The organism is Halomonas qaidamensis (assembly GCF_025917315.1).
GTDB classification, from domain to species: Bacteria; Pseudomonadota; Gammaproteobacteria; order Pseudomonadales; family Halomonadaceae; genus Vreelandella; species Vreelandella qaidamensis.
This window is the reverse complement of sequence record NZ_CP080627.1, coordinates 2,133,844-2,247,255: the sequence shown is the minus strand read 5'-3', so window position 1 is coordinate 2,247,255 and position 113,412 is coordinate 2,133,844. Positions and strand designations below refer to the sequence as shown.

Annotated in this window: 107 protein-coding genes and 1 other RNA gene (2 of these 108 cut by a window edge); 79 read left to right on the top strand and 29 right to left on the bottom strand. The window is 51.1% G+C overall.

All coding sequences use genetic code 11. From position 1 onward, the window contains the following. The 9 genes from K1Y77_RS10440 to K1Y77_RS10400 all read left to right on the top strand — a co-directional run. Positions 1-817, top strand: the 3' portion of a protein-coding gene (locus tag K1Y77_RS10440) for an N-acetylmuramoyl-L-alanine amidase (protein ID WP_232222379.1). The gene continues 632 nt to the left of window position 1, outside the view; the window shows 817 of its 1,449 coding nt (coding positions 633-1,449); its start codon lies off the left edge, out of view; the stop codon is at positions 815-817. 21 nt (positions 818-838) lie between these two features. Continuing rightward, positions 839-2,785: a DNA mismatch repair endonuclease MutL gene (gene mutL / locus K1Y77_RS10435; RefSeq protein ID WP_406567218.1), complete on the top strand. Its 1,947-nt coding sequence runs from the start codon at positions 839-841 to the stop codon at positions 2,783-2,785. Positions 2,786-2,842: 57 nt separating this feature from the next. Further along, positions 2,843-3,781 carry a tRNA (adenosine(37)-N6)-dimethylallyltransferase MiaA gene (gene miaA / locus K1Y77_RS10430; RefSeq protein WP_264018072.1) on the top strand — a complete coding sequence of 313 codons (939 nt, stop codon included), beginning with the start codon at positions 2,843-2,845 and terminating at the stop codon, positions 3,779-3,781. Between the two features lie 151 nt (positions 3,782-3,932). Continuing rightward, positions 3,933-4,181 carry an RNA chaperone Hfq gene (hfq, locus tag K1Y77_RS10425; protein ID WP_030072211.1) on the top strand — a complete coding sequence of 83 codons (249 nt, stop codon included), beginning with the start codon at positions 3,933-3,935 and terminating at the stop codon, positions 4,179-4,181. Between the two features lie 36 nt (positions 4,182-4,217). After that, positions 4,218-5,528 carry a ribosome rescue GTPase HflX gene (gene hflX / locus K1Y77_RS10420; protein WP_030072213.1) on the top strand — a complete coding sequence of 437 codons (1,311 nt, stop codon included), beginning with the start codon at positions 4,218-4,220 and terminating at the stop codon, positions 5,526-5,528. 133 nt (positions 5,529-5,661) lie between these two features. After that, positions 5,662-6,921: an FtsH protease activity modulator HflK gene (gene hflK, locus K1Y77_RS10415; protein ID WP_030072215.1), complete on the top strand. Its 1,260-nt coding sequence runs from the start codon at positions 5,662-5,664 to the stop codon at positions 6,919-6,921. Beyond that, a complete protein-coding gene (gene hflC / locus K1Y77_RS10410; RefSeq protein ID WP_030072217.1) occupies positions 6,922-7,806 on the top strand; it encodes a protease modulator HflC in 885 nt (294 codons plus the stop codon). Positions 7,807-8,001: 195 nt separating this feature from the next. Then, positions 8,002-9,195 (top strand): ATP phosphoribosyltransferase regulatory subunit, encoded by a 1,194-nt coding sequence (locus K1Y77_RS10405; RefSeq protein WP_264428338.1) that lies wholly within the window; start codon positions 8,002-8,004, stop codon positions 9,193-9,195. Next, positions 9,195-10,490, top strand: coding sequence for an adenylosuccinate synthase (locus K1Y77_RS10400; protein ID WP_030072221.1), 1,296 nt, complete (start codon positions 9,195-9,197; stop codon positions 10,488-10,490). The genes K1Y77_RS10405 and K1Y77_RS10400 overlap by 1 nt, the downstream gene beginning before the upstream one ends. A 140-nt stretch (positions 10,491-10,630) precedes the next feature. On the opposite strand, the gene cobO is transcribed toward K1Y77_RS10400, so the two are convergent. After that, positions 10,631-11,230, bottom strand: coding sequence for a cob(I)yrinic acid a,c-diamide adenosyltransferase (gene cobO / locus K1Y77_RS10395; RefSeq protein ID WP_264428336.1), 600 nt, complete (start codon positions 11,228-11,230; stop codon positions 10,631-10,633). Positions 11,231-11,453: 223 nt separating this feature from the next. Here cobO and K1Y77_RS10390 point away from each other — a divergent pair, with 223 nt between their 5' ends. From K1Y77_RS10390 to K1Y77_RS10375, 4 genes are all read left to right on the top strand, one after another. Continuing rightward, the gene (locus K1Y77_RS10390; RefSeq protein WP_030072225.1) at positions 11,454-11,939 is read left to right on the top strand and encodes a YajQ family cyclic di-GMP-binding protein; all 486 of its coding nucleotides are present in this window, start codon (positions 11,454-11,456) and stop codon (positions 11,937-11,939) included. Between the two features lie 83 nt (positions 11,940-12,022). Next, the gene (gene pepN, locus K1Y77_RS10385; RefSeq protein WP_264428334.1) at positions 12,023-14,653 is read left to right on the top strand and encodes an aminopeptidase N; all 2,631 of its coding nucleotides are present in this window, start codon (positions 12,023-12,025) and stop codon (positions 14,651-14,653) included. Positions 14,654-14,692: 39 nt separating this feature from the next. Continuing rightward, positions 14,693-15,652 carry a lipid kinase YegS gene (yegS, locus tag K1Y77_RS10380; RefSeq protein ID WP_030072228.1) on the top strand — a complete coding sequence of 320 codons (960 nt, stop codon included), beginning with the start codon at positions 14,693-14,695 and terminating at the stop codon, positions 15,650-15,652. A 38-nt stretch (positions 15,653-15,690) separates the two neighbouring features. After that, positions 15,691-16,425: a hypothetical protein gene (locus tag K1Y77_RS10375; RefSeq protein ID WP_264428332.1), complete on the top strand. Its 735-nt coding sequence runs from the start codon at positions 15,691-15,693 to the stop codon at positions 16,423-16,425. 88 nt (positions 16,426-16,513) lie between these two features. On the opposite strand, the gene K1Y77_RS10370 is transcribed toward K1Y77_RS10375, so the two are convergent. After that, on the bottom strand, positions 16,514-16,717 hold the full coding sequence (locus tag K1Y77_RS10370) for a cold-shock protein (RefSeq protein ID WP_009721950.1): 204 nt from the start codon (positions 16,715-16,717) through the stop codon (positions 16,514-16,516). Positions 16,718-16,853: 136 nt separating this feature from the next. On the opposite strand from K1Y77_RS10370, the gene K1Y77_RS10365 reads away from it, so the two are divergent. After that, positions 16,854-17,510, top strand: coding sequence for a LysE family translocator (locus K1Y77_RS10365; protein ID WP_030072233.1), 657 nt, complete (start codon positions 16,854-16,856; stop codon positions 17,508-17,510). Between the two features lie 32 nt (positions 17,511-17,542). On the opposite strand, the gene K1Y77_RS10360 is transcribed toward K1Y77_RS10365, so the two are convergent. Continuing rightward, the gene (locus K1Y77_RS10360; protein WP_264428328.1) at positions 17,543-19,495 is read right to left on the bottom strand and encodes a transglycosylase SLT domain-containing protein; all 1,953 of its coding nucleotides are present in this window, start codon (positions 19,493-19,495) and stop codon (positions 17,543-17,545) included. Positions 19,496-19,622: 127 nt separating this feature from the next. Here K1Y77_RS10360 and K1Y77_RS10355 point away from each other — a divergent pair, with 127 nt between their 5' ends. The 4 genes from K1Y77_RS10355 to sixA all read left to right on the top strand — a co-directional run bounded on the left by K1Y77_RS10355 (position 19,623) and on the right by sixA (position 23,675). Then, positions 19,623-19,970, top strand: a complete 348-nt coding sequence (locus K1Y77_RS10355; protein WP_264428326.1) for a YkvA family protein — start codon at positions 19,623-19,625, stop codon at positions 19,968-19,970. A gap of 102 nt (positions 19,971-20,072) precedes the next feature. Beyond that, complete coding sequence (gene htpG, locus K1Y77_RS10350; RefSeq protein WP_264428325.1) at positions 20,073-21,977, top strand: molecular chaperone HtpG; 1,905 nt, start codon at positions 20,073-20,075, stop codon at positions 21,975-21,977. Positions 21,978-22,093: 116 nt separating this feature from the next. Next, positions 22,094-23,179: an NAD(P)H-dependent glycerol-3-phosphate dehydrogenase gene (locus K1Y77_RS10345; RefSeq protein WP_030072241.1), complete on the top strand. Its 1,086-nt coding sequence runs from the start codon at positions 22,094-22,096 to the stop codon at positions 23,177-23,179. Beyond that, positions 23,172-23,675 carry a phosphohistidine phosphatase SixA gene (gene sixA / locus K1Y77_RS10340; protein WP_264018077.1) on the top strand — a complete coding sequence of 168 codons (504 nt, stop codon included), beginning with the start codon at positions 23,172-23,174 and terminating at the stop codon, positions 23,673-23,675. Before K1Y77_RS10345 ends, sixA begins: the two co-directional genes overlap by 8 nt. A 75-nt stretch (positions 23,676-23,750) precedes the next feature. Here the strand turns inward: sixA and gatB are convergent, their stop codons facing one another. From gatB to gatC, 3 genes are all read right to left on the bottom strand, one after another. Continuing rightward, entirely contained in the window at positions 23,751-25,205 is a 1,455-nt protein-coding gene (gene gatB, locus K1Y77_RS10335; protein WP_264428322.1) for an Asp-tRNA(Asn)/Glu-tRNA(Gln) amidotransferase subunit GatB, read from the bottom strand. Beyond that, positions 25,205-26,665 carry an Asp-tRNA(Asn)/Glu-tRNA(Gln) amidotransferase subunit GatA gene (gene gatA, locus K1Y77_RS10330; RefSeq protein WP_030072246.1) on the bottom strand — a complete coding sequence of 487 codons (1,461 nt, stop codon included), beginning with the start codon at positions 26,663-26,665 and terminating at the stop codon, positions 25,205-25,207. The genes gatB and gatA overlap by 1 nt, the downstream gene beginning before the upstream one ends. Before the next feature lie 68 nt (positions 26,666-26,733). Further along, complete coding sequence (gene gatC / locus K1Y77_RS10325; RefSeq protein ID WP_030072248.1) at positions 26,734-27,021, bottom strand: Asp-tRNA(Asn)/Glu-tRNA(Gln) amidotransferase subunit GatC; 288 nt, start codon at positions 27,019-27,021, stop codon at positions 26,734-26,736. A gap of 229 nt (positions 27,022-27,250) precedes the next feature. Here gatC and K1Y77_RS10320 point away from each other — a divergent pair, with 229 nt between their 5' ends. From K1Y77_RS10320 to tldD, 7 genes are read left to right on the top strand one after another with little or no spacing between them, the layout of a single operon-like run. Further along, positions 27,251-28,288, top strand: coding sequence for a rod shape-determining protein (locus K1Y77_RS10320; RefSeq protein ID WP_018915723.1), 1,038 nt, complete (start codon positions 27,251-27,253; stop codon positions 28,286-28,288). Positions 28,289-28,311: 23 nt separating this feature from the next. Beyond that, a complete protein-coding gene (gene mreC, locus K1Y77_RS10315) occupies positions 28,312-29,265 on the top strand; it encodes a rod shape-determining protein MreC (RefSeq protein WP_030072252.1) in 954 nt (317 codons plus the stop codon). Further along, complete coding sequence (gene mreD, locus K1Y77_RS10310; protein ID WP_030072254.1) at positions 29,265-29,753, top strand: rod shape-determining protein MreD; 489 nt, start codon at positions 29,265-29,267, stop codon at positions 29,751-29,753. Before mreC ends, mreD begins: the two co-directional genes overlap by 1 nt. 50 nt (positions 29,754-29,803) lie before the next feature. After that, a complete protein-coding gene (locus K1Y77_RS10305; protein ID WP_264428319.1) occupies positions 29,804-30,427 on the top strand; it encodes a Maf family protein in 624 nt (207 codons plus the stop codon). Positions 30,428-30,486: 59 nt separating this feature from the next. Next, positions 30,487-31,950: a ribonuclease G gene (gene rng / locus K1Y77_RS10300; protein ID WP_030072258.1), complete on the top strand. Its 1,464-nt coding sequence runs from the start codon at positions 30,487-30,489 to the stop codon at positions 31,948-31,950. 2 nt (positions 31,951-31,952) lie between these two features. After that, entirely contained in the window at positions 31,953-35,870 is a 3,918-nt protein-coding gene (locus tag K1Y77_RS10295; RefSeq protein ID WP_406567284.1) for a YhdP family phospholipid transporter, read from the top strand. Beyond that, the gene (gene tldD, locus K1Y77_RS10290; RefSeq protein ID WP_264428315.1) at positions 35,867-37,321 is read left to right on the top strand and encodes a metalloprotease TldD; all 1,455 of its coding nucleotides are present in this window, start codon (positions 35,867-35,869) and stop codon (positions 37,319-37,321) included. Before K1Y77_RS10295 ends, tldD begins: the two co-directional genes overlap by 4 nt. Positions 37,322-37,326: 5 nt before the next feature. Here tldD and yjgA read toward each other — a convergent pair whose 3' ends face one another. Beyond that, positions 37,327-37,848 carry a ribosome biogenesis factor YjgA gene (gene yjgA / locus K1Y77_RS10285; protein ID WP_030072263.1) on the bottom strand — a complete coding sequence of 174 codons (522 nt, stop codon included), beginning with the start codon at positions 37,846-37,848 and terminating at the stop codon, positions 37,327-37,329. Positions 37,849-37,944: 96 nt separating this feature from the next. Between yjgA and pmbA the strand changes: the two genes are divergently transcribed. Next, positions 37,945-39,285: a metalloprotease PmbA gene (gene pmbA, locus K1Y77_RS10280; RefSeq protein WP_264428313.1), complete on the top strand. Its 1,341-nt coding sequence runs from the start codon at positions 37,945-37,947 to the stop codon at positions 39,283-39,285. Positions 39,286-39,351: 66 nt separating this feature from the next. On the opposite strand, the gene K1Y77_RS10275 is transcribed toward pmbA, so the two are convergent. The 10 genes from K1Y77_RS10275 to K1Y77_RS10230 all read right to left on the bottom strand — a co-directional run bounded on the left by K1Y77_RS10275 (position 39,352) and on the right by K1Y77_RS10230 (position 46,526). Then, complete coding sequence (locus K1Y77_RS10275; protein WP_030072267.1) at positions 39,352-39,621, bottom strand: HPr family phosphocarrier protein; 270 nt, start codon at positions 39,619-39,621, stop codon at positions 39,352-39,354. A 60-nt stretch (positions 39,622-39,681) separates the two neighbouring features. Continuing rightward, a complete protein-coding gene (rapZ, locus tag K1Y77_RS10270) occupies positions 39,682-40,596 on the bottom strand; it encodes an RNase adapter RapZ (protein WP_264428311.1) in 915 nt (304 codons plus the stop codon). Between the two features lie 74 nt (positions 40,597-40,670). Then, complete coding sequence (gene ptsN / locus K1Y77_RS10265; protein WP_030072270.1) at positions 40,671-41,141, bottom strand: PTS IIA-like nitrogen regulatory protein PtsN; 471 nt, start codon at positions 41,139-41,141, stop codon at positions 40,671-40,673. A gap of 4 nt (positions 41,142-41,145) precedes the next feature. Then, positions 41,146-41,454 carry a ribosome hibernation-promoting factor, HPF/YfiA family gene (gene hpf / locus K1Y77_RS10260; RefSeq protein ID WP_027335376.1) on the bottom strand — a complete coding sequence of 103 codons (309 nt, stop codon included), beginning with the start codon at positions 41,452-41,454 and terminating at the stop codon, positions 41,146-41,148. A 98-nt stretch (positions 41,455-41,552) separates the two neighbouring features. Beyond that, a complete protein-coding gene (locus tag K1Y77_RS10255) occupies positions 41,553-42,968 on the bottom strand; it encodes an RNA polymerase factor sigma-54 (RefSeq protein WP_264018082.1) in 1,416 nt (471 codons plus the stop codon). 105 nt (positions 42,969-43,073) lie between these two features. Continuing rightward, positions 43,074-43,799, bottom strand: a complete 726-nt coding sequence (gene lptB / locus K1Y77_RS10250) for an LPS export ABC transporter ATP-binding protein (RefSeq protein WP_030072280.1) — start codon at positions 43,797-43,799, stop codon at positions 43,074-43,076. A gap of 79 nt (positions 43,800-43,878) precedes the next feature. Beyond that, on the bottom strand, positions 43,879-44,382 hold the full coding sequence (gene lptA / locus K1Y77_RS10245) for a lipopolysaccharide transport periplasmic protein LptA (RefSeq protein ID WP_264428309.1): 504 nt from the start codon (positions 44,380-44,382) through the stop codon (positions 43,879-43,881). Between the two features lie 8 nt (positions 44,383-44,390). Continuing rightward, positions 44,391-44,963, bottom strand: a complete 573-nt coding sequence (gene lptC / locus K1Y77_RS10240; RefSeq protein ID WP_030072284.1) for an LPS export ABC transporter periplasmic protein LptC — start codon at positions 44,961-44,963, stop codon at positions 44,391-44,393. Further along, entirely contained in the window at positions 44,963-45,505 is a 543-nt protein-coding gene (locus tag K1Y77_RS10235) for a KdsC family phosphatase (RefSeq protein ID WP_030072287.1), read from the bottom strand. The genes lptC and K1Y77_RS10235 overlap by 1 nt, the downstream gene beginning before the upstream one ends. Positions 45,506-45,539: 34 nt before the next feature. Further along, complete coding sequence (locus K1Y77_RS10230; RefSeq protein ID WP_030072289.1) at positions 45,540-46,526, bottom strand: KpsF/GutQ family sugar-phosphate isomerase; 987 nt, start codon at positions 46,524-46,526, stop codon at positions 45,540-45,542. A 276-nt stretch (positions 46,527-46,802) separates the two neighbouring features. Here K1Y77_RS10230 and K1Y77_RS10225 point away from each other — a divergent pair, with 276 nt between their 5' ends. The 9 genes from K1Y77_RS10225 to hisD all read left to right on the top strand — a co-directional run bounded on the left by K1Y77_RS10225 (position 46,803) and on the right by hisD (position 53,573). Next, positions 46,803-47,624, top strand: a complete 822-nt coding sequence (locus K1Y77_RS10225; protein ID WP_030072291.1) for an ABC transporter ATP-binding protein — start codon at positions 46,803-46,805, stop codon at positions 47,622-47,624. Beyond that, positions 47,625-48,425 (top strand): lipid asymmetry maintenance ABC transporter permease subunit MlaE, encoded by an 801-nt coding sequence (gene mlaE, locus K1Y77_RS10220; protein WP_030072293.1) that lies wholly within the window; start codon positions 47,625-47,627, stop codon positions 48,423-48,425. Between the two features lie 16 nt (positions 48,426-48,441). Then, positions 48,442-48,906: an outer membrane lipid asymmetry maintenance protein MlaD gene (gene mlaD / locus K1Y77_RS10215; RefSeq protein ID WP_030072294.1), complete on the top strand. Its 465-nt coding sequence runs from the start codon at positions 48,442-48,444 to the stop codon at positions 48,904-48,906. 56 nt (positions 48,907-48,962) lie between these two features. Next, positions 48,963-49,604: an MlaC/ttg2D family ABC transporter substrate-binding protein gene (locus K1Y77_RS10210; protein ID WP_404813863.1), complete on the top strand. Its 642-nt coding sequence runs from the start codon at positions 48,963-48,965 to the stop codon at positions 49,602-49,604. After that, positions 49,601-49,933 carry an STAS domain-containing protein gene (locus tag K1Y77_RS10205; RefSeq protein WP_264428307.1) on the top strand — a complete coding sequence of 111 codons (333 nt, stop codon included), beginning with the start codon at positions 49,601-49,603 and terminating at the stop codon, positions 49,931-49,933. Before K1Y77_RS10210 ends, K1Y77_RS10205 begins: the two co-directional genes overlap by 4 nt. 103 nt (positions 49,934-50,036) lie before the next feature. Further along, positions 50,037-50,285 carry a BolA family protein gene (locus K1Y77_RS10200; protein ID WP_030072300.1) on the top strand — a complete coding sequence of 83 codons (249 nt, stop codon included), beginning with the start codon at positions 50,037-50,039 and terminating at the stop codon, positions 50,283-50,285. Between the two features lie 13 nt (positions 50,286-50,298). Then, positions 50,299-51,561 (top strand): UDP-N-acetylglucosamine 1-carboxyvinyltransferase, encoded by a 1,263-nt coding sequence (gene murA / locus K1Y77_RS10195; protein WP_030072302.1) that lies wholly within the window; start codon positions 50,299-50,301, stop codon positions 51,559-51,561. Positions 51,562-51,589: 28 nt separating this feature from the next. Next, entirely contained in the window at positions 51,590-52,243 is a 654-nt protein-coding gene (hisG, locus tag K1Y77_RS10190) for an ATP phosphoribosyltransferase (RefSeq protein WP_030072304.1), read from the top strand. Positions 52,244-52,256: 13 nt separating this feature from the next. Beyond that, a complete protein-coding gene (gene hisD / locus K1Y77_RS10185; RefSeq protein ID WP_030072306.1) occupies positions 52,257-53,573 on the top strand; it encodes a histidinol dehydrogenase in 1,317 nt (438 codons plus the stop codon). 38 nt (positions 53,574-53,611) lie between these two features. On the opposite strand, the gene K1Y77_RS10180 is transcribed toward hisD, so the two are convergent. Beyond that, positions 53,612-54,856, bottom strand: coding sequence for a Do family serine endopeptidase (locus K1Y77_RS10180; RefSeq protein ID WP_030072308.1), 1,245 nt, complete (start codon positions 54,854-54,856; stop codon positions 53,612-53,614). A gap of 140 nt (positions 54,857-54,996) precedes the next feature. Between K1Y77_RS10180 and K1Y77_RS10175 the strand changes: the two genes are divergently transcribed. Then, on the top strand, positions 54,997-55,758 hold the full coding sequence (locus K1Y77_RS10175; protein WP_030072309.1) for a Nif3-like dinuclear metal center hexameric protein: 762 nt from the start codon (positions 54,997-54,999) through the stop codon (positions 55,756-55,758). Positions 55,759-55,830: 72 nt separating this feature from the next. Here the strand turns inward: K1Y77_RS10175 and K1Y77_RS10170 are convergent, their stop codons facing one another. Beyond that, positions 55,831-56,283, bottom strand: a complete 453-nt coding sequence (locus K1Y77_RS10170) for a YhcB family protein (RefSeq protein ID WP_264428304.1) — start codon at positions 56,281-56,283, stop codon at positions 55,831-55,833. Positions 56,284-56,516: 233 nt separating this feature from the next. Here K1Y77_RS10170 and zapE point away from each other — a divergent pair, with 233 nt between their 5' ends. The 8 genes from zapE (at position 56,517) to K1Y77_RS10130 (ending at position 63,017) form a co-directional block, all read left to right on the top strand. After that, complete coding sequence (gene zapE / locus K1Y77_RS10165) at positions 56,517-57,698, top strand: cell division protein ZapE (protein ID WP_030072312.1); 1,182 nt, start codon at positions 56,517-56,519, stop codon at positions 57,696-57,698. Between the two features lie 321 nt (positions 57,699-58,019). Beyond that, a complete protein-coding gene (rplM, locus tag K1Y77_RS10160) occupies positions 58,020-58,448 on the top strand; it encodes a 50S ribosomal protein L13 (protein WP_009721993.1) in 429 nt (142 codons plus the stop codon). Between the two features lie 13 nt (positions 58,449-58,461). Beyond that, a complete protein-coding gene (rpsI, locus tag K1Y77_RS10155) occupies positions 58,462-58,851 on the top strand; it encodes a 30S ribosomal protein S9 (RefSeq protein WP_030072315.1) in 390 nt (129 codons plus the stop codon). Between the two features lie 208 nt (positions 58,852-59,059). Further along, entirely contained in the window at positions 59,060-59,659 is a 600-nt protein-coding gene (gene petA, locus K1Y77_RS10150) for a ubiquinol-cytochrome c reductase iron-sulfur subunit (protein ID WP_030072317.1), read from the top strand. Further along, the gene (locus K1Y77_RS10145) at positions 59,659-60,918 is read left to right on the top strand and encodes a cytochrome b (RefSeq protein ID WP_030072319.1); all 1,260 of its coding nucleotides are present in this window, start codon (positions 59,659-59,661) and stop codon (positions 60,916-60,918) included. Before petA ends, K1Y77_RS10145 begins: the two co-directional genes overlap by 1 nt. Further along, positions 60,918-61,685 carry a cytochrome c1 gene (locus K1Y77_RS10140; protein WP_264018088.1) on the top strand — a complete coding sequence of 256 codons (768 nt, stop codon included), beginning with the start codon at positions 60,918-60,920 and terminating at the stop codon, positions 61,683-61,685. The genes K1Y77_RS10145 and K1Y77_RS10140 overlap by 1 nt, the downstream gene beginning before the upstream one ends. Before the next feature lie 150 nt (positions 61,686-61,835). Then, the gene (sspA, locus tag K1Y77_RS10135) at positions 61,836-62,462 is read left to right on the top strand and encodes a stringent starvation protein SspA (protein WP_009721998.1); all 627 of its coding nucleotides are present in this window, start codon (positions 61,836-61,838) and stop codon (positions 62,460-62,462) included. A 63-nt stretch (positions 62,463-62,525) separates the two neighbouring features. Continuing rightward, on the top strand, positions 62,526-63,017 hold the full coding sequence (locus K1Y77_RS10130; protein ID WP_264428298.1) for a ClpXP protease specificity-enhancing factor: 492 nt from the start codon (positions 62,526-62,528) through the stop codon (positions 63,015-63,017). Positions 63,018-63,117: 100 nt separating this feature from the next. On the opposite strand, the gene K1Y77_RS10125 is transcribed toward K1Y77_RS10130, so the two are convergent. From K1Y77_RS10125 to K1Y77_RS10110, 4 genes are read right to left on the bottom strand one after another with little or no spacing between them, the layout of a single operon-like run. Beyond that, on the bottom strand, positions 63,118-63,690 hold the full coding sequence (locus K1Y77_RS10125; protein ID WP_030072325.1) for a BON domain-containing protein: 573 nt from the start codon (positions 63,688-63,690) through the stop codon (positions 63,118-63,120). A gap of 58 nt (positions 63,691-63,748) precedes the next feature. After that, the gene (locus tag K1Y77_RS10120; protein ID WP_030072327.1) at positions 63,749-64,342 is read right to left on the bottom strand and encodes a phosphoheptose isomerase; all 594 of its coding nucleotides are present in this window, start codon (positions 64,340-64,342) and stop codon (positions 63,749-63,751) included. Between the two features lie 21 nt (positions 64,343-64,363). Further along, positions 64,364-64,753 carry a YraN family protein gene (locus K1Y77_RS10115; protein ID WP_030072329.1) on the bottom strand — a complete coding sequence of 130 codons (390 nt, stop codon included), beginning with the start codon at positions 64,751-64,753 and terminating at the stop codon, positions 64,364-64,366. Next, positions 64,743-66,248, bottom strand: coding sequence for a penicillin-binding protein activator (locus K1Y77_RS10110; RefSeq protein ID WP_030072331.1), 1,506 nt, complete (start codon positions 66,246-66,248; stop codon positions 64,743-64,745). Before K1Y77_RS10110 ends, K1Y77_RS10115 begins: the two co-directional genes overlap by 11 nt. 113 nt (positions 66,249-66,361) lie before the next feature. On the opposite strand from K1Y77_RS10110, the gene rsmI reads away from it, so the two are divergent. The 17 genes from rsmI to lpxC all read left to right on the top strand — a co-directional run bounded on the left by rsmI (position 66,362) and on the right by lpxC (position 85,384). After that, positions 66,362-67,219: a 16S rRNA (cytidine(1402)-2'-O)-methyltransferase gene (gene rsmI, locus K1Y77_RS10105; protein ID WP_264428293.1), complete on the top strand. Its 858-nt coding sequence runs from the start codon at positions 66,362-66,364 to the stop codon at positions 67,217-67,219. A 32-nt stretch (positions 67,220-67,251) separates the two neighbouring features. Continuing rightward, positions 67,252-67,611, top strand: an RNA gene (rnpB, locus tag K1Y77_RS10100) — RNase P RNA component class A. 52 nt (positions 67,612-67,663) lie between these two features. Beyond that, the gene (gene rsmH / locus K1Y77_RS10095; RefSeq protein WP_030072338.1) at positions 67,664-68,620 is read left to right on the top strand and encodes a 16S rRNA (cytosine(1402)-N(4))-methyltransferase RsmH; all 957 of its coding nucleotides are present in this window, start codon (positions 67,664-67,666) and stop codon (positions 68,618-68,620) included. 2 nt (positions 68,621-68,622) lie between these two features. Further along, positions 68,623-68,958: a cell division protein FtsL gene (gene ftsL, locus K1Y77_RS10090; RefSeq protein ID WP_030072340.1), complete on the top strand. Its 336-nt coding sequence runs from the start codon at positions 68,623-68,625 to the stop codon at positions 68,956-68,958. Continuing rightward, the gene (locus K1Y77_RS10085; protein ID WP_030072342.1) at positions 68,955-70,661 is read left to right on the top strand and encodes a peptidoglycan D,D-transpeptidase FtsI family protein; all 1,707 of its coding nucleotides are present in this window, start codon (positions 68,955-68,957) and stop codon (positions 70,659-70,661) included. Before ftsL ends, K1Y77_RS10085 begins: the two co-directional genes overlap by 4 nt. A 15-nt stretch (positions 70,662-70,676) precedes the next feature. Continuing rightward, positions 70,677-72,170 carry a UDP-N-acetylmuramoyl-L-alanyl-D-glutamate--2,6-diaminopimelate ligase gene (locus tag K1Y77_RS10080; RefSeq protein ID WP_264428290.1) on the top strand — a complete coding sequence of 498 codons (1,494 nt, stop codon included), beginning with the start codon at positions 70,677-70,679 and terminating at the stop codon, positions 72,168-72,170. Beyond that, the gene (locus K1Y77_RS10075) at positions 72,170-73,528 is read left to right on the top strand and encodes a UDP-N-acetylmuramoyl-tripeptide--D-alanyl-D-alanine ligase (protein ID WP_264428288.1); all 1,359 of its coding nucleotides are present in this window, start codon (positions 72,170-72,172) and stop codon (positions 73,526-73,528) included. Before K1Y77_RS10080 ends, K1Y77_RS10075 begins: the two co-directional genes overlap by 1 nt. 9 nt (positions 73,529-73,537) lie before the next feature. Next, positions 73,538-74,620, top strand: a complete 1,083-nt coding sequence (gene mraY, locus K1Y77_RS10070) for a phospho-N-acetylmuramoyl-pentapeptide-transferase (protein ID WP_030072348.1) — start codon at positions 73,538-73,540, stop codon at positions 74,618-74,620. A gap of 59 nt (positions 74,621-74,679) precedes the next feature. After that, positions 74,680-76,074, top strand: a complete 1,395-nt coding sequence (gene murD, locus K1Y77_RS10065; protein ID WP_035536532.1) for a UDP-N-acetylmuramoyl-L-alanine--D-glutamate ligase — start codon at positions 74,680-74,682, stop codon at positions 76,072-76,074. After that, positions 76,071-77,252, top strand: coding sequence for a putative lipid II flippase FtsW (gene ftsW / locus K1Y77_RS10060; RefSeq protein ID WP_030072350.1), 1,182 nt, complete (start codon positions 76,071-76,073; stop codon positions 77,250-77,252). The genes murD and ftsW overlap by 4 nt, the downstream gene beginning before the upstream one ends. An 18-nt stretch (positions 77,253-77,270) precedes the next feature. Then, positions 77,271-78,368 (top strand): undecaprenyldiphospho-muramoylpentapeptide beta-N-acetylglucosaminyltransferase, encoded by a 1,098-nt coding sequence (gene murG, locus K1Y77_RS10055; protein ID WP_264428286.1) that lies wholly within the window; start codon positions 77,271-77,273, stop codon positions 78,366-78,368. 53 nt (positions 78,369-78,421) lie between these two features. Then, positions 78,422-79,834, top strand: a complete 1,413-nt coding sequence (gene murC / locus K1Y77_RS10050; RefSeq protein ID WP_264019235.1) for a UDP-N-acetylmuramate--L-alanine ligase — start codon at positions 78,422-78,424, stop codon at positions 79,832-79,834. Further along, complete coding sequence (locus tag K1Y77_RS10045; protein ID WP_264428284.1) at positions 79,831-80,772, top strand: D-alanine--D-alanine ligase; 942 nt, start codon at positions 79,831-79,833, stop codon at positions 80,770-80,772. Before murC ends, K1Y77_RS10045 begins: the two co-directional genes overlap by 4 nt. Continuing rightward, positions 80,769-81,482 (top strand): cell division protein FtsQ/DivIB, encoded by a 714-nt coding sequence (locus tag K1Y77_RS10040; RefSeq protein WP_030072358.1) that lies wholly within the window; start codon positions 80,769-80,771, stop codon positions 81,480-81,482. Before K1Y77_RS10045 ends, K1Y77_RS10040 begins: the two co-directional genes overlap by 4 nt. Positions 81,483-81,811: 329 nt before the next feature. Then, positions 81,812-83,101 carry a cell division protein FtsA gene (gene ftsA, locus K1Y77_RS10035; protein ID WP_030072361.1) on the top strand — a complete coding sequence of 430 codons (1,290 nt, stop codon included), beginning with the start codon at positions 81,812-81,814 and terminating at the stop codon, positions 83,099-83,101. Between the two features lie 34 nt (positions 83,102-83,135). Next, positions 83,136-84,314 carry a cell division protein FtsZ gene (gene ftsZ, locus K1Y77_RS10030; protein WP_030072363.1) on the top strand — a complete coding sequence of 393 codons (1,179 nt, stop codon included), beginning with the start codon at positions 83,136-83,138 and terminating at the stop codon, positions 84,312-84,314. A gap of 158 nt (positions 84,315-84,472) precedes the next feature. Next, entirely contained in the window at positions 84,473-85,384 is a 912-nt protein-coding gene (gene lpxC / locus K1Y77_RS10025; protein ID WP_030072365.1) for a UDP-3-O-acyl-N-acetylglucosamine deacetylase, read from the top strand. A gap of 105 nt (positions 85,385-85,489) precedes the next feature. Here the strand turns inward: lpxC and K1Y77_RS10020 are convergent, their stop codons facing one another. Next, on the bottom strand, positions 85,490-85,960 hold the full coding sequence (locus tag K1Y77_RS10020) for a DUF721 domain-containing protein (RefSeq protein WP_030072367.1): 471 nt from the start codon (positions 85,958-85,960) through the stop codon (positions 85,490-85,492). A gap of 551 nt (positions 85,961-86,511) precedes the next feature. On the opposite strand from K1Y77_RS10020, the gene secA reads away from it, so the two are divergent. From secA to K1Y77_RS10005, 3 genes are all read left to right on the top strand, one after another. Continuing rightward, a complete protein-coding gene (gene secA / locus K1Y77_RS10015; protein WP_030072372.1) occupies positions 86,512-89,244 on the top strand; it encodes a preprotein translocase subunit SecA in 2,733 nt (910 codons plus the stop codon). Between the two features lie 36 nt (positions 89,245-89,280). Beyond that, positions 89,281-90,510 (top strand): bifunctional glutamate N-acetyltransferase/amino-acid acetyltransferase ArgJ, encoded by a 1,230-nt coding sequence (argJ, locus tag K1Y77_RS10010; RefSeq protein WP_264428282.1) that lies wholly within the window; start codon positions 89,281-89,283, stop codon positions 90,508-90,510. A 132-nt stretch (positions 90,511-90,642) separates the two neighbouring features. Beyond that, on the top strand, positions 90,643-91,590 hold the full coding sequence (locus K1Y77_RS10005; protein WP_264019236.1) for a Nudix family hydrolase: 948 nt from the start codon (positions 90,643-90,645) through the stop codon (positions 91,588-91,590). 152 nt (positions 91,591-91,742) lie between these two features. Here the strand turns inward: K1Y77_RS10005 and K1Y77_RS10000 are convergent, their stop codons facing one another. Together K1Y77_RS10000 and K1Y77_RS09995 are read right to left on the bottom strand one after the other, a co-directional pair. Next, positions 91,743-92,645 (bottom strand): carbon-nitrogen hydrolase, encoded by a 903-nt coding sequence (locus K1Y77_RS10000; RefSeq protein ID WP_264428281.1) that lies wholly within the window; start codon positions 92,643-92,645, stop codon positions 91,743-91,745. 9 nt (positions 92,646-92,654) lie between these two features. Next, positions 92,655-93,725, bottom strand: a complete 1,071-nt coding sequence (locus tag K1Y77_RS09995) for an agmatine deiminase family protein (RefSeq protein ID WP_264428280.1) — start codon at positions 93,723-93,725, stop codon at positions 92,655-92,657. A 212-nt stretch (positions 93,726-93,937) separates the two neighbouring features. Here K1Y77_RS09995 and K1Y77_RS09990 point away from each other — a divergent pair, with 212 nt between their 5' ends. Both K1Y77_RS09990 and K1Y77_RS09985 read left to right on the top strand, forming a co-directional pair. After that, a complete protein-coding gene (locus K1Y77_RS09990) occupies positions 93,938-95,179 on the top strand; it encodes a lipoprotein-releasing ABC transporter permease subunit (protein WP_030072382.1) in 1,242 nt (413 codons plus the stop codon). A 10-nt stretch (positions 95,180-95,189) separates the two neighbouring features. Next, a complete protein-coding gene (locus K1Y77_RS09985; protein ID WP_030072384.1) occupies positions 95,190-95,900 on the top strand; it encodes an ABC transporter ATP-binding protein in 711 nt (236 codons plus the stop codon). A gap of 12 nt (positions 95,901-95,912) precedes the next feature. Here K1Y77_RS09985 and K1Y77_RS09980 read toward each other — a convergent pair whose 3' ends face one another. After that, positions 95,913-96,464 carry a DUF2062 domain-containing protein gene (locus K1Y77_RS09980; RefSeq protein WP_030072386.1) on the bottom strand — a complete coding sequence of 184 codons (552 nt, stop codon included), beginning with the start codon at positions 96,462-96,464 and terminating at the stop codon, positions 95,913-95,915. A 95-nt stretch (positions 96,465-96,559) separates the two neighbouring features. Here K1Y77_RS09980 and K1Y77_RS09975 point away from each other — a divergent pair, with 95 nt between their 5' ends. Genes K1Y77_RS09975 through murB form a run of 7 tightly spaced genes read left to right on the top strand, consistent with a single transcriptional unit; the run spans position 96,560 to position 104,159 of the window. Then, entirely contained in the window at positions 96,560-98,827 is a 2,268-nt protein-coding gene (locus K1Y77_RS09975) for a DNA internalization-related competence protein ComEC/Rec2 (protein WP_264428278.1), read from the top strand. Between the two features lie 56 nt (positions 98,828-98,883). Then, positions 98,884-100,620: a lipid A export permease/ATP-binding protein MsbA gene (msbA, locus tag K1Y77_RS09970; protein ID WP_030072390.1), complete on the top strand. Its 1,737-nt coding sequence runs from the start codon at positions 98,884-98,886 to the stop codon at positions 100,618-100,620. Beyond that, entirely contained in the window at positions 100,617-101,633 is a 1,017-nt protein-coding gene (gene lpxK / locus K1Y77_RS09965; RefSeq protein WP_264428275.1) for a tetraacyldisaccharide 4'-kinase, read from the top strand. Before msbA ends, lpxK begins: the two co-directional genes overlap by 4 nt. Continuing rightward, entirely contained in the window at positions 101,626-101,835 is a 210-nt protein-coding gene (locus tag K1Y77_RS09960) for a Trm112 family protein (protein WP_030072393.1), read from the top strand. Before lpxK ends, K1Y77_RS09960 begins: the two co-directional genes overlap by 8 nt. Then, positions 101,835-102,620 (top strand): 3-deoxy-manno-octulosonate cytidylyltransferase, encoded by a 786-nt coding sequence (kdsB, locus tag K1Y77_RS09955; RefSeq protein WP_264428273.1) that lies wholly within the window; start codon positions 101,835-101,837, stop codon positions 102,618-102,620. The genes K1Y77_RS09960 and kdsB overlap by 1 nt, the downstream gene beginning before the upstream one ends. After that, positions 102,617-103,102 carry a low molecular weight protein-tyrosine-phosphatase gene (locus K1Y77_RS09950; RefSeq protein ID WP_264428271.1) on the top strand — a complete coding sequence of 162 codons (486 nt, stop codon included), beginning with the start codon at positions 102,617-102,619 and terminating at the stop codon, positions 103,100-103,102. Before kdsB ends, K1Y77_RS09950 begins: the two co-directional genes overlap by 4 nt. Continuing rightward, positions 103,089-104,159, top strand: a complete 1,071-nt coding sequence (murB, locus tag K1Y77_RS09945) for a UDP-N-acetylmuramate dehydrogenase (RefSeq protein WP_264428268.1) — start codon at positions 103,089-103,091, stop codon at positions 104,157-104,159. Before K1Y77_RS09950 ends, murB begins: the two co-directional genes overlap by 14 nt. Positions 104,160-104,228: 69 nt before the next feature. Here murB and rne read toward each other — a convergent pair whose 3' ends face one another. After that, a complete protein-coding gene (rne, locus tag K1Y77_RS09940) occupies positions 104,229-107,645 on the bottom strand; it encodes a ribonuclease E (RefSeq protein WP_264428266.1) in 3,417 nt (1,138 codons plus the stop codon). Between the two features lie 695 nt (positions 107,646-108,340). Here rne and K1Y77_RS09935 point away from each other — a divergent pair. The 3 genes from K1Y77_RS09935 (at position 108,341) to sppA (ending at position 111,197) form a co-directional block, all read left to right on the top strand. Further along, positions 108,341-109,282 carry an RluA family pseudouridine synthase gene (locus K1Y77_RS09935; protein WP_009722038.1) on the top strand — a complete coding sequence of 314 codons (942 nt, stop codon included), beginning with the start codon at positions 108,341-108,343 and terminating at the stop codon, positions 109,280-109,282. Positions 109,283-109,292: 10 nt separating this feature from the next. After that, positions 109,293-109,943 carry an HAD family hydrolase gene (locus tag K1Y77_RS09930; RefSeq protein WP_264428263.1) on the top strand — a complete coding sequence of 217 codons (651 nt, stop codon included), beginning with the start codon at positions 109,293-109,295 and terminating at the stop codon, positions 109,941-109,943. 102 nt (positions 109,944-110,045) lie between these two features. Continuing rightward, positions 110,046-111,197: a signal peptide peptidase SppA gene (gene sppA / locus K1Y77_RS09925; protein WP_030072405.1), complete on the top strand. Its 1,152-nt coding sequence runs from the start codon at positions 110,046-110,048 to the stop codon at positions 111,195-111,197. A gap of 26 nt (positions 111,198-111,223) precedes the next feature. Here sppA and K1Y77_RS09920 read toward each other — a convergent pair whose 3' ends face one another. Beyond that, entirely contained in the window at positions 111,224-111,826 is a 603-nt protein-coding gene (locus tag K1Y77_RS09920; protein WP_030072407.1) for a Maf family protein, read from the bottom strand. A 162-nt stretch (positions 111,827-111,988) separates the two neighbouring features. Between K1Y77_RS09920 and K1Y77_RS09915 the strand changes: the two genes are divergently transcribed. The 3 genes in view from K1Y77_RS09915 to plsX are tightly spaced (at most 42 nt apart) and all read left to right on the top strand, a layout consistent with a single transcriptional unit that may run on beyond the window. Then, positions 111,989-112,537 carry a YceD family protein gene (locus K1Y77_RS09915; RefSeq protein WP_030072409.1) on the top strand — a complete coding sequence of 183 codons (549 nt, stop codon included), beginning with the start codon at positions 111,989-111,991 and terminating at the stop codon, positions 112,535-112,537. 36 nt (positions 112,538-112,573) lie between these two features. After that, complete coding sequence (gene rpmF / locus K1Y77_RS09910) at positions 112,574-112,744, top strand: 50S ribosomal protein L32 (protein ID WP_009099300.1); 171 nt, start codon at positions 112,574-112,576, stop codon at positions 112,742-112,744. A gap of 42 nt (positions 112,745-112,786) precedes the next feature. Beyond that, on the top strand, positions 112,787-113,412 hold the 5' portion of the coding sequence (gene plsX / locus K1Y77_RS09905) for a phosphate acyltransferase PlsX (protein ID WP_030072413.1). 394 nt of this gene lie beyond the right edge of the window; 626 of the gene's 1,020 nt are visible here — the first part of the coding sequence; its start codon is at positions 112,787-112,789; its stop codon lies beyond the right edge, outside the window.

Below are 113,412 nucleotides of genomic sequence, written 5' to 3'. Positions count from 1 at the left end.
AGAAAAAGACGTTGTATTAGAAATTTCGCGACGTTTAGCAGCAGAAGTGAATGGTACCCATGGCTTCAAGGCAGTGCTCATTCGCGACGGCGATTACTATCTTGGGCTTCGCCAGCGTACGCAGCTAGCCCGTGAACAGAAGGCTGACTTTTTTGTGTCGATTCACGCCGATGCCTTTACCAGTCCGCGGCCTCAAGGAAGCTCTGTTTATGCGCTTTCCCAGCGAGGAGCAACGTCTGAAACGGCTCAATGGCTTGCTGATAGTGAAAACCGTTCGGATCTGATCGGTGGTGTCGACGGTAATCTCTCCCTGCGCGATAAAGATCAAGTGCTGCGCGGTGTGCTGCTGGATCTCACAATGACGGCGACGTTAAACGATTCGTTATCGATCGGTGGGCAGGTGCTTGATCAATTAGGGCGTATCAATCGTCTCCATAAATCTCGTGTTGAACAGGCTGGGTTTATGGTGCTGAAATCGCCTGATATTCCGTCGCTACTTATTGAAGTTGGCTTTATTTCTAATCCCGATGAAGAGCGTCGCTTACGTGATCCGGTGCATCAGCGTGGGTTATCAACGGCCATTTTTAATGGTTTGCGTGATCACTTTGAGCGAAACCCTCCGCCTGCAAGCCTGCTGGCGTGGCAGCGTGACAATCAGCGTCGCCCAAGCGGAAATGAATACCGTATTCAATCAGGAGATACGCTGTCAGCGATTGCGGTACGTCACGGTGTGCCAGTGAACCAGCTCAAACAGGCCAATGATATTAACGGTGACGTTATTCGTGTCGGTCAGGTGTTACGCATTCCGCGTTCATAATCATAAGTCCCGAGGTGACGGTTGTCTGAATTGATCTCTTCGCCAACGCGTATTCATGTGCTTGATCCCCGGTTGGCAAACCAAATCGCCGCGGGGGAAGTGGTTGAGCGCCCTTCTTCAGTAACGAAAGAGCTGATTGAGAATGCTATTGATGCTGGCAGTCAGCGCATTGAAGTGGAGATAGAGCAAGGTGGCGCACGGCTTATTAAAGTACGTGATGATGGTATTGGCATTGGCGAACAAGACTTACCCCTAGCGCTTGCTCGCCACGCGACCAGCAAAATCAATAGTCTTGAAGATCTAGAGGGCGTGAGTTCACTGGGGTTTCGAGGCGAAGCGTTGGCTTCGATCAGCTCGGTCTCGCGGCTGGAGCTAATCTCTAATGCGGAAGATGACCCCCGCCAAGGGTGGCGAGTGACTGCTGAGGGGCGTGGTATGGAGGCGCGAGTGACGCCTGCACCTCACCCACGGGGTACCAGCGTTTCAGTACGGGATCTGTTTTTTAACACGCCCGCACGGCGCAAATTTTTACGTACCGAAAAAACAGAATTTGCCCATGTTGAAGAGGCTTTTCGTCGCCAGGCGTTATCTCGTTACGATGTCGCCTGGGTGCTACGTCATAACCAGAAGGTGATTCACCAGCTACCGCCGGGTGTGACACCAGCCGCACGCGAGCGGCGTATTGCTTCTCTACTAGGTAAAAACTTTATTGAGCATGCCCGTTATATTGAGCGAGAAGCGGGTGGGTTACGTATTAGTGGTTGGGTCGGCTTGCCCACACACTCTCGCTCCCAGGCGGATCAGCAATACTTTTTTGTGAATGGCCGTGTGGTGCGCGATCGTTTAGTCGCCCATGCGGTGCGTCAGGCTTATCGTGATGTGTTGTATAACGGGCGTCATCCAGTGTTTGTGCTTTACCTGGAACTTGATCCTGATGTCGTCGACGTCAACGTGCACCCAACCAAGCATGAAGTGCGCTTTCGCGATGGCCGTATGGTGCACGATTTTCTTTACTCTAGTTTGCACCACTGTCTGGCGTCTTCTAAGCCAAATGACGGTGAGCAAGAAGTGGGCCAGGGTCAGCCTACAGAGCCAACTGCTGAACCCGCCGATGAAGTGAGCGTGTCTGAGGCGAAAGGCCAAGGCCAAGCGCCACCCCCCCGTTGGCAGCAGCAAGGCATGGCGCTATCAGACTCCCCTGATCGGCATCCGGGGGGCGAGCGAGTGCGCCGTTTTATGCAAGGCTATCAAGCGTTACATCCTGATCATGAGGAGACACTATTAACGCCGCAGCCAAGGGGACCTGGCGTTATTTCCTCACCAAAGGCCACGGAGGTGCGTGAGGCGCCGTTGGCAATGCCAGAGCATGATGCTACTGCGGCACCTCCATTGGGCTTTGCGCTAGGGCAGTTGCACGGTGTTTATATTTTGGCGCAAAACGCCCAGGGGTTGGTGCTCGTAGACATGCATGCTGCTCACGAGCGAATTGTTTATGAGCGCATGAAGAACCAACTGGCCGCAGCTAACGGAATTGATACACAGCCGTTGCTGGTGCCTGTTTCCCTGGCTGCCAGCCGCACCGAAGTGGCAACGGCTGAAAGCGAGCGCGACGCCATTGCCCAGCTTGGCGTTGAGCTAGATGTGGCGGGCCCAGAAACCTTGCTAGTTCGTCAATTACCAGCCCTGTTGGCTCAGGCAGATCCAGAAGCCCTGATACGTCAAATGCTAGAAGAACTCTCGCGCTATGGGCGAACTCATCAAGTCGAGGCACGTATACATGAATTGCTATCAACCATGGCGTGTCATGGTAGCGTGCGCGCTAACAGGCGTTTAACTATCGATGAAATGAATGCGCTGTTACGCGATATGGAGCGCACTGAGCGAAGCGACCAGTGCAACCATGGCCGCCCAACGTGGACACAAATGAGCATGAAAGCACTCGACCGCCTATTCTTACGTGGGCAATAGTGGTGTGGTCAGTGAAGACGCGGCCAGAAAATACAAACAAAGGAGTGCTGAAAGCAAATGGTTGACACACGCCCCTGGGCGATTTTTTTAATGGGGCCAACCGCAGCCGGCAAAACTGATACGGCGATAGCGCTACATGAGCGATTGGGGCATGAGCTGATTAGCGTAGACTCTGCGATGGTGTATCGCGGGATGAATATTGGTAGTGCTAAGCCGAGTGCGGCTGAGTTAGCGCGTGCACCGCATCGTTTGATTGATATTCGCGATCCAAGTGAGCCTTATTCTGCCGCCGATTTCCGTGAAGATGCGTTGCAGGAGATGCGACAAATCAGCGCGGCCGGCAGCGTGCCATTATTGGTCGGTGGGACGATGCTCTATTTCAAACGGCTGGTGGAAGGCGTAGCCAACTTGCCCTCCGCCGATGCCGATATACGCCAACAGTTGGACGCTATCAGACAAAATGAAGGGCTAGCGGCGCTGCATCGTATGCTGGCTGACGTGGATAGTGTGTCTGCGCAGCGGATTCATCCAAACGACCCGCAACGCCTTATGCGCGCGCTTGAAGTTTATTATGCAAGTGGCCGACCGATGAGTGAGCTGTGGGCAGAACAGCAGCCAGAAACCTTTCCCTGGCGGGTGATGTCGATAGCGTTAGCGCCTAGCGATCGCCACTGGTTACACAGTCGTATTGCTGTGCGTTTCAAAACAATGTTAGCTGAAGGCTTGATAGATGAGGTTGCCGCCCTCAAACAACGCCCTGATGTTCATCTTGGCTTGCCAGCAATGAAGAGTGTTGGCTATCGTCAAGTATGGGAATACTTAGACGGCGTTTACGACGAAAGCGAGTTAGTCGAACGAGGTGTGATAGCAACGCGTCAACTCGCTAAGCGTCAGCTTACTTGGTTACGAAGTTGGCCATCACTAACATGGGTAGACTCGCAGCAGCCCAACGTGTTGGATAAGGTGCTGAAATTCGTGCGTGAAAGCGGTGCTTAGCGTAAGATAGTGATTTCGTAAGCAAGTGTTTTCGAGTGGCCGGCTGGCTCTTTTGACAACGCCAAGCCTTTCGGGCAACAAGATTGCGGCGTAGCACCAGTAGGGCGCGCCATTTATAACCAACCCCAACGACAGTTTTAGGGAGAGCAACATGTCCAAAGGGCAGTCCCTTCAAGACCCGTACCTGAACATTTTGCGCAAGGAGCGCATTCCGGTCTCTATTTTCCTGGTGAACGGCATTAAATTGCAGGGCCAGATCGAATCATTTGACCAGTTTGTCATTTTGTTGCGCAATACCGTCAGTCAGATGGTTTATAAACACGCTATTTCCACGGTAGTGCCTTCGCGCAATGTGCGCTTACCGGTACAAGATCCAGCCGCGCCTGATGCGGACATCTAACACCGCTGGATAGCTTGAGAGTCCACGAGGTATTGATTGTTTTTTGAACGCCCAGATGCCGGTGAAACGGCAGTACTTGTTCACGTTGATTTTCATGCTGAACAAGCACGTGAAGACCCGGGTGAGTTTTTGGAGCTCGTGCGCTCTGCTGGTGCAGAGCCTGCGACGCTACTCACTGCTAGCCGACAACGCCCTGATTCCCGTACGTTTATTGGGTCAGGAAAGTTGGAAGAGCTGCGAGCATTGCTCGCAGCTCACCAAGCAGAACTGGTGATCTTCAACCATAGTTTAAGCCCTTCCCAAGAGCGTAATCTTGAGCATGAGCTTAAGTGTCGAGTACTTGATCGCACAGGTCTAATACTTGATATTTTTGCACAGCGGGCACGAACCCATGAGGGTAAGCTGCAGGTAGAGCTTGCTCAGCTTGAATATATGTCTACTCGCTTAGTGCGAGGGTGGACACACTTAGAACGTCAAAAAGGCGGAATTGGCTTGCGTGGTCCTGGCGAAACACAGCTAGAAACCGACCGCCGCTTGTTACGCGGACGCATCAAGTCAATTCACAAGCGGCTGGACAAAGTACGCAGCCAGCGTGACCAGAATCGTCGCGCCCGTTCACGCGCTGAAATCCACAGCGTTTCATTAGTTGGTTACACCAATGCCGGTAAATCGACGCTGTTTAACGCGCTTACTGATGCCAAGGTATATGCTGCTGACCAGTTGTTTGCCACACTTGACCCCACCCTTCGTCGTCTCGAAGTCGAAGACGTAGGGCCGGTGGTGATGGCTGATACGGTAGGCTTTATTCGTCACTTACCGCATAAGCTCGTCGAAGCCTTTCGGGCAACACTTCAAGAGGCTGCAGAAGCATCATTGCTGGTGCATGTAATTGATGCCGCGGATCCTGATCGCGACGCCAACGTTGAGCAAGTTGATCGTGTGCTTAAAGAGATAGGCGCTGATAGTGTGCCAGTTCTCAAAGTCATGAATAAAATCGACCGGCTAGATAGTGCGCCACGTATTGAGCGCGATGGTCATGGTGTCCCTGAAGTAGTATGGCTTTCTGCTCAGCAGGGGCAGGGGCTTGATTTGCTGCATGAGGCGCTAACCGAGCGGCTAGCCAATGATGTTATTAGCTTCTCGCTAACACTGACGCCAGAGCAAGGTAAGCTTCGTGCCGGTTTGCATGAGCTGAACGCAGTGCGTAGAGAGTATTTTGATGAGCAAGGGCAGTCTGTTTTAGATGTGCGCTTGCCCAGACGTGATTTTAATCAGCTCATGGCCCAACTTGGTGAGCGTGCCAACACTTATTTACCCGTCGCATTACGTGAAATAAATGAATGGTAGCTAACCAGGCTGCTAGGCGTATGTGAACTTGGGTAGAAGTATGGTACAAGATTTATATAGCAATAATATGAAAAGCACCGGCCTTGCTAACCGTAAGGCTAAGTGCAGGTGAACACCTTAGTGGAGAAGACGTATGGCCTGGAATGAGCCTGGTGGTGGCAACCAGCACGACCCCTGGAGTGGTGGTGGCCGACGTGGCAGTAATAACGGCGGTGACCGCGGCGGCAATAATGGTGGAGGTAATAATGGTGGCAACAATCAAGGTCCTCCCGACCTTGACGAGGCACTAAAAAAATTCCAAGACAAGCTAAACGGAATGCTAGGTGGTAGTGGCAAGAAAGGCAGTGGCGGTAACGGGAGTGGTAAGAGCGGTGGCGGTAAGCCTCGTAATTCTCTTGCGCTTCCTGGTCTACTGGTCATTGTTGCCTTGGCTATTTGGGCCGCTTCTGGTTTCTACTTAGTCGATCAGTCCGAGCGTGGTGTTGTGCTACGCTTCGGCGAGTATCAGGGCATCGTAGATCCTGGTCTACAGTGGAACCCACCACTGATCGATGATGTGCGTATGGTAAACGTGACCCGCGTGCGGTCAGTTTCTCAAACGCAGTCAATGCTGACGCGAGATGAAAACATCGTTGAAGTGGAAATTTCTGCGCAGTACCAGGTGGCTAATCCTCGTGACTTCGTATTAAACGTGCGTGATCCAGCGCTTTCCATCGAAAATGCATTGGACTCTGCTTTGCGTCACGTTGTCGGCGGTACGGATATGATCGATATCTTGACCTCTGGGCGTGAGATTCTGGGTAGTTCTGTGGCAAGCCGACTTCAATCTTATCTGGATGCTTACGGTGCTGGTATTCGTTTGCAGACAATTAACATTGAGTCCACGTCAGCGCCTGCGCCCGTTATTGATGCGTTCGATGATGTTATTCGTGCACGTGAAGATCGTCAGCGTACGATCAACGAAGGGATGGCTTACGCCAATGCCATTATTCCTGCGGCACAAGGTCAAGCGCAGCGTGTCGTTGAGCAGGGCCAAGGTTATCGGGAGTCGGTTGTCGCTGAAGCGCAAGGTCAAGCTAACCGCTTTACCGCATTGCTAACCGAGTATCGCAATGCGCCTGACATCATGCGTGAGCGTATGTACCTAGATGCGATTGAAGATGTCTTTGGAAAAACGCCCAAAGTATTGCTGGATGTAAGTGAAAATGCTCCTTTGATGTATTTGCCACTGGACCAAATGCGTGGCGAAAGCTCGGGTAGCGATAACGCTTCTTCCAATACGGGCAGTAGCGGTGAATCAATCGATCCGCGGGTGTTGGACTCATTGCGGGGAAACCAAGGTAGTTCTTCATCCTCGTCATCCAGTAATCCTATCCGCAGGGAGGGCCGCTAAATGATTAATAATCGATCCCTGCTAATCGTAGGTGGCTTGGCCGCTGTGGCTTGGCTGGCTAGTAATAGCTTGTATGTAGTCGATGAGACTCAGCGCGCCGTAAAGCTACGCTTTGGTGAAGTCATTGAGGAGAACATTCAGCCAGGGCTGCATGTTAAAATCCCAATCGCTCAAACGATTCGTAAATTTGATACGCGTTTGCTGACGCTTGACACTGATACTAGCCGCTATCTAACGCTTGAGCAGAAAGCGGTTATTGTGGACTCCTACGTTAAGTGGCAGGTGATTAACCCCACGCGTTACTACGAGGCCACTGCGGGTGACGAATTAATGGCGATTCGCCTAATTCAACCGCGTGTAGATGAAAGCTTACGTAACGAGTTTGGTCGCTTGAATCTTCAGGAAATTATCGCTGAGCGCCGCGATGACCTGATGACAGGACCAACTGCTGAGCTTGATGAGCTGATGCGCGATGAGCTGGGTGTTGCAATTCGTGACATTCGTATCAAGCGTATCGACTTACCAGAAGATGTATCGGCAGCGGTATTCGAGCGGATGCGTTCTGAGCGTGAACGTGAAGCTCGGGAGTGGCGCGCTCAGGGGCAGGAAGAGGCTGAGCGTATTCGTGCTAATGCTGATCGTCGCCGTCAAGTACTGCTTGCCCAGGCTAATGAGCGTTCTGAAACATTGCGTGGTGAAGGTGATGCAGAAGCGGCAGCGATTTTCTCCCAGGCCTATGGACAGGATCAGGAATTCTTCGCCTTCTGGCGCAGCTTGAACGCATACCGTGAAAGCTTCGCAGGCGATAACAACCTGTTGGTGCTGGAACCAGATAGTGATTTCTTCCGCTATCTACGCAGTGCAGCCCCTGGCAACGCTGAGTAATTATGTGCGTTTAGCCCCGCTAGGTTATGCAATCTCAGCGGGGTTTATCTGGCGCACAAACGTGATAGACTTAATTAACCGGGCGTCGCCCGGTTTTTTTGTGGCCCTTATTTCGCTAGCGCTTGTCTATGAACGCCTAAAACGCGTCATAAGGTAGCTGCGTTTGGGCCTTCATTGTCTCGCAGGATTGTTCACATGACCATCGCTGACCGCTGGCTATTGCCCGACGGCATGGATGAGGTGCTGCCGCCTCAGGCAAGCCGCATGGAAGAGCTGCGCCGCGCGCTGCTTGATCTCTACCATTGCTGGGGCTACGACCAAGTAATGCCACCGCCGGTGGAGTTTTTGGACTCCTTGCTTACGGGTACCGGTACCGATCTAGATCTTCAGACCTTTAAATTAACTGACCAGCTCACGGGCCGAATGATGGGTGCATCTGCCGATGTGACCCCACAGGTAGCGCGTATGGACGCTCACTCGCTAAAGCGCCAAGGGCCCGTTCGGTTGTGCTACTGCACAAACGTTCTTCGTGCTAAAGCCGACCAGCACCAGGGCGGTCGAAGTCCTGTGCAGGTGGGTGTCGAACTGTTTGGTCACGCAGGTTTAGAGGCTGACGGTGAAATTATTCATTTGGCTCTGGCCAGCTTAAAAGCCGCCGGCGCTGATGAAATTCATTTGGCGCTGGGCCATATTGGCATTTATCGTAGCCTTGTTGAGGCGGCTGCGCTCAGCGATGAGCAAGAGCGTGCGCTGTTTGAAGCGTTAGCGCTTAAGTCGCCCGGCCAATTAGCTGAGCTGGTTCGCCGGAGCGTCAGCGACCCAGCCTTGGCAGATATGCTAATAGCGCTTGGTGAACTGCATGGTGATGCGAGCGTGTTAAGGCAAGCTCGAGACCGTTTTGCTGGTGCCCCAGCGCCGGTAATGGCGGCACTTGATCAGTTGGAAGCGCTTTATAAAGGCGTGTTGGCGCGTTTTAATGTTTCGCTCTATTTTGATTTGGCAGAGCTGCGCGGTTATCAATATCACACTGGCATGATGTTTGCCGCCTATGTGCCCGGCTATGGTCATGCACTAGCTAAAGGCGGACGCTATGATGACACTGGTCGTGCTTTTGGCCGTGCGCGTCCGGCGACTGGTTTCTCCATGGATTTAAAACAACTGGCATCGCTGGCCTCAGCTTCACCCCGTCAGGGTGCTATTTGGGCGCCTGCCCAAGAAGAAGAGTCGCTTAACGCTGCCATTGCCACGCTGCGTGAGCAGGGTGAACGCGTGATTCAAGCGCTGCCTGGGCAGCGTACTGGGCCGGCGGAGCACAATTGTGACCGCCGTCTTGAGTTTATTGACGGTCGTTGGCAGACAACGGCCCTGACACAAGAGACGAGTGCATAATGGGTAAGAATGTCGTAGTCCTGGGTACCCAATGGGGTGATGAAGGCAAAGGCAAGATTGTTGACCTGCTCACCGAGTCAGCCTCAGCGGTGGTGCGCTTTCAAGGCGGTCATAATGCTGGCCACACGCTGGTGATTGACGGTGAGAAAACGGTTCTTCACCTGATTCCGTCCGGTGTGCTGCGCCCAGGTAAAACCTGTGTGATCGGTAATGGCGTTGTGTTATCGCCTGAAGCGCTGATCAAAGAGATTCGCGAGCTTGAAGAGAAGGGCGTGCCGGTACGCGAGCGCCTGCGTTTGTCGCCTGCTTGCCCGTTAATCCTGCCCTACCATGTGCGTTTAGATCAAGCACGTGAAAAGGCTCGCGGCATTGCTAAAATTGGCACGACTGGTCGTGGGATCGGACCTGCTTACGAAGATAAAGTAGCCCGTCGTGGTCTGCGCTTAGGCGATATGCTTCACCGTGAGCGTTTTGCCTCGAAGCTTGGTGAGGTGTTGGACTACCACAACTTTGTATTGGTGAACTATCACGGTGAGCCAGCGGTAGACTTCCAGGAAGTGTTGGACACTGCTATGCAGATGGCCGAAGAGCTACGGCCTATGGTCACAGACACCGTTAGTATGGTGCACGATCTTCGTAAAGCCGGAGAGAATATTCTGTTTGAAGGTGCTCAAGGTTCGCTGTTGGATATTGATCATGGTACCTACCCCTACGTTACCAGTTCCAATACCACGGCAGGTGGTACGGCTACCGGCTCAGGCGTGGGCCCGCTTTACCTAGACTACGTACTAGGTATCACCAAAGCTTACACCACTCGTGTTGGTTCCGGCCCCTTCCCAACCGAGCTTTTTGACGACCATGGCCGTCATTTAGCCGAGCGTGGGCATGAGTTTGGAGCAACCACTGGTCGCCCGCGCCGTTGTGGCTGGTTTGACGCCGTAGCGTTACGCCATGCTGTACAGATCAATTCAGTCTCTGGTATCTGCTTAACCAAGCTTGATGTGTTGGATGGACTGGAAAATATCCGCGTCTGTGTAGGCTATCGCAGCAAAGATGGCGATGTTTTGGATAATCCAGTTGATTCAGAAGGCTATGAAGCCGTCGAGCCGCTTTACCATGATCTGCCAGGCTGGAAAGAGTCCACCTTGGGCGCTAAGCGGGTTGAAGACCTGCCAGCAAACGCTCGTTCTTATATTAGCTTCTTAGAAGAGCAGGTGGGCACCAGCATCGACATTATCTCAACCGGCCCTGACCGCGTGGAGACAATTGTTTTGCGTAACCCGTTTGATGGCTAAACCAGTAGTATTCCACGACTAATTAGTGTGATGGTTAGTGGCTGAAGCTATTAAGTGATTGAAAAAGGGGCGATTAGATCGCCCCTTTTTCTTTAAAGCAAGTTCTTTAAAGCAAGTTCTTTAAAGCAAGCATATTAAAACTAAAAATCGATACCACGACGAGCCTGTAAGCCATTGTTGAAAGCGTGACGTACTTCTTGCATTTCTGTCACTGTGTCGGCCATTGCTACTAAATCTCGATGTGCATTGCGTCCGGTAATAATTACTGTTTGTTCCTGTGGGCGGTTGATCAATGCTTGTTTAACTGTATCAATATCTAAGTAGCCAAATTTCAACATGTAGGTAATTTCATCTAGTACCACTAAATACGTGTCTGGATCAGCGAGCATTTTTTCAGCCTCTTGCCACACTTTTTGGCAAGCTTGGGTATCTGCCTCGCGGTTTTGAGTGTCCCAGGTAAAGCCTGTTGCCATAATGGCAACGCTTAGGTTGGTATCATCTTCAAGTCGGTTGCGTTCCCCGCACTCCCACAGCCCCTTAATAAACTGCACGACACCAACCTTATACCCATAGCCAAGCGAGCGGGTGACAGTGCCCCACGCGGCGGTGGTCTTGCCTTTGCCATTTCCCGTGTTTATCAATAACAGCCCACGTTGTTCAGTGGCGTTGGCAACTTTCTCGTCAACTCGGGCTTTCAGTTTTTCCATCGACGCTTTGTGACGTGCATCGCGATCGCTCATGGTATGTACCCATTGGCAAGTGATTAATTCAGTGGCGGTTAGGGTAATTCATCCAGCGTCAATTTAACATTGCCAAAGATAAGGTTTGTATAGTTATTGAGAGGTATTGTTAAGCTTTTGGGTGTCGATATTGGAGTTGATGAGTCACATTATTTAAGAGAATTGGCCGGTTGGGGTCTAGCTGCTCTAGAATAGTGGGTCATGTCTTACCAGGAAAATTGCCATGCCCTCATTTGATATTGTGTCAGAGTTTGATCAGCACGAAGCGTCCAACGCTGTCGATCAGGCAAACCGTGAAGTGCAAACACGTTTTGATTTTAAAGGCGTCGATGCCAGCTTTACCCTCGAGGGTGAAAAGGTTCAGCTTGAAGCGCAGGTGGATTTTCAGCTTCAGCAAATGATCGACGTATTGCGTAACCGCCTAATCGCCCGTGGTATTGATGCCCGCTGTATGGATATTCAAGACCCAGTGTTATCTGGAGTGAAGGCTCGTCAGGAAATCATCCTTAAGCAGGGGCTCGACCAAGCTGAAGCCAAAGATGTGGTTAAGCGTATCAAAGCCAGTAAGCTAAAGGTACAGGCTCAAATTCAGGGTGAAAAAGTACGCGTTACGGGTAAAAAACGCGACGATTTACAGAGCGTGATGGCGCTTTTACGTGGCGAAGAGGGGCCTGAATTACCGCTACAGTTCGATAACTTCCGTGATTAATTACCACGTTAGATAGTAAGGCGATGGAGCAGCATTAGACGCTGCCCATCAAATAATTTATAAGCTTACAGGAGTCACGCACTATGTCTGATCCGCAGCCGGTTTATTTAAGCGACTACCAGCCGCCCGCCTACCAAGTTACCCATACCGAGCTGACGTTTGATCTTGACCCTGCAGCAACCCGCGTGAAAGCACGCCTGCATATAGAGCGTCATCCCAGTGCTGATTCACAGGCGCCGCTAGTACTTAACGGTGAACAACTGACGCTAATATCAGTCGCTATTGATGGTAACCCTTTGCCTGATGCTGCGTATCAGCTAACAGATGAGGTGCTGCACATAGCAGATGTGCCAGAGGCTTTCATGCTGGAGAGTGAGGTGGAAATTGCTCCCAGCAGCAACACGGCACTGGAAGGGCTATACCAATCTAACGGCATGTATTGCACCCAATGCGAAGCAGAAGGCTTTCGGAGAATTACTTACTACCCCGATCGTCCTGATGTGATGGCCACCTTTAAAGTAACGGTGATTGGCAATGCCACCAGTGAGCCAGTGCTGCTCGCTAATGGTAACCCTATTAACCAAGGTGAATTAGAAAATGGCCGCCACTTTGCGATATGGGAAGACCCGCACCCGAAACCTTGCTATCTGTTCGCGTTGGTCGCCGGTAATCTGCATAAGGTGGAAGACTCTTTTGAAACTGTGAGCGGCCGCAATGTGACGCTACAGTTGTGGGTTGAGCAAGAAAACCTAGACAAAACCGAGCATGCTATGGCCTCTCTCAAGCGTGCCATGGCGTGGGACGAACAGGTTTATGGGCGTGAATACGATCTTGACCTGTTTATGATTGTGGCGGTGAATGACTTCAATATGGGGGCAATGGAAAATAAAGGACTTAATATATTTAATTCCGCCGCAGTACTAACCCATCCCAATACCGCCACCGACGCCACCTTCCAAAATGTGGAGGGGATTGTTGCCCATGAATACTTCCATAACTGGTCGGGCAATCGAGTGACTTGTCGCGATTGGTTCCAGCTCTCTTTAAAAGAGGGTTTTACGGTCTTTCGTGACCAGTGTTTTTCCGCCGATACTAATTCAGCTCCCGTTAAACGCATTCAAGATGTCTCGTTTTTCCGCACGGCCCAGTTTGCCGAAGATGCAGGGCCAACGGCACATCCTATCCGGCCAGACCACTTTATTGAAATTACCAACTTCTACACCCTGACGATTTATGAAAAAGGGGCAGAGGTTGTGCGTATGCTGCGTAATTTACTGGGTTGGGAAGACTTCCGTCGCGGCTCAGATCTTTATTTTGAGCGTTTTGATGGGCAGGCAGTCACCATAGAAGACTTTGTGGGCTGTATGGCCGAAGTATCTGGCGCGGATCTTAACCAATTTATGCGTTGGTACTCCCAGGCAGGCACCCCTGAAATCGATGCGCACGGCGAGTACGATTACGCTCATGCGGAGTATCATCTCACTCTGCGCCAGCGTACCCCCGCCACCCCTGGGCAGCCAGAAAAACTGCCACTACATATTCCTGTGCGTATGGGGCTAGTGGGTACCAAGTCAGGTCAGGACCTGACATTAACGTTGTCAGGTGAAAAGCTGGGCAAAGATGCTGTAATTCATCTCACTGGCGATGAGCAAACGTTTGTCTTTACTGACGTTGCTGAAGCACCGGTTCCTTCACTGCTACGCGATTTTTCGGCACCTGTAAAACTGCATTTCCCTTACTCACGTGAAGATCTTGCGTTTTTACTGACTCATGATAGCGATGGCTTTAACCGTTGGGATGCGGGACAGCGGCTTGCCATGCTGGCGCTAGATGATCTGATCGCTGCGCACCGTAATGGTGTTGAAAAGGTCATGGATACTCGCGTTGTTGAAGCATTTAGAACGCTGCTTACCGGTGCTATGAGCGATAAAGCGGTGCTTGCTGAAATGCTAACGCTACCCTCTGAAGCTTACATCGCCGAGCAGCAACCCATCGTTGATGTGGATGCGATCCATGCCGCTCGCGAATTTGTGCGACAGTCCTTGGCGGTTGCGCTTCGTGATGAATTTGTCGCCGTGTATAAAGCGAATCAAAGCGATGAGCCTTATGCGCCAACGCCTGAACAGATTGCCCAGCGTAGCCTCAAAAATATCGCCTTAACCTATTTAATGGCGATTGAGGACGAAGAGGGCATTGCGTTTTGTGAAACGCAGTTTGCTGCGGAACATAACATGACCGATGTTCGCCATGCGCTGACGTTGTTGGTGCATAGCGACCGTGATGACATAGCGTCTCCTGCATTGAAAGCATTTGGCGAAAAATGGGCACACGATCCGCTGGTTATGGATCAGTGGTTTACCATACAGGTTTCACGCCCGCAGTCTGATGTTCTCGATCGTGTTCAGTATTTAATGCAGCATCCCGCATTTTCAATCAAGAATCCTAATAAAGTGCGCGCGCTGATAGGCGCATTTGCCCAAAATCGGGTTAATTTCCATCGCTTAGACGGTAAGGGATACGCACTGTTAGCTGATGTGGTTATCGAGCTAAATCGTTTAAACCCTGAAATAGCTGCACGTCTAGTAACACCATTGACACGGTGGCAGCGTTTTGACGAAGAGCGGCAACAGTTAATGCGTGATGAACTTGTACGTATTAAGCAAGAGCCGCTATCGTCTAATGTGTTTGAAGTTGTTGAGAAAGCGCTGGCATAAGATATACCAGTGAATAAACCATGGAGAGGGAAGGCGCCGGTGACAGAGATACAGCAGCACTATTTACTGATTATTAACGGTAAGTCTGCCGGTAACCCGGCGCTGCGTGACGCTGTTGAGCAGCAGCGTAAGGCAGGGATGCCGATTACCGTACGTTCGACTTGGGAAGGGGGCGACGCCGCTGACTTTGCTGCCCAGTCGGTCGAGCTGGGCGCTACGCGGGTGATTGCCTGTGGCGGCGATGGAACCGTTAATGAAGTGGTGAACGGGCTAATGCGGATCGCCCATGATCGCCGTCCTGCACTAGGCATTGTGCCGTTAGGCAGTGCCAATGATTTTGCTACTTCTCTTGGCTTGCCGTTAGAGCCAGGGCCAGCGCTCGAAGCCGCCGGGCGTTTGTCATCCTCGCCGATAGATGTGGTCAGAATAACCGCTCAATCAGCTACTGAAGAAGCCATCAGCTATTATATCAATATGTTGACCGGTGGTTTTGGCGCTGAAATAACGTCATCGACTCCCAAAACGCTGAAGCGCATGTTGGGTGGAGGTGCCTATTCCTTGATGGGAGCGCTAAAAGCTTGGCGGCACCGAAGCTATCGCGGCACGTTGTCTTGGGGTGATCAGCAGCAAGAAGCCTCCCTTTTACTTCTTGCACTAGGTAATGGGCGTCAGTCGGGTGGTGGGCAAGTATTAGCGCCAAGAGCCAAGCTCGACGATGGTCGTTTCGATGTGCTGCTAGTCAAGGATTTTTCATCGGCGGCCGAACTGCCAACCTTGTTAAATGAGCTGCAGCAATTCCCATCTGAAGGGCGCTTTGTGCGCTACTTTACCGCCAACCAGCTATCTGTAACGACCCAGCCAGATGATGAGCCTTGGCCGTTAACCTTAGATGGAGAGGCGCGTCGTTATGAACGCTTTTGCGTCGAAGTAGTGCCGCTTGCCCTAAAGGTGCTGTTGCCAGAAGGGTGTTTGCTACTGACGGCTAATGATCGCCACTAATTATGTATTATATGAATCGCTATTAAGGAGAAAATCCAATGGGAAATCGCTTTTGGATGCCGCTACTGGCCAGTCTCGCGCTTCTGCTAAGCGCCTGCGGCGACACCCAGGAAGATACCGCTGTAAATGAAGAGAACACCTCTAGTAGCGACGTTGATGCTCAACAGGCATCATCTGAAGACGGCAGCGAAGCGGCGGATGACGCGGCTAGTACTGAGGATACCGAAGATGATATTGAAGCGCGCCAAGCGGCAGAGGAGTTAGAAGAAGCGGAGGCACTGAGAGATGACGAAAATAATGCATCGGAAACCTCAGTTTCGCCCAATAATGATGATATGGAAGCAGGTGAAGATACGCTTGCAGCTGATCCAGAAGATGCACTCGATGAAGCCAGTGCCATGCCTGGTGAAACCACACGTTCAGATGTCGATGATGTTATTGCTGAAACCGAACGTCGCTTTGAAGAAGCTCAGCGTCGCTTAGATGAGCAGTTTAAAGAAGTAGAGCAGCAAACACCGGCCTTGGAACCAATGGATGGCGACGCTCCCACCCCAAGTTGGGAAACGGAGTCCAGCTTACCTGGTACGTCTGAGTTAGATGATAATTTAGAAGCCACCGACGTAGATGCGCTGATCGAAGACACTGAGCGTCGTTTTGAAGAAGCGCAAAAGCGTTTAGAAGAGCAGTTTGAGGCCCTAGAGCGTGAACGGCCGGTAAGTGAGAGTATGAACAGTGCGGGTGAGGAGCAAGCAGCTGAGCGCGTTCAGGAATAATGTGCTTATATCACCAGTAAAGACAGACATCATCAGTAAAGACAAATAAGGCCCGCTTTTGAGCGGGCCTTGTTGTATTCCTCTGGTATTAGACCGGACGAATGTTAGAAGCCTGAAGGCCTTTTTTACCCTGAGTTACTTCAAAGCTGACTTTTTGACCGTCTTGCAGGGTCTTGAAGCCTTCAGCTTGAATTTCGGAGAAGTGGGCAAACAGATCGTCACCGCCGTCATCAGGAGAGATGAAGCCGTAACCTTTAGTCTCGTTAAACCACTTGACAGTACCAGTCGCCATCGTCCATATCCTTAACATGCTTAATGATTGAGCGAGCATTCGTAGTAAATGCCTGCCAAAATCACTTTAGAAGTAAATAATTGAGACGTCCAGCTGTGGGCTTAAGATTTTTTAAACGTTTGGTGGGCTTATTCTTATGATGGAAATCAGCTTTATTGATGCACAGTTTGTCCCTTTTCTGGTGGCAATAACGCTGCTATCCATTAGTCCAGGGGTCGATACGTTATTAGTTATTCGCAATACTGCTCGTGGAGGTGTTCGAGATGGTATTGCAACCAGTCTTGCTATTTGCTGTGGGTTATTCGTCCACGCGACTATTTCTGCGTTGGGTATCTCGTTGATACTGCTGCAATCGGCCTGGGCATTTCATATGCTTAAACTAGTGGGGGCGGCTTACCTGATTTGGCTAGGCATCTCCAGCCTGCTGGCGGCGCGCCGCGGTACCCCCTTACCTGTTCGGGGCGTAATGACAAGCTGCTCACCCGTTTCGTTTTGGCAGCCCATCAAAGAAGGATTGCTTTCCAATATACTGAACCCCAAAACCGTTGTGTTTTATATGGCATTTTTACCCCAATTTATTTCACCGACTGACCCTGCGCTGCTGAAATCGTTATGGTTAGCAGGGATTCATTTCGTGATTGCCAATATCTGGCAAATTAGCGTGGTACTAATGGTGGGGGGAGCAAGTAAATGGTTGGCTAGTGCACGTTTTGCACAAACGCTCAATGCCGCAACAGGCGTGGTGCTGGTGGTGTTTGGCGTTCGTTTGGCGTTAGAGCAGCGCCCGGTATAACTGGGCGCTGTATCAGTGGAAGATAGGCGAGTCTATCGGCTTACCAGCAGTGCCCGGTCATAGCGAACGGCTTGCTCACTCTCACTAAGCAGCGAGACACCTTCGCTGTTGCCACCATTTGCCAAACTTTCGAAAATAACCCGATAGCTCAACACTGCCTGTACGTAATCTCGGGTTTCCCGGAACGGAATGCTTTCTACAAATAGGTCAAATGACTCCATGCTGTTGTTGCCCAGCCATTGATCTACTCGGCCTGGCCCTGCGTTATAAGCAGCGGTGGCAGCTAATCGGTTACCTCGATAACGTTCCAACTTGTCACGCAGGTAGGTACTTCCTAAGCGAATATTAAGTTCTGGTTCTAAAACGCCGTAAGGACCTGGGTCATTAATCCCAAGCTGACGACTAACTTGGCTAGCAGTCCCTGGCATTAACTGCATTAATCCTCGTGCACCCGCAGGCGAGAGCGCGACTGGGTTGTAAGCACTTTCACGACGAGTGATGGCCATCAATAAATAAGGGTCAACGCCGGTGATGCGGCCCCAATGCAGGAAGCTGTCGCGATACGCTGCTGGAAAACGCCAGTCCAGTGCATCCCACATTTCCGCCGCAATCGTGGTTTGCACGAGGCGTGCATGCCACTGCTGATGAGCGGCGTAATCAGCGAGTGCTCGGGCCTGATAAGGCGTGGCATTTTGTGCAGCGTAGAGCCACTCGCTATTGGCTAGCCCATCTTCCCCAATACGTAGGAGCGCTTCGGTGCGCTGAACCGCCGGCAGGCGCGCCGTTTGTGCTCTGGTTGCTTCGTCAAAATGGTTGCGTTCTAAGTTGAGCTGGTAGGGTTGATTGAGCTTTTCAGCAGCCGCAAAACCATAAAAACTACGGTCTGTGGCTGCTTGCTGGTAACGCGCTAATGCTGCTTCACGATTGCCTAGTTGCTCATTGGCCCTTGCTAGCCAATATTGCCAACGGCTACTTTCTTGCTGACTGTTAGGCATTTCGGTAATCCAGTGGACGACATCTGTCCACTGTTTTTTGGCCAGCGCGTCGCGAACGCGCAACTCCAATACGCGTTCGCTGTTTAGCGAGGGCAAAACGCTGTCAACCCAGGAAAGGGTGCCTGGAACGCTACGCACGAGTGCATAAAACGCAAGTTCTTCTTCGATCGCTTGGCGATCACTATGGGTTAGGTTGAGGCGTGGCCCAATAGCTTGCCAGGCGGAGTAGGCGGCAGGTGTGTTTTCTCGCGTGTAGCGCTGCATGGCAGCTTTATAAAATGCTCCCGTAGCAGCGCATTCAGGGCCAAGGCAGGTAGGCGCTGAGGCAAGTGCGCTTGATGAGTTTTTGACAGTTTCAGCGGTATTCAAGGCTGTTTGCCACTGACCGCTCAGTAACCCGCCTAAATAGCTGCTTAAGCGCTCTTCGCCCGCCTGCCAAGCAAGCATTTTACGCTCCCAAATTGCCGTGGCATCAATGGTGCCCTCTGCACGAAGGCGATTAAACAGAGGGTCGCAGGCATCCGGCTGGGAGCTACCCACGCGCCACAGCTCAAGCCCCGCTTCACGAGCTTCTGTAGGCGCTCTATCCAGTAGAGCAGTGTAGTAGTAACACTGACGAGCAGTACCCGCAGGAACGCCGTCAGCAACGGCAAGTAAGTCGCCAAAACGGCCCGCATAACCATACTTTGCTATCGCTTGGCCACGCATCCATTCTGATAACGGTGAGTCAGCATGGCGCTCGATAAACTGAAGCACTTGGCTAGGATCAGCGTTAGGCAACTGGTTACGCAGGCGGTGGTAGTCAATGTAGCCACTGAGGATGTGCCCCTCAATGGCGCGATTATCTATTTGTTGCCACTGCTGTTGGCGTGCAGCTTCAAGTGCCTCGCGCATCGCTGCGTCTGAGGTTGCCCAGGAGGCAGTGGGTAAACCGATAAGCACCGCCGCGCATAGGCTGCGAAACGTTAATCGAAATGGCGAAGCTTGCATGGCACTCCCTCTTGCTCGCTAATGATGTCTAGTTGCTATATTGCTAGGACTGTACTGCTGGATAGATGATGAACTAAATGTATAAACAATGTTCTGACAATTACGATATCTAGAGGATTCAATAACGATGGCACGAATGTCTACGTGGTGGTTGTTTCGTCGGCTCAAAACTCGTGTTTGGGCTGTAAAACGCATTGGCCGAGCTCTAAAACTTTTTTTGCCTATGACGCGTGACGTGCTGCGAGGGGACTTTCGCCCTATCCCTTGGTCTGCATTTGGTTTGATGGTGCTAGCGCTTGCTTATCTTGTCATGCCTTTTGATCTGATTCCCGATTTTCTAGTAATGATTGGCGTTGTTGATGATGTGTTGATTGTGGGCTGGTTGCTAAACCGTGCTGATGATCATTTGTCTGACTACCGCGCTTGGAAATATGCAGAAGAAACACCAGCCTCTTCTTCTCATTCACCTTCTTGAAATCTCACTGCTTAACCCCATATTGAGTTCACAACCTTTTTCGCTCTTGCCTAGCGTTAGGCAAGAGCGCCAAGCACAACGTGATGAATGAGGGCTAAGCGCATGACGACGGCGACCCACGAAGAAACTCTTGGCTTTCAAACGGAAGTTAAGCAACTCCTGAATTTAATGATTCACTCTTTGTATTCTAATCGGGAGATTTTTTTACGCGAGCTGATTTCTAACTCAGCTGATGCCTGTGACAAGTTGCGCTATGCAGCGCTTGATAACGATGCGCTCTATGAAGGTGATAGTGAGCTGCGCATTGAAATTGAGCACGATCGTGAGGCTAATACCATTACGCTACGTGATAATGGCATTGGTATGAACCGCGATGACGTTATTGCAAACCTTGGTACTATTGCTCGTTCAGGTACCGCTGAGTTTCTTAAGCAGCTTTCTGGCGAACAGCAAAAAGACGCTAAGCTGATCGGCCAATTCGGGGTGGGATTCTACTCTGGATTTATCGTTGCTGATGAAGTGGCGGTACGCACTCGCAAAGCGGGCACTGACGCCTCAGAAGGGGTTGAGTGGCGTTCTAAAGGTGAAGGTGAATTCACTGTTGCTGATATTGAATGCGAGCGTCACGGTACTGAGATCACGCTTCATCTTAAAGATGATGCCAAAGAGTTTGCCGACGACTATCGCTTGCAAAGCCTCGTGCGCAAATATTCCGATCATATCGAAGTGCCCGTACGCATGCCTAAAACCGAAACGGCAAAAGACGACGAAGGCAAAGATATTGAAGGCAGTGAAATCACTACCTGGGAAACGGTCAACGAAGCGACTGCATTGTGGGCGCGTCCGAAAAGCGAGGTCACTGAGGACGAGTACAAAGCGTTTTATAAGCACGTTGCGCACGATTTTAGCGATCCGCTGACGTGGAGCCATAATAAGGTAGAGGGTAAGTTAGAATATACCAGCCTGCTTTATGTGCCGGGCCGTGCACCGTTTGATATGTTCGATCGTGATGGCGCTCGAGGCGTTAAGCTTTACGTTCAGCGCGTATTCATTATGGATGATGCCGAACAGTTCCTGCCGCTCTACCTGCGCTTTATTAAAGGTGTGCTAGATACCCGCGATCTGTCTTTGAACGTGTCCCGCGAGCTGCTTCAGCAAGATCCTAAGGTTGATAAGATTAAAGGTGCGCTGACCAAGCGTGCGCTGGATATGCTCAAAAAACTGACTAAAGACAGTGAGCAGTATCAAACGTTCTGGAACACGTTTGGTAGCGTGTTGAAAGAGGGGCCAGGTGAAGACGCTGCCAATCGTGAAAAGATTGCTGGCCTGCTACGCTTTGCATCAACCCATACCGATACAGCTGCCCAAGAACATGCGCTAAGCGATTACGTCGAGCGTATGAAAGAGGGCCAAAAGAAAATCTATTATGTGGTGGCAGACAGCTTTAATGCGGCAAAAAATAGCCCTCATCTTGAGATTTTCCGTAAGAAGGGAATCGAAGTTTTACTGCTGTCAGACCGAGTTGATGAGTGGTTAATGAGCCATCTTACTGAGTTTGACGGTAAATCGTTTGCCGATGTGGCCAAAGGTGAATTAGACCTTGGTGATGTGGAGGACGAGGAAGAAAAGAAAGCTCAAGAGGAAACGGCTAAAGCCAAGGAAGATCTGGTTAAGCGCGTTAAAGAGGCATTAAGCGATGGTGTTCAAGAGGTGAAAATCACCCATCGTCTAACTGATTCGCCCGCCTGTGTGGTGCTTCCTGAGCATGAAATGGGCTACCAGATGCGCCGTATTATGGAAGCCGCTGGCCAGCCAATGCCTGAGGTGAAGCCGATTCTGGAGCTAAACCCAGATCATGCGTTAGTGGCGCGTCTAGAAAATGCGGACGGTGATCTGTTTGGCCAGTTAGCGCATATTCTGCTTGATCAAGCGATTATTGCCGAGGGAGGTCATCTTGATGACCCTGCTGCTTACGTTAAGCGGCTCAATAGTGTTTTAACGGCTTGATGAGTAAGTAGTTGATTGAAGCGGCCCGCTTGGATACCCAAGCGGGCCGCTTGTTTTAAGAGAGATGGTGATAAAATAAGCGTTAAACGCACGAGACCAACGATCAGGATATCGTCATGGCTGATGAGCAGCAGATGAATGTCGCAGTGCTGGGGGGCGGAAGCTTTGGTACCGCTCTGGCGAGCATTGCAGCCGATAACGGCGCAAAGGTACGCCAGTGGATGCGTGATGAGGCTTTGGTGACGCAAATAAACCAAGAGCACCGCAACGGGCGCTATTTACCGCATTACGTAATTAACTCCGCTGTCAGCGCATCCACAGACCTGCAGGTAGTGTTAGAAGGTGCTGAGTTAGTATTAATTGCGATCCCTTCTAAGGCGTTTCGTAGTGTTGTTCAGGCTGCCAAGCCTTGGCTAACGGCAGAGCAAATTCTCGTCAGTACCACTAAAGGTATTGAGCAAGATGGCTTCTTACTCATGAGCCAGGTGCTTGAGCAGGAGACAGGATTCCCTCACGTTGGCGTGATTGCAGGGCCAAACTTGGCGTCTGAGATTGCGGATAAACAGCTGACTGCCACTGTTATTGCTAGTGCTGATGCGCTTACCAGAACACGGGTTCAGCAAGCGTTAGGCTGCCGCTATTTTCGGGTATATGCCAGCAATGATCGCCATGGCGTTGAATTAGGTGGGGCGCTTAAAAATATCTATGCGATTGCAGCAGGTATGGCAGCAGCGTTAGGGATGGGTGAAAATACCCGCAGCATGCTGATGACGCGAGCACTTGCCGAAATGAGCCGCTTTGCCGTGGCGCAGGGTGCTAACCCGATGACGTTTTTAGGCTTGGCTGGCGTCGGTGATTTAATTGTTACCTGCTCGTCTAACCTATCCCGTAACTATCGGGTTGGTTACGCCATGGGTGAAGGGCGAGGCCTTGATGAAGCAGTATCGGCGCTAGGCCAGGTGGCAGAAGGGGTTAATACCGTTAAGCTTGTGTGTGCTAAAGCGCGGGAAATGGGGGTCTATATGCCATTGGCTGAGGGCCTGAATCGTGTGCTGTTTGAGGGTGTTCCGGCCCAAGAGATGGCACGCACCCTGATGATGGGTGAGCAAAGCAGTGATGTAGAATTTATACTGCCTCGCGAAGCTGTTCAGCAGGCCCATCGCGACCAAGCGCATTTCGACAGTGGAGGCGAGCATGGGTAGTGGTAAAAGTGATGTGAAAAATGTATTGATTATGCGGCACGGGGAGGCTGGGCAGGGTTTTCCCGATCACGCTAGACCACTAACACCGCGAGGTGTGAAAGAGGTTAGCGTCATGGCACAGTGGTTGGCCAGGCGCATTGAGCAAGGAGAGCTACCTTGCCCGACGCTTTATGCTAGCCCTTTTGTGCGCGCACAGCAGACCGCCCAGCTTATCGCTGATGCGCTAGGTTGTTCGTTACAAACGCTGTCATTTCTTACCCCAGACGACAGGCTTTCAACGGTTGGTAATTGGCTACTGAACTTGCCAGACGATGGCCCTATCATGCTAGTCAGCCATATGCCGCTGGTAGGCGAGTTAACGGGCCGGCTAGTGGAAGGTGCCCTTAGCCAAGGAATGAGTTTCCCGACTGCTGCTATTGCAGAGCTGGAGGCTGAGGTGTTGGCTACTGGATGCGCAACGCTAAAACGCTTTACCCAACCAAGCCAGCTGTCGTAACGTTTTATATTTACAGTACAAAAAAGCGGCTGCCTCGGCAGCCGCTTTAACGTTGATGAGAATCGATGGTTAGTGCTACAGCAGCGCGTCTAGCTTCTCTTTTAACAAGCCATTCACCTGTTGAGGATTCGCTGTGCCACGGGATGCTTTCATCACTTGGCCAACGAAGTAGCCAATCATCTTGCCGCGTTTTTCTGGTTCCGAATCTCGATATTGGGCAACTTGGGCGGGGCTGTCAGCAATTACCTGATCAATCATTGCTTCGATCGCGCCGGTGTCGGTGACCTGTTTCAAGCCTTTTGCATCAATGATGGCATCGGCGCTATCACCTTGGCCATTCCACAACGCCTGAAAGACTTGCTTAGCGGCTTTGCCATTAATGGTGTCGTCCAGTACGCGACTAATCAGCTCGCCGAGCTGTTTCGCAGAAACAGGGCTGTTTTGAATGCTTAGATTTTCTCGATTAAGCGCACCTGAAAGCTCACCTTGTACCCAGTTGGCAGCCTGTTTTGCATCGCCGCATACGCGGTGTACTTCTTCGAAAAATTCAGCCATTTCTCGACTTGCAGACAGCACGTGGGCGTCGTAAGCCGATAGGCCTAGCGACGTCTGAAAGCGCGCTCGCTTGTCGGCGGGTAGCTCTGGTAACTGGCTGCGAAGATGATCAAGGTAGGCTTGATCTAGCACTACGGGTAAAAGGTCTGGGCAGGGGAAGTAGCGATAGTCGTTAGCTTCTTCCTTGGTGCGCATGCTGCGGGTTTCATCGCGCTCTGGGTCAAACAGGCGGGTTTCCTGCACGACCTTACCGCCATCTTCGATCAGCTCAATCTGGCGCTCGACCTCATAAGCAATCGCACGCTCAACAAAGCGGAACGAGTTGACGTTTTTGATTTCCGCGCGGGTGCCGAAAGCTTCTTGGCCTTTAGGGCGCACTGAAACGTTAACATCGCAGCGCATTGAGCCTTCCGCCATATTGCCATCGGAAATGCCCAGATAGGTCACAATAGAGTGGATCGCTTTGAGATATGCAGCGGCCTCTTTTGCACTGCGCATATCCGGTTCAGAAACGATTTCTAGTAGCGGTGTGCCTGCCCGGTTAAGGTCGATGCCCGTCATGCCGTGAAAGTCTTCATGTAACGATTTGCCGGCATCTTCCTCAAGGTGGGCGTGATGGATACGGATGCGTTTGGTTGACTCATCATCTAGGGTGATTTCGACATCACCCGCGCCGACGATCGGATGATACATCTGGCTGGTTTGATAGCCCTTGGGCAAATCCGGATAGAAGTAGTTTTTACGGTCGAATACCGATACTTCAGGAATGTCGGCATGTACCGCAAGTCCAAACTGGACAGCCATGGCGACAGCTTGCTCGTTAAGCACTGGCAGAACGCCAGGCAAGCCAAGGTCAACGGCGCAGGCTTGAGTGTTCGGCTCTGCGCCAAAGGCGGTGGAAGCACCGGAGAATATTTTCGAACGAGTCGCGAGCTGAACGTGTACTTCCAGCCCAATCACGGTTTCCCATTGCATTAGGCGTTCTCCTCGGCAAAAGCAGGGCGTTGTAAGTGCCAGTCAGTGGCTTGCTGGAACTGGTGCGCCACGTTTAGCAGCTGTGCTTCTGCAAAGTGAGTGCCCAGAATTTGCAGGCCAACCGGACGACCATTTGAAAAACCCGCAGGAACGCTGATGCCAGGAATGCCAGCTAGGTTAACGGCGATGGTGTAAATATCTTGTAGGTACATAGACACCGGATCTTTCTTAGCGCCAAGGTCAAACGCGGGGGTTGGCGATGCTGGTCCCATTAGTACGTCTACATCTTCAAAGGCGTCAAGGAAGTCCTGTCGAATTAAACGGCGGACTTTCTGTGCTTTGGTGTAGTAGGCGTCAAAGAAGCCTTCTGACAACGTGTGCGTGCCAATCAGAATGCGTCGCTTTACTTCATCACCGAAGCCTTCCGCACGAGAGCGCGTGTAGAGGTCAATGAGATCAGCCGGGGCATCGCAGCGATGCCCAAAACGCACGCCATCATAGCGGGAGAGGTTTGAGGAAGCCTCGGCGGGGGCGATGACGTAATAAGCTGGAATCGCATAGTGGGTATGCGGCAGGCTTACTTCGCGCACGGTCGCTCCCAGTGATTCATACACCTTCACTGCCTCACGAACCGCTTTTTCGACGTCAGCGTCCAAACCATCGCCAAAGTACTCCTTCGGCAGGCCGATTTTGAGGCCGGAAAGCGGGGCATTGAGCGTTTCAGTGTAGTCGGGAACGCCGCGGGCAACGCTGGTAGAGTCGCGCACGTCATGTCCCGCAATGACATTAAGCAGATGCGCGCAGTCTTCAGCGCTTTTTGCCATAGGGCCAGCCTGATCGAGGCTAGATGCATAGGCAATGATGCCATAGCGAGAAACCCGGCCATAGGTAGGCTTTAAGCCGGTGATGCCACAAAACGCCGCTGGCTGACGAATAGAGCCGCCTGTGTCTGTGCCCATCGCAGCAGGTACAAGGCCTGCTGCAACGGCTGCGGCGCTGCCACCTGAGCTTCCACCGGGAACTGCTGTGAGGTCCCAGGGATTTTTTACCGCGCCAAAATAGCTATTTTCATTGGAAGAGCCCATCGCGAACTCGTCCATGTTGGTTTTACCCAAACTGATGGTGCCCGCTGCGTTGAGTTTTTCTACTACGGTAGCACTGTAAGGCGCGATGAAGTTGTCGAGCATTTTTGAGCCACAGCTGGTTTTAACACCTTGGGTACAAAAGATGTCTTTCAGTGCGAAGGGAATGCCTGTTAGCTTGCCAGCCTTGCCTGCAGCACGGGCATTGTCGGCGGCTTCTGCCTCATTAAGGGCTTGCTCGGCGGTGACGGTAATAAAGCTATTGAGGGAACCGTCAGCTTTCTCAATACGTTGTAAAAAGTGCGAAGTCAGCTCTCGGCTGGAAAATTCACCGCTTTTCAGGGCGGCAGCAAGCTGCGTTACGGTTTTATCATGCATGACCCGGAAGCTCCGTTCGGGGGCGAATAGAAAGAGCAGAAAATAGCGGCCTAGGCGTGGTAATCTGGTTACTCCACCACGCGAGGCACAAGGTAGAGGCCATTTTCTACTGCCGGAGCACAGCGCTGGAAAGCGTCGCGCTGATCAATTTCCGTGACTTCGTCGGCGCGCAGGCGTTGCGTAGCATCCAACGGGTGCGCAAGCGGCGCAACGCCATCGGTGTCCAGGCTCTGTAGCTGGTCGACCATGTCCAGTATGCGGCTTAGATCGTCGACAAAACCACTGGCTTGGTCATCGCTAACGGCGAGTCGGGCCAAGTGTGCGGCCCGGCGCACATGAGATTCTTCAAGCGCCATGATCGAATTTTCCTCGCAATCGTGATGGAACATATTCCGTGTTAAGCGGTATACATACGGTCATCTTAAATTCGTCTTGTGTAGCAGACGTAGAAAATAGCCGCAAAAGGTACCACATATTGGCCCTAACGGGCAGTATTAGGCACTACTCGTGCTTGCTGCCAAGGGGTTGCGGTGATACCGTTTGCATCCGCACAGGGTTCCCGGTCTGCACTAGGTAACAACATCCATGTTCAAACGTTTGAGGGGGCTGTTTTCCAGCGATCTGTCGATCGACTTGGGTACGGCCAACACACTGATTTATGTACGCGGTCGTGGCATCGTGCTCGATGAACCGTCCGTAGTTGCTATCCGCCAGTCTGGCAACATGCGCAGCGTCGCATCGGTTGGCGCCGATGCAAAACGTATGCTCGGGCGCACGCCAGGCAACATCACCGCCATCCGCCCGATGAAAGATGGTGTTATCGCCGATTTCACCGTGACGGAGCAGATGCTTCAACATTTTATCCGCAAGGTGCATCAAAGCACTTTCTTAACGCCCAGCCCCCGTGTCTTGGTATGCGTTCCTTGCATGTCGACACAGGTTGAACGGCGCGCGATTCGCGAGTCGGCGGAAGGTGCTGGCGCACGTGAAGTGTTTTTGATCGAAGAGCCGATGGCTGCGGCAATTGGAGCAGGGCTTCCGGTTGAAGAAGCACAGGGCTCTATGGTGGTTGATATCGGTGGTGGTACTACCGAAATTGCCATTATTTCGCTCAATGGCGTGGTTTATTCAGAATCTATTCGCGTTGGTGGTGACCGCTTTGATGAGGCTATCACTGCGTATGTGCGCCGCCACTATGGCAGTTTGATTGGTGAAGCTACTGCCGAGCGAATCAAAGAAGAGATCGGCTGTGCGTATCCAGGTGGCGAATTACGCGAAATTGATGTGCGTGGCCGTAACTTGGCAGAAGGCATTCCGCGCAGCTTTACACTGAACTCCCACGAGATTCTTGAAGCGTTACAAGAAACCTTAGGTTCTATTGTGGCGGCAGTTAAGAGTGCCCTTGAGCAATCACCGCCAGAGCTAGCCTCTGATATTGCCGAACGTGGTTTGGTACTAACCGGTGGGGGTGCACTGTTGCGTGATCTCGATAAATTAATCGCTGAAGAGACAGGCTTGCCGGTGATCGTGGCGGAAGACCCGCTCACTTGTGTGGCCCGCGGTGGCGGCAAGGCGCTAGAGATGATTGATCAGCATACTTTCGAGTTGCTGTCGAGCGACTGATCGTAGCGGTTTATCGCGGGGGATTGCCTATTAAACCGCTATTTTCGCACGGGTCTTTGCCAGGGTACCGATTATTTTTCTGTATGCTATTGGCAAGCGCTTTGATGTTTGTTGACCAGCGTTTTACACGTATGGAAGACGTGCGCGCCCAAATGACTATGCTTGTTGCCCCCATTCAGTGGGTTGTTAGTGTGCCTAGCGACCTACTGAACTGGGGGGCACTTGCGTTATCGGATCAACAAGCGCTTGTTGATGAAAACCGACGCCTGCGGGAGCAAATTTTAACGCTTTCACACCGTGGCCAACGGTTAGCTAACTTGACAGCGGAAAACGCTGAGCTGCGCGAACTGCTAAAAGCCGCCCAGCGACGCGATATCCCCTATATTACCGCTGAACTTCTGTCGCTGGATAACGATCCTTTTAGCCACCAAATGGTGGTTGATCGTGGTCACCGCAATGGTGCTTATGTTGGACAGCCAGTCATTGATGCATTTGGTTTAGTGGGTCAAGTAACTTCTGTCTCGGCTTATTCAAGCCGTGTCTTACTGTTAGCTGATGCTAGCCATGCGTTACCTGTACAAGTCAATCGCAACGGTCTGCGATTCATTGTGCAAGGCGCTGGCCGTTACGGCAGCGTTAATGTTCTGCATGTGCCTGATACGGCAGATATTCGTGAAGGTGATTTGCTTACGACCTCTGGTTTAGCGGGACGCTTCCCGCCGGGACACCCCGTCGCGAGAGTGACGAATGTTTACCACGACCCAGGCCAACCTTTTGCTCAAGTGACCGCAGAACCTTCTGCGCAATTGCAGCGTTCACGTCACTTCCTCCTGTTATTCCCGCCGCCCCGCGAAGAAATCGAGGATACTATTTGGGGGGAGGATATGGATATTTCACCCGCTGCGTTGCACGCTGCTCAGCGTGTTGGTTTACAGCAGATTGATGTGCCGCAGGATACTGCTCGGGAGGTGCCATAATGGCAAAGATGCCAGTGGTGCCGCTTGTCTTTGTGTGGTTCACGCTTGTGTTCGCGCTATGCTTACAAGTCATGCCATTAGCAGAAGGTTGGCAAGTATTCCGTCCAGAGTGGATAGGGCTAATGCTGGTTTATTGGTGCATGCGAACACCTGATAGAGTAGGTGTTTTTCATGGCTTTATTATCGGCATCCTATTGGATTTGATTGAGGGTACAGCGCTTGGTCAGCATGCACTGATATTGTCGCTGTTAGCCTTTTTCTGTGCGCTAGTTTATCCCCGTTTTCGTGCATATTCTCTGGTGCAACAGTCCGTTCTTGTCTTGGTTTTATTAGGCTTGGTGCAGTTAGTAGAGCAGTGGTTACGCACGTTAACAGGTGAGTTTTCTATCCACCTATCTTTTTTGATACCGTCATTGATTAGCGCTGTTTTGTGGCCTTGGTGGTCGACCATGCTTAAAGCACTCGAACGGCGTTTGGCTAATGCGTGATGGTTGAGGCTCCACGATGTCATCGTGGGATAAGCAAGCTTGGAGTTGGAATGGACGGGACTTTTTCTGTCGTCGCCCCTAAGGTGACCCCCGTGTTATGCCTTGCCTCAGCGTCACCTAGACGCAAGGCCTTGTTAGCATCAATTGGCGTAATAGCAGATGTCATCCCGAGCGACATAGATGAAACGCCGCTTGAAGATGAATCTGCACAGGCGTATGTAGAGCGTTTGGCTATTGCCAAAGCACAAGCGGTCGCTTCAAGGTCAGCCCTCCCTGTGCTGGGTGCTGACACCGCCGTGGTAATTGATAATCAAATATTGGGTAAGCCAATTGATGAGCATGATGCTGCCGCTATGCTTCAGAAGCTGTCAGGGCGTTGTCACCATGTATTAACAGCGGTCGCTGTGGTTGGTACCAAGGGTGTATTCTCTTGTTGTGTAACTACCAGCGTTAAGATGCGCGTGATAAGCCAGCAGGAAATAGCTGATTATTGGCAAACTGGTGAGCCTGCTGATAAAGCGGGTGGATATGCTATCCAAGGGTTAGCCGCTATTTTTGTTGAAGAAATTAAGGGCAGTCACTCAGCAGTAGTCGGGCTGCCGCTTTACGAAACAACGCATTTGCTTTGCCAACAAGGGGTGCCAATCTGGTCGGGCTGCTATAAGAGTAGATAACCGCCGTTTCGCCGCCTGCTGTCAGGGCAAGGATACTGTGACTCAATAAGGAATTTTGCATGAGCGGTGAAGTCCTCATCAATTTAACGCCAATGGAGACTCGCGTTGCATTGGTGGAAAACGGTGTCTTGCAAGAGGCACTCATCGAACGCTCACGTAGGCGTGGTATTGTAGGCAATATCTACAAAGGCAAAGTAGTGCGCGTACTGCCTGGTATGCAGGCTGCTTTTGTTGATATTGGTCTAGAACGTGCGGCGTTTATTCATGCCCATGAGGTGATGCCGCCAGGTACGCCTAATGATGAACAGCAGACCATTGGCCAACTATTGCATGAGGGGCAGGCGCTTGTTGTTCAGGTGACCAAAGATCCTATTGGTACCAAGGGCGCTAGACTCACGACCCATCTCTCGATTCCTTCACGCTATCTTGTCTACATGCCTGACTCACCTCATCATGGCGTGTCTCAACGCATTGAAGATGAACGAGAGCGGGAGCGCTTAAAGGCGTTGCTTGATTCAGGGATAGAGGAGCAGACCATCGAGGTGACCGGTGGTTTTATTGTTCGTACGGCGGCGGAGGGTGTTGTCGATGAAGAGCTAGCGAGCGACATGTACTTCCTGCTGCGGATTTGGCGCAAAGTAAGCGAACGAAAAATAACGGCAGCATCGCCTAGTGTAATCTACGACGACTTGCCTTTATTTATGCGCACGTTGCGTGACGTTATGCGTGACGATATTGAAAAAGTACGCATCGATTCCCGCGAAAACTTTGTCAAACTGGTCGAGTTTGCTGAAGAGTTTATGCCAGATGCAGTAGACCGCATCGAGTATTATCCCGGAGAGCGACCTATCTTTGACTTGTACAGTGTTGAAGATGAGATTCAAAAAGCGCTTGGGCGTAAGGTGCAGTTGAAGTCAGGCGGCTATCTGGTTATCGACCCGACAGAAGCAATGACCACGATTGATGTTAATACCGGTGGTTATGTTGGACACCGTAATCTTGAAGAAACAATTTTTAAAACGAATCTGGAAGCGGCGACGGCGATTGCTCGCCAGCTAAGACTACGCAATCTTGGCGGCATCATTATTATCGATTTTATCGACATGGTGGATGTCGAACATCAACGCCAAGTGTTACGCGTGCTGGAGAAGGCGTTAGAGCGAGATCATGCTAAAACGAAGTGTACCGGCGTGACTGAGCTTGGTTTAGTACAATTGACCCGCAAACGTACGCGAGAAAGCTTGGAACAAACGTTGTGTGAGGCATGCCCCATGTGTAGTGGGCGCGGCACGTTGAAAACCCCAGAAACAGTCTGTTACGAGATTTTTCGAGAAATACTTCGTGAAGAGCGTGCTTATAGTGCTGAAACGTACATGGTGCTTGCTTCTCAACCGGTAGTTGACAGGCTGTTAGACGAAGAGTCTGCAGCAGTCGCCGACCTGGAAACGTTCATTAATAAAACCATTCGTTTTCAAGTAGAACAACACTACTCTCAAGAACAGTACGACATCGTACTAATGTAATGATGGCGCTACGTTCATTCTCTCGCTGGTGCCTAGTAGTGATTGCATCACTGCTAGGAAGCCTTGCTGTCTTGTTGCTGCTAGCGCGCTTATTGGTTAGCCAGTCCAGCTTGTTAACACCAAAAATAGAAGCGTTATTAGAGTCCCGGGTAGGCGTGCCCGTTACTATAGAGCACCTATCGCTTTCGTTGGCCCGTAACGATCTTGTGTTGCGGCTCGAAGGCGTGCATTCAACCGCGCATGACGGGCAGCCATTGGTTTCCCTTGAAAATGCCCATTTACGTCTAGATGGCTGGGCGACACTAAAAAGTGTTGCGCCAGTGTTTAATGATGCGCGTATTACGGGGCTTGAGTTTCATCTTTATCAGCAGGACGACGCTGCTTGGGGCTGGCCGGCACCGGCAGAATTGCCGATTGTGATGTCCGAGGAGCCAACCGTTGACTTAGCTGCACTAGATGCCTGGGCTGGCCTTATTCTTCGTCAGCGCCTGTGGGTCGATAATACTCGGTTAGTGCTGCATGGTAGCCAGCAAGTCGTTACCTTACATGCGCCTACCTTACTGCTCAATGGCGATGAGCGGCGGACGCGCCTAGAAGGCGCGATCATGATCTTAGAATCTCAAGGCGAGGATTCGCAGGTAGCAGGGTCACCAAAACAAGAGGCTCAAGAACAAGAGGCTCAAGAACAAGAAGCGCTGCCAGCCATTGCCATGAACGTGGAGATGCAGCCTGGAAAGCAGGGATTTCGTGATTTTTCAGCGGCGCTTCAATTGGATATGCAGCTGGATCATTTAGTGGCATTAGCCGCTGTTTTGCGTTCCGATAGTATGCCGGCCTTAGAGCAAGCGGGAGGCGAAGTTAAGCTGTGGGGGCGCTGGCACGCTGGGCGCTTGGATGAAGCGCGTTTGGCTGTTGATGTTCCACAACTAACTCTGCGTCACGAGATTCAATACGCTGTACTTCAAAACATTCAGGCGAATGGTTTATGGCAACGAGACGGTGAGGGCGGCGAAGCGTGGCTTAGTGGTAATGCTGAAAACGTTGAGTGGGCGCGGCCTAAGGGAGGCAGTGAAGGCCCAGCCTTGCCGCGACATTGGTACCTAACCCATCAGCCTGATCAATGGGAAGTACGCACCAGTGCCTTTGAACTGGCCTCTTTGGCTGCTTGGCGTGACTATATTTTACTGCCTGAATCATTAACCCGAGTATTACAAACTTTATCTCCCCGTGGTCAGGTGCAAGGTTTGCGTCTAGGTCAACATGAAGGCCATTGGGGAGTTGATGCGGCGTTGACCAATGTGGCAGTGCTGCCTTGGGAGCAAGCGCCAGGTGGTGGCCCATTAGATGCCTGGGTACAGGCAAGAGACTTTCGAGGCAGAGTAACATTTAATAGTGCTGGAGGCAGCTCGCTTAATTTCCCTGAATTATTTGAATCGCCCATGCAATTAAGCCATGCAGAAGGTGTGGTGGAGTGGGTGTATGACGGTCCGAGCACCATGATTAGCGGTAGAGATCTGCGCTTAGAGTGGGACGGGGCCGAGGTGGTCGGAGGGTTTGGTTTAATTGCAGCTAAGCAAGGGGGGCAGTTCGGGCTTGATATTGGTTTTGAGAATGTTGATGCGCTTAACTACCCGCTTTCGCAGTGGCTGCCCATTAAAATACTCGAGCCTGAGCTTCGTGAGTGGCTATTAACCGATATAGGCGGCTATGTCTCCCATGGCTCGCTTAAGCTTAGTCTCCCCTTTACTGGTGAAGAGTCTAGTTCAGAAAGGCAGCCTGCAGATCAACTTTCCTCTACGTTGGCGCTTTCTGTCACGCAAGGGCGGTTACCTATTGCTCCAGAGTGGCCGATGCTTGAGGAGGTTGAGGGCAGGTTGATTTGGCAAGACCAAGTGTTGGAAGCGACTATTCAGCACGCTGAAAGTCTTGGCATCGGCGTTTCTGATGGGGTGCTAAAGATGGCTGATGAGAGGCTTGATCTATCGGGAAGTCTCTCTGGTGATAGTGATGCACTACTGGCATTTCTTCAGGCGATGCCAGAGATTGATATGCCCTTGCTTAACGATGTTCGTGCTGAAGGTAGTGTTGAAGGGGAGATCGCATTATCGTTACCGCTGAACGCGCCAGACTTACTTGCGTTAGAGATTAATGCTCGACCAAATTTCTCAACGCTTGCTTTTCAACCTATCAATATTCCACTAGAAAATCTCCAGGGGGAGATGACTTGGCAGCAGCAAGGCGAAAAAAGTGCCTTACTTGGCCAGGTGTCAGGTCAGCTGTTAGGTAGCTCTATAGATGCGGATATCAACGTTCCAGACGATGGTATTATCCTCAGCGGTAATATTGATATCGCTGCTTTGTTTCAATTAGCTGACATTCCCACTGAGCAGGCACGCCAACTGATCGAGGGGCGTACTCAGTGGCGTGGGCAGATCAATTTACAGCCAACACCGTCACTCGTCCTTGAAAGCCGTTTGCTTGGTATTACTAGTAGGTTGCCGGCACCGTTTAGTAAGCCTGCTGAACAGCCTTGGCCATGGCGGTTAAGTGCAGACTTTGCGAGTGGCCGTTTAGCAACACAAGTAGCCGATATTGTTAATGCCCGCGTGCAGCTTGGCAGTGACGAGCTGTCGGGTGAGGTTGCTCTTGGTGGTGCTGTCGCACCTGATAACTGGCCGACGCAACCAGGCTGGAAAGTGACCGCGCATGTTGATGAGTTACCTCTCGATGACTGGCAGGAAGCGTTGTCCCCCTTCATGCAGGCGTCGTCTTCGGCAAACGGCAATAGAGAGGGCACGCCGATATCAGTAATGGTTAATACGCCCTGCGTGCATTTTCGTGATGCGTGTTTTGGTCAGTTAGCGGCGACAGGCAGTATTGAAGGGAAGCGCTTAGCAATGCAGTTAAGTGGTGATCTTGTATCAGGTCGAGTGGATTATCAGCCAGATAGCGCGCTGCCGCTTGATATTGCTATCTCGTCGCTAGAGGTAGATCGATTATTTGATATGCCTGCCGCAGCGCATGACAGCAGTGCGCCGACGCCAGGTTCTTGGATGGATGCTGTCGAAACTCAACACGCTGCCACAAGTGCGATACCTGAATGGCTTAACCAACTGCCTAATGGCAGACTGCGATTAGCTGATATTAGCCTTGGCGAAGGGCGTTTTGGACCGTTAACCGCTTATTGGCAAACTCAGGATCAACGTTTTACCCTTTCCCCAGTTGGCCTGACACTAGGGCAGCTCTCTGCCCGCGGAGAGTTGGTGTGGGAAGGCAATGCAATCAATAGCCATACACGTGCTGATGTATCGATACAAGGCGGTGACGTGGGTACTGCATTAGAGCGTCTAGGCCAACCAGTCGCCATGCGCAGTCGTACCACGGATGTCAGTGCGGCGCTCACGTGGCCAGGCGCTCCCTGGCAATTTGAATTAAGTCGGGCGGAAGGCGATATCCGTACTGATGTGCGTGACGGGCGCTTTGTGACCCTGGAGTCTACTCCGGCTCGCTTAGTGGGCCTGCTTAATTTTGACAATATTCTGCGCCGCTTGCGCTTTGACTTTTCAGACGTTACGGGGCGGGGAACTGCATTTGATCGGGTGCATGGCACGGCAGATGTCGCCGCAGGTCAATTAATACTGCGCGGGCCGCTGAGTATTGAAGCACCATCCACTACGCTAACCTTGACGGGAAGCGTCAATCTTATACGACGTGAACTTGATCAACGGTTAGGCGTCACACTACCTATTAGCCAAAGCTTGCCTATCGCAGCCATTGCCGTTGGAGCCCCCATTGTGGGTGGGGCTCTTTTTATAGCGGATCAGCTTTTTGGTAACGCACTAGACCAAGCAACCACTATTCATTATCGCGTGCGAGGTCCGTGGACGTCGCCGCAGATTACTTTAGAAGGCCCTCAATGACCGCACATAAAAGCGATATAAACACCGCTGTTTCTATTTTGTTAACACCGGGTGGTCTAGATTTAGATGCCCTTGATGCAGGGCTGTCTTATGCCATGGGCGGGGGGATTGATTATGCTGACCTCTATTTTCAGCGTACTTGGCAAGAGGGCTGGGTGCTGGAAGATGGTGAAGTAAAAGAAGCCAGCTATAACATCGATGGTGGCGTTGGAGTGCGCTCCCTAGCAGGTGAAAAGACAGGCTTTGCCTACTCCAATCAAATTACCGCAGATGCGTTGATGGATACTGGCCGCACCGCAGCGGGCATTGTGCGTAGCGGAAAGCAGCTGCCTGGCCAGCCGGTAGTGGCTGTTAGCGCTGCTGGTCGTTATGCAGGGATTGACCCGCTAGCGGGGCTTACGGCTGACGAAAAAGTGGCAATGTTGAAAGAAGCAGACCGCATAGCACGCGCGGCTGACCCCAGCATTAGTCAAGTGAGCGCCTCATTATCAGGTACTTACGAAGTCGTGTTAGTACGTGCCAGTGATGGCACCTTAGCGGCAGATATCCGCCCATTAGTACGTTTTAACGTAAGTGTGATTGCAGCTAAAAACGGCCGTCGAGAGCGAGGCAGTGCCGGCGGTGGGGGGCGCTACTCAATGTCCAGACTGCGAGATGAAAACGTAGCGGAATACTATGCGAAAGAGGCTGTTCGCCAAGCCTTGGTTAACCTTGAGGCAGTTGATGCACCTGCTGGACAAATGCCTGTGGTCTTGGGTGCTGGATGGCCCGGGATTTTGCTTCATGAAGCGGTGGGTCATGGTCTTGAAGGTGATTTTAATCGTAAGGGCAGTTCCGCTTTTGCTGGGCGCATGGGGAAACGTGTTGCGGCGAAAGGTGTGACGGTCGTTGATGACGCAACCGTCGCTGACTGCCGTGGCTCGTTAAGCGTGGATGATGAGGGTACGCCAGGGCAGTACACGCCGCTAATTGAGGACGGTATTTTAACCGGCTATATGCAGGATAAGCTGAATGCACGGTTAATGAATATGAATCCAACCGGCAATGCGCGGCGTGAATCTTTTGCTCATTTGCCAATGCCGCGCATGACGAATACTGTCATGCTGGCAGGCCAAGATGAACCTGCCGATATTATCAAAAGCGTTAAGCGCGGTATCTATGCGGTCAGTTTTGGTGGTGGCCAAGTCGATATTACATCAGGCAAGTTTGTGTTTTCAGCCAGCGAAGCCTACCTCATTGAAGATGGCAAAATTACTGCGCCGGTGAAAGGGGCCACTTTAATTGGCAACGGCCCTGAAGCTATGGGGCGTGTTTCAATGATCGGCCATGATATGGAAATGGATACAGGAATTGGTGTTTGCGGCAAAGAGGGGCAGGGGGTGCCGGTAGGCGTCGGCCAGCCCACCCTTAAGTTGGATGAGCTGACCGTGGGCGGTACCCAATCATCATGAAGGGCTTATAGGGCCAGGGTGTCACGCAAGTGTTTAAATAGCTTGCGTGAACTGGTTGGCGGTTTGCTTTGCTCACGCTCTTTGCGTGCATTGCGCACCAATTGTCGTATGACCTGGCGGTCAGCGTTTGGGTAGTCTGCCAAAAATAGATCAACAGCGCTGTCACCTTCGTCAACTAACCGGTCGCGCCATTTTTCTAGTCGGTGAAAGGCATGGTCACGCTGTTCTTTTTCCTGCTCGATAGCATCGAAAACACCCTGTATGGCAGCAAGATCCTCTTTGCGGATAAGCTTGCCGACATATTGCATATGGCGACGGCGGCCTTCATGAGAGCGTATACGCGATGTCTCTTCTATGGCGCGTAACATGTCGTCAGAAAGCGGAAATTTTGCTCGCTCTGCGGGTTTCATAGCGATCAGCGTTTCGCCAAGCGCCTGAAGGGCATGCATTTCGCGCTTGAGTTGAGACTTACTGGGGCGCTCTTCTTGTTCATCACTATCGAAGGGCTCGGGGCGTTGCTTAGGCATACTAGAACTCACTAATTAGTTTCGTTTGCAGCATTATATCAGGCTGCGACCATAACATTGATTCGCCAATGCGATTCAGGCGAAAAGGAGGCCAATATGGCACAAGCATTTGATGCAGCGGCCCAGCAGGTATTATTAACACAGCGTGCTGAAGAAGCGCTGGCGCTGGCAAAAAAACTAGGCGCAGATGCTGCTGAAGTAGGCGCCAGCGTAGATCAAGGCCTTGGAGTAAGCGTACGTCTTGGTGAAGTAGAAACTGTCGAGCTTTCACGCGACCAGGGTATTGCCATTACGCTATACGTTGGTCAGCGCAAGGGCAGTGCCTCGTCTACCGACGCCAGCAGCGCGTCAATTAAAGCGACCGTAGAAAAAGCCTTAGCTATTGCCCGTTATACGGGGGAGGACCCTGCCGCTGGTTTGGCGGATGCAGCGCTAATGGCCACTGATCTACCTGATCTTAAAGTGCACTATCCCTGGGCGTTAACAACAGATGAGGCCATTGATCTGGCGCTAGCGTGTGAAAAAGCCGGGCGTGACGTAGCGGGTATTCATCAGTCAGAAAGTGCCTCACTATCGAGTGGCGAAGGCGTTCGTGTTTATGCTAATAGCCATGGTTTTCTGGGCACCCAGAAAGGCAGCAGTCATTCACTCTCCTGTATGTTGATTGCCCAAGATGAGAAGGGTATGCAGCGTGATTATGATTACACGTCAGCGCGAAATCCTGCCATGCTTCGAGATCCTGAGGAGGTGGGCCGCGAAGCGGCGTCACGCACTCTACGTCGGTTAGGCGCTCAACGGCCGCCAACAGGTACTTTCCCAGTACTGTTTGATCCGTCACTTTCTAGCGGTTTGATAGGCCACTTGATGGGGGCATTGGCAGGCGGGGCACTTTATCGTGAATCCTCTTTCTTATGTGACCGTTTAGGTAGCTCGCTATTCCCAAACTGGTTTGGCTTAGAAGAGCGGCCTATGGAAGTGGGAGCGTCAGCTAGTTCGCCGTTTGACGCAGAAGGCGTTCAAACGCGCAATAACCGCTTTATTGAGCAAGGTACGGTGGCAAGTTATATGTTGTCTGCTTACAGTGCGCGGCGCTTGGGAATGCAATCCACGGGCAATGCAGGCGGGGCGCGCAATTTACGTTTACTAGCACCGCTAACGTCCCGGGATGATTTGCTAAAACAGATGGGTCGTGGCATTTGGGTGACTGAACTAATGGGGCAGGGGGTTAACGGCGTAACAGGTGATTACTCACGAGGTGCCGCAGGCTTCTGGATTGAAAACGGCGAAGTGCAGCATCCTGTCGAGGAGTTCACTATCGCTAGTAACTTGAATAGCATGTTTGCGGGCTTAGTGGCCGTTGGCGATGACACAGACACCCGTGGCAGCATTCACACGGGTAGCTGGCTAATTGATGCAATGACCATTGCGGGTAGCTAGTAACAAGCTTAACAACTAATGAAGCCAGCCGTGTGGCGAATTACTTGCAGTAGATGTTACCTGACATTATTGCTCTTCATCAAAACGCGCGTCGAACAACGCTTCTATAGCTTCTAATGCTTGTTCGGCGTCGTCTCCTTCAGCATGTATTCTCAACTCGGTGCCGCAGGGGGCGGCCAGCATCAGCAGTGACATAATGTTAGCGGCATCTGCCATCTGCTGTTGTTTGTAGACGTGAATATTGGCCGAAAATTGTTGGCCACACTTGACGAGTTTCGTCGCTGCACGGGCATGAAGACCGCGCTGGTTAGTGAGTGTTAACGTTCTTTCAGGCACTCTGGTTCCTTTTTGCCGAGTGGGGTCGTTAAGAAAAGGCGTTAGTTATTGCTGTTGTGCTTATGTTTCGCTGGTTGAAGATGTGGATGCAAAAGGCAACGTTTCACTTAGGGTGTACTGCAACCCTAGTTCACGATGGCGGAGTTGAACCTCGCCTGTGTGCCTAACCAGCTTTTGCGCTAAGTCTTCTACCATGTAAACAGAGCGGTGCTGCCCACCGGTGCAGCCAATGGCAATCGTCATATAGCTACGCTGGCTATTTTGATAGGCAGGCAACCACTTTTCCAACCATACCTGAATATCATTACTCATCTCTTCCACTATGGAATAACCACTTAGGAAAGTAACGATTTTAGCATCGCGCCCAGTATATTGGCGTAACGTAGGATCCCAGTAGGGGTTTGGTAGACAGCGCACGTCAAAGACTAAATCTGCATCGAGCGGCACGCCGCGTTTGTAGCCAAACGATTCAAACGTAAGGGTAAGTCTATCTTCTCGCTGCTGGGCAACCTGATCTGTTATTCGGCGTCGCAAATCGTGAACCGATAAGCGAGAGGTGTCGATCATTAGGTCTGCGAGATCTCGAATGTCGAGCAGGGTTTCTTCTTCTTTATCAATTGCTTCTTCTAACGTCATATCACTATCCCGGGTTAGCGGGTGTCGCCGCCGCGTAGCAGAATAGCGTTCAAGAAGTATGCGAGCATCCGTAGTGAGATAGATAACTTGAAAGTGAATGCTTTTCTGGCGTAAAGCCTCGAGCATTGTCGGCAATTGCTGTAAAGCTGCTGGTAGATTGCGAGCATCAATGCTGACCGCTAGCTGAGTGCGCTCTCCTTGCTCACGCAGTTCATCTACTAGGGAGCCAAGTAGCATGGCAGGTAAGTTATCGATGGCGTAATAGCCAAGATCTTCTAACGCTTGTAAGGCGATAGATTTACCGGACCCTGAACGGCCGCTAATGATCACCAGTTGCATAGATTTTCTCTTGGCATGCCAATAAAAATGGGGATAAACGTTAGTTTAGCGTGTAGTGCTTAGCGGTGGGCCATCTAGGTAACAGGCTGCTCGCGTATTTTCGCTGTGATGAGTTCTAAAAGCTCACGCTGGCTTGTGGATTTACGCAGTTGTTGGCGTGTGTCGACGTTATTCATAATAGACGCCACTTGACCTAATAATGCTAAGTGGGTGTCGTCTGCCTCTTCAGGCACCAATAGCACGAATACAAGATCGACTGGATCACCATCAATAGCATCAAAATCTACCGGCTCAGCAAGCTTTAAAAAGCCAGCGATGGGCGAGCTGCAATGAGGGCTACGTGCATGAGGAATAGCAACTCCGTTGCCTATTCCTGTGCTTCCTAGGCGTTCGCGTCCAATAAGACGGCTAAACACTTCTTGGCTGTCTAAACTTGGGATGTTTTGTGCAATGAAGGTGCTGAAAAACTCCAGCACCCTTTTTTTACTGCCCCCAGGAACGTCATAGAGAACGCGCTCTGGGGGGAGGATAGTTTCCAACGTCATTGAATTAACGCACGCCTGCGCCTTGGGCGCGAGCTTGTGCTTTTTCCTTATGTTTAACGAGTTGACGATCAATTTTGTCTGCTAGCGCATCAATGGCTGCATACATATCATTATCTAATGCTTCTGCGTGTAGGTCTGCACCGGCAGCATGCAGCGTGCAGGCAGCTTGCTGGCGCTCCTTTTCAACAGATAAGGTCACTTGTACGGTAGTAATATTGTCGTAATGGCGCTCAACGCGTTCCAGCTTTTCATTAACATAGTCACGCAAGGCGTCAGTCAGTTCTACGTGATGACCAGTGATATTTACTTGCATTGACGTGCTCCTTATCCGTCGGACTGTTCTTCGATTGTAACCCTTTTTGCGCTATTGCAAAGCCCTTAAACAGACTTTGTCTCTTTAGCGCTGTTTTATCAGCGTAAGCGGCGACGTTCGCTGGAAGAAGGAATGCCCATCGACTCGCGATATTTGGCCACTGTACGCCTCGCTACATTAATGCCTCCCTCTTCCAAAAGCGATACAAGACGGCTGTCTGAGAGAGGTTTGCCGGGCGGTTCATCTTGCACCAGTTTTTTGATTCGTGCACGGATGGCGGTGCTAGAGTGGCTGTCACCTCCGTCTTGCCCGCTCACTTGGCTGGAAAAGAAGTATTTGAGTTCAAATACGCCGCGCGGGGTATGGATATATTTCTGGGTGGTGACCCTGGAAATAGTAGATTCATGCATTTCCACAGCGTCTGCGATATCCGCTAAAATTAACGGCTTCATAGCTTCTTCGCCGTGTTCCAGAAAGCCTATCTGGCGAGCGATAATTTCTCGGCCAACACGCAGTAGCGTATCGTTTCGGCTTGAGAGGCTCTTGATTAGCCAGCGCGCTTCCTGAAGGTGCTCCTTTAAAAACTGGTTATCCTGGCTTTTGTCAGCCCGTTTGATAAGACTTGCGTAGTCAGGCTGAATACGCAGTCGTGGCAGTGCTTCTGGGTTTAGTTCCAGGTGCCAGCCTTCGTTGTCGTGGCGAACCACTAGGTCTGGCGTTACATAGCTGTCATCGGTGTCTCCAAAGGCGCTGCCTGGGCGAGGGTCAAGGCTGCGGATCAAACGAATTACATCATCTAGCTGATCATCACCCAAGCTTAAACGTCGCTTTAACAAACGCACATCATCCTTACCGAGCGCTTCAAGAAATTGACGTACTAGCCTCTTGGCAGGCATAAGCAGCGGTGTATCTTCCGGTAGTGAGGCGAGCTGCAACATTAAACATTCGCGCAGATCACGAGCAAATACGCCGGTGGGTTCAAACTGTTGAAGACGCAGTAAGGTTGTTTCAACTTCACGCTGGCTAAGCCCTTCATGACCTTGGGCCTTAAGCCCCTCGCGGATGTCATTGAGGGGCTGAGTTAGATAGCCATTAGCATCCAGAGCATCTATAAGGCTTTCTGCGATGGCATGGTCGCGAGAGGAGAAATCCGTCATGGCGAGCTGCCAAAGTAGGTGGCCATGTAAGCTTTGACCAGCGGCTTGACGTTCAAAATCAGGCCCCTCGCCGCCGCTGCTATGGTTGCCTAGATCCTGATAAGTGTCTGACCAGTCACTATCAGTGGAGAGTTCGTTAGGAATGCTGTCGGACCATTCCGTTTCCTGGGGTTCACTAACAGCCTGTTCGCCGAATTCGTCTTCCTGCTCAAGCATTGGGTTGGCATCAAGTGCTTGCTGAATTTCTTGACGAAGGTCCAATGTTGATAGCTGCAGCAGGGCAATCGCCTGCTGCAGCTGGGGTGTCATGGTCAGCTGTGTGCCGATACGCAATTGAAGAGAAGCTTTCATGACCATCTGAGAACCACTCGTTTATCAGAAAGCTCCACCCTAGTGCGAGTTATGGTTTGGTGCAAGTGCAATAAGCATGCCACAGACACAATTTTTCAGGCAGGTGGTTGTTTACAGGCGAAAATCAGCACCTAAATAAACATCTCTTACCTTTTGGTTGTTGAGAATTTCTTGTGGCGGGCCGCTAGCGATGATGTGACCGTCGCCAACAATATAGGCGATATCACAAATATCCAGCGTTTCTCGCACATTGTGGTCAGTAATCAATACGCCTATATGACGTTTTTTAAGTGCTCGGATAATTGCTTTAATGTCGCCTACTGAGATTGGATCGACGCCAGCGAACGGCTCGTCAAGCAAAATAAAGGCAGGTTCTGTTGCGAGGGAGCGAGCAATCTCAACACGTCTACGCTCTCCACCTGAAAGGCTCATACCTAAATTGTCGCGAATGTGGGTGATATGAAAATCTTCCAGTAGCGTCTCAAGACGTTGTTCGCGGGCGCTGTGATCAAGTGCTTTACGAGTCTCCAAGATTGCCATGATGTTATCGGCAACGGATAGTTTGCGAAAAATAGAGGCTTCTTGAGGCAGATAGCCAATCCCTGCCATGGCGCGCTCGTGCATAGGAGCATGCGTTAAATCAAGCCCATCAATGCCTACTTTTCCTGCATCAGACTTTACTAGGCCGACAATCATATAAAACGATGTTGTTTTGCCTGCGCCGTTAGGGCCAAGCAAACCGACGACGCTGCCTTGAGAGATCTCTAAATTTATGTCCTTAACCACGCGACGGCGTTTATAGCTTTTGGCTAAGTGATGGGCATAGAGTGTTTTTATCGGCGCCTCTTCGAATGTTGGTTTTGATGATGTGGTCTGAGGTGCTGGCTCTGCGCTATTTGTCGCCACTGGGCGCTCCCTATTGTTCTGGCTGAAGCGTCATTCGGATACGTTGTGGCTCACCGCCACTCACGTCAGAGCGGGCCTGAACCACGCCTTGGTCAATGAAATACTCTAATCGGCCGCCCTGAAAACGATCTGTTTGCTGGGTAAGTTCGGCTTGATCAATCAGTTCTACTCGGCGTTCGGCCACATGATAGATAATCCGCTTTGCCCAGCCTTCCATCGGGCTAGCCTGACCTTCGGGTTGGTTGCGTATATAGGCTCGCTCACCGGTTGCCACGGCGCGCGATAGTTCGCCAGCATCATTGCGCTGGATTTCAACGCGATTGCCGCGCAGCTGCATATTGCCCTGCCGAATATCGACATTCCCAGAATACACGGCGGTGCCCGCTCGTTGGTCTAGATCTAACCGGTCAGCTTCTACTTCTACAGGGGCTTGGCTTTGTGCCATGACCGGTAGCGCTGCCGCAGAGAGGGGTAGCGCAATGGTGAAGAGTGCTGTACGAATGAGAGCGTTCATTGCGGCTCCTACGGAGAACGAGTGGCAGGCGGATGAGTGCCGCGCACGTTATTGGTTAAGCGAATCTGGCTATCATCTAGCCATATATCCATGCGTGATGCGTCAAGGCGCTGAGGCGGTTGCTGTAGCACTGTTTTGGAATCGCTCCAGGCATGACGCGTGACGCCATTATAATGTAATAACTCTGTATTGAGCTGCCAGCCCTCATCAGGTGAGAGCAGCTGGGCAGAGCCGGCTAATGTGAGTGCCTGTGTATCCGTATTTAGGGTACCTGTCTCAGCTGTAGCCAGCCATTGGCGTTCTTCACTATCAAAGAGTGTCGCTATGGGAGAGGTAACATCAGTCATCGCTGTCTGCGGGGTGTGCACTAAGCGTGGCGTCATTAGCGATTGCTGAATGGTGCCTGTGTCACCAAATAGTGTCATTTCCGCATTTTCAAGTACGTGACCTGGCTCTTGAGCCCTCGCATCGGGATTAAACGATTGGTCTTTATATCCACGCGGGTCTATCCAGGCAAGTATACCCCCCAGCACCACCACAAGCGTGGTAATCCAAAACCGTTTCCTAACCCAAAAGCGCATTACGATTGACCGTGTAAATACGTATCTAACACAGCGTCCCAATGACCTTGAGACATCAGTAAAGTATCGCAGATTTCACGCACAGCACCGTGGCCGCCAAGCCGATCAGTGATCCAGTCAGCATGGGTATGCATATAATCAGGGGCATTAGGGACAGTGATGCCAACGCCTGAGCGTTTCATCGGTGCAAGGTCTGGCAGGTCATCGCCACAATAAGCAACATGCTCTAGTGTGATATCTAGGCGTTGGCAAAGCGCGCGTAGCGTAGTGAGTTTATCCTCACACCCTTGATATACATGCGTAATGCCCAAAGAAGCGGCACGTTGGCTGACCATAGGTGAATCCCGCCCGGTAATTAAGGCAACATGGATACCTACGCGCTTCAATAGCTTGAGACCGTGACCGTCTTGGGTATGAAACGCTTTGATTTCGATGCCATCCGCTTGAAAGTAGAGGCGGCCATCAGTAAGTACGCCGTCAACATCAATCGCCAGTAGTTTTACGCGGCGAATCCGGTCTTGTAGTGCTTCAGGTAGGGCCATATAGCCTCCCTATTATTAACGTTTAAAAAGATGGTTATATAACGCCGCTAGCAAGTAGGTCGTGCATATGCAGCGCACCAATGGGACGCTGCTGATCATCCACAACTGCGAGTGCGGTAATTCGACTGTCTTCCATAATGCGAACGGCTTCAGCCGCCAATATATCGGGTCCAATACGTTTTCCAGGGCGCGTCATAACATCATCGACGATGACGTCACGCAGGTCATGAAACTGATCCAGCGTTCGGCGTAAGTCACCGTCGGTATAGACGCCCGCAAGACGCCCCTCACTATCCACTACACAGGTAAAGCCCAGGCCTTGCCGGGTGATTTCTATAAGTGCATCACGCAAGGGGCTGCCTAGTGCCACTTGGGGGAGGCGTGTCCCGTTGTGCATCAAATCTTTAACGCGAAGGAGCAAACGTTTGCCCAGGCTACCTCCTGGATGTGAAAGTGCAAAATCCTCAGCGGTAAATCCGCGTGCTTCCAATAACGCAACAGCCAAAGCGTCGCCTAAGGCAAGTGCTGCAGTGGTTGAACTTGTTGGCGCTAGGTCGAGAGGGCAGGCTTCGCGCTCAACGCCACTATTGAGGTGTGCATCCGCATGTTTAGCCAATGTTGAGCCAGGGCGGCCGGTCATACTAACAAGAGGAGTGCCTAAGCGTTTCAGTAGCGGCAGTAGCGCGGTAACTTCTGCTGTTTCACCAGAGTTGGAGAGTGCTAATACGACATCCGCCCGGGTAATCATGCCGAGATCGCCGTGACTGGCTTCGCCTGGGTGTACAAAAAAAGCAGGCGTACCGGTGCTTGCCAATGTAGCTGCTAATTTCCCCGCAATATGACCTGACTTACCCATGCCAGTCACGACAACACGGCCATGGCAGGCAAGAATCAGCTCGCAAGCGTGGTCAAAATGTTCATCAAGTTTGGCTTGTAGCCCACCAATGGCTGCCTGCTCAATTTGTAAGGTGCGCAGCGCACTTTCACGCAGTGGGCTAGGGGTCGATAGTGGCTGGCGCATAAGGTGGTCTCTTTTTCATTAGCGTTAAAACAGTAAGAATAACATCTCGGCGCAGATTGTAGGGGATGCGCGCACTGTCCTGACAAGAACAGCCACAATGAGTGAATCTGTTACTGTGAGTAGCGTTAAGTTACGATGTTCGATAATATTTCGAAAACACTGTTTTTTAAACTATCTGTTTTTCAGATTAACTGTTTTTTTAAACTATCTCGCTTGCAGGCGACCAGCTTATGCTAGTGCTGTCACGGCAAGACGATCATCAAGGCCAGCCAGCCCATGACAGATGTTCCCTTCATAGAAATTGAAGATTTGTACTTCTCGCGAGGAGAGCATGATATTTTTCGCGGAATCAATATGACGATTTCGCGTGGCCAAGTGACCGCTATTATGGGGCCAAGTGGTACAGGTAAAACGACCCTTTTAAAGCTGATTGGTGGCCAGTTAACACCCGACCGAGGGCGAGTGTTAATCGATGGTCAAGACGTGCACCGCCTGTCACGTAAAGCCCTCTTCAGTCTTCGTAAGCGCATGGGGATGTTGTTTCAGAGTGGTGCGTTATTTTCAGACCTTGATGTGTATGAAAATGTCGCGTTTCCGCTTCGAGTGCATACCAATTTGCCAGATACTATGATTCGCGATCTTGTGCTTCTCAAGTTGCAAGCGGTGGGGTTGCGCGGGGCAAGGCACTTATCGCCTGCTGAGCTTTCGGGGGGGATGGCAAGACGTGTGGCTTTGGCACGTGCGGTAGCGCTTGACCCAGAGCTAATCTTGTATGATGAGCCTTTTGTCGGCCAAGATCCTATTTCAATGGGTGTGCTTGTCCAGCTTATTAAACGGCTTAATCAGGCGTTGTCACTTACGTCAGTGATCGTTTCACACGATATCAAAGAGACTCTTAGTATTGCGGATTACCTGTACTTAATCGCCGATGGACAGGTGGTTGCTTCTGGCACGCCACGCACTTTAGATACAAACCAAGACCCGCGGGTGAGTCAGTTTATTCACGGTGAGCCTGATGGCCCCGTGCCGTTTCATTACCCAGCTGAGACCCTCTACCGCGATATTCTAGGCCAAGCCTCTGCAGGGAAGGTGCGCTAAATGCAATCAAACATTAAACATGCTATCTCGCATGTTGTTCGGCTTGGGCGAAAAGGATGTGATGCCTTGGAGTCGTTAGGACGTGCAGGTATCTTCTTGGCGCAGTCTGCAGTAGGGGTTCCCTCGCGGGAAGGCTGGTTATTATGGCTACGCCAAGTGCATTTTGTTGGTGTTTTGTCGCTTGCGATTGTCTTGGTATCGGGGCTGTTTATTGGCATGGTGCTTGCCCTCCAGGGTTACACCATTTTGGTTGACTTCGGTGCAGAACAGGCGCTTGGTCAAATGGTGGCGCTTTCACTATTGCGTGAATTGGCACCGGTGGTCGCTGCGCTTCTGTTTGCCGGGCGCGCTGGCTCTGCTTTAACGGCAGAAATTGGTCTTATGAAGGCGACCGAGCAGCTGACAAGCATGGAAATGATCGGTGTTGACCCACTGCGCAGGGTCGTAGCTCCCCGCTTATGGGCTGGTTTTATCGCACTACCTATTCTTACCGTTGGATTTAGCGTGGTGGGCATTTGGGGGGGCTATTTAGTAGGTGTGGAGTGGTTAGGCGTTTTCGAAGGCTCTTATTGGAGCAATATGCAGGCTAGCGTTTCATTTGTTGATGATATCGGTAATGGAATCATCAAAAGCCTTGTGTTCGCAGTGGTTGTTACCTGGATTGCGGTGTTTCAAGGGTATGACTTAGTGCCAACATCTGAAGGTATTTCACGTGCCACAACCCGCACAGTGGTGTATTCATCGCTTGCTGTTTTGGGGCTAGATTTTGTATTGACTGCCGTTATGTTTGGCGGTCTTTGAAGGGTGGAGCAATAACATGAAGCGCAGTAAAACCATGGAGTTTGGCGTTGGCTTGTTTATGCTGGCGGGTATCTTAGGGCTTGTTTTTTTAGGCTTACGTGTCAGTGGGATGACGCTATCGGCGCCTTCTGATACGTTTCGTCTTGAGGCAAGCTTTGCCAATATTGGTAGTCTAAAACCACGCGCGCGCGTCACTATGGCTGGCGTTACAGTGGGCCGCGTTGAGGCCATAGAACTTGATACTGAATGGTACGATGCGCGGGTAGTGCTGAGTCTTAATAGTGAACTTCAGGGTCAGCTTACTCAAGATACTACAGCAGCGATCTTAACGGCAGGTTTGCTTGGAGAGCAATATATCGGTTTAAGCGTTGGTGGTGACCCGAATATGCTTGAAGAAGGTGATGTCATTCGAGATACCCAGTCAGCCTTGGTGCTTGAAGAACTTATCCAACAATTTGTATCCAATATGGTTACTAACTGAGCACCTTCTGTGCTGCTAGTTGATATGAGGTGATTGTTATGAAGGAAAAGAGCGTAATGTTGGCTCGTCGTTTGCTTTTTTTGGTAGTACTAGCTTTTGTTTTACTGCCTTTTGTAGCTCAGGCCCAGTCAATGTCGCCAGAAGCGTTGGTGCGTGACAACGTTAAGCAATTTATGGAGCAAATCAACGGTAGAGAAGATTATTACGCCAATAATCTTGATGAGCTCAAAGCTCTAGTTAACGACAGTCTGAATGATGTGGCTGATTTTCGTTATATTGGCGCTAGCGTTATGGGAAGCTATTTTCGCAATGCAACGCCGGAACAGCGTAGTCGGTTCGCCGATGTATTTCGTCAAACGCTGATTGATACCTATACACGTGGCCTTGTGACGTTTGATTATGATGAGTTAAGAGTGTTAAGCGACCAGCGGGGCCAGCGTTATGAGGATCAAGCAAGCGTCGATATGGAAGTGGTTGCTAACAATGGACAAGTGTACCCAGTAAGTTACAGCCTGCGGCTCTCGGACGGTGAGTGGAAAGTGGTCAATGTCATTGTTAATGGCATTAATCTAGGGCTTACGTTCCGCAACCAGTTTGATCAGTCAATGCGCGAAAATAACCGAGATTACGATGCAGTAATTCGCAACTGGTCGCCTGAAATTGGCGTTGATGAGCTTGAGCAAGGGGGCAACGCGTGACGACGTTGTTATCTACGTCGCATGTATCGCTGATTGCGCAAACCAATACGTTGTCGGTCAACGGTGACCTTACTGTCAATGCAGCGGCCGACGTGGCCGCTGTAGGTGTCAAATGGCTTGAAAGTGCTCAGTTAACGGAAGTTACTTTAGATTTTTTTGGCGTCACCAGGGCAAGTAGCGCGGCGATTAGCGTGCTATTTGAATGGTTGCGTGCTTGTCATTTACTGGGGGTTGTTGTTACGTCGATTATGTTGTCTGCCCCGCTTGAGCGGCTAACCTCGCTAGCTGAGCTTGATGCATTGATAAAATCGCCCAACGCTGAAGCCTAAGCGATTACTCAACATCGCCAAGTGGGCTGCTTTTCTTTATCATGTTTTCCACTATTTCAACGCCCTTACTTGTTTTAATGACCCCAAAGGAGTTTTTTACCCTATGCAACCCAATGAAGTAAAAGCACTGCTTGAGTCTCGCATTGATGGATGTGATTTTCATATCCAGGGTGAGGGCTGTAACTTTCAGGTGATTGCGGTTGGCGAAGCCTTTGAAGGTCTTTCTCCCGTTAAGCGTCAGCAGTTGGTTTACGCTGCACTGAGTGACGAAATCGCATCGGGCGCTCTTCACGCTATTAGCATCAAAACGTTTACTCCGGGGCAGTGGCAAACTGCACCGGAAAACGTTTAGTAGCGGCTGTTCCATGGATAAATTAATGATTACCGGCAATGGGTCGGTAGATGGTGAAGTGTGGGTAAGCGGTGCCAAAAACGCGGCACTGCCGATTTTGTGTGCCAGCCTTTTGGCAGATGGTCCGGTCATTATTGGTAATTTGCCTCATTTGCAGGACATTACTACTACGCTGGAGTTGCTAGGGCGAATGGGCGTTGAGCCTGTGATGGGAGAGAAGCTCAGTATCCAGCTTGACGGCTCTCAGGTAACACAGTGTCATGCCCCCTATGAGCTGGTTAAGAAGATGCGCGCCTCTATTCTAGTATTAGGTCCATTGCTGGCGCATTTTGGTAAAGCAGATGTGTCGTTACCAGGGGGGTGTGCAATTGGTTCGCGTCCAGTTGACTTGCACATTCGTGGCCTTGAGGCGATGGGTGCAGAGATTCGCGTTGAGGCGGGTTATATTCGTGCCCACGTAGATGGTCGCTTGAAAGGTGCCACCATCTTTTTCGATACAGTAACGGTAACGGGTACTGAAAATCTGCTGATGGCGGCTACGCTTGCAGAGGGCACCACTATTCTTGAAAATGCAGCGCGCGAGCCCGAGATTGTCGATCTTGCCGAGTGCTTAATCAAGATGGGGGCCAACATCCGCGGTCAAGGCACTGACACCATTGTCATTGAGGGGGTGGAGTCGCTGCATGGTTGTGAGCATGATGTCATGCCTGACCGTATTGAGACTGGCACTTTTTTGGTCGCAGCGGCCATGACGGGTGGGCGTGTGAAGGTAAAGCGCACCCGCGCTGACATTCTAGAAGCGGTGCTCGCGAAGCTTGAGGAAGCCGGTGCCGATATTACCAGCGGCGATGATTGGATCGCCCTAGATATGCACGGTAAGCGCCCAAAGGCGGTGAACATCCGTACGGCACCCTATCCTGCATTTCCTACTGATATGCAAGCTCAGTTTGTTGCAATGAATGCTGTTGCCGTAGGCCACTCGCGGGTGGTGGAAACCATTTTTGAAAACCGCTTTATGCACGTACAAGAGCTAAACCGGATGGGGGCAAATATTACCCTTGAAGGTAATGCGGCATTAATTGAAGGCGTAGAAAAGCTTTCAGGTGCGCCGGTTATGGCCACTGATCTGCGTGCGTCAGCGTCATTGGTGATCGCAGCCATGATGGCCGAAGGCGAAACGCTTGTAGATCGTATTTATCACATTGATCGTGGTTATGAGTGCATCGAGGAAAAATTACAGCTGTTGGGCGCGCGCATTCGACGTATTCCCGGCTAAGCCATGCTATTAACCATTGGCCTAAACAATGAGTAAGCAACTAATTTTAGCCCTTTCAAAAGGGCGTATATTGGATGAAACGCTGCCACTGTTGGCAGATGCGGGCATCGCCCCTGCAGAAGATTTGGGTAAAAGCCGTAAACTGCTGTTCGATACTAATTTGCCGAACGTAAAGTTGGTCATTATACGGGCAACCGATGTGCCGACGTACGTTCAGCTTGGGGCGGCAGATATGGGTATTGCGGGCAAGGATGTACTTCTCGAGCATGGGGTAGAGGGCTTGTATGAGCCATTAGACCTAGAGATTGCCCGTTGCAAATTGATGACGGCAGGTGTCACCGGTCAGTTGCCTGCTAAAGCGCGCCTTCGTGTAGCCACTAAGTTTGTTAACGTGGCAAGACGCTACTATGCCGAGCAGGGTATTCAGGCGGAAGTGATCAAGCTTTATGGAGCGATGGAGCTTGCGCCCTTAATGAATTTGGCTGATGAAATTGTGGATATAGTGGATACCGGTAATACGTTGCGGGCCAATGGCATGGAACCCCGTGAGTTGATTGCCCATATCAGTACCCGCCTAGTGGTGAATAAAGCATCCATGACCATGAAACATGATCAAATTAAGCCACTATTAACCCGCTTGGAAGAGGCGGTTAAAAAGCGCCAGACTCAGCCTATTGAATGACGCGAGGTTTACCATGAGCGATAAGTCCACAGCTACCATTGCACGTCTTTCAACCGCAGATGGGGCATTCCACCAGCATTTAAATGCGCTGTTGGACTGGGAAGGTGTGTCTGATAAGGCAGTGCAGGCTCGTGTTGAAGAGATATTGGCAGACGTCAAGCTGCGAGGCGATAGTGCTGTTATTGAGGCCACCAATCGCTTTGACCGACTATCGGTTGGTTGTATGGAGCAGTTGCGGCTATCGCCTGAGCAATTGAAAAAGGCGTTTGACAGTCTGCCTGATGAGCAGCGTGACGCGCTATCAGCTGCTGCTGAACGCATTAAGCGTTACCATGAGCACCAAAAGCCAACCTCATGGCAGTACGAAGAGGATGATGGAACGGTGCTTGGCCAGAAGGTGACGCCGTTAGACCGCGCAGGTATTTATGTGCCAGGTGGAAAAGCCGCTTACCCTTCCTCAGTGTTGATGAATGCTATTCCTGCTCATGTGGCTGGCGTGCGCGAAATCGTTATGGTGGTGCCGACCCCCGATGGTGTGCTGAACGATCTTGTGTTAGCAGCAGCGCACTTAGCGGGTGTCGATTATGTGTTCACGATAGGTGGCGCGCAGGCGGTAGCAGCGCTTGCATATGGCACAGAAAGTGTCCCGCGGGTAGATAAAATTGTCGGTCCAGGCAATATTTATGTGGCTACCGCCAAGCGGGCGGTGTTTGGCCAAGTCGGTATTGACATGATTGCAGGCCCCTCTGAAATCATGGTGGTATCCGACGGCCAAACAGATCCTGATTGGCTGGCGATGGACTTATTCTCCCAGGCTGAACATGACGAAGATGCACAAGCAATATTGGTCAGCTGGGATGTTGCTCATCTCGATGCGGTGGAGGCTTCTATTGAGCGCCTATTGCCGACCCTTGAGCGAGAAGGCATTGCGCGTGTTTCGCTGCAGCGACGTGGTGCGTTAATTCTATGCCAAGACCAAGCTGAAGCTATTGATTTAATCAATCGCATTGCGCCAGAGCACCTTGAACTTTCAGTAGAGACGCCAAATACATGGCTTGATGGTATTCGTCATGCTGGCGCTATCTTTATGGGGCGGCATACGTCAGAAGCTTTAGGCGACTACTGTGCGGGGCCGAACCATGTGCTTCCTACGTCTGGCACGGCGCGTTTTTCCTCGCCATTGGGGGTTTATGACTTCCAGAAACGCTCATCTATCATTCACTGTTCGCCCGAGGGTGCATCTGAGCTTGGTAAAATAGCATCGGTGCTCGCCAGAGGTGAATCACTGACGGCCCATGCGCGTTCAGCTGAGTATCGTATTAACGATTAAGCGTTCCTTGTACAGGCGTTGATTTACATCAGAGCGGCTTACGAGTCGCTCTGATGCCCTCCAGACGTAGCATTAGTGGGCACAGGCCGTTCACCCACCTCTAGTGTTATGTCCATGCGCTCGCCGCCTCGCACTACCGTTAGCGGTAGTTCCGTGCCTGGTGGGATGGAGGCGATATCGCTCATTGTAGCGCGCGCATCCAAAATCACTTGGCCGTCAATAGATAGGAGTACATCACCCGGCTGTAAGCCTGCCTTGGCCGCTGGCCCATCTTTCACGACGCCGGCGACAATAACTCCTTGTGGAGTTCTTAGTCCAAATGATGCGGCTAGCTCGCGGGAAAGCGCTTGTGCTTCTATGCCTAACCAGCCGCGGATGACGCGACCGCGAGTTACAAGTTCGTTCAAAATGCTGTGGGCAAGGTTGGCTGGAATCGCGAAGCCAATCCCTTGTGATCCCCCTGATCGTGAGAAGATAGCCGTATTAATGCCCACTAAAGCGCCGTCAGGATTAACTAATGCTCCCCCGGAGTTGCCCGGGTTTATTGCTGCATCTGTCTGAATGAAGTCTTCATAGGCATTTAAGCCTAAGTGGCTACGTCCTGTGGCGCTAATAATACCCATCGTCACGGTTTGCCCAACACCGAAAGGGTTGCCGATAGCGAGTGCTACATCACCCACGGCCACCTGTTCAGAGTCAGCAAGCTCAATCACTGGTAAATCATCGAGAACAATGCGTAAAACAGCAAGATCGCTTTCTGGATCAGTGCCAATTACCTCGGCAAGTGTTTCCCGACCATCGCGAAGTGCTACCTGTATTTGGTCAGCGCCATTAATAACATGATGATTGGTCAACACGTAGCCGTCCTGGCTGACGATAACACCAGAACCCAGGCTCGATAGCATTCGCTGGTGGGTGGTAGCATCGTCGCCGCTGAAAAACTGCTGGAAAAATGGGTCAGACATCAATGGGTGCTGGTCGCGCTCAACAATGCGCGAGGAGTATATGTTGACGACGGCTGGTGCCGCTTGATTCACCGCGTTTGAATAACTGGCAGGCCCTTGGTTACGGTTAAGTGGTTCCGCTTGCCGTATTTCAGGAGCTGGTCGGTTTGCTGCCGGTTCACCACGGGTAGGCACCAGTGGGGAGGGGGGTTCGACGGTTGCTGGTGGCGTTTGTCGAAATGGGTTAGGTAAATATTCTGGAAAGGCAAGTAACACCAATGCGGCGAGCAATAGCCCGGTGATGATTGGCCATATATAGGGCAGCACAGAGCGGTGCATGCGAAGTTTCCTCAGCGGATGATAGTCTAAAATAGTCGCGAGGTTCGCGATAACGCGAAGCGAGATTTACAATAGCGCTATCGTAACACTTTATTGAGACGTTCCTCACGACAGCCTGTTAATCGCTTTAAGGAGTCAGTGTGATTCATCGCGACCAATTAGTAGCCGCCTGTGATCATCAGCTGCGATCATCGCAATTTAAAGACTTTACCGTTAACGGCCTTCAGGTAGAAGGGAGGGATACCGTAAAGCGAGTAATGTCGGGCGTGACGGCCTGCCAGGCGTTGCTAGAGGAGGCAGTATCTTGGCAAGCAGATATGGTATTAGTACACCATGGATATTTCTGGAAAAATGAGCCAGTCGCTATTACCGGAATGAAGAAGAGGCGAATTAAAACGCTGCTTGATAACGAAATGAGTTTACTTGCTTATCACTTGCCATTAGATGCACATGCAGAGTTTGGCAATAATGCCGAGCTGGCAAAGCGTCTGGGCTGGAAGGTCGAAGGTTGCATTGACGGTGAGATTGGCGAGGGTCTGTTGTGGTCTGGTCGATTGGCGGAGCCGCTGAGCGTAAGTGAAGTAGGCGCTCAATTAGCCTCAGTGCTTTATCGCACGCCTTTAGTTATCGAGGCGCCTGACGCTGGCCCTGTAGAGCGTATTGCCTGGTGCACCGGTGGTGCTCAAGATATGATTACAGCGGCGTATGAAGCTGGGGCGCAAATGTTTGTGTCTGGTGAGATATCAGAGCGCACGACGCATTTGGCTAGAGAGATGGGAATTCACTACATTGCTGCAGGACATCACGCGACTGAGCGATTTGGTGTTCAGGCGCTGGGCGAATGGTTAGCGAGCGAGTATGGCGTAATACATCGCTTTGTCGACATCGACAACCCAGCCTAGGAGCTTGTATCCAGCATCCGCATTAGCTTACTGTGCGGATGCTTTCAAAGGCATTGGCCTCGTTAGGTGTTATTAATAACGAGGTGGTTGTGCTTTGTTTGAATCAGTATCTTTCTGACTATCCTTTAAGCCAAAGTCTTCAGACAGCGTGCCACTTTTGCCGTCTGCATAGTCACGAGGCGTATTAACATCGCTTTCGCTACCAGTGGTAGTCATTGAGCTGTTCTGGGTGGTTGTCGCTGTAAAGCTTGTTCCAAGCTTCCACTCAGCAGCTTCTTTCTCAATGTGCTGCTCTAACTGATCAGCTTCATGGCGAAGATTAATTAAATGTCGTTGGATGCCAGAGAGATGACTTCCCATGCCTTTTTTTAACTCGGCTATTTGATGCTCACGTTCAAGCAGTGCTTGCTTTAAGGTGGCATGGTCACGCTGACCTTTGCTAAATAAGCGATAGCAGACCAGGCCAATAGCAAACCCAATAATAAGACCGATAATTGCAAAAGTGAATGGCGAGCTTGCTTCCACAGTTTTCTCCCTATAGGTGATGCGTGCCACCAGCTGCATGGCGAAACTTAACAGATAGCTTAACAGACAACTTAACAAAACTTGACCATTATAGGCGCGTATCCGTCGGTTGGGTCAATCCGCTCATGCGCTCAGTCGTTAAGCAGCGTATAATATTTTCTTTTTTATTTGAGCAAGCTGTGTCCTTGCAGTGATACAGCGTCGTTCGAGATGTGCGCTGTGGGAGCGAATTGATGTCATCATTATCTGCACGTCAATACAGTGAGCAGGCGAGCCGATTAACGCCTTTTGCACGGTATCAAGAAGACCTAAAGCGCGACGACTTTCAGTATGACCCAGCCCAAGAGCAAGCGGTTAAGCATCTTCAGCGTCTGTACGATGAGTTACTGGCTACGCCTGCTGTCGCTCCTAAAGCCGTTATTGCTAGCAAAGGGTTGAAAGCTAAAATGGCTGGTCTACTTGGTAAAAAGGCCAGCTCAGGTGAGCCAGCGCTACCCGAAGTGAAGGGGCTTTATTTTTGGGGTGGAGTGGGGCGTGGTAAAACGTATCTGGTTGATACCTTCTACGAAGCTCTTCCTTTTCCTGAGAAAATGCGTACCCACTTTCATCGTTTCATGCAGCGTGTTCATAATGAGTTAACGCATTACAAAGGTGAAAAGAACCCTCTAACGCTGATTGCCGGGAAGTTTGCTGCTGAAGCGCGTGTCATCTGCTTTGATGAGTTTTTTGTTAAAGACATTACTGATGCAATGATTCTGGCTAATTTACTTGAGGCGTTGTTTGAGCGTGGGGTGGTATTAGTAGCGACATCAAACATCATACCTGATGACCTTTATAAAGATGGGTTGCAGCGTGCAAGATTTGTTCCTGCTATAGAGCTAGTTAACCGCCACTGTGAGGTCGTTAATGTCGACTCGGGTGTTGACTACCGTTTGCGTGCTTTGGAGCGGGCGGAAATTTTTCATGCGCCGCTTGATGAGGCGGCAGAGCGGGAGTTGAGCAGAAGCTTTTGCGAAATAGCTGGCAATGAGGGTGAAGAAGGTGCGCCTCTAGAAATTAATCATCGCGTTTTGAAGACGCGCCGTCTGCATGATGACGTGGCATGGTTTGAGTTCGCTGAGCTGTGTGATGGGCCGCGTAGCCAGAATGATTACATAGAGCTTGCCAGAGAATTCCACACGGTTTTGGTTTCTAACGTTATTCAGATGAATGCAAAGACAGACGACCAGGCTCGAAGGTTTATTAATATGGTCGATGAGTTTTATGATCGCGGGGTTAAGCTGTTGATGTCGGCAGAGGTAGCGGTTGAAGCACTATATAGCGATGGAAAGCTTACATTTGAATTTCAGCGAACTTTGTCGCGTTTGCAGGAGATGCAGTCTAAAGAGTATTTAGCATTACCTCATAAGCCATAAGCCATAAGCCATAAGCCATAAGCCATAAGCCATAAGCCATAAGTCATAAGCCATAAACTGGCAAGCAGGCCTCTGGGGTTCAATCAGACTGCCGTTAAACATGGTGTCGGTAAAAATGTTGTTTGCAACAACATCACTACGAGTCAGCGATACTAATAAAAAACGACGGCGGCACTTAACTTGCTGCCGCGCTTGCTGTAGAATGCCGCCTCGCTACATGTTGCTTGGGTTTTTCTGGCAACCAAAAAAAATAGGGATGGTGCTTCATCGCTTATTTAGCGGTGTAAGTTACCCAATACACTTAATCTGGTGATTTCATCCATGAAGACGTTCAGTGCTAAGCCGCAGTCCGTCCAGCGCGACTGGTATGTAGTCGACGCTACGGACAAAACGCTCGGTCGTCTGGCAACCGAGATTGCTCGCCGCCTGCGTGGCAAGCATAAGCCCGAATTTACTCCTCACGTTGACACTGGCGACTACATCGTCGTTATCAATGCTGAAAAAGTCCATGTAACCGGTAACAAGGCGAAGGCTAAAACCTATTATCGTCACACTGGTTACCCGGGCGGTCTGCGCTCTATGACATTCGACAAAATGCTTGATCATGCGCCTGAGCGCATCATTGAGTCTGCCGTTAAAGGTATGTTGCCGAAAGGTCCTTTGGGTCGCGCCATGTACTCCAAGTTGAAAGTGTACGCCGGTGCCGAGCATCCGCATGCTGCCCAACAGCCGCTTGAACTGAACATCTGAGGAAATCTTCGCCATGACACAGCAGTATTACGGTACCGGGCGCCGCAAGACTTCCACCGCTCGCGTGTTTATGAAGCCGGGCTCTGGCAAAATTACTGTCAACAACCAAGACCTTGACCTTTATTTTGGTCGTGTTACTGGTCGTATGGTTGTTCGTCAGCCGCTTGAGTTGACTGAGACGCTGAACCAGTTTGACATATTTGTCACTGTTGCTGGCGGCGGCGGCTCCTCCCAAGCAGGTGCTATTCGTCACGGTATCACTCGTGCCCTGATGAACTACAATGAAGATCTGCGCCCGACCTTGCGCGCTGCGGGTTACGTAACTCGTGACGCTCGCCAAGTTGAGCGTAAGAAAGTCGGTCTGCGTAAAGCGCGTCGTCGTCCGCAGTTCTCTAAGCGTTAATTTTACGCTATGCGGCAAAAACGCCCAGGTCAACGACCTGGGCGTTTTTTGTTGGAATATCAAAAAATTATAACGCTTATACCACCATGGTCACGGGCAGTTGTTCTTGTGCAGAGCGCTTTGTTTTTTTAACATAGAGCGTATTTGATATTCGTCGCCGCAAGACGCCTTTGCGGCGGAACGGGTAAGCTGATGGGAGAAACCAGAAATGGCAGATAACGGCGTAAACAAAGGTCGGCGCCGTTTCCTCGTGGGCGCCACCTCCGTTGTTGGGGCGGTGGGTGCTGTCGGGGTTGCGGTCCCCTTTGTGGCTTCTTGGCAGCCTAGTGCCAAGGCAAGGGCGGCAGGTGCGCCAGTTCAAGCAGATATATCGAAGCTTGAACCTGGACAGCGCATGACCGTCGAGTGGCGTGGACGGCCGATTTGGATTATTAATCGTACGCCTGAGATGATCGAGCGAACCGAAGCCTTAGATCCAGGCAGTCTTGCTGACCCTGATTCCGAAGTGCCTCAGCAGCCTGCCTATATCCAAGGTGGGTTACGCTCTATCAAGCCAGAGATAGGTGTGCTGATTGGTATCTGTACGCATTTGGGGTGTTCCCCGCTGTTTCGGCCTGAGCCGGATGCCGAAGGGGTAGGGGTGGATAATTGGCCGGGTGGTTTCTTCTGCCCATGTCATGGTTCTCGCTTTGACTTAGCCGGTCGTGTGTACACCAACGTCCCTGCGCCGACTAACCTTGAAGTTCCGCCTTACCGTTTTGAAAGCGATGATATCATCGTGGTAGGCGAAGACGAGGAGGCTGCATAATGGGTAATCCAGATAAGGCCAAAGCAGAAAGCGGTATCATGCGCTGGGTGGATGACCGCTTTCCTGCCACGCAGATGATGCAAGATCATCTCACGAAGTACTATGCACCGAAGAATTTCAACTTCTTCTACTTGTTTGGCGTCCTGGCATTGCTGGTGCTGGTGAACCAAATCCTGACGGGTGTGTGGCTAACAATGAGCTACAACCCTTCAGCAGAAGGTGCGTTTGCCTCCGTTGAATACATCATGCGTGATGTGGAGTGGGGCTGGTTGATCCGTTATATGCATACCACCGGCGCCTCTGCCTTCTTTGTGGTTATTTACATGCATATGTTCCGTGGTCTTTTGTATGGTTCGTACAAAGCGCCGCGAGAGCTAGTATGGATCTTCGGTATGACCATCTATCTCGCCTTGATGGCAGAAGCCTTTATGGGTTATCTGCTGCCATGGGGACAAATGTCATATTGGGGTGCCCAGGTTATTATTTCGCTGTTCTCTGCGATTCCAGGTATCGGTCCTGACCTTGCCCAGTGGGTGCGTGGTGATTTCCTGATTTCCGGTATTACGTTGAACCGCTTCTTTGCGCTTCATGTTGTTGCATTGCCCATTGTTATTTTGGCTCTTGTCGTGCTGCACATTATTGCGCTTCACGAAGTGGGTTCGAATAATCCAGACGGTATCGACATCAAGCAGAAGAAAGATGAGACCGGTAAGCCGCTGGATGGTATTGCCTTCCATCCGTACTACACCGTGAAGGATTTGGTGGGTATTGCAATCTTCCTGTTTGTGTTCTGTGTGGTTGTTTTCTACTTCCCGGAAGGGGGTGGCTACTTCATTGAGAAACCGAACTTTGAGCCTGCTAACCCGCTGAAAACGCCTGATCACATCGCTCCAGTGTGGTATTTCACGCCTTTCTACGCGATTTTGCGTGCCATTACGTTCTCGCTGTTTGGGTTAGATGCTAAGTTCCTTGGCGTTCTCTTCATGGGTGGCGCAATCGCCGTTCTTTTTGTTCTGCCTTGGCTTGACCGTAGCCCGGTCCGCTCTATGCGCTACAAGGGCTGGATGTCCAAAGTTATGTTGCTGTTGTTTGCGATTAGTTTCGTCATTCTGGGTGTATTGGGCGTGCTGCCATCGACAGAGGGGCGGACCCTTCTGGCGCAGGTCTGTACAGCCATTTACTTCGCCTTCTTCCTGCTGATGCCGTTCTACACCAAGCTGGAGAAGACTAAACCCGTTCCGGAAAGGGTGACTGGCTAATGAAAAAACAACTATTTGCACTGCTCTTCGCGTTAGTGCCAGTAACGGCGATGTCGGCGGGTGGCGTGAGCGTAGCTCACAGCATGGACCCTGATCTTCAGGACCAAGCATCTTTGCAAAACGGCATGAAGCTCTATGTCAATTACTGCATGGGGTGTCATTCGCTAGAGCATCAGCGGTTCGCGCGTGCTGCAGAGGATTTAGGTATTCCCCAGGAGCTGGTGGAAGAGAACCTTATTTTTTCCTCTGATCTTGCGTTTAACGACCAGATGCACATTGCAATGGATCGTGGCGACGCCGAGTCTTGGTTCGGCGCTCCGCCGCCCGATCTGACGCTGGAAACTCGTCTGCGCGGTACCGACTGGGTTTATTCTTACCTGTTGGGGTTCTATAAAGACCCCAGTCGTCCGTTGGGCGTCAATAACACAGTGTATGAGCTGGTCGCTATGCCGAATGTGTTAGAGCCGCTCCAGGGTGTTCAGGAAATGGTTTGTTCGGAAACGGATCAGCCGGTGGCAGGCCAGTCACCAGATCCTTTATCGGGTAAGTACCAGTCTTGTGACGTGCTGCAAGTTACCCAGCCAGGCTCAATGGAGCCTGCGGAGTTTGAGGAAGCGGTTTATGACCTGACGAACTTCCTTGCTTACGTTGGTGAGCCGTCTAAGCTCCACGCGCAGGCATTGGCTCCAAAAGTGCTGATCTTCATCTTTATCTTTGGTGTAATTGCTTACCTACTCAAGCGTGAGTACTGGCGAGACGTTCACTAACGATCAAGTGATGACAGGCATGTCGGGCGCACGGCGTAAGCCGTGCGCCTTTTGTTTATCTAGCCATGCGTAAAGCAAAGCGGGTTAGCTTCCCATAAGCTAGCTCTGGCATGTTATGATCAATGATTGTTTTGATGTGAGGATGCTTTCATGGGTGTTGTGGCCAAGCGGTCGTCGATGATCTTTTACTCGGGTAATGATGATCATTTCAGTCATCGTGTGCGCATTGTTCTGGCTGAAAAGGGAGTGGCGGTTGATATCGTTGATGTCAGCGATGAGCGGCCGCCGGAAGAGTTGGCTGACCTCAACCCGTATAACAGCGTGCCAACGCTGCTGGATCGTGACTTGGTACTCTACGAGTCTAAAGTGATGATGGAATATCTGGATGAGCGTTTCCCTCATCCTCCGCTGTTGCCTGTTTATCCGGTGGCGAGAGCGCAAAGCCGTTTATGGATGCACCGTATTGAGCGCGAATGGTGCCCGATGCTGGAGCAAATACGCACAGGTGGTAAAAAAGAAGCGGAAAAGGCGCGTAAAGAGCTGCGTGAAAGCCTTATTGGCATTTCGCCCATCTTTGAAGATATGCCCTATTTTATGAGCGAAGAATTTACGCTTGTAGATTGCTGTCTAGCGCCTATTTTGTGGCGTTTGCCTGAGCTGAATATTGAGCTGCCTGAAAAGCAGGTAAAGCCACTACTAAGCTATATGTCACGTGTGTTCGAACGTGAAGCGTTTAAAGCATCTTTAAACGAGCGTGAAAAAGAGATGCGCGCTTGAATTCATACTGCCTCTTTTCCTTAATTTGGCAAGGAGGCTTACTTGTTAGGAGGGGGAAGCCTTATGAAATCGAGCCGTCCCTATCTCGCTAGAGCGCTTTATGAGTGGCTATTAGATAACGAACTGACCCCGTATGTGGTGGTAGATGCTACTCAGCCAGGCGTAGAAGTGCCTCGTCAATTTGTTCAAAATGGACAAATTGTATTAAACGTTGCGCCTACCGCTGTACGTGATCTGTTTATGGAAAATCAAGCGATTGGTTTTAGTGCACGTTTCAGTGGTCAGCCGATGCAGGTAATGATCCCAACGCCAGCGCTTATTGCGATTTACGCCCGTGAAAATGGTGCTGGCATGGTGTTTGGTCATGAGCCTGAGTTGGATGCAGCAGAGTTTGACGACACGGAGTTAGGTGATGACTTGTCTGATTCACTTGGTGAGTCGTCTAAGCCTGAGTTAACGGTAACAGAGCCAGTGCTGCCTGAGAACGAGGGCAAGACGTCTACGCAGGCGTCTGGTAAAGCGACGAAGAAGCCGACGCTGAGGGTAGTCAAGTAAGCAAGCCGATTAGCTTCGTTGTCGGTGGTTGCAGTCTAACAGCAAAAAGCCTCGCTTTGGTGGTTTGCCTTAAGCGAGGCTTTTTTGTTGGCCGTACTACTTAATCAATATAATCAAATACTTTAACAATACGTTGAATGCCGCCTACAGAAGATACGGCATTAACAATTCGGTCACCTTCCTCGCGTGTCACCATACCCATCAGGTACACATTTGCATTTTCTGTAGTCACTTTCAATTTTGATGAGTCGATACGATCATTCGTAGCGAGCTGGCTAATAACATTGGTAGTGAGCCAAGTATCTGTTAAGCGTTGGCCGGCAGGTAAGTTGGCTGCAATGCTTAATTCGTTATGCACTTGGCTGACGCCACGGAGAGACTCTGCTACTTCGCCTGCCTTTTTGCGCAGCTCTTCGCTCGGCACTTGGCCCACAAGAAGCAATGAACCGTTATAGCTGTGCGCTTTGATGCGCGCGTCTCTTAACCGAGCATCTGAGCGCGCCAGGGCACGCTCAGTTTCGCGCTCAATGGTTGCATCAACTGCTTCAACATCGCTGCTACGCTGACCATAATTAGAAGGGTTAGAGGCAGCATTGTTGGCACATCCAGCAAGAAAAATAGTGCTGACAATCGCAACGGCAATCATCTTTTGTGAAAAATAACGCAGGGCCATAAGGGTGACTCCTTTCGTGGTTGTTGGGTGGGCCTTCTGCCACTTTGATCCTATCCACTTAGTCAGTACTACCGAAAAGCTGTTCGTCAATTAAATCACATAAACAGTGGATAACGAGCAGGTGTACTTCTTGGATGCGGGCAGTTGATGTCGCAGGGACGCGAATCTCACAGTCATCCTGACCAAGTAGTGACGCCATATTGCCGCCATCTCTGCCGGTTAGTGCGACCACTGTCATATCGCGGTCGTGGGCGGCTTGGATAGCTTGAACAATATTAGCCGAGTTGCCACTGGTGGAGATGGCTAGTAAAACATCGCCAGGCTGACCTAGTGCTCTGATCTGCTTGGAAAATACTTCATTGTAACTGTAGTCGTTTGCGATGGAGGTAAGTGTTGAGGTGTCGGTAGTCAAGGCTAGCGCGGGTAAGCTGGGGCGCTCGCGTTCAAAGCGATTTAATAGCTCTGATGAAAAGTGTTGGCTATCACCTGCGCTGCCACCATTGCCACAGGCAAGCACTTTACCCTCGTTAACTAAGCACTGAACCATCATTTGGCTAGCGACCTCGATAAAAGGCGGCAGCACTTCGCTGGCATATGTCTTGGTGTCTATGCTGGCGTTAAAGTGATCAAGTATGCGTGATTGAAAGTCCATTAGGGCTTCCTAGTAAATGTATCAGTAAGCATCAAAGGCAGCCTTTTCCCATTGAAATTCAAGTGCGGGCGACGTGCCTGTAATTGCTAGAATATCAAAACGGCAGGGACTGGAAATAGCATGCCGAGCGATATACAGCTTGGCTGCTCGTATTAAGCGATTTCGCTTTTGTGGTGTGACCGTCTCTAATGGGTGACCGTACCGAGTGGTGGTGCGATGTTTTACCTCAATAAAGACCAATATATCTCGATCTCTCATGACTAGGTCTAGCTCACCACCTTTAACATGGTGGTTGCTAGCGACAAGTATTAAACCATGTCGTTGCAGCCATTGAGCGGCTTGTTGCTCAATGGCTGCACCTCGTAATCGTGCCGTCTGAGGTGTATTGGAATTCTGAGGGTTATTGGGCATCGTTCAGCAGGCCCGGAATCAAAATGGGCGAAGGCACACCATTTTGGAACTTGGCCCATGGTAATTCTCGAGAAACCCTGCCATCACCAGATAAGCGGAGAGTGCCAGTGCTTCCATTCATGCCATCAAGGGCCGACAGGTCTGATAGGCGAATGCCAAGTTCGTAAGCATCTACACCCATTGCCATCAGGCGGAACATTGAAGCGTCTGATTCGTTGCGAAGCTCTGCATAAGTCGAATAAAAGGGCAGTGCTTCTTCGCCACCTACCGCAGCATCAGGGATTTGCCAGGGTATATCGATAAACATTACATCATTTAAGTCTTGATCCAAGCGAGTCTGTAAACGCCCTTCATGTAAATGGGAGGTAGCATAAATCGGAAGGTTAGGGGCGTAATAATAGTCCATGGTGGGAGGTACTTGACGCGCATACTCAGGGAGGGCAAGTAGAAATAGTGCATCGATATTCCCAAGACGGGCGCGCTCTCCGCTCACATTTAAGGCTGTTTTTACCGCGTTAGCCACGGCGCTATTAGGATCATAGCGGACAGCGTTGGTAATTTCGCCGCCCTGGCTTTGCCATTCATTCCAGAAAGCTTCGCCTACGCGTCTACCCCAGGCATTGTCGGGCACCATGATGGACATTTGGCGATGGCCGTCCTGAAAGGCTCTGCGAGCTGCTTGGCGAGCTTCATCTTCAGCAGATAAACCATACTGAAGGAGCTGAGGTGCTTGATTGTTGGCACTGTTGCCATAGTTTAGTGCCAGCGTAGGTAGCGGCACGCTATTGCGCTGCTCAAGTTGAGTGACTTGATCTTTATCAATTGGGCCAATCAAAAGCTGGGCATTCATTTGTTCGGCACGTTGGTAAATTTCATCGAGAGAGTATTGGGAGGCATCAATAAAAGTAAGCTGTACATTTTTGCCGCTGAGGTCGTGATGACGGCGCATGGCAGAAGCAATGGCGTTAGCTACGCTACTTAGTGGGCCAGATTCAGGCAGTGCCACTGCAATACGCTGTATGTCGACACCCTCTAATTCAGGGATAGACGCTTTCGCAGGCTCTGCTTGGTCTAGTGCTTGACGTGCCCATTGCTGGCGCTCTGCAAGTGTATTCTGTTGATTAGCTTGCATAGGAAGTTCGTCATCAAGCACTTGGGTCGCGCGAAGTACCGCGCGGGGGTTGTCTAGGCTACGAGCAAGTTCAGAGAAAAGCATTGCCCAGCGTACCCGGTCTGATTCCGTAAGCATGCTTTCATCTATCGCATCAGCGGCGTCAAACGCGTCTTCGCGTTGTCCCTGCCTAGCAAGTATGTTTGCTGCTTCCAGTCGAGTTTTGGCGGCTTGCTCTGGGGCTTGCTGCTCCGCTTGACTAAGCAGTTGACTGGCATCCTGATCCGGGACGCGGTCAACTACGCTTGGGGGCTGCATAGCACACCCTGTGATTAGAAGCGCCATGAAGGCAGTGGCTAGAAATCCACGTATCGACTGTTTCATGTATCCTTCCTTAGTTTTCATTTGCGCTGTCGTCGCTTAGCGAGCAGATAAATTCACCATTGCACAAGCATAGCGCACCGTCAGTGTCGGCTATTAACAAATCGGGAGTCACGATGACACACCAACATCCGGGCACATTGTACGTGGTTGCCACGCCAATTGGGAATTTGGAAGACTTGTCGCCACGTGCTGCACGGGTATTAGCAGAAGTATCGCGCATTGCTGCTGAGGATACACGTCACAGCAGCCGCTTGTTAGCGCATTTAGGCATTAATACGCCGATGCTTTCTTTGCATGAGCATAATGAAGCGCGGCGAGTCGATACGTTGGATAGTTACCTAATGGCAGGGGAAAATATTGCTTTAATCAGCGATGCGGGAACGCCGCTGATATGCGACCCCGGATTCGTGTTGGTTAGGGAATTGCGACTAAGGGGGCGCGATATTGTGCCGCTTCCAGGGCCTTGTGCACTGATTAGTGCGCTGTCAGCGGCTGGGTTGCCTACTGATCGATTTACGTTTGGTGGTTTTTTGCCATCCAAGCCAAGCGCACGACGGCAAGCACTTGAGAAATGGCAGGCGCGTGAAGAAACGCTGGTTTTCTACGAGTCCCCTCATCGTATTGAACATACGCTTGAATCGTTGTGTGAGCAAATGCCTGAAAGGGCGGTTGTTTTGGCAAGAGAATTAACCAAAACTTATGAAACTTTTTTGCAGGGTTCGCCGTCATCATTACTTAGTCAGCTTAAGCAAGACCCGAATCAGAGCCGAGGGGAGTTTGTCGTAATGATCGCTGGGGCACCGCCTGTCGTTCAAAGTGATGAGCAGTCCATAACTGCGGAAGTCCTGCTTAACGCATTGCTAAGAGAGGGCGTGGGCGTTAAGCAGGGAGCTGCGGTTGCTGCCAAAATGTTAGGTGGTCGTAAGCAAGAGTGGTATGCAAGATTGCAAGCATTGAAAGGTGAGGATTGAGGCAACGGCATGGCACTGGTATGCTTGCCGCCGGAGTTGGCCAGACAGTCGCCGCTAAATTGCTTGTAAAGGCGTTTAGGGGAGGAAAGTCCGGGCTCCATAGGGCAGAGTGCCAGGTAACGCCTGGGCGGCGTAAGCCGACGGAAAGTGCAGCAGAGAGTAGACCGCCTAAGCCTTTCGAGGCCGGTAAGGGTGAAAGGGTGCGGTAAGAGCGCACCGCGCGCCTGGCAACAGTGCGTGGCATGGTAAACCCCACTCGGAGCAAGACCAAATAGGGACCCAATGGCGTGGCCCGCGCTGGGTCCGGGTAGGTTGCTTGAGCGCTGTGGTGACGCAGCGCCTAGAGGAATGACTGTCCACGACAGAACCCGGCTTATCGGCCGACTCCCCATTTCCATAAAAGATGTGCCGTGCGCATCTTTCTTAACATTGTGTGAGATTAACATGCCTTCTCCTGACGCTGACCAGGTTGCTTCCCATTTTCGCCATACCAGCGTTTTATTAGAAGGGGCGGTAGATACACTTGTTCATAATCCCGACGGTATCTATTTAGATGGTACGTTTGGGAGAGGTGGTCACTCTCGCGTTATTCTTTCGCGTTTGAGTGATCAGGGCCGTTTAATGGCTATGGACCGTGACCCTCAAGCTATCGCTGCTGCTGAAGACATCCAAGACCCTCGCTTTGAAATCACCCAGCGTGAGTTCGCACGTTTAGCCGAGTATGCGCAAGAGCAAGGGGTTTACGGAAAACTTTCAGGTGTACTGTTAGATATTGGTGTTTCTTCTCCACAGTTGGATGACCCAGAGCGTGGCTTTAGTTTTATGCGCAATGGGCCTCTTGATATGCGTATGGATCCAACGCAAGGAGAGAGTGCTGCTGCGTTTTTAGCCCGTGCTAGCGAAGCAGACATTGCCAATGTGTTCAAACTTTATGGAGAAGAGCGCTACGCGAAACGCCTAGCGCGTGCGGTTGTTGCGCGGCGTATAGAAAAGCCTTTTACGCACACCGTTGATCTGGCAGACGTCTTAAAGACGGCTCACCCTGCTTGGGAAAAGGGGCGTCACCCCGCTACCAAAGCGTTTCAGGGGCTGCGTATTTATTTAAATGGTGAGTTGGATCAGCTTGATGCAGCCCTTGAAGGGGCCTTAGAAGCGCTAGCACCTGGCGGTCATCTGGTGGTAATTAGTTTCCACTCGCTTGAAGATCGTCGTGTAAAACGTTTCATTCGCCATCACGTTCGTGGTGATACGCACTTGCCACGGGGCGTGCCAATTCGCGATGATCAGCTAAATCGCCGTCTTGAAGCTTTGGGTAAAGGAATGCGCCCAAGTGATGAAGAGGTAGACGCTAACCCCCGGGCGCGCAGTGCCGTCATGCGAGCCGCCCGTAAACGAGTGTGATCATGAGCATGGATCGGATTGAGCGTTGGGCGTCAACGCTGCGCACCGAATGGCCTTTTAAGCTACGTTTGCGCGCTTGGCCGGTTATCCTTGTTGTACTGTTTATGGCGTGTGTTGTGACCGGTGGTTTCGTGGTTGCTACGACGCATATGACGCGAGTTCAATATGCGCAATTACAGCAATTAGAACAGGAAAAAAACCAGCTGCAGACAGAGTGGGGGCAGTTGCTGTTGGAGGAGGGAGCGTGGTCTACCCCGGCCCGCATAGAACAAATTGCTACGGAACGGCTTGAAATGCGTATTCCCGATGTGAATGACGTCGAGGTAATCCGACCATGAAGCATGAGCGCCGGGGAGGGATATCCCGTCAAATGCCTATCGCGCCGCCATTAGCTGGCGGTCGTTTTTTGTTTATTCTTATTATTGTTGGGTTGGCTTCGGTCATCCTTATTGGCCGAATTACTCTACTTCAGGTGATCGACCGGCCTTTCTTACAAAGTCAGGGTGATGCCCGAACGCTTCGCCATGAAGCAATATCGGCGCACCGCGGTATGATTACTGACCGCAATGGTGAGCCACTGGCTATCTCTACTCCTGTTGTGACGCTTTGGGCAAATCCACAAGAGCTGCCCACTGATGTTATCCAGCGATTAATGTTAGCCCAAGCCCTAGGCCTTTCGTTAGACGATTTTGAATCACGTGTTGCTCGTTTTAGTAACCGAGAGTTTATGTATCTGCGCCGTCAAATGACACCAGAGGCAGCTCAGCGTGTTCTAGACCTACGTGTTCCTGGTGTTTATCCCCAGCGTGAATATAAGCGGTACTACCCAGCAGGCGAGGTGGCAGCGCAATTATTGGGGGTGACGAATGTTGACGATGTTGGTCAAGAGGGCTTGGAGCTTGCTTATCAGCCCTATTTAGCTGGCCGACCGGGTCAGCGCCGCGTTATTAAAGATCGACGAGGTCGATTAGTTCGCGAGCTGGGTGTAATTCGTGAGGCACAACCTGGTGGTGAGCTGACGTTGGCGATTGATCAGCGCATTCAGTATATGGCGTATCGAGAACTGCGCGCTGCCGTCGCGGAACATGAGGCGGATGGGGGAGTGCTTGTTATGCTTGATGCGCGTTCCGGTGAAGTGTTGGCAATGGCTAATTTACCTTCCTATAACCCCAATAATCGAGCGGGGCTCGACCCACGAGGGCTGCGGAATCAAGCGTTGGTTGACGTATTTGAGCCTGGCTCGGTGATGAAACCGTTAGCAATGGCGGCGATTCTTGAAAGTGGTGTTGTGAATCGAAATGTCGTGGTGGACACCTCGCCTGGGTGGATGCGCATTGATCAGTTCACTATTCGAGATATCCGTAATTACGGCGAGCTTGATTTAGCAGGGATTCTTGAGAAATCTTCGAATATTGGTATGTCTCGTCTTGCGTTGCAGCTCAGCGATACTGCCATTTGGGAAAAATATAATCAGCTTGGTTTGGGGCAAAGCCCTGGTACTGGTTTTCCTGGGGAATCTACCGGAAGTTTACCAGCTCCGGTGCGTTGGTCGCGAAGTGAGCGAGCAGCCTTTTCTTATGGGTATGGGTTGTCGGTGTCTGCGCTGCAGCTTGCCAGTGCCTATACCGCGTTGGCGAATAATGGCGAACGTCTGCCCCCGTCACTGCTTAGATTGTCTGAGCCACCCCAAGGCATTCCCGCTATATCACCAAGTGTTGCCAACGATCTGTTGGATATTTTAGAAACGTCAGTGGGTGCCTATTCTGGCGGACGTCGCGCCCGGGTTGAAGGTTATCGCGTGGGCGGTAAAACAGGAACTGTTCGCAAAACGGGACAGCAGGGCTATTCGACCGATGCCTATCGGAGTGTGTTTGCTGGTATTGCCCCTATTTCTGACCCGCGTATTGTTACTGTTGTTATGATTGATCACCCTCGGGCTGGCCAGTTTTATGGTGGGGCAGTAGCTGCCCCGGTGTTCTCTAGCGTTACAGGTAATGCCCTACGTTTGCTGGACGTGCCACCTGATCATGAGGTCGAGTAGCATTAAGGAGATTGCATGAAGTTGACCCCAGAGAGGTTATGGGTAGCGTTAAAGCAGGTGTGGCCTAATGCCGTGTTGCCTGAGCCGATGCCTATATTGCCGGAACAGCTTCGCTTAGTAACTGATACGCGTAAGTTGGCGATGGGCGATGTGTTCGTGGCTATCCCAGGAAGCCAGCGTGATGGTTATGAATTTGTTGACCAAGCGCTGGCGGCAGGTGCTTCGCTTGTATTAGCGCATGCAAAAGAAGGCCGCGTTACACTAGAGGGAGGCATACTCTATTTGCCACACCTATCCATCCGGCTTGGTGAGCTGGGTCGCGCGCTATTTGGTGTTCCCAATGACCTCCAGGTAATAGGGGTAACTGGCACCAATGGAAAAAGCTCGGTTACGCATTACATTGCAGCGTTAAGTGAGTTGCTTGGCCAACCCGCTGGGGTAATAGGGACATTAGGTGTTGGTCGCCTTGGTCAACTGGTCGATACAGGTCTTACCACGCCGGGCTCATTGGCAATGCAAGAAATTTTGGCTGACCTAGCACATCAAGGGGTAACACGTGTTGCGCTTGAAGCCTCTTCGCACGCCCTTGAACAACGTCGTTTAGATGCTGTAAACGTCACAGCAGGGGTGTTTACCAACCTAACTCGCGATCATCTTGATTATCATGGCAGCATGATGGCTTATGCCGCTGCAAAAGCGAAGCTGTTTCGTCGCTCTGAGCTGGTGCTTGCTGTTGTCAATGCGGATGACCCTCTTGCGAGACTGATGCTGGCAGGGTGTGATAGTGGCGTGCGTGTTTTGGCGGTGGGCAGTGATGAGGCTGTAACGCTTCGCGTGCTAGATTGGCATCCACACGAACACGGCCAGCAGGCGCTTATTGCTACGCCTGAAGGTGAAAAAGCGCTTAATTTAAGTTTGATGGGACGGTTTAATCTAGACAATGTGTTGCTAGCTATGAGTGTGCTCTATGGGTTGGGCGAACCATTAGACCAATTGTTTGAATTAGCAGCTGAGTTGGAACCTGTCCCTGGACGCATGGCGCTATACCGCGAGGCTAATGCGCCCAGTGTTGTTATCGATTATGCCCACACGCCGGATGCATTATCTAATGCCCTCGACGCGTTGAAAGAGCATTTAGGGAGCACTGGGAAGTTATGGTGTTTGTTTGGTTGTGGTGGTGAGCGTGATGCGGGTAAGCGTACCGAGATGGCTGCTGTGGCGGAGCGGCGGGCTGATTATGTGATTGTTACTGATGATAATCCGCGTAATGAGTCTGCTGAACAAATTCGCCAACAAATTGTGTCGGGTTTTTCTGCTGCAGCTGAATTTATGGAAATAGGTGATCGTAGCCAAGCGATCTGGCATGCGGTTCAGCATGCCGATACACAAGACGTTATTTTAGTGGCAGGAAAGGGGCATGAGTCCTATCAACATATCGGCGGCGTTCGTCACGATTACCAAGATAGCGAACAAGTGTTAAAAGCTTTCAAACTTAGGGCTGTCATGTGATGAACTGGTCGTTAGCTAGTATTGCCTCAGCGCTAAAGCTTTCACTTCCCCAAGCCTTATACGAGTTATCGGTGACAGCGGTAATCACCGATACGCGCCATATCGTTCCTGGTTGTCTATTTGTGGCTTTGAAGGGGCCGCGTTTTGATGGTCATGATTTTGTTGAACAGGCGCTTGAGAAAGGTGCTGTGGCCGCTTTGGTTGAACGCCCAGTCAGTAGCTTGCTGCCCCAATTGGTCTGCGCCGACACACGCTTAGGGCTTGGCTTGCTAGCGCGGGCTTGGCGACAGCACTGCGATCTACCACTGGTAGCGGTCACTGGTAATAGTGGTAAGACAACGGTGAAAGAGATGACGGCTTCACTTCTTTCACCCTTAGGCCATGTGCTTGCTACTGAAGGAAACTTAAATAATGACATTGGTGCGCCGCTAACGTTGCTACGTTTAACAACGCACCATCAGGTAGGCGTGATTGAGCTGGGTGCAAACCATTTGGGCGAAATTGCCTGGACCAGTCAACTGGCCTCCCCAAATGTTGTCATTATTACCAATGTGACAGGGGCGCACGTTGGAGAATTTGGTGGTATGGGACAAATAGCCCAAGCTAAAAGTGAAATATTAACGGGGCTAGCGGAAAGCGGTACTGCAGTGCTAAACCGTGATGACCGCTATTTTGAGTTTTGGGCGGCCTGTGCAGGAGATAAGAGAATTGTAAGCTATGGCTTACATGGCGATGCGGACGTTCACGCGTCGGCACTTTCCTGCGACTCTTTCGGACGGTATGCTTTTACGCTTGTTGAGCGTGGGCAAATAGTAGGAAACGTAAGGCTCCCGTTGATTGGTAAGCATAATGTGAGTAACGCTTTGGCAGCCGCTGCGGCGGCTCTTACGTTAGGTGTTGCGCCAGAGCAAGTGGCGGCGGGGCTGTCTGAACTCTCCTCGCTGTCAGGGCGCTTAAGCATCGTACCAGGCGTGCGCAACACAACCTTGTTGGACGATACCTACAACGCAAACCCTGGTGCGGTAAAAGCGGCTTTGGATGCATTAGTAAACTTTCCTACGCCTCGCTGGTGCGCGCTTGGCGCCATGGGGGAATTGGGCTGCGAGTCGCATGCCCTGCATGCTGAAATTGGTCGTTACGCAGCGTCATTGGGTATCGACACCTTACTGACCTATGGCGAGGCCGCCCGTTCAGCAAGTGAAGCCTTCGGTCGCGGGCTGCATTTTGACGACCACGAGACGCTAGTGCGTCATGTTATTAATACTCTGCCGCCTAACACCACGCTATTGGTGAAAGGGTCGCGTAGTGCCGGCATGGAAAATGTCATTGCTGCGCTACGTGCGGATGAAACAAGGTAAGCGCCGTTCATGTTACTTCACCTGGCGAATTTTCTAGCCCAATATCAGTCTGCTTTCCAAGTTTTTAACTATTTAACCTTACGTGTCATTCTCGCAGCGCTAACAGCGCTCATGTTATGCCTGTGGCTTGGCCCCTGGGTGATACGTCGGTTAGTGGAAGGCCAAATTGGTCAAGCGATACGTGATGATGGCCCCCAGTCTCACTTGTCTAAAGCAGGTACACCCACCATGGGTGGGGCAATGATTTTGTTGGCGATTGCTATCAGTACGCTGGTCTGGGGCGATTTAACTAACCATTATGTTTGGGTAGTGCTACTGGTCACATTAGGCTTTGGTGCTGTTGGTTGGGTCGATGATTATCGTAAAGTTGTCGAAAAGAACCCACGTGGACTTCCCGCGCGCTGGAAGTACTTCTGGCAGTCGGTGGTGGGGATTAGTGCTGCTGTGGTGCTTTATTTTACCGCTGCTACACCGGCTGAAACTAGCCTATTGATCCCAATGTTTAAAGATGTCGCGCTACCCCTTGGCGTGTTCTATATCGTGCTGACCTACTTTGTGATCGTCGGCAGTTCTAACGCAGTTAACCTCACTGATGGTCTTGATGGTTTGGCAATCATGCCCACCGTGCTCGTGGCTATGGGCTTGTCGGTCTTTGCTTATGCAAGTGGTAACGCTGTGTTTGCTAACTATCTGCATATTCCTTTTATTCATGGTACCGGCGAGTTAGCCGTTTTTTGTGCCACTATTGCTGGCGCTGGCTTGGGGTTTTTGTGGTTCAACACCTATCCGGCTCAGGTGTTTATGGGAGATGTGGGGGCGCTGGCACTTGGTGCCGCGCTAGGCGTCGTGGCTGTTATTGTGCGCCAAGAAATTGTGCTGTTTATCATGGGCGGCATTTTTGTGCTTGAAACGATCTCAGTGATTCTCCAAGTCGGCTCTTATAAGCTTACCGGCCGGCGTATTTTCCGTATGGCACCTTTGCATCACCACTATGAGTTGAAGGGATGGCCAGAGCCGCGGGTAATTGTTCGTTTTTGGATTATTACCGTTGTATTGGTGTTGTTAGGGCTTGCTACGCTGAAAGTTCGATGATTAGCAAGGTAGTAGTGGCAGTGTTGCTGCTATTAGCGTGATGTGTAAAGGAGCCGGTCATCGTGCGTGTCGCAAATGGAGTCACTGTTGTTATTGGTCTTGGTATCTCTGGGCAAGCTATTTGTCGTCATTTGGCGCGTCAAGGCATGCTATTTATGGTGGCAGATACACGAGCAGCCCCCCCAGGATTAGACGATTTTCAGAAGCAATATCCGGATATTGAGGTTTATTGTGGCCCATTGACGGCGCTTGATTTTACGAATGCCCACGAAGTGGTTATTAGTCCTGGTGTAGACCCTCATTCACCAGGGCTTGAAGGCTTGTTAGAGCGTTATAATCCAGCAACGGGTGAACCTATGCTGGTAGGCGAAATTGCCTTGTTTGTGCGGGCTGTCAATGCACCAATTGCTGCCATTACTGGCTCTAATGCTAAGTCAACGGTCACTACGCTATTGGGTGAGATGGCTAGCGCTGCGGGTGTGAACGCTGCCGTGGGTGGCAATTTAGGCACGCCAGCGTTGGATTTATTAGCTGATTGTCCAAATGCCGAGCTTTACATCCTTGAACTCTCAAGTTTTCAGCTAGAAACAACGCCTCGTCTGAGCGCTAAAGTGGCTGCTTTTTTAAATATCTGTGAAGATCATTTAGATCGACATGGTGATATGGCGGGTTACCATCGCGCCAAACAGCGTATTTTCTATGGTGCGCAAACAGCTATTGTCAATGCAGATGATCCCCTCACTTGGCCAGAGGTGTCAGTCTCTCATGTCCAGCGCTTTAAGGCTTCTGCGCCTGAGGGTGATGACTGGGGAGTTGCTCAAAAGGACGGCGAGCTAACGCTGTTTCATGGTGATGTTGCCTGGCTTGGTACAGAAAAATTAGCCATTGCTGGTCTGCATAACTATGCCAATGCACTGGCAGCGCTGGCAATGGGCAGTGCGTTAGGCTTCGCAAAAGTGTCTATGTGCCAGGCATTAGCTTCTTTTAAAGGGTTGCCCCACCGTAGCGAAGTCATTGCACGAGTTAATGGCGTTTTGTGGGTGAATGATTCAAAAGGTACTAACGTTGGCGCCACGCTAGCCGCGATACAAGGTATTAGTGCGTCGCTTGAGGGTAAAGTAATATTATTAGCCGGTGGCGTTGGTAAGGGGGCAGATTTCACACCGTTGGCAGCCCCTTTAGCAGAGTGCGCCAAAGCCGTATTGCTGTTTGGTATTGATGCCCATCGCCTTAAGTCGGCGTTGTCATCGTCTGTTTCAGTACAAGTAGTTAACGATTTAACTCTAGCAATGGAAATCGCTTGGGAAATTGCTGAACCCGGCGATTGCGTGCTGTTATCGCCCGCCTGTGCAAGCCTAGATCAATTTATAAACTATCAAGCTAGAGGCGATGCTTTTCGGTCTTGGGTCGAGCAAAAGCAGCTTCAGCATAACGACTCAGGGAGTAGGGTATGAGCAGAGTCCAGCGTATTCGCGATGCGCTGACAACGCGCCATTTACCCACTGATGTGTGGCTGATTATTGCTGCCATAGCATTAGCTGGCTTGGGTTGGGTAATGGTTAGTTCGGCATCAGTAGGGCTACTTGAAAATAGCTATCACTATGCTCGGCAGCATGGGATCTTTTTATTATTGGCCGTTCTAGCCTGCTTTTTCATGCTGTGTGTCCCTCTGGAGGCGTGGCGTCAAAACGCGGCGTTATTTTTGTTGATCAGTATTTTGTTGCTTGCGCTAGTGCTATTGATTGGTCAAGAGGTCAATGGTAGTAAGCGCTGGATTTCACTGCCTGGCCCCTTGCCTAGCTTGCAGGTTTCCGAGCTGGGAAAAATTGGTTTGATTTTTTACATGGCAGCGTTCATGTCTCGTTTTACCTATGACCTGCGCCGTCGTGCTTTAAGTATGTGGCGACCTTTAGCGGTACTGGCTGTTCCTGCGGGATTACTGTTCCTCGCCCCCGATTTTGGTGGCATGGTGGTCTATACCGTGTGCGTTATTGGTATGTTAATGATGAGTGGTGCCTCACTTACCTTGCTCTTCGGTAGCGGTGGCGTATTAGCTGCGGGAGCTGTGATGATGGTGGTGATGGAGCCTTACCGGTTAGCGCGCTGGACTAGCTTTCTAGATCCGTGGGCGGATCAGTTTGCGACTGGTTATCAACTGACTCAGGCACTGATTGCGTTTGGTCGTGGACACGTGACCGGTACTGGTTTAGGTAATAGTGTTCAAAAGCTCCACTATCTACCGGAAGCCCACACGGACTTTATATTTGCCGTGATCGCGGAAGAGCTTGGCATGATTGGCGCTATCCTTGTGGTACTGCTGTTCACATTGCTGATTATCCGCGCGATGTTGATTGGGCGGCGTGCAGAGTTGGCGGGCCACTTGTTCGGCGCCTATGTCAGCTATGGCATAGGTTTTGTTATTGCAGCGCAGGCATTTATTAACATGGCGGTAAGTTCAGGGTTGTTGCCAACGAAAGGGTTAACATTGCCACTGATTAGCTATGGCGGTTCAAGTTTATTGGTAACCGGTATGATGATTGGCTTATTGCTACGCGTTGATGCCGAAACGCGTCACCGGCCTCGTCGTCTATCGACGCCCTATAAATCACGTCATGAACCTCGGTTATCGTGACTACTCAAGGAGTTGTTTGTGACGACGAACGCACGTCGACGCATTTTAATTATGGCAGGGGGTACCGGTGGTCATGTTATCCCGGCGCTTTCTTTAGCACGTTCGCTCAATGCTCACAATGTCGATGTTGAATGGCTGGGAAGCCCAAGAGGGATCGAAAATCGCTTGGTACCAGAAGCAGGTATTACGCTTCATACCATCGACATAAGCGGTCTCCGTGGTAAAGGAGTAGTTGGCTGGCTGAAAGCGCCGCTGAATCTTTCCCAAGCTGTACTGCAAGCACGGAAGGTAATTCGTCGCTTCAATCCTGATGTGGTGGTTGGGTTGGGTGGATTTGCCAGTGGCCCAGGTGGGCTGGCGGCATGGCTTTCCAGGGTGCCATTGGTGATACATGAACAAAATGCTATTGCTGGGCTGACTAATAAAGTGCTCTCGAAATTAGCGACACGTACTTACGCGGCGTTTACCGAGGCTTTTGGTGACAAGGCAGAAGTGATTGGCAATCCCGTGCGAGAAGATATTGCTGCACTGGGTGAGCATCCTAGGGGTGCTTCTGAACTAGCCGCTCGACCGCTACGGTTACTAGTTGTTGGGGGCTCTCTAGGGGCGGTGGCACTGAATGAGCGCTTGCCGCCTGGGTTGGCAGGTTTACCTCCTGAGCGTCGCCCTGATGTTCGCCACCAAGCTGGCAAAGACCGAGATGTGGCGACGGCAAGCGCCTACGTTGAGCATGGAATTGTGGCAGATGTCACTCCCTTTATTGATGATATGGCGGCCGCATATGAGTGGGCAGATTTAGTCGTTTGCCGTGCCGGAGCGCTAACAGTGGCAGAGCTTGCCGCTGCTGCAAAGCCCGCCTTGCTAGTGCCGTTTCCATTTGCTGTTGATGATCATCAGCGGGTCAATGCTGATGTTTTAGTAAAAGCCGGGGCGGCGCTTTGTGTTAAACAGTCTGAGCTTACCCCCGAGCGATTAACACACTATTTGGATGAGCTATTAGTCCCAAGCGTATTATCAGAGATGGCTTCTAAAGCCCGGCAGAAAGCCTACTTAGATGCGACTGAACGGCTTACAGAGGGGTGTCTAGCGTTGGTTAAACAAGGAGAGACTGCGTGACCGATTCTATTAATAACGCGTTGCACTCAGGTGTCCGTCCAAGTGGCCCGGGTATGCGCCGTATTAAGCGTTTGCACTTTGTTGGTATCGGTGGCGCAGGTATGTGTGGAATCGCTGAGGTGCTTGCTAATCAGGGCTACAGCGTCAGCGGCAGCGATATGAAGGAATCAAATGTCATTGAACGCCTTCGTCAGTGTGGAGTTAACGTTGCTATCGGTCATTCTGAAGAGAATGTGGCGGGGGCTGATGTCGTCGTTGTCTCCAGCGCTATTGATGTAACGAATCCTGAAATTCGCTGGGCCCATGAGCATCGTGTGCCAGTAGTAAGGCGTGCTGAAATGCTGGCCGAGCTAATGCGTTTCCGCCATGGCATTGCTGTTGCTGGAACACACGGTAAGACAACCACCACCAGTTTGACAGCAACGCTGTTGGCGGAAGGCGGGCTAGACCCTACCTTCGTGATTGGTGGAAAGCTTACCAGTGCGGGCGCTAATGCGCGCTTGGGAGAGGGCGATTATCTAGTCGCTGAGGCGGATGAGTCTGATGCATCATTCCTTCATCTTCAGCCGATGGTCTCTATTGTAACGAATATAGATGCAGACCATATGGCCACCTATGGTGGGGATTTTGAGCGGCTAAAAAGCACATTCATTGAGTTTCTTCACAATTTGCCGTTTTACGGGCTGGCTGTGTTGTGTATTGACGATGCAAATATCCGGTCGTTGCGTGATCAGGTGAAACGACAGTTTGTGACCTATGGTTTCGATGAAGATGCTGACTACCGCATTGTGGATTTTACTCAACAGGCGGGTGAAGTATCGTTTACCGCGATACGCCCTGGTGAGGCTGCTCCGCTTGCTATTCGATTAGCGATGCCAGGACGTCACAACGCACTAAATGCGATGGCTGCTATTGTGGTGGCAACGGACGCAGGGGTGGGCGACGAAGCCATTTTACGTGGTCTGGCAGGCTTTGCTGGCGTGGGACGCCGCTTCCAGGTGCATGGCCATTTCAAAGCCCCTAATGGCGATGGCGAGGTCATGTTAGTAGACGATTACGGGCACCATCCCCGTGAGGTTGACATGGTTATCCAGGCGATACGGGCAGGTTGGCCAGATCGCCGTTTAGTGATGCTTTATCAGCCACATCGCTATAGTCGCACCCGCGATCTTTATGAAGACTTCGTTCGAGTACTCTCACAAGTGGACACGCTTGTTCTATTAGATGTTTACAGCGCTGGGGAGGCTGTGATTCCCGGGGCAGAAGGGCGTACGCTTGCGGGGTCTATTCGCCAGCGGGGCGAAGTTGATCCCTTATTCGTTGAGCATAAGCAGGAGTTACCTGCACTATTAAACAAACTTTTGCGTCCTGGGGACATTTTCATTACTCAAGGCGCTGGTGATGTGGGTGGTATTTCGCTTCGTTTCGCCCAAGCTAAGTTGGCGCTGGATAAGGTAGAGCTATGAGTGAAACAATGTCACTGAACGACCCCTTAGCGCGTGTCGTTGTTGTTTATGGGGGCACATCGGCGGAACGCGAGGTGTCTCTTAAAAGTGGTGCCGCGGTGCTTGCTGCGCTCAAACGCCAAGGTATTGATGCCCTTGGCTACGATCCAAAAGAAGGCGGTTTGGTGGGGCTAGAGCGGCTGGCACCAACAGCAGTGTTTGTTGCCTTACATGGTCGTGGTGGAGAAGATGGCACATTACAGGGTGCGCTAGAGCTTCTAGGACTTCCTTACACCGGCAGTGGGGTGCTGGCGTCAGCACTAGGCATGGATAAGCAGCGCACGAAGCAGGTTTGGCAAGCCGTTGGGTTGCCTACTCCCGAAAGCGTAATGCTGAGCGACACGTCTGACTGGGCATCGGTGGTAGCACAGCTTGGCTTGCCAATGATGGTGAAGCCTGTTCATGAAGGTTCCACGCTGGGTATTAGTATTGTTAAGAGCCAGGAAGCATTGGAAGCCGCCTATTATGAAGCGGCGAGCTATGATGCCCGTGTTATGGCTGAGCGTTTCGTTGTCGGTGAAGAGTACACCGTTGCTCTGCTTGATAATGAGGTATTGCCGGCCATCCGTGTTGAAGTTCCTGGTGGCTTTTATGATTACGAAGCGAAATACATTGCTAACACCACCCAGTACCACCTACCTAGCGGCTTACCATCTATTGATGAGCAGGCCTTGGCAGAATTATGCGAAAAAGCATTTGATGCGGTAGGTGGCGAAGGGTGGGGGCGCGTCGATGTGATGCGCGATGCAATGGGCAAGTTTTGGCTGATTGAAGTTAATACAGTGCCAGGAATGACAGATCATAGTTTAGTGCCGCAAGCAGCAGCGCATGCGGGAATAGATTTTGATCAGCTGGTATTGCGCATATTGAACACTGCGGTTCAACGCAGCTACTCATGAAAAAGCGAAATGCGTGGTTAGGCCTCATATTGCTAGCACTGTTACTGGGTGCTGGTGGCCGAGCATTGTGGCTATGGCTAGATAAGCCTATTGAGCGTGTGTCCATACGTGGCGAATGGGAGTATGTAAGTGCTGATTATCTGCAGACTCAGCTGGCGCCGCTCGTTCAAGAGGTTACATGGCTTTCGGCAGACTTAGGTGAGCTGCGCCAGCGTGCGTTGAGAATTGGTTGGCTGCATGAAGTAAGAATTTCCAGAGAGTGGCCAAACGCACTAGTGTTTGAACTGGTAGAGCAAACGCCCGTGGCCCGCTGGAATGATGATTTTTTGCTTAACCCCGAAGGAGAGGCATTTGCGTTTGCGCCCTTGCAGGTTCCTCAGGGGTTGCCCGATCTGGCGGGGCCGACCGGAAGCGGTGAAGAAGTGCTTACCTACTATCGACGCTTAACACCCCACTTCCAGGGGTTATCGCTGTCACTTTCCCAGTTGCGCTTAGAGCCTCGTGGTGCATGGCGACTTCAGTTAAGTAACGGAGCTTGGGTCATGTTGGGAAGACGTCAGCATGACATCCGGTTGGCTAGGCTTTCAGCATCATGGCAGCGTGAACTTGCTCGTCTCGGTGAGCATATCCGCTATATCGATTTGCGTTACCCTAACGGTGTTGCTGTTGCTTGGCACGGAGAGAGTGACTTTTTGGAGGAAGATGAGTAGTTAACGGCTTAAAATGTGCAAAAAGTAGGTAAATGTAAGTGGTTGCCAACAGTGAAAAGCCGTGAATAGGGTTTAAATTGGCTAAGAAGATCATTATCGTAAGATGTCGCTAGTCGTATTGCGAGTATTGTTTCTATACTATGTTATGAAAGATGGCTATGGCAGATGCTTCTTTGTGGGTTTCCTTAATTGGCCCCATCAAAATGTGGCTTGCTTTTTTAACAAGCATTAATGCTGCTTTGAATTCTAGCACCATTATTTTAACAGTTTGGCGCAGTTGCTAGGCAAAAATATCGTTTAAAAAATTTTCAAGGGAGATTATCCGACTCATGGCAGGCTCACCCAACGCATCCAATATGGTTGTCGGGCTGGACATTGGAACGTCCAAAGTTGTCGCGATAGTCGGTCAACCTACCGATGATGGCGGGATTGAAATAGCAGGCATTGGTTCTCATCCATCGCGTGGTATGAAGCGAGGTGTGGTTATCAACATCGAATCAACAGTGCAGTCTATACAGCGTGCTGTTGAAGAAGCTGAGTTAATGGCTGGTTGTGATATTCATTCTGTTTATGTTGGCGTTGCCGGTAGTCATATCAGCTCAATGAATTCTGACGGGGTTGTCGCGATTAAAGAGAGGGAGGTCACGCCGTCTGATATCGAGCGAGTCATTGATTCTGCTCGTGCCCGTGCAGTTTCAGAAGGACAACGTGTTTTACATGTGTTGCCCCAAGAGTTCTCAATTGATGCACAAGGTGGTATCCGTGAGCCTCTGGGAATGTCAGGTGTGCGTCTAGAAGCACAGGTGCATCTAGTAACAGCGGCGTTAAACGCTGTTCAAAATATCGAAAAGTGTGTACGCCGCTGTGGCCTAGAGGTAGATGCTATTATTCTTGAACAGCTAGCTTCAAGTATGGCAGTGCTTACTGAAGATGAGCGGGAATTAGGCGTTTGTATGGTGGATATCGGAGGTGGTACCACCGATATGGCCATATTCAGCGAAGGTGCCATTCGCCACACCGCTGTTATTCCTATTGCGGGTGACCAGGTAACGAACGATATAGCGATGGCGTTACGAACACCAACGCAACATGCTGAAGAAATTAAAGTTAAATATGCTTGTGCGCTAACACAGCTAGCTGCAAGTGATGAAATGATCAAAGTACCCAGCGTAGGAGATCGTCCAGCACGCGATTTATCGCGTCAGGCGCTTGCCGAAGTGGTTGAGCCTCGGTACGAGGAACTATTTACGTTGGTAAGAGACGAATTACGTCGTAGCGGCTATGAGGATATGGTGGCTGCTGGTGTTGTGCTCACAGGGGGCACCTCACGCATGGAGGGCGTCAGTGAATTGGCAGAAGAGATTTTTCATATGCCAGTTCGTATTGCTTGTCCGCAAAATGTTAAAGGTTTGGCAGACGTGGTACGTAACCCAATCTATGCGACAGGTGTGGGGTTATTGCATTATGCCTTACAAGAAGCGCGACATGGGCAAGGCCTAGAAAGCCACGGGGGAGTTGTTGCTGTTCACAAAGGACGCAATGAGTTAACCCGGCGTGATATCAAGGAAGGTCAATCGGCGCTGGCAAGAATTAAAGGCTGGTTCAAAGGAAATTTCTGACAGGGCCGCAAGCGCGGTTCAGGAGACGGGGCTTATGTTCGAATTGGTAGATAACGCACCCTCGAGCAGTGCGGTCATCAAAGTGGTCGGTGTTGGCGGTGGTGGCGGCAATGCTGTTAACCACATGGTTGAAAGTAATATTGAAGGCGTTGAATTTATTTGCGCCAATACCGATGCTCAAGCACTTAAACGGGTGTCTGCAAAAACAGTTCTGCAGCTTGGTGGAGAAATCACTAAAGGTCTTGGGGCGGGAGCAAACCCTGAGGTGGGTCGTCAAGCTGCCATGGAAGATCGGGACCGCATCGCTGAGCTATTGAATGGTGCGGACATGGTGTTCATTACGGCCGGTATGGGGGGGGGGACAGGCACTGGTGGTGCGCCAGTGGTTGCTCAAGTTGCCAAAGAACTAGGTATTTTGACTGTTGCTGTTGTTACCCGTCCCTTCCCATTTGAAGGGCCGAAACGAATGCGTGCCGCTGAAGAAGGCATGAAAGAGCTTTCTGAGCATGTGGATTCGTTAATTACTATTCCAAACGAAAAACTGCTCTCTGTGCTAGGTAAAAACGCAACGTTGCTAACGGCATTTAGTGCTGCCAACGACGTGTTGCTTGGCGCGGTTCAAGGCATCGCAGAGCTTATTACTAGCCCGGGCATTATCAACGTTGACTTTGCTGATGTTCGCACCGTTATGTCAGAAATGGGCATGGCGATGATGGGGACTGGTGGGGCAACTGGCGAAAATCGTGCGCGTGAAGCCGCGGAGAAAGCCATTCGAAGCCCGTTGCTTGAAGATATTGATCTACACGGCGCTCGCGGTATTTTGGTCAATATTACAGCGGGTCCTGATTTGTCGATTGGTGAATTTAATGATGTAGGTGCCACTGTTCAAGAGTTTGCCTCTCAGGAAGCAACTATTGTGGTGGGTACCTCAATCGACATGGAAATGTCTGATGAGCTGCGTGTGACGGTAGTTGCTGCTGGTTTAGATGGCAATAAAGCGAAAGTTGCCTCCCGTGAGCCGGCGCGCAGATCCGCTGCTGATGCATCTGCTGATTATCGTAAGTTGCAGCAGCCCACTGTCATGCGTCAGCAAGCCTCGGCGCGAGCTGAAGCATCTGATCCAGCTGCTAAACCCCGTCCAGAAAAACGCCGCACGCCGGATGCGGATGATTATTTGGATATCCCCGCGTTTTTACGCCGTCAAGCAGATTAATCACATCATTGGGTTCAGTGAAACAGCAAACAAGAGTTTTAATGGTTAAAACGCTTGTTTGCTGTTAAAGTGAACACTGTTTCTTAATTTTCTTCCCTTGGCGGTATTTGTTGGCAACGTTGCCGGTAACCGCCGTCATTAGAGTTCGACCGCTGCCCATGATCAGACAACGCACATTACAAAACGTCATTCGCGCTACCGGAGTGGGTCTGCACTCTGGCAAAAAAATTCATTTAGCTTTGCGCCCTGCGCCGGTTAACACTGGAATCGTGTTTGTTCGAACCGATTTAGAGCCTATTGTACAAGTGCCTGCACGTGCTGAATTGGTCGAAGATACGACATTATGCACCGCGCTTTCTTACAATGGCGTGAAGGTGGCGACGGTAGAACACTTGATGTCGGCATTTGCTGGGCTGGGAATTGATAATGCCTACGTTGATGTAAGTGCGCCTGAAGTGCCTATTATGGACGGCAGTGCTAGCCCTTTTGTATTCTTAATTCAGTCAGCGGGCATTTTAGAACAAGAAGCACCTAAGAAATTTATTCGCATCAAGCGCCGTATTAGCGTCAGTGATGGTGATAAAGAAGCTGTTTTTTTACCGCATCAAGGATTTAAAGTTTCGTTTGTTATTGATTTTGACCATCCGGTATTTGAACAGCAAAAACAGACTGCCCTGATAGACTTTTCAACGACGTCGTTTGTTAAAGAGGTTTCTCGTGCACGTACCTTTGGGTTTATGCGCGATCTAGAATTTTTACGGTCTAATAACCTGGCGCTTGGTGGTAGTTTAGATAACGCTATTGTTGTGGACGATTACCGTATCGTAAACGAAGGCGGTTTACGCTATGACGATGAGTTCGTTAAGCATAAAGTGCTGGATGCTATCGGTGATCTCTACCAGCTAGGCTTTAGCCTAATTGGTGAGTTTCGTGGCGTTAAATCCGGTCACGCGCTGAATAATCAACTATGTCGCGAGCTACTGGCACAACCAGATGCATACGAAATAGTCACATTTGAAGAAGAAAAAGCCGTGGCGCCTATTTCATACTCGGCACCAGCAATGGCATAAGAAAAGCACCAAACAAATTGATTGCATGCCCCGGTTCCCGCCGTTACAAAACACCGCCTTGGCGGTGTTTTGTGCTTTTTGAGGCTTAGCTTGGGTGTTTTTTCTCTAGTTGTGGTCTGGATGTTTAGGTGCATGAGCAGCTAGACGCTCTAATGCCCTTTTTAGTGAGGGGTTGTCGGTATCTTTCGCACAGTCTGATACTGCTTTGCCTGCGCTTTCAGAGAGTGTGCGGTTGTAGCGTTTGGGCCTCTCAATCGGCCGGATAGGACGCACCTTAAGGGTAAAGCCAGTGACACTTTCAAATCCTGGTAACTGGTGCAATAGAACCAGCAGACGAGGTTGTTCATAGCGTAACCATGTCAACCAGCTTGCTTGGCCGCTAATTAGCGTCAAGCGTCCGTTTTGAAAGCCGCCGACGAAGATATGCTCTCGCATTGAATCAGGAAGGTGGGCGCGTAAATGACGTTGGGCCTGATCAATTAAGCGGGACTGTCGCATAAGTTGGCCCATGCTGCCAGACTTGGTCAGCAGTTGGGTAATGGGCTGTGCGCGAGATCGCTTAACCTTTATACTCATCAACTTGATTCCTAGAACGTTATTGGTTGCGTCACACTGACGGTTGCCACTAGCGTCTTATATTGTCTTTTCATTGGTAGAGCCTAACACGCTCAGGAGCCAGCCCACAGTATGTCATCAACGCCAGATGTTTTGTCTGCTTCGCCGCGGCGGCAACGCCGAAACGGCTTAGCGCGTTGGTGGCTGGCAGGCCTCTTAGTGAGCTGTTTATTACCTGCTAGTTTACATCCTTCCGAGACATTGCGTAGCGGTGAGCGTGGTGTGATTATCTGTTTTTGGGTGCCGGCGATGCTGCGCGCCCAATCAAAATGGATAGCTAAAAAACGGTGTGCGCTGTGCCGTTGGATAGGCGAGCAAAGGTATTTTTATTCCTCTGTCATCAAGCACTCTGCCTACTGTTTTTCTCATCTTCCACATCGATTGGTTGCTGCAATTGATGTGTTGACTCCACGTGGCCCGCCAGTTTTTCTTTCTGTTCGCTAATTTACCTTTATTTGCCTTATATAAAAGGGCGCCCCTCTAGGGGCCGCTCGTAAAGATTTGGAACTTTCATGATTAATAATTTGTTACGTAAAGTCGTTGGCTCTAAAAATGATCGCGATGTTAAACGCATGCAAAAAAGCGTACTCAGCATTAACGTTTTAGAACAAGCGCTTGAAGGACTAAACGATGCTGAGTTACAGGCAAAGACTGGGCTACTGCGAGAGAAATTAGCAGAAGGCGCGTCGATTGATAGCTTGTTGCCTGAAGCATTTGCCGTGGTGCGCGAGGCCAGTAAGCGGATAATGAACATGCGCCACTTTGATGTTCAGATGGTCGGTGGAATGACGCTGCATCGTGGACGCATTGCTGAAATGAAAACGGGGGAAGGTAAAACCCTGGTGGCAACACTTGCCGTATATTTAAATGCGTTGCCAGGTAAAGGCGTGCACGTTGTCACCGTTAACGACTATCTTGCTCGCCGCGATGCCGAGTGGATGCGGCCTTTATATGAGTTTCTTGGATTATCGGTAGGCGTTATTTTTGCTGGACAAACTGGCGAAGAGAAGCGTCATGCCTATCAGTGTGATATCACGTACGGAACCAATAACGAGTTTGGTTTTGATTATTTGCGTGACAATATGGCGTTCTCGCTTGAGGATAAAGTGCAGCGTGGCCTGCATTATGCCATCGTCGATGAAGTCGACTCTATCTTAATTGATGAGGCTCGTACGCCGTTAATTATCTCGGGCGCAGTAGATGAAAATACTGATTTATACGGCATTGTGAATCGTCTAGCTCAGCAGTTAGAAGAGGGCGAGGCTTCTGAGGACAGTGATGCACCCGTCACGGGAGACTTTCTGCTTGATGAAAAACAAAAGCAGGTAGAACTTACCGAGCAGGGGCATAACAAAGTTGAAGAGCTGATGCGTGCCGAAGGCCTATTGGGTGAAGGCGAATCGCTTTATGCTGCACAAAATCTAAACTTGCTTCAGCATATGCACTCCGCGCTGCGTGCACGGCACCTTTATCATCTAGACGTTGACTACATCGTGTCTGAAGGCCAGGTGGTTATCGTTGATGAACATACTGGTCGTACTATGCCGGGGCGTCGTTGGTCAGAAGGCTTGCACCAAGCGGTTGAGGCGAAAGAGGGCGTCACTGTTCAGCGAGAAAGTCAGACGCTGGCATCCACTACATTCCAAAACTACTTCCGTCTGTATGAAAAACTCGCTGGTATGACCGGCACTGCCGATACTGAAGCATTCGAATTCCGGCAAATTTATGGCCTGGATGTGGTCGTTATTCCAACGAACCGTCCGCTTGCTCGTAAAGACCTGAATGATTTGGTCTATCTCAGTGCGGAAGAAAAGTACGAAGCGATTATTAAAGATGTGAAAACTGAAACTGAAGCAGGGCGTCCTGTTTTGGTGGGTACGGCGTCAATTGAAACGTCAGAATACCTAGCTCGCCTTATGCGCGAGGCTGGCCTGACATTTAATGTGTTGAATGCAAAACAGCACCAGAGCGAAGCGGAAATTATCGCTCAAGCAGGTCGTCCTGGTGCCATTACTATCGCAACGAATATGGCAGGTCGTGGTACCGATATTGTTCTGGGGGGCAACTGGGAAGCGGAAGCGGCTAAACTGCAAAATCCCACTCAAGAGCAGATTGATGCACTAAAGGCAGAATGGCAGAAGCGTCATGATGGTGTTTTAGAAGCGGGTGGCTTACATGTTGTTGGTTCTGAGCGCCATGAGTCGCGTCGTATTGACAATCAGCTGCGTGGCCGCGCAGGCCGTCAAGGTGACCCAGGCTCTACACGTTTCTTCCTCTCGTTAGAAGATAGCTTGATGCGCCTGTTTGGTTCTGATCGGGTGAAACGCTTGATGTTGGCTCTCGGTCTAGAGCGAGGCGAGGCGATTGAGCACAAGATGGTTTCTAATGCGGTTGAGCGTGCCCAGAAAAAAGTAGAGGGGCGCAACTTTGATATCCGTAAACAGCTGCTGGAATACGACGATGTCGCTAACGATCAGCGTCGCGTTATCTATGAGCAACGAAATGAAATTCTTTCTGCTGATGAGGTTTCCGAGGCTGTTATTGGTATTCGTGAAGAAGTTATGGAAGATACCATTAGCGATTTCGTGCCGCCTCAGAGCCTTGCTGAGCAGTGGGATCTACCAGGATTAGAAGCGCATCTTAAAACTGAATTTAATCTTGAGGCTCCTGTTACACAGTGGGCGGCAGAGGATGAGCGTTTTAGTGAAGAGAAGTTGCGTGAGCGTCTACAAGCGATGCACCGCGATGCTTACCAAGCCAAAGTTGAAGCTGCTGGAGCTGCGTTAATTCGTCGTTTTGAGAAACAGGTAATGCTGCAAGTTTTGGATACTCGCTGGAAAGAGCATCTGCAGTCGATGGACCACCTGCGTCGTGGCATTCATTTACGTGGCTACGCCCAGAAGAATCCTAAGCAAGAATACAAGCGTGAGTCCTTCGAGCTATTCCAGCACTTGCTAACCAACATCAAAGCTGACGTTACGCGTATTCTAAGTCACGTGCAGGTTCGCCAGCCAGAAGAGGTTGATGCACTAGAACAGAAGCGTCGTGAAGAGTCAGTGCGTGAGCGCTCGATGGCTGCTAGCCGTCATGATGACCCTAATGCCCAGCAGGAAGAAGTGTCACAAGAAGCGCCAGGGGCTGATGGCCGTCCGTTGCGTCGTGAAGGGCCAAAAGTAGGGCGCAATGATCCGTGCTCATGTGGGTCGGGTAAAAAATATAAGCAGTGCTGTGGGAAACTGAGCTAATCACGCGTGGCGAAAGCGAATATAAAGGAGAAAAACATGGCGGTGGGTAATGTTCCCTTTCCAGACTTGCCACCCCTTAAGGGGGTGCGTCTGGGCAGTGCAATGGCAGGGATTAAGAAGCCAGATCGCCGTGATGTCGTGGTGATTGAACTGCCTAAAACGGCAACAGTAGCAGGTGTTTTTACACAGAACGCATTTTGTGCTGCTCCTGTAGTCGTAGCGAAAGCGCATCTGGAAGCGTGCGCAAACGCAGGGCATGCGCCTCGTTACTGGTTAATTAACACAGGCAATGCTAATGCAGGTACTGGCGCATCAGGCCTGCAGGATGCTTATGCCAGCTGTGAAGCGCTTGCTGAGCAAACGAATGTTGATAAAAGTCAGGTTATACCGTTTTCAACGGGTGTGATTGGCGAGTCTCTGCCTATGGCGCGGCTGCTTGCAGGTATACCGAATGCGCTGAGCTCCATGGCAGATGATAGCCTCGCTTGGCAACAGGCAGGCGAAGGAATTCTGACGACTGACACTCGGGCCAAAGGGGCTACCGTAACTGTTTCAATCGGTGACCAGCAGGTGACGATCAACGGCATAACCAAGGGGTCTGGCATGATTAAGCCCAATATGGCTACCATGTTGGGTTTCGTGGTGACGGATGCAGCGATTGAGCAGACGTTATTAGCGAGCTTGCTACGTGAAACGGTGGATCGCTCTTTTAATTGCATCACTGTTGATAGCGATACATCAACTAACGATGCATGCATGCTAGCAGCGACCGGCATTGGCGCTCGTGTTGAAAGTGAAGAGCAGATAGCCGTTTTCCGTAATGCGCTCCAGCGTGTCATGACTGAACTCGCTCAAGCGATTATTCGTGATGGTGAAGGAGCGACTAAGTTTGTAACGCTCCAGGTGAATGAAGCGTCTACTCGGCAAGAAGCGTTGGATGTTGCCTTTACCGTGGCCCATTCGCCATTGGTGAAAACTGCTCTCTACGCCTCTGATGCTAACTGGGGGCGTATTCTAGCTGCCGTAGGACGCGCGCCAGTGGAAGCGTTCGATGTCAATAAGGTGGTCATTGACTTGGGTGACGTGCGCTTGGTTGAGAAAGGTGGCCGAGCAGCCAGTTATACCGAAGCCGCGGGCAGTGCGGTCATGGCGAAAGAAGAGATCATCATTCGCATTAACTTGGGTCGTGGGGAAGAGTGCGCCACTGTGTGGACCTCGGATCTATCTCATGGCTATGTGACTATCAACGCGGATTACCGTAGCTGAAAGCGCTGGAAAGTAGCTGAAAAGCGCTCGAAAGTAGCTGAAAACAGTTGCAGTGACGTGCTAACGCAGCGAGATAGCGCCGTCTTCGTTTAAGGCGGCGCGCACAAAGTGGGTAAAGACGTAATGAGTGTAATGGTAAAACGACGGGTTCATGTTGCGGCGGCTGCAATGATCAGCGCCGATCAAAAGCGAGTGCTGATTGCACGTCGGCCCTCTAATGTCGATCAAGGCGGCCTCTGGGAGTTTCCCGGTGGCAAGCTGGCACCTTATGAAACAGGGCTTGAAGGTCTCAAACGCGAACTGCACGAAGAGCTAGGCGTTGAGATTGTACGTGCCCGGCCGCTTATCCGCGTCCATCATGAGTATCCTGATAAGCATATTCTTCTGGATGTTTGGCAAGTGCAAGAGTTTGCAGGTGAGCCGTTTGGCCGTGAAGGGCAGGCTGTACGTTGGGTGCCCATGGAAGAGTTGGCAAATTATCCTTTCCCTGCCGCTAACTTGCCTATTTTGCGTGCAGTGATGTTGCCCACTGACTACCTGATTACCGGTGAAGAATCCGATGAAGAGCGTTTTGATAGCCTGCTAGAAAGAGCATTAGATGAAGACGGCGTAAGGTTAGTACAGCTGCGGGCGAAAAATCTTAATGAAGCGGCTTATGTCGCCCGTGCTGAGCGTGCTCTGCGCCTTTGTCGTCAGTACGATGCAAGGCTTCTATTGAACGGTGAGCCTGCGTTGCTTGATAGGATTGATGCTGACGGTATCCATTTGACGAGCGCGCGGTTAATGAGCCTTGAGCGTCGCCCGATCGCTGAAAATAAATGGCTATCAGCATCAACTCATGATCAAACGCAGCTTTCCCAGGCAGCAGTTTTAGGTTGTGACTTTGTGACGCTTTCGCCATTACGCACCACGCCTTCTCATCCAGAAGTAGCGCCGCTAGGCTGGCATGACTTTCAACAGCTAGTGGAACGTGCGGGTATGCCGGTATATGCATTGGGGGGTATGACACGCTTTGATGCTAGCCATGCACGCGCCGTTGGCGCCCAGGGAATTGCGTCTATTCGTGATTTTTGGAAATAAAGCCAACTGCCACATGCAGGTGTTTTAATGACTGCGCCTGCTCTCTATGAGAGCAGGCGTCCAGGTTATTATCATCTGAGGTTTTTATCAGGCGAGGGTTTTATCAGGTAAAGTTTTTATCAGGTTAGGTTTATTAGCCAACTGGCTGGTTATCAATCGCGATAGCGGCGGGTTAAATCACCGTAAGCATCAATGCGGCGGTCGCGTAAATATGGCCAAATGCGCCGAGTGTTCTCGCTACGAGCCATGTCTATCTTGACTACTAATTGCTGCGACTCCTCTCCTGCATGCGCTAGCATTTCACCTTGTGGGCCGCATACGAAGCTTCCACCCCAGAACGTAATGCCGTCACCAACGCCAGAGTGGTCGGGTTCAAAGCCCACACGGTTAGCGACCATTACGGGTAACCCGTTAGCAACGCCATGGGAGCGCTGTATAATAGTCCAGGCATCTTTCTGACGCGCTTTTTCAGCGTCATCATCATTTGGGTCCCAGCCAATGGCGGTGGGGTAGAGAAGTAGCTCTGCACCACTTAGTGCCATTAACCGTGCTGCTTCTGGATACCATTGATCCCAGCAAACCAAGACCCCTAGACGCCCAACAGAGGTGTCAATGGGCGTGAAGCCTTGGCCGCGATCGTCATCAGCATCGCCAGGGGTAAAGTAAAACTTTTCGTAAAAGGCTGGATCATCAGGAATGTGCATTTTACGGTACTGCCCAACACGTCCTTTTGCGCGGTCATAAACGACGGCTGTATTGTGGTAAAGCCCCGCTGCACGCTTTTCAAATAGTGACCCTACCAGCACGATATCCAACTCTTTAGCCAGTTCGGCTAGGCGTTGCCCAGTAGGGCCGTCTAGTGGTTCAGCTAAATCAAACAGTGCAGGGTCTTCGTACTGGCAAAAGTAATGAGTGGCATGCAACTCCTGAAGCAACACTAATTGTGCCCCTTGGCTAACGGCTGAGCGTATGCCAGCTTCGCTGGCAGCAAGACTACGTGCTTTATCTGGCCACGCTGACTGTTGAACAACACCGACGGTTAAGCTGTTAGGCATGATGGCTCCTTAGGAGTGACTAAGTGCAGGGACAAGAGTGCCTCTTGGTAGCTGCATGGTTAAACAGTGGAGGCTGCCATGCTGGCGAATGACGCTAACACACTCAATTGGAATCATCGTGTGTTCCGGGAAGACAACACTCAATGCTTGCAGTGCGATCAGATCGGCAGGATCGCCGTAAGTGGGCACCAGTACGGCATGATTGATAATTAAAAAATTTGCGTAGGTAGCAGGAAGGCGATGACCATCGTCAGGATCAAAGCAGGCCTGAGGCCATGGCAAAGCAATTAATTGGTAGGGTTCGCCGTTGCGCTGGCGAAACGCCATCAGTTCTTGCTCCATCGCATTTAATGCTGGGTAGTGAGGGTCGGTGGGGTCGTCGCAGCGGACATACGCAATGGTCGAGGCGTTGCAAAAGCGTGCGAGCGTATCAACATGGCTGTCGGTATCGTCACCTTCAAGATGCCCGTTTGCTAGCCATAGGAATCGGTCGACACCGAAATCTTTCGCTAATTGAGCTTCAACATCTGTGCGTGAGAGTGACGAATTGCGATTTGGGTTCAGCAGGCAGGCCTCGGTGGTTAGCAGCGTGCCCTCACCGTCGGTTTCAATAGCACCGCCTTCTAGTACCATATTCCGTGTAGCGATAGGGCAGGCCCACACGCCTATATCGTCCAGCCATTGAGTAAGCTGATTGTCATGCTCGGCAGGGAATTTACCGCCCCAGCCAGTGAACGTGTAATCCAGTATGAGCGGCTGCTGAGCTTCGTCTACCACGGTGATCGGCCCATGGTCCCTAGCCCAAGTGTCATCTGTGGGCGCGACAATGAGCATCAGTTGTGATTGAGGAATGCCATAGGCGTCAAACGTCGCAGCCAAGCGGCGCTGGGTGGCAACATCAGGAACGCTGATCAGCACTCGCTGATAGCGTGTCGTGGCTATCACGATACGCTCAAGTGTTGCCTCGATAAGCGATAACAACGATGCCCAGTCGCCATCTGGGCGGGGCCAAGTCAGTTGCAAGCCGTCTTGGGGATACCACTCAGGCAATAAACGGTAAGTTTTGTTAGCCAACGTCACAGATGCTCTTAATAGTCGAAAAAATGCTTGCCCTAGAGGTCATCTCCGAAGACAAGGAGAACGGGCGCAATTTAGGGGCTTGTTTACTAACATGCAAGCGTTACCGTACTTGAGGGAACGGCAAGTGGTCCTGTTACTCTAACCCTGCGTTCTTACATGCACCCATGCTAAAAAAACCGTACCATGGACGCTTATTACTAAGGAATGATGCCATGCTTGATCGTTTGCCTTTTCTGGTGGGGCTGCGCTACGTGCGCGCTAAACGCCGGAACCACTTTATTTCGTTTATTTCGCTAACTTCAATGTTGGGATTAATGCTTGGCGTGGCTGTGCTAATCCTTGTGCTGTCGGTCATGAATGGTTTTGATCATGAGCTCCGTACCCGTATCTTGGGGATGGTGCCTCACACTAAAATTGAGTCGCAAGAAGGATTAGTCGAGTGGCAAGCGTTAGCAGAACGGCTCGTTGAGCGAGAGCGAGTCATTGGTGCAGCACCTTATGTTGAACAGCAAGGTATGTTTTCAGCGGGTGGTAGAAACCAGGGGGCTATGGTGAATGGCATCCATCCGGACTGGGAAGACCAAGTGTCGATTATTGGAAAGCATATGCGCGAAGGTGAGCTTTCCGATCTGGTGCCTGGCGAGTGGAACGTAGTTTTGGGATCTATGTTGGCACGTCGCTTGGGCGTAGGGGTAGGAGACCGAGTTACGCTACTTGTTCCGGAGGCATCGATTACCCCCGCTGGGGTTTTTCCAAGGCTAAAACGGTTTACCGTTAGCGGTATCTTTAGCGTAGGCGCTGATTTAGATGCCAATTTGGCTTATGCCAATATTGAGGATATGCAAACCTTAGCGCGTCTGGGCGATGCGGTGGGTGGTCTGAGGCTGGAGCTGGATGACCTGTTTGTATCTGGCAGTGAAACTCAAGCGATTGTTAACGAACTGGGCTCCGGTTACCGCGGTACGGATTGGACCTTTTCCCACGGCAGTCTTTTCCAAGCAATTCAAATGGAAAAGCGCATGATAGCACTGCTACTTACCGTCATTATTGCTGTCGCTGCGTTTAATATTGTGTCTACGTTAGTAATGGTGGTTACCGATAAGCGAGCGGATATCGCCATTTTACGAACCATAGGTGCTACCCCGCGTTCAATTATGGGGATTTTCATTGTTCAGGGGCTGACTATCGGACTGATTGGTATTGCGATCGGCGTTACGGCAGGGGTTATCTTAGCGCTTACTATCTCAGATTTAATTGGCTGGTTTGAAACAGCTTTCGGTATTCAATTTTTAGATGCTGGGGTTTACTTTATTAGCGACCTGCCTTCTAAGCTGCAGTGGGGCGATGTACGCGATATCGTTATCGCTGCCTTTGGTCTGACCTTCCTCTCGACGCTTTATCCCGCTTGGCGGGCCGCTCGGGTTCAGCCTGCCGACGTACTGCGTTATGAATAAGGACGCAATGATGACCTCAAGTACACCGCACACAGCAGCGATTATGCTGGAATGTAACAGCCTGACAAGGATTTACGACGAAGGCCCTCAAGATCTTACCGTATTAGATCAGCTTGAGCTTAAGGTGCATGCAGGAGAGCGTGTTGCCATTGTGGGCAGCTCTGGTTCGGGTAAAACAACGCTGTTAAACCTGTTGGGAGGTCTTGATCGTCCTAGCGCAGGTAGCGTAGTGATTGCTGGCGAGCCGCTTTCGGGTCTTAATGACGCGGCGCTCGGTCGTTTTCGGAATCGCTATATTGGCTTTGTTTATCAATTTCATCACTTGCTAGCTGAGTTCACCGCAGTTGAGAATGCTGCGCTGCCGCTCATTATTCGCGGCCAATCTAAAAAAGTGGCGGAGCAGCGCGCAATGCAGTTGCTTGAACGGGTGGGCATGAAGACGCGGGCGGATCACAAACCTGGCGAGCTTTCGGGTGGGGAGCGTCAGCGAGTGGCTATTGCTCGTGCGCTAGTGACCGACCCCAGTCTTGTGCTGATGGACGAGCCAACCGGGAACCTAGATCAAACTACCGCAGCAACTATATTAGCACTTATGGATGAACTGGCTAAAGAGAGCGCTTGCGCGTTTGTTATTGTTACCCATGATGTCAGCTTGGCTGCTCATCAAGATCGAGTGTTGAAATTGGATGGCGGGCAGTTAATTGAGCAGCAAAATGCCTAATAGCTTGTGAGGTTAGTCATCGAATTCTGACTCAATGCGCGCTCGGCGCTGCCGCCTTTTTAGGCGGCGGCGCTTCCAGTGATGAGAAACATGCCAGCGCCAAATTAGCCGTATGACAATATTGGCGATAATCGCTAGTAAAACGGCAGAAATTAGCGAGCCAAGCATCAGCGGCGGCATAATGTCGTGCATTTGCTCTGCAATCCAGCGCGTTGAGATGCGCGATGGGGCCTCTCTAACGGGGGCTTCTAAAAGAAATGTGCCAATACGGTAATTAAAATAAAAAATAACCGGCATGGTGAGTGGGTTCGTGATCCACACTAGACCTACCGATAGAGCTAAGTTGCAACGGGTAAACCTAGCCCCCAATGCTGCAACTACCATTTGAAACGGTATAGGCAGCATGGCGCAAAAAAGCCCCACGCTAAACGCATTTGCAACGCTTCGACGTGTTAAAAGCCATAGCCCAGGATCTGCAATTAATGGCGCGATAAAGCGTAGAGAACGCTGACGCCTTAATGTATCGGGTTTTGGCATGTAGCGCTGCAGGAAACGGCGCGGCATGTCAGGTACTCTTTTAATAGGTGCCTCCTATTATCCATATAGCAGTGTGCTTCGGCTACGCGTGGCTTTGAATGATCTTGTTCCAAGGAGGGAATATGCACATAGGCGTTGCACTACCCGCTGCGTTGGCAGGTTTCATGGGTGCGCTATTGGCATGGATAAGCGGTCCAGATGCACGCTTGCAAGCACTGCTGGCAGGTATATTTGTGGCCGTGCTTTTCTTGGTGGTGTATAGGCGTAATCTACTGATTTTTTTGGTTATTTTGAGCTGGGTTTTTATCAGTGTGCAGCATGAGTGGGGGCGTCGGTTGCCAAGCGGGCTCAGTGGTGAAGATGTCATTATTCAGGCCCAGATAGTAAACGTTCAAGCGGAAAGCGGGTCGTCGCGATTACGCCTATCTATTGAATCCTGTCACTCTCCTGAGCATCTTCCTAGCTGTAGCGCTCTACGCAGTGTGAGAGTAAGTGCTTACGATGATCAACGCTACCTCTTGGGAGAGCGCTGGCAGATGACGCTGCGGCTTCGCCCTCCTAGTGGCTTTTCTAATCCCAATACGTTTAATTTTCAACAGTGGCTATGGCGAGAAGGGGTACACGCAACGGGCTATGTGCGCCAAGAGCCGAAGCCTGAACGTTTGTCGGAGGCTGCGCCGACAATTCGCCAATCGGCTATTGAAAGGCTGGCTAGTCAACCGTTGCAAGAGCAAACTCGGCGCTGGCTTGCGGCGCTAACGCTGGGTGATAGTGAGCAGTTGACCCAGGATGATTGGACCTTGCTCAATGCAACGGGTACGACGCATTTAGTGGTTATCTCTGGTTTACACGTCGGACTTGTTGCTTCGTTTGTGCTGCTATTAGCTCGCTTTATTGCCAGGTTGGTAACGCCAACCCATTGGCGTCTACGAGCTTGGCCATGGTGGTTAGCAGGAGTGGCGGCGGTGGGATACGCCATATTAGCTGGGCTGGCCCCTCCTGCCATGCGGGCCATGATTATGACGCTGTTAGGCTTGTGGGTGCTAAGCGGTCGTCATGCACCTGGCCCATGGCAAGCTTGGTGGCTTGCGTTTGGCATCGTAATCGTCGTTGACCCACTTGCATTATGGCGACCTGGACTGTGGCTATCGTTTATTGCGGTAGCCTGGTTGATTGTAATTTGGCAAGGCCGTCCCCGCCCCCAAGGGGTGAAAGGCTGGTGCTGGGCGCTACTTCGTTCCCAACTACTCATTGCACCGCTAATGGCGGCAGCAGTGTTAGTGGCGTTTGAGAGAGTTGCCCCTGCGGCCCCTTTGATTAATCTTTTTGCTGTCCCTTGGGTCAGTTCCGTTATGGTGCCCAGTGCATTATTGGGATGGGTATTGTCACCACTGCCCGGGATAGGGTTATTTATGTGGTGGTGTTTTGAGCAGGCGTTACAAGTTTTTCACTATTTATTAGTTGTTACCGTGCATTGGGCGCCGCTTTTGCAGCCGCCGTCAATGATGGTGTACCCGCTGGTAGGTATATTGGTACTGATGTCGCTATGCTGGGCGTTTCCCACTGTCCCAGGTTGGCTGCGATTCAGCGTACCATTGCTACTGCTAAGCTTCCCTTGGTGGCCAGCAAATGCACAGCTTAATCTGGGCGAGGTACGTGTCGTGATTTATGACGTTGGCCAAGGTCAACTGATCGAGTTGCGTAGTACTAACTATCGCTTGCTTTATGACACCGGGCCACGTTTTCGCAGTGGTTTTATGCCACTGCAAACCTTGTGGCCCCCAGGCCAATCGTTTGATCGTGTTATCGTAAGTCATGCCGATACCGATCATGCTGGGGGTGTCAGTGCGCTTTTAAAAGACCATCAAGTGACGCTATGGTCGACTCCACGAGGCGAGTCACTGCCCGTTGCCAGTACACAATGTGTTCAAGGGCAGCAGTGGCGACGCGATGGCATTCACTATCAGATATTATGGCCCCCAGCGGGGGATAACGCGCTCTCCTCAAATGATCGTTCTTGTGTGCTGCAGGTAAGCGCGGGAGAACAACGTTTGCTTATCACGGGAGATGTAGGCAAGGACGTTGAAAGAAGAATATTAGCAAAAGTTATTACGCCGATTAACGTGTTAGTGGCTGGGCATCATGGAAGCAATACAAGTTCGGGAATCCAATTTTTGCAGGTCAGCCGTCCTCAACATGTTATTTTTAGTGCTGGAAAAGACAACCCCTTTAATCATCCAGTTGATGCGGTAGTCCGCCGCTTTCGACAACAGCAGAGCTGTTTATGGAGCACTGCCCAGGATGGGGCGCTTGAATTTAGCCTTATGGCTACCCAGCCCATTCAGGTCATTCCCATGCGAAAACTACCGGGTGCTCGTAAGCGGTGTTGATGCGCGTCACCATAAGGTAGAATCCTGGCAACTGCACACTATGGCCAGGAGCGCGTGTGACTGATTCAGGTTGGGTTCTCTATAAACGATTATTAACTTACGTAAAGCCCCACTGGCGCGCATTTGCGTTAGCGATAGTGGGCTTCGTCATTTATGCCGCTTCCAGTACGGCATTAGCTGAAATGATGAAACGACTGATTGATGGTATTCAAAATCCTGATGCTACTTTTCGGCTACTGCTCCCACTATTTGTGGTGATTATGTTTGCATCGCGCGGGGTAGGGACATTTTTAAGCACTTATTTTATGTCTTATGTCGGACGCTATGTGATTCATACTTTACGCTGTGATGTTTTTGCGCACTTACTGCATTTGCCAGGGCGATTTTTTGATCATCACTCTAGCGGTCATTTGGTATCTCGGGTTACCTATCATGTAGAGCAGGTGGCAGGCGCTGCCACGAAAGCCGTCACTATTATTTTGCGTGAAGGCTTATTCGTTATTGGGTTGATTGGTTATCTCTTCTGGACAAACTGGATGTTAACGCTGTTATTTTTAGGCGTAACGCCGGTGATCGCTGGAGTAGTGGGCTATGTCAGCAAACGGTTTAGACGAATCTCTAAGCGTATTCAACACTCCATGGGAGATGTTACCCATGTCGCTTCTGAAGCGCTCTCTGGCTACCGTGTCGTGCGCACGCATGGGGCTGAAGCGTATGAAAAACAGCGTTTTGAGCGAGTAAGTGAAGAAAATCGTCGCCAAAGTATGAAAGAGGCGATGACGCGTGCCGTAAGCTCACCAGTAATTTTAATGCTGGTCGCGATTTCGATGGCGATTTTGGTTTGGTTAGCGATGGCACCTGCACTGATGGAAAACATGACGCCGGGTGAGTTTGTAGCCTTTATTACAGCGGCTGCACTAATGATCAAACCCGTGCGTCAGCTCACTGAAGTGAACAGTGAGATTCAAAAAGGCATCGCGGCGGCGGCTGAGCTATTTGGCCTACTTGATATGACCCCTGAACAGGATGAAGGTAAAAAAATTCCTCAACAGCTAACGGGTAGCGTAGTGATCGATAATGTTAGTTTTCGCTACGCTGACGATCAGCCTAACGTACTACGTGATATTAACATTAGCGTCGCCCCAGGCGAGTTAGTGGCAATTGTTGGCCGCTCAGGCAGCGGTAAGTCGACATTGGTCAGCCTGTTGCCGCGTTTTTATCGGCCTAGTGAAGGACGTATTTTGATTGATGGGGTAAATGTTGATGAATATGCGCTGGGTCCATTGCGTCAGCATATTGCATTGGTATCGCAACAAGTCACGCTATTCAATGCCACCATTGCAGATAACATTGGCTATGGCGTAACCAACCCAGATCCAGCCGCTATTGAAGCCGCTGCTCAGGCGGCTTATGCCAGTGAGTTTATTGAGAAGCTGCCCCAGGGCTATGCCACGGTAGTGGGTGAAAATGGCGTGATGCTTTCGGGTGGCCAGCGTCAGCGCTTGGCCATCGCGCGGGCGATTTTTAAAGATGCGCCTATTCTTATTTTGGACGAGGCGACATCAGCACTGGATACCGAATCCGAGCGCTATATACAAAAAGCGCTAGAGCATGTGTGTAAAGGCCGAACAACGCTGGTCATTGCCCACCGCCTATCCACGATTGAACGAGCTGACCGTATTTTGGTCATGGACCAAGGGCGTATTATTGAGCAGGGGACCCACCAAGCGCTATTAGAAGCCGGAGGCGCTTACGCGGCACTGCATCAACTTCAGTTCCAGGATAATGAATGAGTGTTGAGCAACGCTGGCTCAAAGCGGCCTATCATGGAAGCCGTTGGCTAACACCGTTATATCCATTGGGTTGTTTATACCGTTATCTTATGATGTGGAGAAACACCCGCTACCACACTGGTAAAAAACCAGTTTTTAAAGCAGGTGTGCCCGTTATTGTGGTGGGTAATATTACCCTTGGTGGAACCGGTAAATCGCCTTTAGTTGCGTGGCTGGTCAACTGGCTGAGGACGCAGGGGTGGTCCCCAGGCATCATTACTCGTGGGTACGGTGGTAAAGCATCGCACTATCCATTAGAAGTAACCGCACTAACCGATCCGGCCCAAAGTGGTGATGAGCCATTAATGCTGGTGCAGCAAACGAGCTGTCCGGTAGTGGTTGACCCGCGCCGTGCACGAGGTGTTAAAACCTTGGTTGATAAAGGGTGCGATATTATTGTTAGTGACGATGGATTACAGCATTTGGCGTTAGGACGTGATATTGAATTAGTCGTCATTGATGGGGCGCGGGGACTGGGTAATGGTTGGTGTTTACCCGCTGGGCCGCTGAGAGAATCGCCTAGTAGATTAGCTCAAGTTGATGCTGTGATTATTAATGGTGAGCAGTGTTGCCCCTTACCAGTTGAAGGAATAGCGATGCAATTAGCGCCGCTAAGTTGGCGTCGAATGCGGGATGGTCAGCGTGTGCCGATCACTCCGCTACCATTTGTGCCACCTGTAAATGCTGTGGCGGGTATTGGCCATCCTGAGCGTTTTTTTAATACGCTGCGCAGTTTGGGGGTGGACGGCGAGATGCGCCCGCTAGCAGATCATCAGCGGTTTGATGACCAGACTTTCCGTTTTAGTCATCAGCGCCCAGTTGTAATGACTGCCAAAGATGCAGTGAAGTGCCAAGCGTTTGCGCCACCCGATAGCTGGGTGCTAGAGGTAGAAGCCTTGCTTCCGCCAGAGTTTGAACACTGGCTGGCAGCTAAATTGTCAGCGCTTTCTAAAAAGGGATACACCGATGGATAAAGAACTATTGGCAATGCTGGTTTGCCCACTTTGCAACGGCAAGCTCAAGTATAACCGTGAAGCCCAAGAGCTTTGCTGCCACTACGACGGTTTGGCGTATCCTATTCAAGAAGGCATTCCTGTGATGCTTCCTGAAGAGGCGCGCACGATGGATGCCGATGAAAAATTGCCTATCTCGCCAGGTCGTACCGGAGAGGCGTAATGTCAGTCGCTCAAACCGAATTTATTGCTGTGGTTCCCGCGCGGTTTGGCTCAACCCGCTTACCGGGTAAGCCGCTGCTGGATATAGCGGGCGAGCCTATGGTTGCCCATGTCTGGCGCCGGGCTTGTCAAAGCCAAGCAAGCCGTGTTGTGGTGGCCACTGATGATTCACGCATCCGTGAGGCGATGTTGCCCTACGGTGCAGAGGTCGTGATGACGCGCTCGGATCATCCTTCTGGCACCGATCGATTGGCTGAGGTGGCAGCATGCCTTGGGCTAAGCGATGACGCTTTGTTAGTGAACGTGCAAGGCGACGAGCCGCTTATTCCGCCGGTTTTAATTGACCAAGTGGCCATGCGGTTAGCCGAAGACCCAGAAGCAGCCATTGCGACACTTGCTGAGCCCATTGCCGATGTTGAAACGTTATTTAACGCTAACGTCGTCAAAGTGGTTCGCTCCTTACAGGGCCGAGCCCTGTACTTTTCTCGTGCGCCCATTCCGTGGGATCGAGAGCAATTTAAAACACAGCCCGAGCTGTTAGCTACCGATGCTTGGTTGCGTCATATCGGTATATACGCCTACCGTGCCAGTTTTCTTGCTGCTTATCGTGAGCTGGCACCATCGAGTCTTGAGCAGTTGGAGCAATTGGAGCAGTTGCGTGCGCTTCAGCATGGCTATGCCATTCAAGTTGCGCTTGCCAGCACTATTAACCCGCCGGGTGTGGATACGCCGGAAGACTTAGTCCGGGTGAGAGCGCTACTAGCGAGTGGAGGTGACAGCGAATGAAGCGTGTACTGTTTGTCTGCCTAGGTAATATTTGCCGTTCGCCAACGGCCGAAGGCGTCTTTTGGCACGCTGTTGAAGAGGCTGGGTTAAATCGTCATATTATCGTTGACTCTTGTGGTGTAGGTAACTGGCATGTTGGAAAAGCGCCAGACACCCGCGCGCAAGTAGCCGCATCAAGGCGTGGTATCGATATTGGTCATTTGCGCGCTCGTCAGCTCAGTGCTGGTGACTTTCTTGAATTTGACTACGTATTAGGCATGGATCGCGACAACCTCAAGGCGATGCAAGCGCTTCAGCCGAGCAATAGTCGTGCCCATGTGGGGCTTTTTTTAGAGTTTGCTGATCTGCCTGAGGCAGAAGTGCCCGACCCTTATTATGGTGGAGACGAGGGTTTTGAACATGTCCTGGATTTAATTGAGGCGGCTTCTGTAGGGCTAATTGCCCAGCTGAGAAACGACGGGCTGAGAAATGACAGGTTGTGAAATCACAGGTTGTGAAAACACAGGGTGTGAAAGAAGTGTTAGTGACTTGCTCAGTTGTTGCCAATCGGTCGATTTAACCTCTTTAAATACGCTGCGTTTACCCTGTCAGGCGGAACGGTATGTGGTTCCTAAAACACTAAATGCGCTCCAGTATGTCGTGCGTGAAGCCGTTGATAAACGGTGGCGCATTACCCTCTTGGGAGGTGGCAGTAACGTGCTGCTTCCTACGGCATTGAAAGGCATTGCGATTCGGCCAGGTATACAGCAGTGGTGGCTAGAAAGTCGCGGAGAGTCGGTTGTTGCCTATGTGGGGGCTGGTGTTAATTGGCACTCGTTAGTAATGACGCTAGCGGCTCGTGGCCTGTGGGGTATTGAAAACTTAGCGTTAATACCAGGTGATTGCGGTGCAGCACCAGTGCAAAATATCGGTGCTTATGGTGTTGAGCTTAAAGACGTCATAGAGGGAGTGCAAATAGTAGAACTAGCCTCAGGCAAGGTCCGTTGGTTAAGCACCGATGATTGCCAGTTTGGTTACCGTGATAGCATTTTCAAAAAAGCGCTAGCAGATAAAGTTGTTATTACTCAGTTGGCGCTTCGATTATCAAAAAAACCGCAACCAAGACTGGGTTATGGGGATTTAGCTGCCCGTGTATCGGCCTCATCAAGTTGCTTGGCGGTAGCTCAAGCGGTGTGCGCTATTCGTCGAGAAAAATTGCCGGATCCTAATATGCTCGCGAATGCGGGAAGCTTTTTTAAAAACCCGCTAGTTAGTAGCGAACAGCTATCGCGCTTGTTACAAGCGCATCCTAACATGCCATATTTTCCCCAGGTTGATGGGAAAAGCAAACTGGCAGCGGGGTGGTTAATTGACCAGTGCGGGTTGAAAGGAGCTCGGCAAGGAGCTTTCGGTGTTCACACACAGCAAGCATTGGTGCTTGTGCATTTTGGCGGCGGTGATCGCCCTGAACTACTGCAGTTTGCTGAGTATATTGTCCGCAAGGTCTATGGCCAATTTGGTGTTGAGTTAGAGCCCGAACCACGCTTAATACAAGCATAAAAAAACCCCGCTTTTTAGCGGGGTTTTTAGTGCTAGTGTCTTAAGTACTAATGTCTTAAGTGCTAGCGATCACTCATTCGTCGTGTTCTGTGCTTGTTTACGCAGTTCACGAGGATCGTTATGAGCGCGACGACGGCGACGTGGCTTGGGTACTTCGTCTTGTGTAGAAACGGTAGTCACTTGCTGTGCTTCTTCAGGTGTTACTGTTTCGGGAGCTTCTGGTGAAGGCGTTTGAGCCTCTTCTTCATTGTTCGCTAACGTAGGCTGAAGATCGCTTTCTTGATCAGTAGCAGTAATGTCAGCGGCTTCTGGCGCGGTTTTAGTGTCTGAAGCGTTCGTATTGCTCTCCGCGTTATTGTCTGAAGAAGCTTCCGGTTGCTCAGCTGTCTCTGGTGAGCTGGCCTCAGTGCTAGCCGCTACGTCGTGCGAGGGCACCTGACGGTTATCAGTGCTATCGACAGTCTCGTCCTCAGCAACTTTTGGCACTTCTGCCTGTGTGCTAGCGGGTGCTGATGTTTCTTGTGCTGTCTCTTGAGTCTCTTGAGTCACTTGAGGCAACACCGGTTCCTGGCGCACAAGTTCTTGAGGTGTCGGCTGCTGGGGCTTATCAGTCTCTTGTGTAGTTTCTTCATCACGTGAGTTTGTTGATTCGCTATGGGCGGTATCAAACTCCTTCACGTTTGCAGCAGGCTCTTCCTGTGGCTCTACTTCCGTATTAACTGACGAAGGTTCAATATTCTCGACCTCAGCCGAGCGGCTGTTAGCCTCTTGAGGCGCTTCTTGAACAGTGGTTTGGTCATCAGTCGGCTGTTGAGGTTTATCCTCAGAGCTTTTCTCTACGCTCGCTTCTGTTGCGGCAGTTTCAGCGTTATCTTCCGTTTTCTGCGGTTGACGACGCTGGCGAGTAGCTTTACGTGCTTTATCTGCCTTTTCAGCAGGGCGCTCAGCCGTTGTTCCATCGGCAACTGTTGTTTCTTCTACAGCTTGGTCAGGCGCTTCAGTCGCTACTTCATCGCTTGGCACCGCTGTTGTGCTGGCCTCATCATGTGAAGAGGGGCTTGCAGGCGCTGCTTCGCTGCTGGGTACTTCAACAGCGGGTGATTCAGCAGAAGGGGCTTCCGCAGAGGTGGCTTCCGCAGAGGTGGCTTCAGCCGCTTCGGCTTGCAGTTTCAGCTGTTCCGCTTCGGCTTGAGGGTTAACGGCCTGTTTACGCGTGCGGTTACGCGGATTATTACGCGTGCGCTTCGGTTTGCCGTCATCTTGTTTGTCGTCCGTTTGTGATGCAGGCTCACGGGTAGTTTCGTTTTTCTGCTTTGCATCACGCGGTTTATCACGACGGCTTTCTGGTTGAGCAGTAGGTTTAGCTGGCTCATCTTTAGGCGATTCTTTGGCCGCTTGATTTGTCTGCTGTTCTTTTTGACGACTGCTCTTCTGGTCGTTGTCTAGGGTCTTGGCATCGTCTTGCTGAGGGTGGCGTCGACGATTACGAGTACGGCTAGGACCGCTGCGTTTGTCGTTAGCGTCGTCGTTATTATCAGTATTACGCGGTTGGCTAGGTTGCTGATTACTCGGCTGCTGCTGGCTGCGTTGCTCGTTTTTGCTAGTGCTTTCGCCACGTTCACGAGCCGGCTTTGGCTTGCTTTCGCTGCGCTGCGTGCGGTTGCTGCCTGTTTTTTCAGGCTGCTTACGGGCAACAGGAGCTTCCTGTTTAGGCTCGCTCGTGCTGCTATCTTCCCCCCCTAGCAGTTTGGCAAAGCCTCTGATAAAGCGGCCAATCACACTAGGCTGCTCTTCAGCAACAGGGGTGGTCGCAGCAACGACTTTGTCTGCTTTTGTAACCTTCTCTGCCTTCTCTTCTGTCTGAAGAGAGGCGGGCGCTGGTGCGTTATGCACAACACTTTTAACCGCGGCTTCAGCGCGCATGGCGGGCGGAGTAAAGCTTGGGTCTGGTTCTTTGCCCACTTCAGTATCAGTCGATAGCTCGAAGCTGGATAGCGTTAGGCTCTCGTCATCGTCTAAGTGGTCATCACGCAGCCGCTGAACGTCATAATGCGGCGTATCCATTTCGGGATTCGGCAAAAGAACTACCCGCACGCCTTGGCGTGATTCGATGTCTGCTAGAACGCTACGCTTTTCGTTCAGCAGGTAGGTAGCCACTGGTACCGGCAGAATAGCGCGAATTTGAGCGCTGCGCTCTTTCATCGCCTCTTCTTCAATCAGGCGCATAATGGAGAGCGACAATGAGCGTACGTCACGAATCGTGCCCTGGCCGTTACAACGTGGGCAAACCACACCGCTGGTCTCACCAAGCGAAGGACGTAAGCGCTGGCGCGACATCTCCATTAAGCCAAAGCGTGAAATCCGACCAATCTGAACGCGTGCACGATCAAGCTTCAGCGCATCGCGCATGCGGTTTTCAACCTCGCGCTGATTTCGCGCAGGGCCCATATCGATAAAGTCGATAACTACAAGGCCACCGATATCACGCAAGCGCAACTGTCGAGCAATCTCGTCAGCTGCTTCAGAGTTAGTTTGCAGTGCGGTTTCTTCAATATCGCTGCCACGTGTAGCCCGGGCAGAGTTGATATCAATAGAGACCAGTGCTTCGGTGTGATCGATAACAATAGAGCCACCAGAAGGAAGTTTTACTTCGCGCTGGTAAGCAGTTTCGATTTGCGACTCAATTTGAAAGCGCGAGAAAAGAGGGACTTCATCTGCGTAAAGTTTAATTTTCTGCTGGTAAGAAGGCATTACCTGACGAATAAAGCCCAGCGCTTCTGCATGAATCTCAGGGCTGTCAATTAACACTTCGCCAATGTCTTGGCGCAGGTAATCACGCATGGCGCGAATAATGACATTAGATTCGCGATAGATCAGGAAAGGGGCCGAACGCTTGCCTGCCTCAGTGGTGATGGATTCCCACACTTGGACGAGGTAATCCAGATCCCACTGAAGCTCTTCCGGGCTGCGGCCGATACCAGCGGTGCGAACGATCAGGCCCATTTTGTCCGGCACTGTCAGTTGGCCCATGGCGTCTTTCAGTTGGCTGCGGTCATCACCTTCAATGCGGCGTGAAATGCCACCCGCGCGAGGGTTGTTAGGCATCAGTACAAGAAAGCGACCCGCTAAGCTAATAAAAGTAGTGAGTGCAGCACCTTTATTGCCGCGCTCTTCTTTATCAACTTGGACAATAACTTCCTGTCCTTCTTTCAGCACTTCTTTGATGCTGGGGCGGCCAGAAACATCTTTAATAAAATATTCGCGGGAAATTTCTTTTAACGGCAGAAAGCCATGACGCTCGGCACCGAAATCAACAAAAGCGGCTTCAAGGGAGGGTTCTACCCGGGTGATCTTACCCCGGTAAATATTGGCTTTTTTCTGCTCTCGGGCGCCAGATTCGATGTCTAAATCGTAAAGGCGTTGCCCGTCTACCAGTGCAACCCGAAGCTCTTCTGGCTGGGTTGCGTTAATTAGCATCCGTTTCATGTTTTCTCACATAGCATTGCGTGCCGACGAGCCGTGGAGTAGACGAATCGTTGGGTGCTGCGTGCTTGTGCTCGGCGCATTGCTATGCTGACGCATTAAACCGGGAAGGCAATTATGCCATCCCGGCCGAAAGGGCGTTGAGTACGTGGCGGAGGCAGAACATGTTTCGGTGGCTGTCACGTCCATCCGGCTCTGCTGACACCGCCAACACCTGGCATTCATCGATTCGTCAACGCCGGTTATCGGCACAGCGTTGAACTTGGCGCCCCAAGTCGAGCAGCACCTTGTGACGAACAGGAGAAGCCGCTTGGGGCGTGACGTTTGTTAATTCAAATTGCTTGCCATTGCGGGCAAAGCAAATGTGTATTTGCCGCCAAAAAACATACGACAAAGTAACTGTCTATCCAGTACGTTATTTCAGTAGTCGCTTCAATGCGTTAGGCGTTTGGGTAATGCGTACACTACGCCATTTTGCCTATGCTCTGGCCTGCGTGTTTGTCGGGCAGGCGCTAGGCGAAGCGTGGTAACGCACCCGTTACGACGTGTCTTTTTACGGGTAAGCCACACTTGGCCGCTGAACGTTTTGGAATATAACAGTAAAGACAACTACCAGCAATTGACGCAATGCGCATTGGTCTACGCTAGAATGCCGTTTTTAGCCTGTTGCTATAAGATCACACCAGGAGTGAGCGTTAATGTCCGAAGGGCGGGAAGTACAGTGGGTGGATATCGCCCCGGAACAAGCAGGTCAACGGATCGACAATTTTTTAATGACGCGTTTAAAAGGTGCTCCTCGTGCATTGATTTATCGCATTGTGCGTAAAGGCGAGGTAAGGGTTAATAAGAAACGCGTCAAAGTGGATTATCGACTTCAAGCTGGCGATTTGGTGCGTGTGCCGCCACTACGTTTAGCGCCGAGAGAAGCCGTTAAAGAGGTTAGTGACAATTTACGTGATTTGTTAATTGGCAGTGTAATTATGGAAGGGCCGGATTGGATGGTGATTAATAAGCCGTCTGGTTTAGCTGTCCATGGGGGAAGTGGCGTAAAAATTGGCTTAATCGAAGCACTGCGCCAAGTGCGCGATGACCTGACTTTTTTAGAGCTTGTTCACCGCTTAGATCGTGATACATCGGGGTGTTTGCTGTTGGCAAAATCTCGTGATGCGTTAGTCACACTCAACGAATCGCTGAAAAAGCACGCTATGGACAAGCGCTACTTAGCGTTGGTTAGCGGACGCTGGCCTGCACGGAAAACCTATGTGAGTGCTCGCTTAGATCGCTTTGATGCGGGTAATGGTGAGCGGCGGGTGCGAGTAGATCCTAATGGCAAGGTGTCGCGGACTCACTTTTCGGTAGTGGAAACCTTTGAAAAAGTCACGCTGATAGAGGCAGAGCCTGTGACAGGCCGCACCCATCAGATTCGTGTCCATGCAGCTCACGCGGGGCATGCACTATTGGGTGATGATAAATATGGAACCCGCGAAAGTAATCACATGGCGCAGCGCCTTGGCTTGGGGCGGCTGTTTCTTCATGCCCGTGCATTAACGTTTCCTGAACCTGGCAATGGCCGTCCCGTTACGGTGAAAGCACCGCTGCCTGAGGCATTGGAAGAAGCGTTAAAACGCGCTCGGAAATAAAGGAAACAACATGCGCTATGAGCTAATTATCTTTGATTGGGATGGCACGCTGATGAACTCTGTGCCGAAAATTGTTGCCTGCATGCAGGCCGCTGCTCTTGATGCTGAGTGGGGTGAGTTAAACGTCAATGCTATTGAAGATATTATTGGCTTGGGCCTGCCTGAGGCGATAGCTAAATTATGTCCTGGTATTGAAGCGGCTCAGGCCGAGCGCTTGCGCCAGCGCTATGCCTATCATTTCGTAGATGGTGACTCGACGCCCATGCCTTTTTTTGATGGCGTAGAAGAACAGGTTGCCCGGCTGCGTGAACGTTCTCATCAGCGTCTGGCGGTGGCGACAGGAAAAAGTCGCCGTGGTCTAGACCGAATTTTCTCCGAGACAGGCAGTGGCGCTTGGTTTCATGGTAGCCGAACGGCAGATGAAACGCGTTCGAAGCCCCACCCTCAGATGATTCTTGAGCTGCTTGACGAGTTACAAGTGCCCGTCGAGCGCGCTGTAATGGTGGGTGATACCGAGTATGACCTTGAAATGGCTAGGTCTATTAATATGGATCGTGTGGGCGTTACTTACGGCGTGCATACTCCCGCGCGGTTGGCAGCCAGTCAGCCTGTGTGGGTGGCGGATGACGTAGAAAGCCTGTTCGATTGGTTGTATGACTAGTTGTATTACCCTGCCCAGCCTTCAGGTTACGCAGAGCTTTTAGATTGTGTTGAAGAGCGACGATTATTAGCGCTATGCCCCAGTTAACACTAGGAATTGTTTATGAGTGATGAGCAGCATCGCGGCAGCTCTGATGACCGCTCCCAGTCCGATAAAGTGCCTTCATCAGATCAGGTGAGTGACCGCTGGACGCAAGGGCCAGACGTTTCCCAGCAAGCCAAGCAGCGTCCGCTGTCAGGTGCTGAAGGTTCGGGAGCGCATTGCTCGGGTGAAAAAAATGATGATGCTGAAACGCTCCGTGAGCGGCAGCGTTTAACACAAATGGAAATGATGGACCGCTGGGTTGGTGGTGTTTTAACAGAGCAGCGCAGAACCCGGCGTTGGAAACTGTTCTTTCGTTTGATGTTGCTGGCGATTGTACTTATATCGCTAACAACAATGTTATACCGCGTATTTTTGGCTGAACCGACTGCCTCCTTGCCTACGCAGCGCCATTTGGCGTTAGTTGAAGTGCATGGTGTGATCACCAGTGATGCGCCAGCAAATGCGGAGCGCATTATTAAAGGGTTGAATCGTGCATGGTCATCAAGTGGTGCGACGGCTGTTGTGTTGCATATTGATAGCCCCGGTGGAAGCCCTGTTCAATCGCAGCGTATCTATGCAGAAATTATGCGTCTGCGTGATCAGGGCGATAAGCCTATTATTGCTGTGATAGAGGATATTGGTGCGAGTGGCGCTTACTACATTGCTTCCGCTGCCGATAGCATCGTGGCGTCACGGGCTAGTCTAGTTGGCTCTATCGGCGTTATTTATTCTGGCTTTGGCTTCCAAGAGGCGATTAACCAGATTGGTATAGAGCGTCGCGTAATGACTGCCGGTGAAAATAAAGCTTTCTTGGATCCTTTTCAGCCGCTTGACGACGACGTGGCTGACTTCTGGCAAAGCGTTCTGACTCAAACCCATGAGCAATTTATAGACGATGTGAAGGCAGGGCGTGGTGAGCGTTTGAGCGATAGCCCTGAGGTTTTCTCAGGGCTTATCTGGAGTGGAGAGCAGGCGTTAGCACTGGGGCTGGTAGATGAGCTAGCCAGTCTCGAACAAGTGGCCCGTGATCAAGTAGGCGATGCTGAGTGGGAAAACTATACGCCTAGCTTAGACCCCTTCGAGCGATTGACGCGCCGCTTTACCCAAACCGCCGCTGAGGTGCTTGGGTTACAGCATACGCATGCTCCTTTGCGCTTTCAGGCCCAGTAATGCTTGGCGCGTAAAAGAGCTATACGCTAGGTGTCGCCGAGCGGGTTCATGCCTGCTTGGCGAAGCATGTCGCACAGGGCTATGAGAGGGAGTCCAATCAGTGCGTTTGGGTCTCGACCCTCGAGCTTTTCAAACAAACTGATGCCCAACCCTTCCATGCGGAAGCTGCCTGAGCTGTCCAGCGGCTGCTCAAGGGCAACATACCGCGCAATTTCTTGCTGGCTTAGTGAGCGAAAAAACACCTCAAATGGCTCGATATGGACGTGATGCCGCTGGTGGCGAGTGTCAACTAACGCCAAGCCTGTTAGGAAAGTCACTTTCTGGCCAGAAAAGCGCGTTAGGTTCTCCCGTGCGCGCTCTTCGGTATGAGGTTTGCCGAGAATGTCGCCTTCAAACAGGGCTACTTGATCAGAACCAATGATGCAGTGGTTGGGGAAGCGCTCAGCGACGGCGTTGGCCTTGCTAAGTGCCAAACGGTGTACCAGTGCGCTGGGCGTTTCATTAGAATAGGGCGTTTCATCAATGTCCGGTGAGCAACACTGATAGGGCACGAGTAACCTATCCAGTAATGCTTGGCGGAAGCGTGAGCTAGAAGCGAGAACAAGTGTGGCATTGTCCGTTTGAGGCACGGTTGTCTCCTTAATTAGCCTGTTGAGGCGTTATTTGCCGTTTATACGAGTGTAACGAAAGCGTAGCAACCTGCCTATTTACGTGGTTGTGGGAGATAATCTCATAAGAATTGCACCGACAGCTTTGACAGCGGAGGGGCGAGTGCCTATCATTGCGCGCCTATGTTGACCTCACAAATCCCCAGCCGGGTCGAGCCTTATAAGCTTGCAGCCCGCCGCGAACGATTAGAAGGCATTGTGGCGCTGAATAAGCTGCCACGCCTAGCTGAAGAAGCAGGTGACCAAACCGGCGACTGTCATGTCGTGCTCGAGTTTGGCGTTGATGCCCAAGGCCGTCGCGAAATTCATGGCCACTTACAAGCGACTCTGGCGTTGCCTTGTCGTCGCTGTCTGGTGCCGCTAAGCCAAGACGTTTCCAGTGATTTCTTATTAGGAATGATTGCAGACGAAGCTTTGGCTGCCGAGCTGCCTGCCAGTCATGAGCCGGTGCTGGTGGAAAATGAACAGCTGGACTTGCTGACGGTAATAGAGGATGAGCTTATCCTCAGCTTGCCGCAGGTGGTCTATCACGATGAGACCGAATGCCATGTCTCGGCGGAGCAGCTGGTCAGCAAGACCGAAGGCACAGCGGATGAGTCCGCTCCGGCCAAGAACCCTTTCGCAGTGCTTAGTGCTTTGAAAAGCAGTGGCGCTTTGAAAGGCAAAAAGTAAGCATCACTTACCTTAATTACCTTGGAGTAAACACCCATGGCAGTTCAACAGAACCGTAAAACTCGTTCCAAGCGCGGCATGCGTCGTAGCCACGATGCGCTGAGCGCACCGACTCTGTCCCAGGACAAAGAAACCGGTACTACTCACCTGCGTCACCATGTTTCTCCAGACGGTTTCTACCGTGGTCGTAAAGTGGTTGAGGTTTAAGCCTTAGCACCTTTATGAGCGGCAAAACAGGGTGGGTGCTGTGTGCGCCTAGCGATTGATGTAATGGGGGGTGACCAAGGCCCCCGTGCCATTATCGAAGGCTCCGCCAGGGCAGTAATTGAACGCCCCGACCTAGCGTTAACTTTGTTTGGTCCGCGTCAGCAGATTAATGCTGAACTTTCGCGTTTGCCGCAGCCTTTGGCTGCGGCAACGTCACGTTTGGTGGTAGCTGATGCTTCAGAAAGCGTGTCTCAGTCAGCAACGGCTGCTTGGGCAATGCGACGCGGAGGCGCTACTAGTATGGCGTGTATGCTGCGCAGCCTATCTTCAGGTGAAGCGGTGGCAGGAGTAAGTGCGGGAAATACCGGAGCCTTGGTCGCTTTAGCGAGGCGTGAGCTTGGTATGTTGCCTGGCATCTCAAGACCCGCAATAAGTACTGCCATCCCTGCGCGCGGTGGACGTCGCTGTTATTTGCTTGATTTAGGAGCAAATGTAGATTCGCCTGCATCTAGGCTATTTGACTTTGCCATGATGGGTGCCGCTATGGCTCAGTGTATGGATCGTGTCAAGCGACCCCGCGTTGCCTTGCTGAATGTGGGTTCAGAAGCTACAAAAGGTAGTGCTAATGTACGCGAGGCGGATCGTTTGCTGCGTGAAAGTGCTGCCAA

What these genes read in the sequence shown, in the direction of transcription:
- K1Y77_RS09985 (WP_030072384.1), top strand. Translation starts at nt 95,190, where the DNA reads ATGACCTCAAGTACACCGCACACAGCAGCGATTATGCTGGAATGTAAC.
- murA (WP_030072302.1), top strand. Translation starts at nt 50,299, where the DNA reads ATGGATAAATTAATGATTACCGGCAATGGGTCGGTAGATGGTGAAGTG.
- K1Y77_RS10405 (WP_264428338.1), top strand. Translation starts at nt 8,002, where the DNA reads ATGACCATCGCTGACCGCTGGCTATTGCCCGACGGCATGGATGAGGTG.
- hisD (WP_030072306.1), top strand. Translation starts at nt 52,257, where the DNA reads ATGAGCGATAAGTCCACAGCTACCATTGCACGTCTTTCAACCGCAGAT.
- mlaD (WP_030072294.1), top strand. Translation starts at nt 48,442, where the DNA reads ATGAAGCGCAGTAAAACCATGGAGTTTGGCGTTGGCTTGTTTATGCTG.
- hflK (WP_030072215.1), top strand. Translation starts at nt 5,662, where the DNA reads ATGGCCTGGAATGAGCCTGGTGGTGGCAACCAGCACGACCCCTGGAGT.
- rne (WP_264428266.1), bottom strand. Translation starts at nt 107,645, where the DNA reads ATGAAACGGATGCTAATTAACGCAACCCAGCCAGAAGAGCTTCGGGTT.
- hflC (WP_030072217.1), top strand. Translation starts at nt 6,922, where the DNA reads ATGATTAATAATCGATCCCTGCTAATCGTAGGTGGCTTGGCCGCTGTG.
- gatB (WP_264428322.1), bottom strand. Translation starts at nt 25,205, where the DNA reads ATGCAATGGGAAACCGTGATTGGGCTGGAAGTACACGTTCAGCTCGCG.
- tldD (WP_264428315.1), top strand. Translation starts at nt 35,867, where the DNA reads ATGACCGCACATAAAAGCGATATAAACACCGCTGTTTCTATTTTGTTA.
- K1Y77_RS10045 (WP_264428284.1), top strand. Translation starts at nt 79,831, where the DNA reads ATGAGTGAAACAATGTCACTGAACGACCCCTTAGCGCGTGTCGTTGTT.
- K1Y77_RS10355 (WP_264428326.1), top strand. Translation starts at nt 19,623, where the DNA reads ATGGCACGAATGTCTACGTGGTGGTTGTTTCGTCGGCTCAAAACTCGT.
- K1Y77_RS09975 (WP_264428278.1), top strand. Translation starts at nt 96,560, where the DNA reads ATGCACATAGGCGTTGCACTACCCGCTGCGTTGGCAGGTTTCATGGGT.
- K1Y77_RS10180 (WP_030072308.1), bottom strand. Translation starts at nt 54,856, where the DNA reads ATGCACCGCTCTGTGCTGCCCTATATATGGCCAATCATCACCGGGCTA.
- K1Y77_RS10235 (WP_030072287.1), bottom strand. Translation starts at nt 45,505, where the DNA reads ATGGCCCTACCTGAAGCACTACAAGACCGGATTCGCCGCGTAAAACTA.
- K1Y77_RS10130 (WP_264428298.1), top strand. Translation starts at nt 62,526, where the DNA reads ATGAAATCGAGCCGTCCCTATCTCGCTAGAGCGCTTTATGAGTGGCTA.
- K1Y77_RS09935 (WP_009722038.1), top strand. Translation starts at nt 108,341, where the DNA reads ATGTCCGAAGGGCGGGAAGTACAGTGGGTGGATATCGCCCCGGAACAA.
- ftsW (WP_030072350.1), top strand. Translation starts at nt 76,071, where the DNA reads ATGAGCAGAGTCCAGCGTATTCGCGATGCGCTGACAACGCGCCATTTA.
- K1Y77_RS10000 (WP_264428281.1), bottom strand. Translation starts at nt 92,645, where the DNA reads ATGCCTAACAGCTTAACCGTCGGTGTTGTTCAACAGTCAGCGTGGCCA.
- rpmF (WP_009099300.1), top strand. Translation starts at nt 112,574, where the DNA reads ATGGCAGTTCAACAGAACCGTAAAACTCGTTCCAAGCGCGGCATGCGT.
- petA (WP_030072317.1), top strand. Translation starts at nt 59,060, where the DNA reads ATGGCAGATAACGGCGTAAACAAAGGTCGGCGCCGTTTCCTCGTGGGC.
- kdsB (WP_264428273.1), top strand. Translation starts at nt 101,835, where the DNA reads ATGTCAGTCGCTCAAACCGAATTTATTGCTGTGGTTCCCGCGCGGTTT.
- K1Y77_RS09960 (WP_030072393.1), top strand. Translation starts at nt 101,626, where the DNA reads ATGGATAAAGAACTATTGGCAATGCTGGTTTGCCCACTTTGCAACGGC.
- K1Y77_RS10375 (WP_264428332.1), top strand. Translation starts at nt 15,691, where the DNA reads ATGGGAAATCGCTTTTGGATGCCGCTACTGGCCAGTCTCGCGCTTCTG.
- rsmI (WP_264428293.1), top strand. Translation starts at nt 66,362, where the DNA reads ATGACACACCAACATCCGGGCACATTGTACGTGGTTGCCACGCCAATT.
- sspA (WP_009721998.1), top strand. Translation starts at nt 61,836, where the DNA reads ATGGGTGTTGTGGCCAAGCGGTCGTCGATGATCTTTTACTCGGGTAAT.
- rng (WP_030072258.1), top strand. Translation starts at nt 30,487, where the DNA reads ATGAGCGGTGAAGTCCTCATCAATTTAACGCCAATGGAGACTCGCGTT.
- rsmH (WP_030072338.1), top strand. Translation starts at nt 67,664, where the DNA reads ATGCCTTCTCCTGACGCTGACCAGGTTGCTTCCCATTTTCGCCATACC.
- ftsL (WP_030072340.1), top strand. Translation starts at nt 68,623, where the DNA reads ATGAGCATGGATCGGATTGAGCGTTGGGCGTCAACGCTGCGCACCGAA.
- K1Y77_RS09915 (WP_030072409.1), top strand. Translation starts at nt 111,989, where the DNA reads ATGTTGACCTCACAAATCCCCAGCCGGGTCGAGCCTTATAAGCTTGCA.
- K1Y77_RS10255 (WP_264018082.1), bottom strand. Translation starts at nt 42,968, where the DNA reads ATGGTCATGAAAGCTTCTCTTCAATTGCGTATCGGCACACAGCTGACC.
- K1Y77_RS10125 (WP_030072325.1), bottom strand. Translation starts at nt 63,690, where the DNA reads ATGGCCCTGCGTTATTTTTCACAAAAGATGATTGCCGTTGCGATTGTC.
- argJ (WP_264428282.1), top strand. Translation starts at nt 89,281, where the DNA reads ATGGCGGTGGGTAATGTTCCCTTTCCAGACTTGCCACCCCTTAAGGGG.
- gatA (WP_030072246.1), bottom strand. Translation starts at nt 26,665, where the DNA reads ATGCATGATAAAACCGTAACGCAGCTTGCTGCCGCCCTGAAAAGCGGT.
- K1Y77_RS09950 (WP_264428271.1), top strand. Translation starts at nt 102,617, where the DNA reads ATGAAGCGTGTACTGTTTGTCTGCCTAGGTAATATTTGCCGTTCGCCA.
- miaA (WP_264018072.1), top strand. Translation starts at nt 2,843, where the DNA reads ATGGTTGACACACGCCCCTGGGCGATTTTTTTAATGGGGCCAACCGCA.
- secA (WP_030072372.1), top strand. Translation starts at nt 86,512, where the DNA reads ATGATTAATAATTTGTTACGTAAAGTCGTTGGCTCTAAAAATGATCGC.
- rapZ (WP_264428311.1), bottom strand. Translation starts at nt 40,596, where the DNA reads ATGCAACTGGTGATCATTAGCGGCCGTTCAGGGTCCGGTAAATCTATC.
- K1Y77_RS10020 (WP_030072367.1), bottom strand. Translation starts at nt 85,960, where the DNA reads ATGAGTATAAAGGTTAAGCGATCTCGCGCACAGCCCATTACCCAACTG.
- K1Y77_RS10400 (WP_030072221.1), top strand. Translation starts at nt 9,195, where the DNA reads ATGGGTAAGAATGTCGTAGTCCTGGGTACCCAATGGGGTGATGAAGGC.
- pepN (WP_264428334.1), top strand. Translation starts at nt 12,023, where the DNA reads ATGTCTGATCCGCAGCCGGTTTATTTAAGCGACTACCAGCCGCCCGCC.
- sixA (WP_264018077.1), top strand. Translation starts at nt 23,172, where the DNA reads ATGGGTAGTGGTAAAAGTGATGTGAAAAATGTATTGATTATGCGGCAC.
- zapE (WP_030072312.1), top strand. Translation starts at nt 56,517, where the DNA reads ATGTCATCATTATCTGCACGTCAATACAGTGAGCAGGCGAGCCGATTA.
- K1Y77_RS10295 (WP_406567284.1), top strand. Translation starts at nt 31,953, where the DNA reads ATGGCGCTACGTTCATTCTCTCGCTGGTGCCTAGTAGTGATTGCATCA.
- hisG (WP_030072304.1), top strand. Translation starts at nt 51,590, where the DNA reads ATGAGTAAGCAACTAATTTTAGCCCTTTCAAAAGGGCGTATATTGGAT.
- K1Y77_RS10140 (WP_264018088.1), top strand. Translation starts at nt 60,918, where the DNA reads ATGAAAAAACAACTATTTGCACTGCTCTTCGCGTTAGTGCCAGTAACG.
- murB (WP_264428268.1), top strand. Translation starts at nt 103,089, where the DNA reads ATGACAGGTTGTGAAATCACAGGTTGTGAAAACACAGGGTGTGAAAGA.
- K1Y77_RS10365 (WP_030072233.1), top strand. Translation starts at nt 16,854, where the DNA reads ATGATGGAAATCAGCTTTATTGATGCACAGTTTGTCCCTTTTCTGGTG.
- K1Y77_RS09980 (WP_030072386.1), bottom strand. Translation starts at nt 96,464, where the DNA reads ATGCCGCGCCGTTTCCTGCAGCGCTACATGCCAAAACCCGATACATTA.
- hpf (WP_027335376.1), bottom strand. Translation starts at nt 41,454, where the DNA reads ATGCAAGTAAATATCACTGGTCATCACGTAGAACTGACTGACGCCTTG.
- K1Y77_RS10210 (WP_404813863.1), top strand. Translation starts at nt 48,963, where the DNA reads ATGTTGGCTCGTCGTTTGCTTTTTTTGGTAGTACTAGCTTTTGTTTTA.
- hfq (WP_030072211.1), top strand. Translation starts at nt 3,933, where the DNA reads ATGTCCAAAGGGCAGTCCCTTCAAGACCCGTACCTGAACATTTTGCGC.
- K1Y77_RS10370 (WP_009721950.1), bottom strand. Translation starts at nt 16,717, where the DNA reads ATGGCGACTGGTACTGTCAAGTGGTTTAACGAGACTAAAGGTTACGGC.
- lpxC (WP_030072365.1), top strand. Translation starts at nt 84,473, where the DNA reads ATGATCAGACAACGCACATTACAAAACGTCATTCGCGCTACCGGAGTG.
- ptsN (WP_030072270.1), bottom strand. Translation starts at nt 41,141, where the DNA reads ATGACGTTGGAAACTATCCTCCCCCCAGAGCGCGTTCTCTATGACGTT.
- K1Y77_RS10040 (WP_030072358.1), top strand. Translation starts at nt 80,769, where the DNA reads ATGAAAAAGCGAAATGCGTGGTTAGGCCTCATATTGCTAGCACTGTTA.
- K1Y77_RS10115 (WP_030072329.1), bottom strand. Translation starts at nt 64,753, where the DNA reads ATGCCCAATAACCCTCAGAATTCCAATACACCTCAGACGGCACGATTA.
- K1Y77_RS10390 (WP_030072225.1), top strand. Translation starts at nt 11,454, where the DNA reads ATGCCCTCATTTGATATTGTGTCAGAGTTTGATCAGCACGAAGCGTCC.
- rplM (WP_009721993.1), top strand. Translation starts at nt 58,020, where the DNA reads ATGAAGACGTTCAGTGCTAAGCCGCAGTCCGTCCAGCGCGACTGGTAT.
- K1Y77_RS10360 (WP_264428328.1), bottom strand. Translation starts at nt 19,495, where the DNA reads ATGCAAGCTTCGCCATTTCGATTAACGTTTCGCAGCCTATGCGCGGCG.
- cobO (WP_264428336.1), bottom strand. Translation starts at nt 11,230, where the DNA reads ATGAGCGATCGCGATGCACGTCACAAAGCGTCGATGGAAAAACTGAAA.
- K1Y77_RS10345 (WP_030072241.1), top strand. Translation starts at nt 22,094, where the DNA reads ATGGCTGATGAGCAGCAGATGAATGTCGCAGTGCTGGGGGGCGGAAGC.
- lptC (WP_030072284.1), bottom strand. Translation starts at nt 44,963, where the DNA reads ATGCGCTTTTGGGTTAGGAAACGGTTTTGGATTACCACGCTTGTGGTG.
- K1Y77_RS10225 (WP_030072291.1), top strand. Translation starts at nt 46,803, where the DNA reads ATGACAGATGTTCCCTTCATAGAAATTGAAGATTTGTACTTCTCGCGA.
- lpxK (WP_264428275.1), top strand. Translation starts at nt 100,617, where the DNA reads ATGAGTGTTGAGCAACGCTGGCTCAAAGCGGCCTATCATGGAAGCCGT.
- mreD (WP_030072254.1), top strand. Translation starts at nt 29,265, where the DNA reads ATGGCAAAGATGCCAGTGGTGCCGCTTGTCTTTGTGTGGTTCACGCTT.
- K1Y77_RS09930 (WP_264428263.1), top strand. Translation starts at nt 109,293, where the DNA reads ATGCGCTATGAGCTAATTATCTTTGATTGGGATGGCACGCTGATGAAC.
- K1Y77_RS10080 (WP_264428290.1), top strand. Translation starts at nt 70,677, where the DNA reads ATGAAGTTGACCCCAGAGAGGTTATGGGTAGCGTTAAAGCAGGTGTGG.
- sppA (WP_030072405.1), top strand. Translation starts at nt 110,046, where the DNA reads ATGAGTGATGAGCAGCATCGCGGCAGCTCTGATGACCGCTCCCAGTCC.
- K1Y77_RS10110 (WP_030072331.1), bottom strand. Translation starts at nt 66,248, where the DNA reads ATGAAACAGTCGATACGTGGATTTCTAGCCACTGCCTTCATGGCGCTT.
- K1Y77_RS10085 (WP_030072342.1), top strand. Translation starts at nt 68,955, where the DNA reads ATGAAGCATGAGCGCCGGGGAGGGATATCCCGTCAAATGCCTATCGCG.
- K1Y77_RS10200 (WP_030072300.1), top strand. Translation starts at nt 50,037, where the DNA reads ATGCAACCCAATGAAGTAAAAGCACTGCTTGAGTCTCGCATTGATGGA.
- K1Y77_RS10145 (WP_030072319.1), top strand. Translation starts at nt 59,659, where the DNA reads ATGGGTAATCCAGATAAGGCCAAAGCAGAAAGCGGTATCATGCGCTGG.
- mraY (WP_030072348.1), top strand. Translation starts at nt 73,538, where the DNA reads ATGTTACTTCACCTGGCGAATTTTCTAGCCCAATATCAGTCTGCTTTC.
- rpsI (WP_030072315.1), top strand. Translation starts at nt 58,462, where the DNA reads ATGACACAGCAGTATTACGGTACCGGGCGCCGCAAGACTTCCACCGCT.
- htpG (WP_264428325.1), top strand. Translation starts at nt 20,073, where the DNA reads ATGACGACGGCGACCCACGAAGAAACTCTTGGCTTTCAAACGGAAGTT.
- K1Y77_RS10005 (WP_264019236.1), top strand. Translation starts at nt 90,643, where the DNA reads ATGGTAAAACGACGGGTTCATGTTGCGGCGGCTGCAATGATCAGCGCC.
- pmbA (WP_264428313.1), top strand. Translation starts at nt 37,945, where the DNA reads ATGGCACAAGCATTTGATGCAGCGGCCCAGCAGGTATTATTAACACAG.
- yjgA (WP_030072263.1), bottom strand. Translation starts at nt 37,848, where the DNA reads ATGCCTAAGCAACGCCCCGAGCCCTTCGATAGTGATGAACAAGAAGAG.
- K1Y77_RS10320 (WP_018915723.1), top strand. Translation starts at nt 27,251, where the DNA reads ATGTTCAAACGTTTGAGGGGGCTGTTTTCCAGCGATCTGTCGATCGAC.
- gatC (WP_030072248.1), bottom strand. Translation starts at nt 27,021, where the DNA reads ATGGCGCTTGAAGAATCTCATGTGCGCCGGGCCGCACACTTGGCCCGA.
- murC (WP_264019235.1), top strand. Translation starts at nt 78,422, where the DNA reads ATGCGCCGTATTAAGCGTTTGCACTTTGTTGGTATCGGTGGCGCAGGT.
- K1Y77_RS10305 (WP_264428319.1), top strand. Translation starts at nt 29,804, where the DNA reads ATGGACGGGACTTTTTCTGTCGTCGCCCCTAAGGTGACCCCCGTGTTA.
- ftsA (WP_030072361.1), top strand. Translation starts at nt 81,812, where the DNA reads ATGGCAGGCTCACCCAACGCATCCAATATGGTTGTCGGGCTGGACATT.
- mlaE (WP_030072293.1), top strand. Translation starts at nt 47,625, where the DNA reads ATGCAATCAAACATTAAACATGCTATCTCGCATGTTGTTCGGCTTGGG.
- K1Y77_RS10120 (WP_030072327.1), bottom strand. Translation starts at nt 64,342, where the DNA reads ATGGACTTTCAATCACGCATACTTGATCACTTTAACGCCAGCATAGAC.
- K1Y77_RS10230 (WP_030072289.1), bottom strand. Translation starts at nt 46,526, where the DNA reads ATGCGCCAGCCACTATCGACCCCTAGCCCACTGCGTGAAAGTGCGCTG.
- ftsZ (WP_030072363.1), top strand. Translation starts at nt 83,136, where the DNA reads ATGTTCGAATTGGTAGATAACGCACCCTCGAGCAGTGCGGTCATCAAA.
- K1Y77_RS09990 (WP_030072382.1), top strand. Translation starts at nt 93,938, where the DNA reads ATGCTTGATCGTTTGCCTTTTCTGGTGGGGCTGCGCTACGTGCGCGCT.
- lptA (WP_264428309.1), bottom strand. Translation starts at nt 44,382, where the DNA reads ATGAACGCTCTCATTCGTACAGCACTCTTCACCATTGCGCTACCCCTC.
- K1Y77_RS10075 (WP_264428288.1), top strand. Translation starts at nt 72,170, where the DNA reads ATGAACTGGTCGTTAGCTAGTATTGCCTCAGCGCTAAAGCTTTCACTT.